At 72.9% G+C, this 98,316-nt stretch carries 78 protein-coding genes, 1 tRNA gene and 1 pseudogene; 41 read left to right on the top strand and 39 right to left on the bottom strand.

What is annotated here, in order from left to right:
• The coding region (locus SGA01_RS28890; protein WP_141299949.1) for a helix-turn-helix domain-containing protein at nucleotides 1-710 on the bottom strand (710 nt) is incomplete at its 3' end.
• A gap of 215 nt (nucleotides 711-925) precedes the next feature.
• Between SGA01_RS28890 and SGA01_RS28895 the strand changes: the two genes are divergently transcribed.
• From SGA01_RS28895 to SGA01_RS28910, 4 genes are all read left to right on the top strand, one after another.
• On the top strand, nucleotides 926-2,572 hold the full coding sequence (locus SGA01_RS28895; RefSeq protein ID WP_141299952.1) for a vWA domain-containing protein: 1,647 nt from the start codon (nucleotides 926-928) through the stop codon (nucleotides 2,570-2,572).
• A 33-nt stretch (nucleotides 2,573-2,605) separates the two neighbouring features.
• Complete coding sequence (locus SGA01_RS28900) at nucleotides 2,606-3,082, top strand: anthrone oxygenase family protein (RefSeq protein WP_141299954.1); 477 nt, start codon at nucleotides 2,606-2,608, stop codon at nucleotides 3,080-3,082.
• A 297-nt stretch (nucleotides 3,083-3,379) separates the two neighbouring features.
• The gene (locus SGA01_RS28905; protein WP_141299956.1) at nucleotides 3,380-4,324 is read left to right on the top strand and encodes an AfsR/SARP family transcriptional regulator; all 945 of its coding nucleotides are present in this window, start codon (nucleotides 3,380-3,382) and stop codon (nucleotides 4,322-4,324) included.
• A gap of 166 nt (nucleotides 4,325-4,490) precedes the next feature.
• The gene (locus tag SGA01_RS28910) at nucleotides 4,491-6,503 is read left to right on the top strand and encodes a helix-turn-helix domain-containing protein (RefSeq protein WP_141299958.1); all 2,013 of its coding nucleotides are present in this window, start codon (nucleotides 4,491-4,493) and stop codon (nucleotides 6,501-6,503) included.
• Between the two features lie 31 nt (nucleotides 6,504-6,534).
• On the opposite strand, the gene SGA01_RS28915 is transcribed toward SGA01_RS28910, so the two are convergent.
• On the bottom strand, nucleotides 6,535-7,734 hold the full coding sequence (locus tag SGA01_RS28915; protein ID WP_435841377.1) for an IS701 family transposase: 1,200 nt from the start codon (nucleotides 7,732-7,734) through the stop codon (nucleotides 6,535-6,537).
• Nucleotides 7,735-8,170: 436 nt separating this feature from the next.
• Between SGA01_RS28915 and crcB (SGA01_RS28920) the strand changes: the two genes are divergently transcribed.
• Entirely contained in the window at nucleotides 8,171-8,593 is a 423-nt protein-coding gene (crcB, locus tag SGA01_RS28920; protein ID WP_141299962.1) for a fluoride efflux transporter CrcB, read from the top strand.
• A complete protein-coding gene (crcB, locus tag SGA01_RS28925; protein WP_141299964.1) occupies nucleotides 8,590-8,943 on the top strand; it encodes a fluoride efflux transporter CrcB in 354 nt (117 codons plus the stop codon). Before crcB (SGA01_RS28920) ends, crcB (SGA01_RS28925) begins: the two co-directional genes overlap by 4 nt.
• 32 nt (nucleotides 8,944-8,975) lie before the next feature.
• Here the strand turns inward: crcB (SGA01_RS28925) and pucL are convergent, their stop codons facing one another.
• Together pucL and SGA01_RS28935 are read right to left on the bottom strand one after the other, a co-directional pair.
• A complete protein-coding gene (pucL, locus tag SGA01_RS28930; protein ID WP_141299965.1) occupies nucleotides 8,976-9,893 on the bottom strand; it encodes a factor-independent urate hydroxylase in 918 nt (305 codons plus the stop codon).
• A gap of 248 nt (nucleotides 9,894-10,141) precedes the next feature.
• Nucleotides 10,142-11,290, bottom strand: a complete 1,149-nt coding sequence (locus tag SGA01_RS28935) for a winged helix DNA-binding domain-containing protein (protein ID WP_141299967.1) — start codon at nucleotides 11,288-11,290, stop codon at nucleotides 10,142-10,144.
• 216 nt (nucleotides 11,291-11,506) lie between these two features.
• Here SGA01_RS28935 and SGA01_RS28940 point away from each other — a divergent pair, with 216 nt between their 5' ends.
• From SGA01_RS28940 to SGA01_RS28955, 4 genes are all read left to right on the top strand, one after another.
• Nucleotides 11,507-12,970 carry a DUF2079 domain-containing protein gene (locus SGA01_RS28940; RefSeq protein WP_268257667.1) on the top strand — a complete coding sequence of 488 codons (1,464 nt, stop codon included), beginning with the start codon at nucleotides 11,507-11,509 and terminating at the stop codon, nucleotides 12,968-12,970.
• Nucleotides 12,971-13,062: 92 nt separating this feature from the next.
• Entirely contained in the window at nucleotides 13,063-13,929 is an 867-nt protein-coding gene (locus SGA01_RS28945) for a hypothetical protein (RefSeq protein ID WP_141299971.1), read from the top strand.
• 134 nt (nucleotides 13,930-14,063) lie between these two features.
• Nucleotides 14,064-15,401 (top strand): esterase-like activity of phytase family protein, encoded by a 1,338-nt coding sequence (locus SGA01_RS28950; protein ID WP_141299973.1) that lies wholly within the window; start codon nucleotides 14,064-14,066, stop codon nucleotides 15,399-15,401.
• Between the two features lie 120 nt (nucleotides 15,402-15,521).
• Nucleotides 15,522-16,358, top strand: a complete 837-nt coding sequence (locus SGA01_RS28955; protein ID WP_229917515.1) for a hypothetical protein — start codon at nucleotides 15,522-15,524, stop codon at nucleotides 16,356-16,358.
• 72 nt (nucleotides 16,359-16,430) lie between these two features.
• On the opposite strand, the gene SGA01_RS28960 is transcribed toward SGA01_RS28955, so the two are convergent.
• Entirely contained in the window at nucleotides 16,431-16,883 is a 453-nt protein-coding gene (locus tag SGA01_RS28960) for an Lrp/AsnC family transcriptional regulator (protein WP_141299975.1), read from the bottom strand.
• 112 nt (nucleotides 16,884-16,995) lie between these two features.
• On the opposite strand from SGA01_RS28960, the gene SGA01_RS28965 reads away from it, so the two are divergent.
• Genes SGA01_RS28965 through SGA01_RS28975 form a run of 3 tightly spaced genes read left to right on the top strand, consistent with a single transcriptional unit; the run spans nucleotide 16,996 to nucleotide 19,100 of the window.
• Complete coding sequence (locus SGA01_RS28965; protein WP_141299977.1) at nucleotides 16,996-17,613, top strand: LysE family translocator; 618 nt, start codon at nucleotides 16,996-16,998, stop codon at nucleotides 17,611-17,613.
• A gap of 45 nt (nucleotides 17,614-17,658) precedes the next feature.
• Nucleotides 17,659-18,117, top strand: a complete 459-nt coding sequence (locus tag SGA01_RS28970) for a PaaI family thioesterase (RefSeq protein WP_141299979.1) — start codon at nucleotides 17,659-17,661, stop codon at nucleotides 18,115-18,117.
• Complete coding sequence (locus tag SGA01_RS28975; protein ID WP_141299981.1) at nucleotides 18,114-19,100, top strand: MBL fold metallo-hydrolase; 987 nt, start codon at nucleotides 18,114-18,116, stop codon at nucleotides 19,098-19,100. The genes SGA01_RS28970 and SGA01_RS28975 overlap by 4 nt, the downstream gene beginning before the upstream one ends.
• Before the next feature lie 50 nt (nucleotides 19,101-19,150).
• Here SGA01_RS28975 and SGA01_RS28980 read toward each other — a convergent pair.
• Nucleotides 19,151-19,223 (bottom strand) — tRNA-Arg (locus SGA01_RS28980).
• Between the two features lie 303 nt (nucleotides 19,224-19,526).
• On the opposite strand from SGA01_RS28980, the gene SGA01_RS28985 reads away from it, so the two are divergent.
• The 8 genes from SGA01_RS28985 (at nucleotide 19,527) to SGA01_RS29020 (ending at nucleotide 28,833) form a co-directional block, all read left to right on the top strand.
• Nucleotides 19,527-21,152, top strand: a complete 1,626-nt coding sequence (locus tag SGA01_RS28985; protein WP_141299983.1) for a dynamin family protein — start codon at nucleotides 19,527-19,529, stop codon at nucleotides 21,150-21,152.
• A gap of 196 nt (nucleotides 21,153-21,348) precedes the next feature.
• Nucleotides 21,349-23,028: a GTPase gene (locus SGA01_RS28990; RefSeq protein WP_371866200.1), complete on the top strand. Its 1,680-nt coding sequence runs from the start codon at nucleotides 21,349-21,351 to the stop codon at nucleotides 23,026-23,028.
• 148 nt (nucleotides 23,029-23,176) lie between these two features.
• Nucleotides 23,177-23,635 (top strand): single-stranded DNA-binding protein, encoded by a 459-nt coding sequence (locus tag SGA01_RS28995; protein WP_141299987.1) that lies wholly within the window; start codon nucleotides 23,177-23,179, stop codon nucleotides 23,633-23,635.
• Between the two features lie 224 nt (nucleotides 23,636-23,859).
• Nucleotides 23,860-25,338 carry a Cys-Gln thioester bond-forming surface protein gene (locus tag SGA01_RS29000; protein ID WP_141299990.1) on the top strand — a complete coding sequence of 493 codons (1,479 nt, stop codon included), beginning with the start codon at nucleotides 23,860-23,862 and terminating at the stop codon, nucleotides 25,336-25,338.
• Between the two features lie 342 nt (nucleotides 25,339-25,680).
• Nucleotides 25,681-27,345: an energy-dependent translational throttle protein EttA gene (ettA, locus tag SGA01_RS29005; protein ID WP_078627345.1), complete on the top strand. Its 1,665-nt coding sequence runs from the start codon at nucleotides 25,681-25,683 to the stop codon at nucleotides 27,343-27,345.
• Nucleotides 27,346-27,347: 2 nt separating this feature from the next.
• Nucleotides 27,348-27,770, top strand: a complete 423-nt coding sequence (locus SGA01_RS29010; protein ID WP_107105424.1) for an acyl-CoA thioesterase — start codon at nucleotides 27,348-27,350, stop codon at nucleotides 27,768-27,770.
• Nucleotides 27,767-28,435 carry a DUF8010 domain-containing protein gene (locus SGA01_RS29015; RefSeq protein WP_141299992.1) on the top strand — a complete coding sequence of 223 codons (669 nt, stop codon included), beginning with the start codon at nucleotides 27,767-27,769 and terminating at the stop codon, nucleotides 28,433-28,435. The genes SGA01_RS29010 and SGA01_RS29015 overlap by 4 nt, the downstream gene beginning before the upstream one ends.
• A 5-nt stretch (nucleotides 28,436-28,440) precedes the next feature.
• Nucleotides 28,441-28,833: a GNAT family N-acetyltransferase gene (locus tag SGA01_RS29020; protein ID WP_141300084.1), complete on the top strand. Its 393-nt coding sequence runs from the start codon at nucleotides 28,441-28,443 to the stop codon at nucleotides 28,831-28,833.
• Here SGA01_RS29020 and SGA01_RS29025 read toward each other — a convergent pair.
• From SGA01_RS29025 to SGA01_RS29045, 5 genes are all read right to left on the bottom strand, one after another.
• Nucleotides 28,811-29,287 carry a hypothetical protein gene (locus tag SGA01_RS29025; protein WP_167534212.1) on the bottom strand — a complete coding sequence of 159 codons (477 nt, stop codon included), beginning with the start codon at nucleotides 29,285-29,287 and terminating at the stop codon, nucleotides 28,811-28,813. The genes SGA01_RS29020 and SGA01_RS29025 overlap by 23 nt on opposite strands.
• Nucleotides 29,288-29,599: 312 nt before the next feature.
• Nucleotides 29,600-30,571, bottom strand: coding sequence for an ABC transporter ATP-binding protein (locus SGA01_RS29030; protein ID WP_141299996.1), 972 nt, complete (start codon nucleotides 30,569-30,571; stop codon nucleotides 29,600-29,602).
• Nucleotides 30,568-33,522, bottom strand: coding sequence for an FtsX-like permease family protein (locus SGA01_RS29035; RefSeq protein WP_229917518.1), 2,955 nt, complete (start codon nucleotides 33,520-33,522; stop codon nucleotides 30,568-30,570). The genes SGA01_RS29030 and SGA01_RS29035 overlap by 4 nt, the downstream gene beginning before the upstream one ends.
• Nucleotides 33,522-36,899, bottom strand: a complete 3,378-nt coding sequence (locus tag SGA01_RS29040; RefSeq protein WP_141299998.1) for an FtsX-like permease family protein — start codon at nucleotides 36,897-36,899, stop codon at nucleotides 33,522-33,524. Before SGA01_RS29040 ends, SGA01_RS29035 begins: the two co-directional genes overlap by 1 nt.
• A 263-nt stretch (nucleotides 36,900-37,162) precedes the next feature.
• Entirely contained in the window at nucleotides 37,163-37,567 is a 405-nt protein-coding gene (locus tag SGA01_RS29045) for a globin (protein WP_055643412.1), read from the bottom strand.
• Nucleotides 37,568-37,708: 141 nt separating this feature from the next.
• Between SGA01_RS29045 and SGA01_RS29050 the strand changes: the two genes are divergently transcribed.
• Nucleotides 37,709-38,683, top strand: a complete 975-nt coding sequence (locus SGA01_RS29050) for a methyltransferase domain-containing protein (RefSeq protein ID WP_141300000.1) — start codon at nucleotides 37,709-37,711, stop codon at nucleotides 38,681-38,683.
• 3 nt (nucleotides 38,684-38,686) lie between these two features.
• Here SGA01_RS29050 and SGA01_RS29055 read toward each other — a convergent pair whose 3' ends face one another.
• The 14 genes from SGA01_RS29055 to SGA01_RS29120 all read right to left on the bottom strand — a co-directional run bounded on the left by SGA01_RS29055 (nucleotide 38,687) and on the right by SGA01_RS29120 (nucleotide 57,566).
• Complete coding sequence (locus SGA01_RS29055) at nucleotides 38,687-39,976, bottom strand: FHA domain-containing protein (RefSeq protein ID WP_141300002.1); 1,290 nt, start codon at nucleotides 39,974-39,976, stop codon at nucleotides 38,687-38,689.
• A 42-nt stretch (nucleotides 39,977-40,018) separates the two neighbouring features.
• Nucleotides 40,019-41,344 carry a vWA domain-containing protein gene (locus SGA01_RS29060; protein WP_141300004.1) on the bottom strand — a complete coding sequence of 442 codons (1,326 nt, stop codon included), beginning with the start codon at nucleotides 41,342-41,344 and terminating at the stop codon, nucleotides 40,019-40,021.
• Nucleotides 41,345-41,405: 61 nt separating this feature from the next.
• Nucleotides 41,406-42,836: a PP2C family protein-serine/threonine phosphatase gene (locus SGA01_RS29065; protein WP_371866196.1), complete on the bottom strand. Its 1,431-nt coding sequence runs from the start codon at nucleotides 42,834-42,836 to the stop codon at nucleotides 41,406-41,408.
• A 2-nt stretch (nucleotides 42,837-42,838) separates the two neighbouring features.
• Nucleotides 42,839-45,334 (bottom strand): serine/threonine-protein kinase, encoded by a 2,496-nt coding sequence (locus SGA01_RS29070; RefSeq protein WP_167534215.1) that lies wholly within the window; start codon nucleotides 45,332-45,334, stop codon nucleotides 42,839-42,841.
• A 59-nt stretch (nucleotides 45,335-45,393) separates the two neighbouring features.
• Nucleotides 45,394-46,671 (bottom strand): coiled-coil domain-containing protein, encoded by a 1,278-nt coding sequence (locus SGA01_RS29075; protein ID WP_055643417.1) that lies wholly within the window; start codon nucleotides 46,669-46,671, stop codon nucleotides 45,394-45,396.
• Nucleotides 46,672-46,726: 55 nt separating this feature from the next.
• Nucleotides 46,727-47,770: a transporter substrate-binding domain-containing protein gene (locus tag SGA01_RS29080; RefSeq protein ID WP_141300008.1), complete on the bottom strand. Its 1,044-nt coding sequence runs from the start codon at nucleotides 47,768-47,770 to the stop codon at nucleotides 46,727-46,729.
• Between the two features lie 17 nt (nucleotides 47,771-47,787).
• On the bottom strand, nucleotides 47,788-49,218 hold the full coding sequence (locus SGA01_RS29085) for a GlnX family signal transduction membrane protein (protein WP_141300010.1): 1,431 nt from the start codon (nucleotides 49,216-49,218) through the stop codon (nucleotides 47,788-47,790).
• 292 nt (nucleotides 49,219-49,510) lie between these two features.
• Nucleotides 49,511-50,503, bottom strand: a complete 993-nt coding sequence (locus tag SGA01_RS29090; protein WP_141300012.1) for an N-acetylglucosamine kinase — start codon at nucleotides 50,501-50,503, stop codon at nucleotides 49,511-49,513.
• A complete protein-coding gene (locus SGA01_RS29095; protein WP_141300014.1) occupies nucleotides 50,494-51,759 on the bottom strand; it encodes a 6-phospho-beta-glucosidase in 1,266 nt (421 codons plus the stop codon). The genes SGA01_RS29090 and SGA01_RS29095 overlap by 10 nt, the downstream gene beginning before the upstream one ends.
• An 8-nt stretch (nucleotides 51,760-51,767) precedes the next feature.
• Nucleotides 51,768-52,691, bottom strand: coding sequence for a carbohydrate ABC transporter permease (locus SGA01_RS29100; protein WP_141300016.1), 924 nt, complete (start codon nucleotides 52,689-52,691; stop codon nucleotides 51,768-51,770).
• A gap of 3 nt (nucleotides 52,692-52,694) precedes the next feature.
• Nucleotides 52,695-53,690, bottom strand: a complete 996-nt coding sequence (locus SGA01_RS29105) for a carbohydrate ABC transporter permease (protein WP_141300018.1) — start codon at nucleotides 53,688-53,690, stop codon at nucleotides 52,695-52,697.
• A gap of 19 nt (nucleotides 53,691-53,709) precedes the next feature.
• Entirely contained in the window at nucleotides 53,710-55,053 is a 1,344-nt protein-coding gene (locus SGA01_RS29110; protein WP_141300020.1) for an ABC transporter substrate-binding protein, read from the bottom strand.
• Nucleotides 55,054-55,116: 63 nt separating this feature from the next.
• Nucleotides 55,117-56,331: an ROK family transcriptional regulator gene (locus SGA01_RS29115; protein WP_141300022.1), complete on the bottom strand. Its 1,215-nt coding sequence runs from the start codon at nucleotides 56,329-56,331 to the stop codon at nucleotides 55,117-55,119.
• 173 nt (nucleotides 56,332-56,504) lie between these two features.
• Nucleotides 56,505-57,566, bottom strand: coding sequence for a mechanosensitive ion channel family protein (locus SGA01_RS29120; RefSeq protein WP_141300024.1), 1,062 nt, complete (start codon nucleotides 57,564-57,566; stop codon nucleotides 56,505-56,507).
• Between the two features lie 267 nt (nucleotides 57,567-57,833).
• Here SGA01_RS29120 and SGA01_RS29125 point away from each other — a divergent pair, with 267 nt between their 5' ends.
• Entirely contained in the window at nucleotides 57,834-58,397 is a 564-nt protein-coding gene (locus SGA01_RS29125; RefSeq protein ID WP_055643426.1) for an HNH endonuclease, read from the top strand.
• 50 nt (nucleotides 58,398-58,447) lie between these two features.
• On the opposite strand, the gene SGA01_RS29130 is transcribed toward SGA01_RS29125, so the two are convergent.
• Nucleotides 58,448-61,705: a beta-N-acetylglucosaminidase domain-containing protein gene (locus tag SGA01_RS29130; RefSeq protein WP_141300026.1), complete on the bottom strand. Its 3,258-nt coding sequence runs from the start codon at nucleotides 61,703-61,705 to the stop codon at nucleotides 58,448-58,450.
• 272 nt (nucleotides 61,706-61,977) lie between these two features.
• Between SGA01_RS29130 and SGA01_RS29135 the strand changes: the two genes are divergently transcribed.
• The 3 genes from SGA01_RS29135 to SGA01_RS29145 are packed head-to-tail and all read left to right on the top strand — an operon-like array spanning nucleotide 61,978 to nucleotide 64,548.
• Nucleotides 61,978-62,178, top strand: coding sequence for a hypothetical protein (locus SGA01_RS29135; RefSeq protein ID WP_055643428.1), 201 nt, complete (start codon nucleotides 61,978-61,980; stop codon nucleotides 62,176-62,178).
• A gap of 1 nt (nucleotide 62,179) precedes the next feature.
• Nucleotides 62,180-64,300, top strand: coding sequence for a 4-alpha-glucanotransferase (gene malQ, locus SGA01_RS29140; RefSeq protein ID WP_141300028.1), 2,121 nt, complete (start codon nucleotides 62,180-62,182; stop codon nucleotides 64,298-64,300).
• Nucleotides 64,301-64,320: 20 nt separating this feature from the next.
• Nucleotides 64,321-64,548 carry a hypothetical protein gene (locus SGA01_RS29145; protein WP_141300030.1) on the top strand — a complete coding sequence of 76 codons (228 nt, stop codon included), beginning with the start codon at nucleotides 64,321-64,323 and terminating at the stop codon, nucleotides 64,546-64,548.
• A 76-nt stretch (nucleotides 64,549-64,624) separates the two neighbouring features.
• On the opposite strand, the gene SGA01_RS29150 is transcribed toward SGA01_RS29145, so the two are convergent.
• Entirely contained in the window at nucleotides 64,625-65,149 is a 525-nt protein-coding gene (locus SGA01_RS29150) for a MarR family winged helix-turn-helix transcriptional regulator (RefSeq protein ID WP_141300032.1), read from the bottom strand.
• Between the two features lie 134 nt (nucleotides 65,150-65,283).
• Between SGA01_RS29150 and SGA01_RS29155 the strand changes: the two genes are divergently transcribed.
• The 5 genes from SGA01_RS29155 to SGA01_RS29175 all read left to right on the top strand — a co-directional run bounded on the left by SGA01_RS29155 (nucleotide 65,284) and on the right by SGA01_RS29175 (nucleotide 71,379).
• On the top strand, nucleotides 65,284-66,234 hold the full coding sequence (locus SGA01_RS29155) for an EamA family transporter (RefSeq protein ID WP_141300034.1): 951 nt from the start codon (nucleotides 65,284-65,286) through the stop codon (nucleotides 66,232-66,234).
• Between the two features lie 5 nt (nucleotides 66,235-66,239).
• A complete protein-coding gene (locus tag SGA01_RS29160) occupies nucleotides 66,240-67,232 on the top strand; it encodes a DMT family transporter (protein WP_141300036.1) in 993 nt (330 codons plus the stop codon).
• A gap of 33 nt (nucleotides 67,233-67,265) precedes the next feature.
• Nucleotides 67,266-68,192 (top strand): LysR family transcriptional regulator, encoded by a 927-nt coding sequence (locus SGA01_RS29165; RefSeq protein WP_141300038.1) that lies wholly within the window; start codon nucleotides 67,266-67,268, stop codon nucleotides 68,190-68,192.
• A 109-nt stretch (nucleotides 68,193-68,301) separates the two neighbouring features.
• Nucleotides 68,302-69,426, top strand: coding sequence for an allantoicase (gene alc, locus SGA01_RS29170; RefSeq protein WP_141300040.1), 1,125 nt, complete (start codon nucleotides 68,302-68,304; stop codon nucleotides 69,424-69,426).
• 237 nt (nucleotides 69,427-69,663) lie between these two features.
• Complete coding sequence (locus tag SGA01_RS29175; protein ID WP_229917520.1) at nucleotides 69,664-71,379, top strand: FG-GAP repeat domain-containing protein; 1,716 nt, start codon at nucleotides 69,664-69,666, stop codon at nucleotides 71,377-71,379.
• A 67-nt stretch (nucleotides 71,380-71,446) separates the two neighbouring features.
• On the opposite strand, the gene pepN (SGA01_RS29180) is transcribed toward SGA01_RS29175, so the two are convergent.
• The 5 genes from pepN (SGA01_RS29180) to SGA01_RS29200 all read right to left on the bottom strand — a co-directional run bounded on the left by pepN (SGA01_RS29180) (nucleotide 71,447) and on the right by SGA01_RS29200 (nucleotide 80,604).
• Nucleotides 71,447-74,026 carry an aminopeptidase N gene (pepN, locus tag SGA01_RS29180; RefSeq protein WP_141300044.1) on the bottom strand — a complete coding sequence of 860 codons (2,580 nt, stop codon included), beginning with the start codon at nucleotides 74,024-74,026 and terminating at the stop codon, nucleotides 71,447-71,449.
• Between the two features lie 52 nt (nucleotides 74,027-74,078).
• Nucleotides 74,079-75,263 carry a TerD family protein gene (locus SGA01_RS29185; protein ID WP_167534213.1) on the bottom strand — a complete coding sequence of 395 codons (1,185 nt, stop codon included), beginning with the start codon at nucleotides 75,261-75,263 and terminating at the stop codon, nucleotides 74,079-74,081.
• 81 nt (nucleotides 75,264-75,344) lie between these two features.
• Nucleotides 75,345-76,361 carry an aspartate-semialdehyde dehydrogenase gene (locus tag SGA01_RS29190; protein WP_141300046.1) on the bottom strand — a complete coding sequence of 339 codons (1,017 nt, stop codon included), beginning with the start codon at nucleotides 76,359-76,361 and terminating at the stop codon, nucleotides 75,345-75,347.
• A gap of 200 nt (nucleotides 76,362-76,561) precedes the next feature.
• Nucleotides 76,562-79,867: a S8 family serine peptidase gene (locus SGA01_RS29195; protein ID WP_141300048.1), complete on the bottom strand. Its 3,306-nt coding sequence runs from the start codon at nucleotides 79,865-79,867 to the stop codon at nucleotides 76,562-76,564.
• A gap of 194 nt (nucleotides 79,868-80,061) precedes the next feature.
• The gene (locus SGA01_RS29200) at nucleotides 80,062-80,604 is read right to left on the bottom strand and encodes a CGNR zinc finger domain-containing protein (RefSeq protein WP_141300050.1); all 543 of its coding nucleotides are present in this window, start codon (nucleotides 80,602-80,604) and stop codon (nucleotides 80,062-80,064) included.
• Nucleotides 80,605-80,735: 131 nt separating this feature from the next.
• On the opposite strand from SGA01_RS29200, the gene SGA01_RS29205 reads away from it, so the two are divergent.
• The 5 genes from SGA01_RS29205 to SGA01_RS29225 all read left to right on the top strand — a co-directional run bounded on the left by SGA01_RS29205 (nucleotide 80,736) and on the right by SGA01_RS29225 (nucleotide 84,467).
• Nucleotides 80,736-81,197, top strand: coding sequence for a VOC family protein (locus tag SGA01_RS29205; protein WP_141300052.1), 462 nt, complete (start codon nucleotides 80,736-80,738; stop codon nucleotides 81,195-81,197).
• 45 nt (nucleotides 81,198-81,242) lie between these two features.
• Entirely contained in the window at nucleotides 81,243-82,106 is an 864-nt protein-coding gene (locus SGA01_RS29210) for a pyridoxamine 5'-phosphate oxidase family protein (protein WP_141300054.1), read from the top strand.
• Between the two features lie 41 nt (nucleotides 82,107-82,147).
• Nucleotides 82,148-82,690 (top strand): HPP family protein, encoded by a 543-nt coding sequence (locus SGA01_RS29215; RefSeq protein ID WP_141300056.1) that lies wholly within the window; start codon nucleotides 82,148-82,150, stop codon nucleotides 82,688-82,690.
• A 9-nt stretch (nucleotides 82,691-82,699) separates the two neighbouring features.
• Nucleotides 82,700-83,167 (top strand): NUDIX hydrolase, encoded by a 468-nt coding sequence (locus SGA01_RS29220; RefSeq protein WP_141300058.1) that lies wholly within the window; start codon nucleotides 82,700-82,702, stop codon nucleotides 83,165-83,167.
• A 145-nt stretch (nucleotides 83,168-83,312) separates the two neighbouring features.
• Entirely contained in the window at nucleotides 83,313-84,467 is a 1,155-nt protein-coding gene (locus SGA01_RS29225) for a serine hydrolase domain-containing protein (RefSeq protein ID WP_141300060.1), read from the top strand.
• 3 nt (nucleotides 84,468-84,470) lie between these two features.
• On the opposite strand, the gene SGA01_RS29230 is transcribed toward SGA01_RS29225, so the two are convergent.
• The gene (locus SGA01_RS29230) at nucleotides 84,471-85,478 is read right to left on the bottom strand and encodes a hypothetical protein (protein WP_141300062.1); all 1,008 of its coding nucleotides are present in this window, start codon (nucleotides 85,476-85,478) and stop codon (nucleotides 84,471-84,473) included.
• Nucleotides 85,479-85,673: 195 nt separating this feature from the next.
• The gene (pepN, locus tag SGA01_RS29235; protein WP_141300064.1) at nucleotides 85,674-88,238 is read right to left on the bottom strand and encodes an aminopeptidase N; all 2,565 of its coding nucleotides are present in this window, start codon (nucleotides 88,236-88,238) and stop codon (nucleotides 85,674-85,676) included.
• 143 nt (nucleotides 88,239-88,381) lie between these two features.
• Between pepN (SGA01_RS29235) and SGA01_RS29240 the strand changes: the two genes are divergently transcribed.
• A complete protein-coding gene (locus tag SGA01_RS29240) occupies nucleotides 88,382-89,017 on the top strand; it encodes a mycothiol-dependent nitroreductase Rv2466c family protein (protein ID WP_141300066.1) in 636 nt (211 codons plus the stop codon).
• A 105-nt stretch (nucleotides 89,018-89,122) separates the two neighbouring features.
• On the opposite strand, the gene SGA01_RS29245 is transcribed toward SGA01_RS29240, so the two are convergent.
• From SGA01_RS29245 to SGA01_RS29255, 3 genes are all read right to left on the bottom strand, one after another.
• Entirely contained in the window at nucleotides 89,123-89,767 is a 645-nt protein-coding gene (locus SGA01_RS29245) for a superoxide dismutase (protein WP_141300068.1), read from the bottom strand.
• A gap of 171 nt (nucleotides 89,768-89,938) precedes the next feature.
• Nucleotides 89,939-91,363: an amino acid permease gene (locus tag SGA01_RS29250; RefSeq protein ID WP_141300070.1), complete on the bottom strand. Its 1,425-nt coding sequence runs from the start codon at nucleotides 91,361-91,363 to the stop codon at nucleotides 89,939-89,941.
• A 117-nt stretch (nucleotides 91,364-91,480) separates the two neighbouring features.
• On the bottom strand, nucleotides 91,481-92,854 hold the full coding sequence (locus SGA01_RS29255) for an amino acid permease (protein WP_141300072.1): 1,374 nt from the start codon (nucleotides 92,852-92,854) through the stop codon (nucleotides 91,481-91,483).
• 255 nt (nucleotides 92,855-93,109) lie between these two features.
• Between SGA01_RS29255 and SGA01_RS29260 the strand changes: the two genes are divergently transcribed.
• On the top strand, nucleotides 93,110-93,703 hold the full coding sequence (locus SGA01_RS29260) for a biotin transporter BioY (protein WP_141300074.1): 594 nt from the start codon (nucleotides 93,110-93,112) through the stop codon (nucleotides 93,701-93,703).
• Nucleotides 93,704-93,788: 85 nt separating this feature from the next.
• Here the strand turns inward: SGA01_RS29260 and SGA01_RS29265 are convergent, their stop codons facing one another.
• A complete protein-coding gene (locus SGA01_RS29265) occupies nucleotides 93,789-95,246 on the bottom strand; it encodes an amino acid permease (RefSeq protein WP_141300076.1) in 1,458 nt (485 codons plus the stop codon).
• 196 nt (nucleotides 95,247-95,442) lie between these two features.
• Between SGA01_RS29265 and SGA01_RS29270 the strand changes: the two genes are divergently transcribed.
• Nucleotides 95,443-95,937, top strand: coding sequence for a ribose-5-phosphate isomerase (locus SGA01_RS29270; protein ID WP_141300078.1), 495 nt, complete (start codon nucleotides 95,443-95,445; stop codon nucleotides 95,935-95,937).
• Nucleotides 95,937-96,746 (top strand): Fpg/Nei family DNA glycosylase, encoded by an 810-nt coding sequence (locus SGA01_RS29275; protein ID WP_055643454.1) that lies wholly within the window; start codon nucleotides 95,937-95,939, stop codon nucleotides 96,744-96,746. The genes SGA01_RS29270 and SGA01_RS29275 overlap by 1 nt, the downstream gene beginning before the upstream one ends.
• Before the next feature lie 4 nt (nucleotides 96,747-96,750).
• Here the strand turns inward: SGA01_RS29275 and SGA01_RS29280 are convergent, their stop codons facing one another.
• Nucleotides 96,751-97,980 carry a GNAT family N-acetyltransferase gene (locus SGA01_RS29280; protein ID WP_141300080.1) on the bottom strand — a complete coding sequence of 410 codons (1,230 nt, stop codon included), beginning with the start codon at nucleotides 97,978-97,980 and terminating at the stop codon, nucleotides 96,751-96,753.
• A 106-nt stretch (nucleotides 97,981-98,086) separates the two neighbouring features.
• Here SGA01_RS29280 and SGA01_RS29285 point away from each other — a divergent pair.
• Nucleotides 98,087-98,316 (top strand): annotated as a pseudogene (locus SGA01_RS29285) (serine/threonine-protein phosphatase); the annotation flags it as partial.

Genomic DNA, 98,316 nt, shown 5'->3' on the forward strand with positions numbered 1-98,316 from the left:
CCCCTTCGAGCCGCTTCCGCGCCCGCGCGGAAGCGGCTCGTCGTGCCGAGGGCGGCCATCAGCTCGCCCACCCGGCGGCTGTACGTCCGCGCCGACATGCCGAGCCGGGCCGCCGCCGCCTCGTCCGTGAGCCCCGACAGGAGCGCGTCGAGGACCGGCCGCAACTGCGGCGCGAGATCCCGCGGCGGGGGAGGCGGCGGCGGTACGTACGTCAGCTCCTCGGCCGCCGCCCAGCAGGCGTGGTGCGCCCGGACGAGGGCCTGCACCACCACCGGGTCGCGGATCAGCAGCAGGCCGTTGTACAGCAGCTCCAGGTCGAGCGGGACCGCCGCCACCGTCCGGTCCACGACGATCATCTTGAACGGGATCGCGTCCGCGAACCGGGCCCGGCCGGGAATCCCGAGCCCGCTCTCCAGCCGGGGCAGGGCATGGCGCGGCACGATCCGCCGGACCTCTTCGGCCCGCTCCGCCGCGGCCCGCATGCACGCTCCCGCCAGCTCCAGGAACGGCCCGGGGATCGCACAGCCCGCGGAGGCGACGGGGTCGTCGAAGGTGAGCAGCTCGTGCCGGGCGGAAGCGGCCAGCCCGGCGAGCGCGGCGCTGATGCGCCGCGCGCCCCGGACCGGGCGCCCCGCGGGCCGCTGTCCCTCGGTCGCGGCCCGGTTCATCGCCGAGCGGGCGAGCATCACGGAGCCCGCGCTCTCTGCCACCGCTGACCACCCCCGCCCGATCGATGTCCACTCCATGTACGCACGCGACTGCACACGGTGACAAGCCCTGTTGAAAAGGATGGCGAATCCATGCCACCCTCGTCCGCGCCGGTCGCCGTTGTCACATCGAGATCCATCCGCAACTCATCCGACTGCTCCTTCCGGCGCCTTCGTTCGTCACATTCACAAGTGCCGTACGAAGAGGGGGAGATGACATGAGTCGACAGAACGAGGCGGCGAACGACCGCCGCAGGGCCCGGTTCGGGGCCACGATCGCGGGGCTGCTCGCCGTCGGACTGGCCGTCGGCGGCTGTGGCGCGTCGGGCGAGACCAAGGACGCGTCGCGCGCCGAGGGCGGCCGCACCGCACCGGGCACCTCCGGTGGCGGCGGGGCCACGAAGCCCGGGTACGTCGCCCCCGGAACGGCGACCCCGGGGGCCGACGCGCCCGCGCCCGAGGAGGGCGAGCAGCGCACCAGGCCCCCCGCTCCCGACTACCTCTCCACCTTCGCCCTGGACGTGGACACCGCCTCGTACGGCTACGCCCGCCGCACCCTCGCCGAGGGCCGGCTGCCCGATCCGACGACCGTGCGGCCCGAGGAGTTCGTCAACAGCTTCCGCCCCGACTACCCGCGTCCGACGGACAACGGCTTCGGCGTGAGCCTCGACGGCGCCCGCACCGGCCGGGACGGCTGGTCGCTGGTCCGGGTGGGGCTCGCCACCCGCGGCGCGGACCGGAGCGGTGAACGCCCGCCCGCCGCCCTCACCTTCGTCGTCGACATCTCCGGCTCGATGGACGAGCCCGGCCGCCTCGACCTGGTCAAGGAGTCCCTCGGGCTGCTCGCCGACGAGCTCCGCGACGACGACTCGATCGCCCTCGTCACCTTCAGCGACGAGGCGGAGACCCGGCTGCCCATGACTCGCGTCGGAGAGGCCCGGGGCCGGATCCGCGAGGTCGTGGCGTCCCTGGCGACGACCTCGTCCACCAACGTAGAGGCCGGCGTCCGCACCGGCTACGACGTCGCCGTCGAAGGCCGCCGCGAGGGCGCCACCAACCGGGTCGTGCTGCTCTCCGACGCCCTCGCCAACACCGGCGAGACCGATGCGGACGGGATCCTCCGCCGCATCGACGAGGAGCGCAGGGCCCACGGGATCACGCTCTTCGGCGTCGGGGTGGGCAGCGACTACGGCGACGCGTTCATGGAGAGCCTCGCCGACAAGGGCGACGGCCACACGACATACGTCTCCACCTCCGAGCAGGCCCGGAAGGTCTTCGTCGACCAGCTGCCCGCCCATGTCGAGCTGCGCGCGCGGGACGCCAAGGCGCAGGTCGCCTTCGACCGGCGGACCGTCGAGAGCTTCCGGCTGATCGGCTACGAGAACCGGGAGGTCGCCGACGAGGACTTCCGCGACGACCGGGTGGACGGCGGCGAGGTCGGCGCCGGTCACACCGTCACCGCGCTGTACGCGGTGAAGACCCGCCCGGGTGCGACGGGCCGGGTCGCCACCGCCACGGTCCGCTGGCTCGACCCCGCGACCCGGGCGCCGCACGAGCGCTCCGGCACGGTCGCGATCGAGGCGCTCGGCGCGGGACTGTGGGACGGCGGCCACGACAGCCTCCAACTGACCGCGATCACCGCCTACTTCGCGGACGCGCTGCGCGGGGGCGACTTGCCGGGCGACCCGGGGCTGCGGGTGCTCGGTGAGCGGGCCGAGGCGATCGCCGCCCGTTCGGGATCGGCGGTGGTCCGGGAGCTCGCCGAGTCGATCGAGCAGGCCCTGCGGCTGTTCGGCGCAGCCGCGGAGCTGGGCGAAGGAGGCTCCCGCGAGGGAGAGTTGAGGTCGGGTGACCCGTACAGCTGACGCGCGGGGCGGGTGGCGGGACAGAATGGCCGCATGGCCACCCTGCTGCTCGCCCTCGCCGTCGGTTGCACCGGGCTCTACGCCGGTTTCCTGCTGATCTTCCAGACCGGGATCATGCCCGCTCTCGCCCGCCTGACGGACGCCGAGTTCGTCTCGGCGATGCGCCGGATCAACGAATGCGTGCCCAGGGCCGTGTTCCTGCTCGTCTTCCTCGGCGTCGTCGCGTTCCCCGCCGCCGCCTTCCTCGTCCCCGCCGACGGACGCACGGACACCCAGAAGTGGCTCGTCCTGGCGGGGCTCGTGTGCGCGGCCCTCAACCACCTGGTCACCGTCGTCGGGAACGTCCCGCTGAACGTGGCCCTCGCCGGGTCGGAGCGCCCGGGCGGCGCGGGGGAGGACCCCTCGGCGGTGCGCGCCGCCTTCGAGAAGCGGTGGAACGGATTCCACCTGATCCGCACGGCGCTGATCGTCGTCGCGTTCGGGCTGCTCACCGCCGCCGCTGTCCTCTGAACCGTACCCACCGGCCGGTTTCTGGCGCGAAGTAGCGCTTGAGGACCCCTCCGACATCCGTAAGGCCTCTTCGAAAGCGTACCCCCGAGTCCTGAAACAGTCCTTCGGGGGGTAAAGGTCTAAGCCAGTGACGAAAACCTGACGCCGAAATATCCCCTCAAATGGGGTGAAGCACCCCGATATCACGGGTCAGGTTTCCGTACCCTGCGGTTTCTTATTGACATGCCTACGGGGGTCTTTTCTAATCAACGAGGGTCATCCCGCGCGCAGACACCGCACAGGCACTGAGGGGGCAAGGTGGACGTCCGGATCCTGGGGGGACTGTCGGTACGGGAGAACGGCGTGTCCATCACCCCGACGGCAGCCGCACCGAGGCAGCTGCTCGCCCTGCTCACCGCCAGTGCCGACCAGGTCGTCCCCGTGACGGTCCTGACCGAGGAGCTCTGGCCCTCGGGCGCCCCGCGCGGCGCCCGGGCCGAACTCCAGTCTCACATAGCGGAGTTGCGAAGACTCATCGCGGCCGCGCTGATCTGCGACGACAACCCGGCCGAAAACCGTCCGGGCTGGTCCGACCGGCGCACCGCCGACGCGGTCCTCGTCTCCCAGCCCGGCGGCTACCGCCTCGACACCGGCGGCGGCGTCCACGACGTCTGGCAGTTCGAGCGCGCCGCCGGCGCCGGCTACCGGGCCATGGAGGCGGGCGACCTCACGCGCGCTGCGCTCCGCCTCGGCGAGGCCCTCGCCCTGTGGCGCGGCGAGCCGTACGCCGGCGTCGCGGCCGGCCCCCGGCTCCGGCGCGAGATCGAGCGCCTCGAAGCCTCCCGCCTGAGCGTCCTCGACCAGTGGATCGAGGCCCAGCTCGGCCTCGGCCACCACGCCGAGCTGGTCTCCGAGCTCTCCGGGCTCGTCGCCCGCTACCGCACCAACGAAGCCCTCCACGCCCACTACTTGGTCGCCCTGCTGCGCTGCGGCCACCACGACGAGGCCCTCACCGCCTACGAGCGGCTGCGGGCGGCGCTCGCGGGGGAGAGCGGCACGGAACCCTCCGCGCGCCTGCGCCGGCTCCACCGCTCGGTCCTGACCGTGCGGAACACCGCGGGCCGCTCCGTCTTCGACACCCACGCGCCGGCCTGGGCAGCCACCCGGACGGCCGCGTACGCGCCCGCCCACATACCCGCCCACATACCCGCCCAGTACAGCCCTGTCCGGCCCCGCCCCGTCCCCGTGGGCTCCCTCGTCTGAGGGATCACACGGGTTCCGGGAACGAAGTACGTCAGGTCGCCGTTGTGGACGTGCGGCGGGACGATGTCGACGGACTCCCGAAGCCGGACGGGCTTCGGCGGGCAGGACGGATCCGTCGGCCTCTCGTCGACGTGCCTTACAACGCTCTACTACGGGGGTGGAGACCATGACCTCGCACGGCGCGGACGCGACCGGCGGTGCCGACGCGCTGCTCACGGTCCTCGAACTGCTCGCCGGACAGGCACCGTCCGCACACTTCGAGACGCTCCTCGACGAGGCCCGCCTGGCCGGTCTGTCCGGCGAGGGACTCGAACAGCTGGAGCGGGCCGTGAAGCTCGCCGGCGAGGTCCGCGCCGGACACGAGGACGACGCGCGCCGCGAGGCCGGACTCACCGCCCTCACCGACACCGCGCGCGACCTGACCTTCTCGTACGACCTCGACAGCCTGCTCCGCGTCATCACGCGCCGCACCCGCCGGCTCCTCGGCCTCGACATGGCGTTCGTGACCCTGCGCGGAGCGCACGGCAGCTGCTACGTCCACACCACCGACGGCGCCCGCACCGGACTCGACGGCCCCGGCCGGACGGCCGGACCGCGCCTCGCCCCCGGGTTCAGGATCGCCGAGGGGTACGGACTCGGCGGCGCCGTCCAGCTCCACGGCGAGCCCGTCTGGACCGCCGACTACCTCGCCGACGAGCGCTTCGCCCCCTCGGGCTCGCTCGACGCCGGCGTCCACGCGCCCGCCTTCGACGAGGCCGCCGAGGCCGCCGTCCGCGGCGAGGGACTGCACGCCATCATGGCCGCCCCGCTCCGCAGCGGTGACGCCGTGATCGGCGTGCTCTACGGGGCGGACCGGCGCGTCCGCGACCACACCTCCGAGGAGCTCGGCCTGCTCGCCGCGCTCGCCGACCTCGCCGCGCTCGCCGTCGAGAAGGCCGGACTCCTCGACCGGACCCGCGCCGAGGTCTCCGAACTGGAGCGGGACAGCTCCCGCGTACGGACCAGCCTCACCCGGATGCGGCACGTCAGCGAGGCCCACAGCCGCATCATGAACCTCGTCCTCGCGGGCGGCGACCTGGGAAACGTGGCCAAGGCCGCGGGCGACGCCCTCGACGCGACGGTGCTCATCCGCGACCAGGGCGGCCGCGCCCTCGCCGGCGGCGACATCCCCGGCCTCGACGAGGAGGCCGTCGCCAAGGCCTCGCTCGACGCGCACGCCCGCCGCCGCCCGGTCCCCGCCGACGACGACACCTGGGTCGCACCGGTCATCGCGGGCTCCGAGGACCTCGGCGGTCTGGTGATCCGCGCCGCCAGCGGACTCACCGGCGAGGACGAGCGGCTCCTCGAACTCGCCGCCCAGTCCGTCGCCTTCCTCCTCCTCATGCGGCGCTCCACCGCCGTCGCCGAGGGACCCGTACGCGACGAGCTCATCGCCGACCCGCCGCACGCGCCGCAGCAGATCGCCCAGCGGGCCCGCCGGCTCGGCGTCGACCTGCGCAGACCGCACGTCCTCGTGCTGGCCAGACCGGAGGGCGGCGAGCAGGGCCGGGCCGTCGTGTGGGCGTCCTCGTACGCCTACCGTCTCTCCGGGCTGAAGACCGTGCAGGGCGGCTGCATCGTGCTGCTGCTCCCCGGCATCGACGCCTCCGCCGCCGCCAAGGCCGTCGCCGCCGAACTGTCCCCGCTGCTCGGCCACCCCGTCTCCGTCGCCGCCGCCGGACCCGCCACGAGCCCGGACGGCGTCGGCCGGATGCACCTGGAGGCCGGGCGCTGCCTCGACGCGATGAGCGCCCTCGGCGGCACCGGTTCGGCCGCCTCCGTGAACGACCTGGGCTTCCTCGGCCTGCTGCTCTCCGACGACCACGACGTGGAGGGCTTCGTCGAGGGGGCGATCGGGCCCGTACTCGACTACGACGCCGAGCGGTTCACCGACCTCACGCGCACCCTGGAGGCGTACTTCGCCTCCGGCGGCAGCCCGACCAACGCGGCCGAGGCGCTGCACGTCCACCCCAACACGGTCTCGCGCCGCCTGGAGCGGATCGGCGAACTCCTCGGCCCGGAGTGGCAGAAGCCGGGCCAGGTCCTGGAAGTCCAGCTCGCCCTGCGCCTCCAGCGCACCCGCGAGGTCCTCGCCCGCGGCCGCGCCACCGCCGACCCGACCCGCCCGGCCGCCCCTTAGGGCCTGATCGGCCGGGCGGGTCGACGTGCGGTCAGCTCGCCGAGCGCCTCGACGCGTACCCGGAGTCGTAGGCCGCGTCCCACTCCGACGAGCCCAGGAGCGTCGCCGCGTGGGCCGCCGAGGCCAGCGTGATGTGACGGTGCCAGCCGCGGAACGAGCGGCCCACGAAGTCCCGCAGCCCCGCCCCCTCGCCGACCTCCACGAAGTCCCGCTCCACCCGGCGCGCGAGCTTGGTCAGCCGCAGCAGGGAGCCGACGGGGGAGTGGGTCAGATCGCTGATCCACACCCGGGCCGGGGCCCGTCGCGGGTCGTCCCACTCGCCGAGCAGCACCAGGGGACGCATCCGCTCCCCGCCCGGCGTGGGCAGCGCGACCCGTACGGCCGTGGCGAGCGAGGTCCGCGAGGTCCGCACACCGGCCACCGTGTCCACCCAGCTCACGGGCCTGCGCAGGCCCTTGAGCGACTCCAGGATCTGCACCGCCGAGAGCGGCCCCGCGCCGAAGCCCGGCAGCGCGCGGTCCGCGATCGCCAGCCGGGAGGCCGGACCGATCCGCGCCACGACCGGCACCCCGGCCCCGGCGAGCCGGGTGAGCGCCGCACGGCCCGCGCCACCGCGGATGTCGAGCAGCACCGGCTTGCGGGTGACGTCCGTCCAGCGGGCGGTGTCGAGCGCCGCGGCGACCGCGCACTCCTCCAGCGTCTCCTCGCCGGCCTCCTGGGGAACCTCCGCGCGGTCGCGCCGCGTGCGGTCGTTCACCCACGGGTCCGGCAGGAACAGCCGCCAGTTGACCGGGACGCTCAGCTCGTCGCTCGCGAACCACACCCCGAACGCCTGCTGGCCGTGGAAGACCTGACCGCGCTCCGGATCGAAACGCCGGTCCACGCCCACCGAGTGCTCCCCGGCCTTCGGGATCGGCATCGGCCGGACCACCCAGGCCTGCGGGCAGCTGTTCCGCTCCAGGTACCGGGCGAGAGCGGCCCGCATGGGCTGCCAGTCCCAGGTGGAGCTGGAGACGAAGTGGTGCAGGCTCTGCTCGGCGGCAGGCCCCCCTATCTGCGCGGCGATGTTCCGGATCGACTTGCGGCCCTGCGCGGTGAGCAGGCCGTACAGGTACTGCTCGGCCTTCAGACGCTGGTCACGGCGCGGGAAGCCGGAGAAGAGCGCGGAACACAGCTCGGCGTAGGCCTCCTCGCCCGCACCGGACGCACCGACGGGCGTGGCGACGCTCAGCGGAACCGTCAAGGACGAGACGGCCCCGGTGGTGGCCCTGCGCTTGGTGGATGTACTCACGACACTCCTGCCCGAAGGTTGCGCAGCTCCCTCCCGCTGCTCCACCACCGTCGCCCGTCCCCGCCCCCCGGGACGAGGTGTACCCGGCACCCGAATCGGCCGCCGAATGGTGGCCGGACCACCTCCCCCTACATCACCCCAGGTCACGGCGGCCTCCACGACCCGACCCCAGCCCCCTGGATAGTCCTCCGGAATACCCCGAGGGGGGATCTGACAGACTCACAGGCACCGCTTTGACCCGTCGCAGGGAGTGGCCGGACCATCGCAGAGCGAGGCCGCACGGGCCGGCTACCGGTTAATGCCCCAGGCCGGGAACCGCGCCTGTGCGCCTCGCACTTCGACGTCCGCCGCGCCCCGTACCCGTAGGCTTCGGGGCATGGGAACGCGCGGAGAGCTACGGGTCGTCGGGGCCGTCGCCGCCGGCGGGGCCCTCGGCGCGACCGCCCGCTACGGCGCCTCGCTCGTCTGGCCGACCCCGGTCCACGCCTTCCCCTGGACGACCCTCGCGGTGAACGCGGCGGGCTGCGCGCTGCTGGGCGTCCTCATGGTGCTGCTCACCGAGACCCGCGTCCGCGTGGCTCCCCATCCGCTGCTCCGGCCCTTCCTGGCCACCGGGTTCTGCGGGGGTTTCACCACCTTCTCGACGTACGCGCTCGACATCCAGCGGCTGCTGGCCGCGGGCGACGCCACCCGGGGCCTTCTCTACCTGGGGGCGACCTTGCTCGTCGCCCTCGCCGCCGTATGGTCGGGGGTCGCCGTCACGCGGGCGGTCGTACCGGTCCGGGTGACACCGGCGTGAACTGGCTCCTGGTCGTGGCGGGCGCGGCCGTCGGCGCACCCTTGCGCTATCTCACCGACCGGATCGCGAAGGCCCGCTTCGGACTCGGCCTTCCCTGGGGCACGTTCGCTGTGAACGTCGTCGGCTCGTTCGTGCTCGGCCTGCTCACCGGCGTCTCCTCGGAGCGGCTGCACCTGCTGCTCGGCACCGGTCTGTGCGGCGCCCTCACCACGTACTCCACCTTCTCGTACGAGACGCTGAAGCTGTACGAGGACGGGGCGAAGGGGTACGCGGTGCTGAACGTGGCGGGGAGCCTGGCCGTCGGACTCGGAGCCGTATGGCTGGGAGTCGAGACGGCCAGGCCGTGGTGATCCCTAGGCGGTGATCTTCACGTGGTGGTGCCCTACGCGGTGATCCAGTCGCTGGTCGCGATCACCGGCTGCACGCCGTCACGGTGGATCGTCCCCTCGATCAGGCCGTACATCCGGTCGGCGGCGAAGTACACCTCGTTGTCGTTCTTCAGCCCGAACGGCTCCAGGTCCACGAGGAAGTGGTGCTTGTTCGGGAGGTTGAGCCGGACCTCGTTGACCGTGGACACATGGTCGAGGACCCGGTCGGCCATCGCGTGCAGGGTCTGCTGGAGCGAGTAGCTGTACGTCTCCGCGAACGCCTCCAGCATGTGGCGCCGCACCTTGTCGTACGAGCGGTCCCAGTCGTGCTCCGCGTCCGCCGCAGCCGGGGCCGAGTTCGCCCAGCGGGCGGTCACCTTGGTGGCGAGGATCCGGTCGTACGCCTCCTGGAGCGTCGTGTACCTGTCCTTGATGAAGCCGTGGAACTCGGAGTTCGTCGAGTTCATCACCGTCAGGTCCTTCAGACCCGAGAGGACCTGGAGCCCGGTGGTCTCCGAGTAGGTGATCTGCGCGGTGCGGACCTCCTGGCCCTTGCGCACGAAGGAGTGCTGCTCCTTGCGCGTCGGTACGGAGATCCGCTCCCAGGCGTATTCCTCGATCCGGATCTGCGCCTCGTGGATGACCGGCTGCGAGGTCACGAAGTGCCGGGCGAGGAGGATGCCGAAGGCCTCGGGGGAGTCGACGCCGTGCTCCTTGGCGAAGGCGTAGACCGTGTTCTTGGTGGTGTCGGTGGGCAGGCAGTTGCCGTTGTCACCGGTCAGATGGACGTCGCGGTACTCACCGCGCAGCGCCACCGACACGTTCAGGTCGCGGATCTCGTGCCACGCGCCGTCGTTGCCCTTGCGGGTGACCGTGACGATGCGGTTCTCGGCCTTGCCGTACTGGTTCTGTGCCAGGACGTGCTTGCTCATGTGCTGCTCAGCTCCTGCGGGTACGCGGATACGGATATCCCGTACGCCCGGCGTCCGGCGAACCGTCGTCCCGAAGGTCCGCCCCCCGCCGTCCGGCCCGTGAACGGCGGACCGCCCCGGGACTGACGAGCATCCCGGTCCGTAGGTGGTGTCGGCACGAATGTATGTGCAGTCCCGGTGGCTGGCAATGGCGAGGTGGCCGGCGCCGGCGACCGGTGGCGACCGGTGGCGGCGGGGCGGCGCGCGGGTCAGCGCGTGGGGAACACCTCCGTCTCCGCCACCGTCAGCCCCTTGGTCCACCAGTGGTCGAAGCGCCGGTAGACCAGCGGATCCCGGCCCGCCAGGAACGAGCCGAGCGCCTCGGCCTCCCCGGCCAGCTCCGCCCAGACGCCCGCCGGGAGCGGCCGGAACGCCGAGGCCTCGATCCCGCCGTCGACGGGCCGCCAGACCCCGGCGACGTACCCGTCGACGAGCAGCGTCGGCAGGACGTCGCCGTTCACGCGGATCACCGATTTGCGGTACTCGGGCGGGATGACGCGGCCGCGGTCCGCGTACGCCAGCAGGATGCTGTCCCACATGGCCATCAGCCGGGGCGGGGCGGGCACGTCCCCGTCGGGCCTGGCGGCCCCGGGCACGTCGTACAGGATCGTTCCCTCAGGTCCCTCCAGGACGTCGATGCGGCCGTCGAGCGCCGCCAACGCCTTGCGCACCCGGCCCCGCTGCGTCATCGAGAACTGCGCGATGTCCGCCACCGACGCCGGCCCGAAGCCCTCCAGATAGCGCCGGACGAGCTCCGCGAGGCCCGCGGCGACCGCGTCCGGATCGGTGCGCTCCGGCAGTTCGTCCGCCGTGACGAAGGACTGCGCCGTGCCGTACGACCACGGCGGCCCCGTCGGGGCGTGCCACAGCGGCGCGTACTGCCGGATCAGACGCCAGGCCACGGACTCCACGGGACCGCCGCGGTCCACTTCGAGACGGCTCAGCATCTCGGCGCCGGACCGCGCCCGCTCGGCGTACGCGAGGAGCCCGGGCAGCAGCGCGTCGGCGTCGGCCGGGGTGAACCCGGCCGCCCTGAACCGGTGGTCGCCGAGCCGCGAACCGCGCAGCGTCGGCTCCATGCCCTCCCGGAACGCCCGGTAGTCCTCGACGTGCACCAGGTGCAGCGTGAGCCGCATCAGCGTGGACCGCACCGCCCGGAACCCTTCCACCGCCCCGTCGAGCAGGCTCGGTTCGAAGCCCGCGACACGGTTCCACAGCGCCACGTACGGCGAACCGGGCAGCTGCGCCTGGAGGGCGACGACCCGCCGCAGGGCCTCCTCGACATCGACCGGAGCCCTTTCGAGGAGCAACTGGCGTGCGAGGGTTGAGCGGTTGAGGGAGCGCGCGGTGATCACCATGGGCCGATTCTCGCGCCCGGCCGAGCGGAACACGTAGCGTCCCCCTTCATGGGATCGACCACGACCACGACGACGACCGCGCCCTCGGCACATATACGGACGCCGGAGCCGCCTCCGTCCCGCTCGGCGTCTCCGGCCCCGTCTCCCTCTCCGTTCCGGCTTGGTCGGGGCGCGGCCCTCACCCTGCTCTGCTTCCTCGTCTGCTTCGGCCTCGGGATGCAGTCCTGGACGGCCCTGCGGCTCACGGGCTTCGACCTCGGGATCTTCGACCAGGCCGTGCGCGCGTACGCGCACTTCGAGCTGCCGAGGTCGCCGATCAAGAACGTGCACCACGAGTTCCCGCCCGGCTTCTCGCTGCTGGGCGACCACTTCACGCCGGTGCTCGCGCTCCTCGCGCCCCTGTACTGGGTGTGGGACGACCCGCGGGTCCTCCTCTTCGCCCAGGCCGCGCTGTTCGCGGTCGGGGTGCCGGTGGTCCGGCGCATCGCGCGGCACTGCTTCGCGGGCGCCGACCCGCTGGTCGTGCGCCGGGCCGCCGACCTGGGCGGGCTGGTGTACGCGGTGGGCTGGCCGCTCCTCAACTCCTCCTACAACGGCTTCCACGAGGTGGCCTTCGCGGTGCCGTTCACCCTCCTGATGCTGGAGCGGGGACTCGCCCGCCGGTACGGGGCGGCGGCCTGCTGGGCGCTTCTGCTGTGCGCGACGAAGGAGGACATGGGGCTGGTGGCCGGTGCGTTCGGCCTGGTCCTGGCGGTACGGGCGCACCGCGCGGGTGACCGGACGGGCCGGGCGGCGGGCGTCGCGCTGGCCCTCGTGGGCCCCCTGGTCTCCGCCCTCGCGATCACCTGGTTCCTGCCCGCGATGGGCGGCCCGGAGGGCTACTACTGGTCGTACGGCAGCCTCGGCGCCGACCCGGGTGCGGCGCTGACCCACGTCCTCACGGCCCCGTGGGTGCTGCTCCAGGTCTCCGTCACCCCCTTCGTCAAGGTCGCGATGCTGGCCTGGATCCTGGGCACCCTGGCCCTGCTGCCGCTCGGCTCGCCGACCTTCCTCCTCGCCGTGCCCCTCCTCGCGGAGCGGGTCCTCTCCGACAACCCGAACCACTGGCCGGTGATCAACCACTACGACGCGTTCCTGTGGCCGATCCTCGTCACGGCGTCCCTGGAGACCCTCGCCCGCCTTCACCGGAACCGCCGTACGGCGGCGCGGCGGTGGGCGCTCACCGCGCTCGTCCTCTCCTCGGCGGCGGCCGTCGTCCTCGGCCTCGGGCTCCTCGTCCGCCCGGACTTCTGGACGCCCAGCCCGGACAAGCGCCCGCTCGCCACGGCGGCGGAACAGATCCCGGACGGGGCGACGGTGGAGGCGGACAACACCATCGCCCCCCGCCTGACGGCCCGTACGCACGTGGTCATCGCCGACGCGGTGCCACGGGGCGCGGACTGGGTCCTCCTGCGGGTGGAGAACAGGACGTTCCCCTTCGCCTCGACGGACGACCAGGCGGCGCGGGCCGAACTCCTCCTGGCCCACGGCTACACGGAGGTCTGGCGTCAGGACGGCACGGTCCTGCTCCACCGCACCACGCGGACCCCGATCCCGGGCATGCGCGTCCCGGGCCCGGACAGCACCCCGGTCCGCGAGGCCGTCCCGGAGGACGTGGGCGCGAACCTGCTGCTGCGCTGAGCGGAGCGCGGCGCCGCCGGTTCACCGGCTCCACGCCCCGGTGTCACGCGAGCCTCACCCGGCCCTCACCCGGCCTCGTGACGATCACCGGCATGACCTTCACCTTCCGGGCCACGCGCCCGGCCGCCGGCGGTACCGCCCTCGCCCTCGCCGTCGCCGTCGCGCTCCTCGCCCCGACCTCGCCGGCGTACGCCGCCGCCAACGCCGTACCGACGTACGAGGTGAAGATCAACCTCACCGCGGCGGCGCTCGACTCGGCCCACGCCCCGAGCGCGGCGGTCAAGTCGGCCTTCGGGATCACCGGTTCGGCCAAGGCTCGTTCGTACAGCTACTACGACACGGACGGCCTGGCCCTCGACGCCGCCGGGTGGAGCGTCCGCCTCCGACACAAGAGCGGGTCCTCGTTCGAGGAGACGTACAAGAAGCGGTTCCCCGTCACCGGCGGGGACATCGACGCCGCCCTCACCGCGGCCAACGCCGCCGGTTTCGACAGCGGCGACACCAACTACGAGGCCGAGATCGACTGGGGCTACGCCAAGCAGACCCTCAGCTTCAGCACCGAGAAGAGCCACAGCGCGAGCGGCTACTCGGGCACGGCGATGCCGACGAGCACGACCGGCCGCACCTGGCTCGTCAACGACATCCCCGGCAAGCTGGAGGACTGGGGCAGCGCCGACTGGGGCAAGAACACGCTCCAGGCCTCCCGCGCCCACGGCCCGGTGACCGCGAAGGTGTACGGCGGCGCCTGGGGCCCCTCGGACGACGCGAGCATCGAGGTGCTGCCGGTCGTCGGAGCGGGCGGCACGGGTACGGAGTACGTCGTCGAGCTGTCGTTCAAGACCGACTCGTACGCCGACGCGGCCGAGCTGCACGAGGACGCCATCGCGCTCGCGGAGACGAACGGCTGGCTCCACCACGGCGACATCCTCAAGACGCAGCTGATCCTCGACCGCTACTGATCACCCCCCGGCCGCAGGAGACGCGCGTTCACCCAGGGCTCACCGGTACGTCGTGAGCGCGTGGCCGGGCGTTGCGCGCGGAACCGCACGATGGGCCCGCGCTCACCCGCCCGTACGTGTCCAAGGAGTTCAGATTGAATCCGCGTCTCCTGCGCCGGCCCGCCGCCGTGGTGCTTCCCGTCTCCGCCGCACTCGCGCTCTCGGTGGTGGTGGGGACGGCCGACGCGACCCCGGCGCACCACGGCTCCACCGCGCGGGTCGTCTCCACCTCGACCCTGCCCGACATCCCGCTCGCCGCGTTCAGCAACAAGCTGCTGCCCGGCAGCGTCGGCGACGACCGGGGCGTCGACCTCGGCGGAATCGGCAGTGACCTGTACCCGGCGGAACGGCCCGGCGAGTACTGGACGGTCACCGACCGCGGCCCCAACGGCCAGATAGCCGTCGGCAAGGACAAGCGCCGGACGTTCCCGGTGCCCGGCTTCGACCCGGCCATCGTGAAGATCCGCGCGGTCGGCGGCCGCGTCCAGGTCCTGAAGTCCCTCCCCCTCACCACGGCGTCCGGCGCCCCCGTGACCGGCCTGCCCAACCAGGCCGGCCGCGACGAGGCCCCGTACACGTACGACGCCTCCACCCCGCTCGCGTACGACCCGAACGGCCTGGACACCGAGGGCATCGTGCGGGACCGGGACGGCAGCTTCTGGCTCGTGGACGAGTACGGCCCCTCGCTCGTGCACGTCTCCGCGAAGGGCCGGGTCCTCGCCCGCCACGTCCCCGAGGGCCTCGGCCTCACCGGCGCCGACTACCCGGTGATCGAGTCACTCCCGTCGATCTTCCTCCAGCGCAAGATCAACCGCGGCTTCGAGGGCCTCGCGCTGCTCCCCGGCGGCGATCTGGTCATGGCCCTGCAGAGCCCGCTGCTCAACCCCGACAAGGCCACCGGCGAGAACTCCCGCACCACACGCCTGCTGCGCTTCTCCCCCCGCCAGAACCGCGTCACCGCCGAGTACGCGTACCGCTTCGACCCGGTCGAGGTCGTCGAGCCCGGCCAGACCAAGACCTCCGAGCTCAAGATCTCCGCCCTGGTCGCGCTGGGCGGCGACCGCCTCCTCGTCCAGGAGCGCACGGACAAGGCCTCCCGCGTGTACGAGGTCCGCCTCCGCCGCGGCTCCGACATCCTCGGCACCACCTGGGACACCCCGGCGACCCCCACCCTGGAGCAGCTCGACGACGAGGCCGCGAAGACCGCCCCGGTCCTCGCCAAGCGCCTGGTCCTCGACCTGAACACCGTCGAAGGCGTCCCCGGCAAGATCGAGGGCATCGCCCTGGAAGGCCGCTCGACCCTCGTCCTGCTCAACGACAACGACTTCGGGATGACGGACGGCCCCGCCGCCTTCGACGCGGCCGGCCGCCTGGTCGACAGCGGCGTGGAGACGACCCTCGTCCGCGTGCGCCTGCCCCGACCCGTCCGCTGACGGCACCGTCACGCTCCACCGCCACACCTCCGCCCGACCCCCTGTACGGCGGCCCGCCGGGTGACCGGTGAGGGATCGGATCGTTGCCCGGTCGTCGACGACGACATGTGGAGGTGTGCGGTGAGCGGACGACGGACGAGCACGACCGGGGGCGGGCTGATCCTGGGCGACATCGGAGACGTACGGAGGGCGGCCGAAGCGCTGGGCGAAGGCGCCGCCGTGGCGCACGGCTTCGGCAACTTCTACGCGCTGACGGCCCGCGCCGACCGGGAGGTCGTCGAGCGCGTCAACCGGATGAAGGGCCGCCCGGCCGGTCAGGTCGGCAGTGTCACGACCGTCCGCGAGCACGTGGGATCCGTCTTCGACTGGACCCGGCTGCCGTCCGAGCTTCCGCGCCGGCAGGTCGAGGACCTCGTGGAGGAGCTGTTCGTGCTCGGGCCGTTCGGCTTCCGGGGGCCCGCCTCGGCCCGTATCCCTCCCCATCTGTCGGCCGTCCAGGACGGCGTGACCACCGTGCAGCTGATCGGCCCCGGCTACCGCTGCCCGTCCAACGCCTTCCTCGCCGAGGCCCTCGACCGCACCGGCGCCGGATTCCTCTCCATCACCTCGGTGAACCGTTCCCGCCATCGGACCGGGGCGGAGCACGAACCGGCCCACTGGCGCGCCGAGGGCGTGAGCACGGACTTCGGCCACGAGCCGGACGTCCGGATCCTCGCCCATGACGACGAGGCCGCCGCCCGCCGCCGCCACCCGCACCACGGGGCGATGTCGACGACGGTGCTGTCCTTCCACCGCACCGCCGGCTTCGGCCGCTCGGGCCTGCCCGCGCTGACCCTCGAACGGCACGGTTCGCTCTCGGTCGACCACACCCGCGCCGTTGCCGCGAACCACGGATTTGCCCTCACGGTCCCCCCGCAGGCCGAACGCAGGCTGCCCGCCCGCACGTACGCCGACTGAACGCGGGCACGTACGCCGACCGACGCCGAGGCCGCCCTTCCCCGGGGCCGGGTGGGCGCCCTTGGGGCGGAGCTACTCCGGCAGAGGGCGGTCGTCGATGACGTGCTTCATGACGAGGGTGGAGGTCAGGCGCTGGACCCCGGGCAGCCGGGCGAGCTGCCGGTCGTACAGCTCCTGGAAGGCGGCCAGGTCGGCGGTCGCGACCCGCAGGAGGTAGTCGGGCTCGCCGAACAGGCGCTGGGCCTGCAGCACGTGCGGGACGGCGGAGACGGCCTCTTCGAAGGCGGTGACCGTGTCGGCGTCCTCCCAGCGCAGGGTCGCGAAGACGAGAGCCTCGAAGTTCAGGCCGACGGCGGCCGGATCGACGACGGCGCGGTAGCCGCGGATGGCGCCTTCGCGCTCGAGGTCGCGCAGTCGGCGATGGCAGGGCGAGACGCTGAGCTGCACCCGGGCGGCCAGCTCGGTGATCGTCAGGCGGCCGTCGAGCTGCAGCTCGGTAAGAATCTTCCGGTCCATGGCGTCCATGGAGAAGATTCTCCCTCACATCGCGCGATCATGGGGTAAAGACGCAAACACCTTCGGGCCCATCCGACCTAGCCTTCCCTCCGTAAGAAGAGAGTGCGAGAGGGAACCATCGATGGACACGACGACACTGGCGGCCTTCCTGGCCGTGGACCTGCTGCTGGTGTTCACCCCGGGCGCGGACTGGGCCTACGCGATCTCCGCCGGACTGCGGGGGCGCTCGGTCGTCCCGGCCGTGACCGGGCTGATCGTCGGGCACGCGGCCTACGCGCTCGTGGCCGTCGCGGGCCTGGCGGTGCTCGTGGCGAGCTCCCCGGCCGTACTCACCGCACTGACCATGGTGGGCGCCGGCTACCTGCTGTGGCTGGGCTGGGGCGTCCTGCGGCAGCCGGCCGTGCCGACGGCGGCGGGAGGAGGCGCGGAGGTCTCCCGCCTCCAGGCCATGCTCAAGGGGGCGGGGATCAGCGGCCTGAACCCGAAGGCGCTGCTGCTGTACTTCTCGCTGTTCCCGCAGTTCATCGACTCCGCGACGGGCTGGCCCGTCGCCGCGCAGACCGGGCTGCTCAGCACGATGCACCTGACCGCCTGCGCCGTCGTCTACCTCTCCGTCGGCGTCCTGGCCCGCACGGTACTGAGCACCCGGCCCTCGGCCGCCCGGGCCGTCACCCGGATCAGCGGTGCCATGATGATCGCCATCGGCGCCTTCCTGCTGGTGGAACGTCTGGCCGGCTGAGGGACCCGTCCCGCTCCACCCGACACGGCCCGAAGGAGAGCGCGCGTGGAAGACCGTACGCAGCAGGAACAGGCGAGCCCCGCGGTGCGCAAGCGCGTACGGGACAGCTTCGACCTGCAGGGCCTGATGTCCCACCTCGGCGCACGGATCACCCACATCGGACCGGGCCGCGTCCACATCGCGCTCCCGGCCCGCCCCGAGGTGACCCAGCAGCGCGGCTACGTCCACGCCGGCGCCACCAGCGCCATCGCGGACAGCGCCGGCGGCTACGCGGCGCTCACGCTGTTCGACGAGGAATCCGATGTCCTCACCGTCGAGTACAAGATCAACCTCCTCGCGCCCGCCGCGGGCGACCACCTCGAAGCGATCGGCACCGTCCTCAAGTCCGGTCGCACTCTGACCGTCTGCGGGCTGGAGGTCCACGGAGTCCAGGCCGACGGCACCCGGAAGCTCGTCGCCAACGGCCAGCAGACCCTGATCCGCGTCGACAGGCCCACCGCGTGAACCCCGAGGCGTCCACCCCGGCCCTGCCGTCCTGGCTGACGTGGTGGCAGCGCCCCTTCCCCGACGCCAACACCCTCCTGCTGCACGGCCGGCAACCGGCCCTGGTCGACACCGGCTTCGTCGGCCACGCCGACGAGACCGCCGCCTGGGCCCACGCACACGCCGGACACGTCGACCTGGTCGTCAACACCCACTGGCACTCCGACCACGTCGGCGGCAACGCCCTCCTCCAGGCCCGGGGCGCCGCCATCGCCGCCGGAACCCCGGAGGCCGAGGCGATCACCCGCCGGGACCCCGGCTGCTGCGCGGCCGAGTACCTCGACCAGCCCGTCGCCCCGTACGAGGTCGACATACCGCTCGACGACGGACGCATCCTCCGCCTCGGGGACGCCGACTGGGAGGTCGTCCACACCCCCGGCCACACCCCCGGACACCTGGCCCTGTGGCAGCCGGAGGAACGGCTCCTCGTCGTCGGGGACGCGCTGTCCGACTACGACGTCGGCTGGGTCGCGCTCGCGCTCGACGGCCCCGACGCGGCCACCACCGCCCTCGCCTCCCTCCAGCGGATGGCCGACCTAGCCCCCCGCGTGATCCTCCCCTCCCACGGCCCGATCCCCGCCGACCCCCCGGCCGCGTTCGCCGCGGCCCTGCGCCGCGCCCAACGCCTCGTCGACGACCCGGCCGGAGCGGTCTGGTACGGCGCCCGCAGGATCCTCGCCTTCGCCCTGATGATCCGCGACGGGATCCCGGCCGACGAGATCGAGCCGTACCTCCACGCCCGCGCCTGGCTGAACGACGCCGCCCACCAACTCGACATCCCCCCGGAGACCCTCGCGACCGAACTGGTCACGACCATGCTCCGCAGCGGCGCAGTACTCCTCCGAAACGGCCGCATCCACGCCACCGCCGCCCACACCCCCGTGCCGCCCGAGACGTTGAGCACCCCCTACCCCCGAACCTGGCCGGCGCCCGCACCACACTGACCACCCCCGAACAGCAAAAAGACCCTCCCGAAGGAGGGTCTCGCGCTGTGCGCCCCCGGCAGGACTCGAACCTGCGGCCAAGTGCTTAGAAGGCACCTGCTCTATCCACTGAGCTACGGGGGCCGGGTGGTGGCCGTGTGGCCTGGAGGCCCTGGTGGGTGGGGTGTGGCCTGCCGGGACAAGGATAGGGCTCCGATCGCCTTGGCCCGGGTGCTTCACCTGCGTGGCACGATGTGGAGGTTCGGTGAAGCGGAACGATAATCGCAGGCAGGTGCGATTCGCGCAGCGGTTTTCACGCCACTCGGGGCGGGTGTTGTGCACTCGTTATGCCTGCGGTCCCGGTCGCCCTTCCCTTCTCTCGGCGCGCAGGGCGCCTATACGCTTCAAAAACACTCATAAATTGGGCATTCTTCGCATGTGGTGACCTTGGACGAACGGCCTCAGCTGATCGACGCACTCTCCGCCCTGCGCGACCGTGTCGCCGCCGTGCGTCTCCCACTCCCTCTCCCGGGCGCATCACGCGCCCGGCAGACCCGGGCCGAGCTCCTCGCTCAGCTCGACGACTATCTGGTGCCCCGCCTGAAGGATCCCGACGCTCCCCTCCTCGCCGTCGTCGGCGGCTCCACCGGGGCCGGGAAGTCCACGCTCGTCAACTCCCTTGTGGGGCGGCGCGTCAGCGAGTCGGGGGTGCTCAGACCCACCACCCGCACCCCTGTCCTCGTCTGCCACCCCGAGGACCACCACTGGTTCGCCGGGATGCGTGTCCTTCCGCAGCTCACCCGCGTCTGGCTGCCCCAGGCCGACGAGGAGCACCCCGTCGAGGAACCGCCCGAGGAGAACGCCCTGCGGGTCGAGACCGCCGCCTCCCTGCCGCGCGGGCTCGCCCTGCTCGACGCGCCCGACATCGACTCCCTCGTCGTCGAGAACCGTCTCCTCGCCGCCGAGTTGATCTGCGCCGCCGACATCTGGGTGATGGTCACCACCGCCTCGCGGTACGCCGACGCCGTCCCCTGGCACCTCCTCCGTACCGCGAAGGAGTACGACGCCACCCTCGTCACCGTCCTCGACCGCGTCCCGCACCAGGTCATCGGCGAGGTCTCCCGCCAGTACGAGGCCCTCCTCGACAAGGCCGGCCTCGGCGACGTGCCCCGCTTCACCATCCCCGAACTGCCCGAGTCCACCGACGGAGGCAGCGGCCTCCTGCCCGACAGCGCCGTCGCCCCGCTGCGCGGCTGGCTCGCCCACCGTGCCGAGGACCCCGCCGCCCGCCAGCAGGCCCTCCACCGGACCGCCACCGGGGTCATCGACTCCCTCGACAGCCGACTCCCCGAACTGGCCGGCGCCGTCGCCGCCCAGTACGCCTCCGCCGTCCGCCTCGGCGGCGCCGTCGAGACCGCCTACCGCGAGCAGGCCAAGCGCGTGCGGCAACAGCTGGGTCGTGGTGCCGTCCTCGCCGGCGACGCCCGCACCCGCTGGCGCGGCTACCCCCGCGACAGCACCGCCGACGAACTCCTCGACGCCCTCGCCGAGTCCCTCGCCGCACTCCTGCACTGCGCGGTGGCCGCCGCGGAGGAGCGCGTACGCGACGCCTGGCAGCGCGACCCCGCCGCCGACGCCCTCGGCCCGCCGCGGACCGGCGGCGACCGGGAGGCGGGGGAGCGGACCGGCGTGGAGGTGCGCCGCTGGCGCCGCGTCCTCGAAGAGCTGGCCGAGGAGGAGGTACGGAACGTCGAGCGGCCCTCCGGCTCCCGCTCCTCCCGCGCCTCCCGCACCGCCGTCCCCGAGGCCGACACCGTCGCCGCCCTCCTCGCCGCCTCCCTCCTCGGCGGCCGGCGCACCCGGGCCGCGGGCGACCGCCTCGCCGAACTCCTCGGCGCCCAGGCCGCCCTGCGCCTGCGCGACAAGGGCGGCGAGCTGGTCCTCTCGTACGTCGACCGCGTCCTGCACGCCGAGCGCGACCGGCGCCTCGCCCCCCTCGACGGACTCGACGTGACCCCCGAGCCGCAGGCGGAGCTCATCGCCGCGCTCTCCGTACTGCAGAAGGAGAAGTGACGTGGTGGATGTGGACGACGAGCGAGGCCGTGGGCGTGACCGTGGTCGGGGCCGTGACGGAGAGGGTGGGGGCCGGCACGGCGGCCCTGTGCCCGGGGCAGCCGGGAGTTGGGACGACGGGCTGATCGCCCGGCGCGCGAGCGACAGGGCCGCCGTCGCGACCGGGGACGAGGGGCGACACGCGCCCGAGGAGGACATGCTCCCCGCCCTCGGCGGGAACTACGGCGGCCCTCTCCGCACCCGCCTCGACGCCCTCCACGAGCTCGTCGGGCTCTCCCGCACCCGGGTCGAGAGCGAGGCCCTCGCCGAGGCCGGGCGCGTCCTCGACGAGGCCGCCGCCCGTCAGCGGCTCTCCTCCCGGCACACCGTGATCGCCCTCGCCGGCGCCACCGGCAGCGGCAAGTCCACGCTCTTCAACGCCCTCGCCGGCGTCCCCGTCTCCGAGACCGGTCTGCGCCGCCCCACCACCTCCGCGCCCATCGCGCTCTGCTGGTCCGAGGGCGCCGCCGGCCTCCTCGACCGGCTCGCCGTCCCCAGCCGGCTCCGCCGCCGCCCCCTCGCGGGCGGCGCGGCCGATGCCGACCTCCAGGGCCTCGTCCTCGTCGACCTCCCCGACCACGACTCGGCCGTGACCGCCCACCGCGACCAGGTCGACCGGGTCCTCGGCCTCGTCGACGCCGTCATCTGGGTCGTCGACCCCGAGAAGTACGCCGACGCCGCCCTCCACGAGCGCTACCTGCGCCCCCTCGCCGGACACGCCGAGGTCACCTTCGTCGTCCTCAACCAGATCGACCGGCTCGGCGCCGAGGCCGCCGACCTCGTCCTCGACGACCTGCGCCGCCTCCTCGACGAGGACGGAGTGGCCCTCGGCGAGCACGGCGAACCCGGCGCCACCGTCCTCGCCGTCTCCGCGCTCAGCGGCGAGGGCATCCCCGAACTGCGCGAACTCATCGGCTGCTTCGTCCAGGACCGGACCGCGCCCGAGCGCCGCCTCGCCGCCGACATCGACGCCGCCGCCCTCCGGCTGCGCCCCGCCTACCTCGCCGACGGCCGCGCCGGCCTCGACGAGCGCGCCCGGGGGGACTTCACGGACCGGCTCGCCCTTGCCGTCGGCGCCCAGGCCGCCGGGGAGGCCGCCGAGCGGGTCTGGCGCCGGGGTGCCATCCGCGCCTGCGGCACGCCCTGGCTGCGGCTCTACCGCTGGTACGAGCGACTGCGCGCCCACGGCTCCACCGACCCGCGCCTCGACTCGCCCGCCGAGGACGAACTGACGGCGCGCCAGCGCGTCGAGCAGGCGGTACGGATCGTCGCCGACGAGGCCTCGCGCGGACTCCCCACCCCTTGGGCGCAGGCCGTCAGGGAAGCTGCGGCGCGCGGGGCCGAGGGGCTCCCGGAGGCCCTCGACGAGCTGATGGCCGGCCTGGGCGACCCGGCCGCCCGGCCGCCCAGGCCCGCCTGGTGGCCCGCCGCCGTCCTCGCGCAGGCCGTGATGACGCTTCTGCAGATCTTCGGCGCCCTGTGGCTGGTGGGCCAGATCGTCGGCGTCGTGGAGCCCGGTCTCCTTCCGCCGGTCCTCGTGATGCTCGGCGGGATCGTCGGCGGGCCGCTCGTCGAATGGGCCTGCGAGGGAGCGGTGAAGGGCCCCGCCCGGCGGTACGGCCAGGAGGCCGAGCGTCGGCTGAGGGAGGCCGCCGCGGCCTGCGGCCGGGCCCGGGTGCTCGACCCGGTGGCGGCGGAGCTGATGCGCTACCGGGAGGTGCGCGAGCAGTACGCGACGGTGGTCGGTACCCGTCCCTCGGCGCGGGTGGTCGGGGGGATCCGGTCCGGCGCCTCGTCGCGGCTGGGGGCGACGAGGGCGGGCGTGCGGGGGAGGTAGCCCCGAGGCCCTTCCTTCCCTCCTGTTCCCCCTTCCGGGTAGGGGAGTTGTCCCCAATCGTCAGCTTGTCCACAGGTCTCGACGGGAACGTCCCGCCTGCCCCCACCATGGTGCCGACCGAGAAGAACGCACAGGTGGGGGCGGAACCATGAACGACACGACCGTGACGCTCGTCGGCAACGTGGCGACGGCGGTGGAGTACCGGGAGACGGCCGGAGGCGGGGTGGCGAGGTTCCGCTTCGCGGTGACCGCGCGACGCCGGGACCGCGAGACGGGGCTCTGGTCCGACGGGAACACCAGCTTCTACACGGTGTCGGCCTGGCGGTCGCTCGGGGCCAACCTCGCGGCCTCCGTATCCGTCGGAGAACCCCTCGTGGTGCACGGCCGGTTGAAGGTGCGGGAGGACGAGCGCGACGGGCAGCGCAAGACCTTTGTGGACGTGGACGCACTGGCCGTGGGGCACGATCTGACGCGGGGTACGGCGGCCTTCCGAAGGGTGGCGAAAGCGGAGCAAGTGCCCCGCCCGGAGGCCGAACCGACCCTCGTCCAAGCACCGGAACAGGACCCTTGGACGGAGGCCACGAAGCGGTTGGTGACCGCCCCCTGACCATGTGTGGTGGGGATTTGTCGACCAACTCGCGGGAGGGATAACGATTCTGATTCGGAATGGTTATCTGAACGTATGGCAGGGCACCGGGGGGTTCCGCATCCATAGGATTCCCGGGTACTCATGTGGCACATGAGCCCATCGAGTCTGTGAGTCTGCTGGCGTGCGCTCCCCCCATGCGAATCGACCAAGTTCGCGGAGCGGTGCGCCCGGAGGGGAATGCAATGTTTTCAGTTCGTGGGCGTGGTGCTGCCCGTCTGGCCGCCGCGACCCTGGTCTCCGGCATCGTCGCGGTCGGTGCGATAGCCACCGCCGCTCCGGCTTTCGCCGATGAGCCCGTCCCGGGTACGGGCGGTGTCACGGCGAAGCTCGGCGGTCTGACGGAGGACGCCGGCGGCGTCCTGATCACCGAGAAGAACGGCGACAAGTGGCCGGTCACCGGTGGTCTCTTCAAGATGGAGGTCGGAGGTGGAGGCACGCTCTTCACCTACTGCATCGACCTCCGTACCCCGGCCAAGCACGACTTCGACTACAAGGAAGTCGGCTGGGGCGAGTCCTCCCTGCACAACAACGAGAACGCCGGCAAGATCCTCTGGATCCTGAAGAACGGCTACCCGGAGCTCTCCGCCGACCAGCTCGGCTCGAAGCTCGGCGTCGAGCTCTCCAAGAGCGAGGCCGCCGCCGGCACCCAGGCCGCGATCTGGACGCTCTCCGACGACGTCACGGCCACGCCGAAGAGTGACGACGCCAAGAAGCTGACGGAGCAGCTCCTCAAGGACGCCGTCACGCTGGAGGAGCCGAAGGCCTCCCTGGCCCTCTCCCCGTCCTCCGTCGCGGGCAAGGCCGGCGAGAAGCTCGGCCCGATCACCGTCACCACCAACGCCAAGCCGACCATCGCGGTCGCCCCGGGTGCCCCGGCCGGCGTCAAGATCGTCGACAAGGCCGGCCAGCCGGTCACCGAGGCGAAGAACGGCGACGAGATCTTCTTCGACGTTCCCGCCGGCACCGCCGACGGCAGCGCCGAGCTGACCGCCGAGGCCACCGCCGAGGTCTCCCTGGGCCGCGCCTTCGTCTCCGTCGACGGCCCGTCCCAGACGCTGATCCTCGCGGGCTCCACCGCCTCCACCGTCACCGCCAAGGCCGCTGCGACCTGGGCGAAGAAGGGTGCCGTCCCGGCCGTCACGGTCGCGAAGGACTGCGCCAAGGGCGGCCTGGAGATCATCGCCTCCAACGAGGGCGACGAGGCCTGGACCTTCGACCTGAAGGGCACCTCGTACACGATCGGTGCCGGTGAGACGAAGACCGTGACGGTCCCGCTCGCCGAGGACGAGGCGTACAACTTCACGATCACCGGCCCGAACGGCTTCGAGGAGACCTTCGAGGGCGTCCTGGACTGCAAGACGGCCACCCCCGGCCCGAAGCCCTCCGAGACCACCCCCACCACGGAGCCTTCGACGGAGCCCTCGGAGACCCCCTCCACGCAGCCCTCGACGGAGACCCCGTCGGCCGCTCCGTCGACCACGGCCCCGACCGGTGACACCACCGGCACGACCGGCACCACCGGCACCACCGGTGGCGGCGACCTCGCCGAGACCGGCAGCTCCAACGCGACCCCGATGATCGCCGGCATCGCCGCCGCGCTCGTCGTGATCGGTGGAGCCGCGGTGTTCGTCCTCCGCAAGAAGAAGGCTGCCGGTCACTGACGGCGACTGACTCCATGGAGTGATCCGCGTCACACGCGGATCACTCCGTGAGGCTCCGCCCGATGACCGCACGGCCATCGCACGGCCCCCGTACGACCCTGATGCGCGTCAGCGCCCGGGATCGTGCGGGGGCCGTCGCACGTCCGAGGCCTCTTCCGCGCCTCCAGGGCCCCTTCAGGCGCCGCCCGGGCCGCTTCCGCGCGTCCGGCGCCCCCGCCCCGCCCCCGCCCCGTTTCCGTTCCCTCTCCGCCCTCGCGCCGGTCTTACCGGTTTCCGCCTGAGGGTGGCGGTCAGGCAAGATGGGGTGTATCTGCCCACTCACTCTTCGCCGGACGGTTTCTCTTGGCTGAGTTCATCTACACCATGCGCAAGGCGCGTAAAGCGCACGGCGACAAGGTGATTCTCGACGACGTCTTCCTGAACTTCCTGCCCGGCGCCAAGATCGGTGTGGTGGGTCCGAACGGTGCCGGTAAGTCCACCGTTCTGAAGATCATGGCCGGGATCGAGCAGCCGTCCAACGGTGACGCATTCCTCTCGCCCGGCTACAGCGTCGGCATCCTCATGCAGGAGCCGAAGCTCGACGAGTCGAAGACCGTCCTGGAGAACGTGCAGGACGGCGCCGCCGAGCAGATGGGCAAGCTCAAGCGCTTCAACGAGGTGGCCGAGCTCATGGCCACCGACTACAGCGACGAGCTCATGGAGGAGATGGGCAAGCTCCAGGAGGACCTTGACCACTCCAACGCCTGGGACCTCGACGCCCAGCTGGAGCAGGCCATGGACGCCCTGGGCTGCCCGCCCGGCGACTGGCCCGTCACCAACCTCTCCGGTGGCGAGAAGCGCCGCGTCGCGCTCTGCAAGCTGCTCATCGAGGCCCCGGACCTGCTCCTCCTCGACGAGCCCACCAACCACCTCGACGCCGAGTCGGTGAACTGGCTGGAGCAGCACCTCTCGAAGTACGCGGGCGCCGTGGTGGCCGTCACCCACGACCGTTACTTCCTGAACAACGTCGCCGAGTGGATCCTGGAGCTCGACCGCGGTCGCGCGATCCCCTACGAGGGCAACTACTCGACCTACCTCGACAAGAAGGCCACCCGCCTCAAGGTCGAGGGCAAGAAGGACGAGAAGCGCGCCAAGCGCCTCAAGGAAGAGCTGGAGTGGGTGCGGTCCAACGCCAAGGGGCGTCAGACCAAGTCCAAGGCCCGTCTCGCCCGCTACGAGGAGATGGCTGCCGAGGCCGACAAGATGCGGAAGCTGGACTTCGAGGAGATCCAGATCCCGCCGGGCCCGCGTCTGGGCTCCATCGTCGTCGAGGTCGAGAACCTCTCCAAGGCCTTCGGCGACAAGGTCCTCATCGACGACCTGAGCTTCACCCTGCCCCGTAACGGCATCGTCGGCGTCATCGGCCCGAACGGCGCCGGCAAGACCACGCTCTTCAAGATGATCCAGGGTCTCGAGACCCCGGACTCCGGCTCCATCAAGGTCGGCGAGACCGTCAAGATCTCGTACGTCGACCAGAGCCGCGCCAACATCGACCCCAAGAAGACGCTGTGGGCCGTCGTCTCCGACGAGCTGGACTACATCAACGTCGGCCACGTCGAGATGCCGTCCCGCGCCTACGTCAGCGCCTTCGGCTTCAAGGGCCCGGACCAGCAGAAGCCCGCGGGCGTGCTGTCCGGCGGTGAGCGCAACCGCCTCAACCTGGCGCTCACGCTCAAGGAGGGCGGCAACCTGCTGCTCCTCGACGAGCCCACCAACGACCTCGACGTCGAGACCCTGTCGTCGCTGGAGAACGCCCTCCTGGAGTTCCCCGGCGCCGCGGTCGTGATCTCCCACGACCGGTGGTTCCTGGACCGCGTCGCGACGCACATCCTCGCGTACGAGGGCGAGTCGAAGTGGTACTGGTTCGAGGGCAACTTCGAGTCGTACGAGAAGAACAAGATCGAGCGCCTCGGCGCCGAGGCGGCCCGTCCGCACCGCGCCACGTACAAGAAGCTGACCCGAGGCTGAGCGTGCGCCACATCTACAGCTGTCCCCTGCGCTGGTCGGACATGGACGCCTTCGGGCACGTCAACAACGTCGTCTTCCTGCGGTACCTGGAAGAGGCGCGGATCGACTTCATGTTCCGGCTGGCGCCGGGGGACGGTTCCCCCTCGTTCTCCGGCGGGTCCGTCGTGGCCCGGCACGAGATCGACTACAAGCGGCCGCTGGTCCACCGGCACGAGCCGGTGACCATCGAGTCCTGGGTCACGAAGATAGGCGCGGCGTCGCTGACGATCGCGTACGAGGTCAAGGACGCCGACGTCGTGTACGTCCGGGCGTCCACGGTCGTCGTGCCCTTCGACCTGGAGGCCCAGCGTCCGCGCCGGATCACCTCCGAGGAGCGTGAGTTCCTCCAGGAGTACGTCGACGACGGGATGACGTCCGCCGCATGACCGTGCTTGCTCCGCTGCACTTCGCCGACCCCCGGGAGGCGGCGGCCCTCGCCGCCTTCCTGGGCCGGCTGGTCCACTACGACCGGGCCGCGGCCGTCCGCCTCCAGGCGGGCGGCGGGGCGCTGGCCGTCTTCGGGCGGCCGCCGTCCTTCGAGGTGCTCGCGATCCGTACGGCCCGGCTCGTCGACGCCGTGGACCTGGACGTCACCGTCTCCGCCGGCGAGCTCCTCGAAGGCATCGAGGAGTCGGCCGGCAAGGCGGTCGTTCCGGAATCCGTCACGGGTCCGCCCTGGGCGGGCGTGCTGCCGCCCCGGGCCGGCTGGCAGCCGGTCGCCGGACTGCCGGACGCCGCGCAGATGCGGGGCGCGGTCGCCGCGGCCGTCGCCGAGTTCCGCTCGCGCGACGAGGCGCTGCCCGAGGAGCGCCGGACCAGGGCCGAGCGCGACCGACTCGGCCGCGACATCTGGTCCAGGACCCTCGGCACCACCGGCCTGCCCCTGCGGGCCGTGCACGCCGCGCAGTCGCTGGGCTTCCTGCCGCCGGGGCAGGAGGACGCGCCGGTCGCGCTCTTCGCCTCCGGCCCGTGGCTCCGGCTGCGTACCCCGTACGGCTCGATCGCCCTCCGTACGGCGCCGATGTCCCTCATCTCCGTCACCCCGGGGTGATCACGATCGCGGACATCGAGGTCGACGGGCCCCTCACCGGGGACGAGCTCAACAGCCTCTTCCACGCAGCCTGGCCCGGGCACCAGGACACCGACTTCGGTCCCGTCCTCGCCCGCAGCCTCCTCCGCGTCACCGCCCGCCGCGCCGGGCGGCTCGTCGGGTACGTGAACGTCGTCGGGGACGGCGGCGTGCACGCCTTCCTCCTCGACACCACCGTCCACCCGGACGAGCGCCGGGCCGGGCTCGGCGTCGCCCTCGTCCGGGCCGCCGCCGACGCGGCCCGCGAGCGCGGCGCGCACTGGCTGCACGTGGACTACGAGCCCCACCTCACCGGCTTCCACGAGCGGTGCGGCTTCCGGCCCACGGCCGCCGGACTCATGGCGCTGAACGACCACTAGGACCTCGTCTTCGTCGGGGCGTCGGTTCGGGTTCCGGGCGGCTCCACCGCAGGCTCACGCGCCGCGCCCCCGCCGTCGCCGCCGCCAGGGTGACCACCGCCAGGAACCCCGGGAGCCACGGCGAGTTGGCGCCCTCCACCGCCGGGTTCACCCGCCGCCGCGGGTCGTAGGCGACCCGGATCGTCCCACCGTCCGGAGCGAGCCTGCGGTCCCTGGCCATGGTCGACGGGTAGCCGCCAGGGCAGCGCAGGGTGTGGTGGTAGAGCGTGGTGTCGAGGCCGCCGTCGACGATCGCCTCCTTGTGCTCCCCGAAGACCTTCACGACGACGCACTCGGCGACCTCGCTGCGCGCGGCCGCCTGGTCCGCGGCCGCCGCCGTCAGCAGCATCCCGGCGACCAGCGACAGCGCGCCGAAGAAGCCCGCGTTCCCGGTGACCAGCAGGAAGTACGCCACTCCCGCCGCGAGGACGGCCGCCCCGCCGACCGAGACGGCGACCGTCGTGGACGGCGCCGACGCGCCCCCGAAGCACCAGACGGACCAGAAGGCCAGCGCGACCGCGCAGGCCGCCGGCAGGAAGACGGCCGCTCGGGCGCGTCTCGCCCTCCTGGCCCTGCCCGCCTTCGTCGTCCTCGGCGGCCTTCTCGATGAGCCCGATGAGCCCGATGAGCCCGATGAGCCCGAAGAGCCCGATGAGCCCGATGACATGGACACCACCCCCGGAGAGGGACGTCCGTCGCCCCACCCCGGTTTCGCCGCCCGCCCGCGTCAGCGCTCCGCGTCGTCCGGCCAGACCCCGATGTGGTCCTGCTCCAGCTCCAGCGCCACCCGGTGCTCCATCCCGAGCGCCTGCGTGTAGTCCGCAGGGAGCTGGAGCCGGCCCGCGCGGTCGAGCATCGCGTACTCCCGCGCCACCGTCGACTCCTGGCCCAGCTCGTCGACCTCGGTGCGGCGCAGCACCTCCGAGGAGGTGCGGCCGTCGCGGATGGCGACCGTGCGGCGGACCTCGGAGGCGACCGCCTGGTCGTGGGTGACGATGACGATCGTCGTGCCCAGCTCCTCGTTGGCGCGACGGAAGGCCGCGAAGACCTGCTCGCCGGTGGCCGAGTCCAGCTCGCCGGTCGGCTCGTCGGCGAGGAGCACGGCCGGGTTGTTGGCGAGGGCGACCGCGATGGCCACCCGCTGCTGCTGGCCGCCGGAGAGCTGGTGCGGCCGCCGGTCGCGGGCGTCCGCGATGCCCAGCATCGAGAGCAGCTCCTCCGCCCGCTCCGCCTTCCGCTTCGTCCGGCCCCGCAACTGCATCGGCAGCGCCACGTTCTGGGCCGCTGTCAGATACGGCAGGAGATTGCGGGCGGTCTGCTGCCAGACGAAGCCGACGACCTCGCGGCGGTAGCGGAGCCGCGCCTTGCCGTCCATCGCCAGCAGGTCGCTCCCCGCGACCCGGGCCGCGCCGGCCGTCGGCACGTCGAGACCCGCCAGGATGTTCATCAGCGTCGACTTGCCGGAGCCGGAGGCGCCGACGAGGGCCATCAACTCGCCCTCCTTCACCAGGAGATCGAGGCCCTGGAGCGCCTGCACCTCCACCCCGTCCGTGGTGAAGATGCGCACCAGCCGGTCGCAGGCGATGAGCGCGTCGTGCCCGTACGAGGGCCGGTCGCGCCGCGCGGTCGCTCGCTGCTCCAGCTCCTCCAGGGTCGTGCCCGAGGAGTCGGCGGGGAGGGTCGTATCGGTTTTCGTCATCGTGCGTCTCCTGCCCTCAGTTCCTTGATCGAGCTCCTGCGCCCCGCCCACCAGGCCTGTCCCGCCGCCGCCAGCCCCGTCAGGACGACGATGCCGAGCGCGGGCAGGACCAGCGACCAGGGGTCCGCCCGCAAGGGGGCGCTGTCCAGCGGGGCGAAGCCCGGTGCCGTCGCGAGTGCGAGCCGGAACAGGTCGATGCCCGGGGCGAGCAGCGGCACCGTCGCCCAGCCGACCAGCACGCCGCCGAGCGCGCCGAGGACCGCCTGCGGCAGCGCTTCGAGGCCGAGGAGCCTGCGCCCCTGCTTCCGGGTCAGGCCCATCGTCCGCAGCCGTGCGAGGAGCGTGTTCCGCTCCGGCGCGCTCTGCATCAGGGAGAGCAGCACCGCCACGACCGCGTAGCCGGCGCCCGCGCCGATGGCCGCCGCGTAGATCCGCTCGGCGCCCGTCTGGAGCGGCGAGTCCACGAAGGTGGAGCGCAGTTCGGTGCGGAGCGTCACGATGAAGTCGTCGGACTTCGCCGTCACGGCGGCGCGCAGGGCCGCCCCGTCCATCTTCCCGTCCGCCGAGCTTCCCGTGACGAGCAGCGCGGTGGGCTGCGGGTGGGTCAGGTCGGCGGCGTTGACGAGGAGGAAGTCGGAGCCGACGAGAGCCGGGGTGGTCGGCCGGACCGCGACGACCTTCACCTTGAACACCCCGGCCGCCGCCACGATCTCCAGCGGCTCGCTGCCGAGCCGCTCGGCGACGGACGGCGAGGCGATCGCCGGCAGCACCCGCTCCGTGTCCGCGACGGCGTCCTTGCCGCCCCGCCCGGTCGAGGCGAGCAGCTTCGCCGGGAAGGGGCCGAAGCCGGTCCGGTCCGCGAGGCGGGTGTACGAGCCGGGCTCCACGCCCACGAGCGGCGCGTCCATCGCCTGGGCGGAGGTGCCCTGGTAGGAGGGCAGCGACACTCCGTACTCGACCTGGATCGGGGCCAGGTCCCGGACGCCCGCCGTCCCGCGCACCGTCTCGGTGAGTCCGGGCGGCAGCGGCGTCCACTCCACCGAGCCGTCGATGCGGGCGTCCGCGCCGGTCGCGAGGAGCGCGGCCCGGTCGCGGGCGTCGGCGACCCCGGCGAGGACCGAGCCGCCGAAAGCGGCCGTGGTCAGCGCGAGGACCAGGGCGAGGAGCGGCAGCGCGCCCGTCGAGGACGAGCGTCCGGCCCTGGCCAGGGCCAGCGGGCCGACGGCCCCGCGCAGCCGGCGCGCGGGCCGGGCAAGCCACCGCAGGGGCAGCGGATAGATCCGTACGAGGACGAGCGCGGCGATCACGCCGACGAGCACCGGCGCGGCGCTGACGAGGTGGTCGCCGGAGTCGCCGGTGCCGCGCAGCCGCAGCGAGGCGACGGCGCCCACGGCGAGGACGAGCAGGGTGAGTTCGGCGACCGTGCGGCGCCGTGAGGGCCGGGCGGTCATCAGGTCGTCGCGCCCGCCGTGCAGGCGCGGGCGGCGGTGCAGGACGACGGCCCGCAGGGGCAGGACCAGCATCGCGACGGCCGCGACGAGAGCGGCGGCGAGGAGGGAGGGCCCGAGGGGGAGTCCGGCGGCGGCCTCGGCTCCGGCCCCGCTTGCGGTCGGCGCTCCGGCGGGACCGCCCGTCACGTCCGGGGGCCGTACGGTCAGCACCGCCAGGACCAGGCCGAGCGCGGCGGCCGGTACGGCCACCGCCGCCGTCTCGCCGAGCAGCCGCAGCCCGATGCCGGTGAGCGAGGCGCCGCGCGAGCGCAGCAGTGCCAGCTCGCTGTCACGGCGGGCGGCGAAGAGCCCGCCGGTCATCGCGAGGACGACGGCCGCGACGGCGCCGATCCCGAAGACGGCGACGGCCACGACGGGGTTGATCGCCTCGCGCATCGAGCGGTAGGAGTCGACGATCTCGTCGAGCTTGGTGGTGAGCGCGCCGTTGATTCCCATGACCTGGCGCATCGAGACCAGGTCGGGCCCGGCGCTCGCCGAGCCGAGCGCGGCCCCGAGCCGGTCGACGTCCCGTGCGGTGAGGTGATCCGCCGTGGGCATGAACCGCCAGTAGACCTCCGGCTCACCGGTGGTGGAGGGCGCCGCGGGGGCCGAGGCGGGGGAGAGGAGCAGCGCCCCCTGCCAGTAGTACTTCACCTCGTCGCTGACGATCGGGGCGAGCGCCGGGGTGTGCAGCAGCGGCTCCACCGCCCAGTACGCGGACTCGAGGCCTCGCGGCTCCACGATCCCGGTGACCGTCACGGCGACGGGCTCGGCATTGACCGTGCCGGGTACGTGCACGACCGAACCGGGCTTGAGGCCGAGCGACTTCGCGGTCGCCGCGGTGACCGCGGCCTCCGGGTCGCGGGCCGATCCGGCGGGCAGCCGGCCCTTCCGCAGGGTCGCGTGGGCGGTCAGGTCGGACGGCGAGGAGAGCACGAACTCGGGGGGGATGCCGTCGGGCCGGGGCAGCCACGGGTCGAGCCCCGCGACCCGCTTGACCGTACGGACACCGTGGACGGTCTGCCGGGGGTCGGTCCGCAGCGGCTCGGGGAGCAGTTTGCGCAGGGCGTCCCGCTTGTTCAGGAGGACGGAGGGGGCCAGGGCCGCCTCGCGCTGGGCGAGCGGCCCGCTGGTGCCGATCGGCTGGGTCAGTTCGAGGACGCTGTTGCGGGGCGCGGCGGCTTCGATCTCGTGCCGCAGGCCCTCCGTCTCGTACGCGTCGACGGCGCGCGGCAGCGCGGCGGCGAGGTAGACGGTGACCAGGACGAGAAGGGCGAGGGAGGCGGCGGGCCAGGGCGCGGTCCGCAGCCGGGTCCGCACCCAGGGCGCCACGGCGCGGCCGGGCCTGCCGGACCGGGCGGGTTTCGCTGCTGTGTCGGGCCGCTCGGACCGCTCGGGCTTCTCGGACCGGGTCCGGGGCATGTCGTTGTTCTCCCTGTTCTCCCTGCGTGCGGCGGTCATCAGTGCTCCCCCTGGTGGCGCAGGGTCACGACCGGGTCGGTGCGGCGCAGGGCGATGGACGCGACGATCGCCAGCGGCAGTACGGCGACTCCGGCGACGAGCAGTGTCACCTGGCCGAGGGGCAGTTCCACGAGGGCCGGGGGGACGGGCCGGGCGGCCTGGCCGGTGAGGACGACGAGCGGGACGACGGCTCTGGCCAGGACCGTGCCGAGCCCGACGCCGACGAGCAGGCCGACGGTGATGAGGACGCCCTGCTCGGCGGCGATCAGCCGGGCGAGGCGGCGCTGCGGAGTGCCGAGCGCCCGCAGGACCCCGAACTCGGCGGAACGTTCCCGCATCGAGCCGGCCGAGCCGACCGCGAAGCCGACGGCGGCGAGCGCCGCCGCGGCCGCCGCGACCGCCATCAGGGCGGCGTTGGGGCCGGCGCCGAGCGGGTCGCCGAGCAGGTCGGCGGCGGTCTCGTCGCGTACGAGGATCTGTTCCGGGTCGGTGCTGGGGCGGGCGCGCAAGGCCGCGGCGACCTCGTCCGACCGGCCGGGCGCGGCGGTCAGCCACCACTCGGTGGCGGGGACGCTGGTCTCCTCGGTCGCCAGGTAGCGGTTGACCGAGGCCAGGTCGACCAGGAGCGCCCCGCCGTCCTCGGGGGTGGCGGTGGGCGTCGTGGCGGAGGCCACCTGGGCGCCCGGGCCGGTGGTCGGCAGCTCCTTGACGACCCGCTCGACGGTGACGCCGACCGGCTTGCCGGCGAGGGTGATCTCGACCCGGTCCCCGGGCTTGGCGCCGGTCGCCGCGAGGTAGGTCTCGGTGACGACGGCGGGCAGCCGGGCGGGCGGCTTCGGCCCGGGGGCGGTCAGCTGGACGGTGTACTCCTCGGTATGCCAGCTCGTGGCCCCTGTGGCCTGGCCCTTGACGGTGTACGCGACGGAGTACGGCGCGGGGCGGCCGCCGGTTCCCGCGGAGCCGGGACGGCCGGTGGCGGGGGCGACGTACGCGGGGTCGCCGTCCAGGGTCTGCTCGGCGGCGTAGGCCCAACCGGCGAGGAGCTGTCCGGGGGCGTGCGTCCGCTCGGCGCCGTTCGCTCCGACGGTGGTGAAGCGCTCGACGTGCAGGGTCTGCGCGTGGTCCTTGCCGTCGTCGACCTGGCCGACGAGCTCCAGGCCGGTGAGGGTGAGCAGTCCGGTGGAGCCCTTGCCGCCCTTCTCGTCCGGCCCGCTCGCGGTGCCGGGCCCGGCGGTCAGGGCGCCGAGGTCGAGGGTCAGCCGGTGCGTGCGGCCGTCGGAGGGCAGCAGGCCCAGGAGCTGGCGGTACGGGATGCCGTTCGGGTCCTCCAGGGTGACCGTGACCTGGGACGTGGGGGCGCCGGCCGACGTGATGTTGCGCAGGTCGACGGAGACCGTCCGGGTGCCGGCGGGCAGCGGGACCCCGGGGCGGGCGCCGGCCTCGGGGGCGAGCGGGGTGAGCACGGCGGCGGCGGAGGCGCTGCCGGCGAGGTCGGGGCGGAGCAGCAGCCCGCCCGCGGCCTGGCGGGTGTCGACGGCGAGGACGGTGGCGTTCTTCCCGGCGACGTCCGTCGTGGCGCGGTGCACCGGGGCGACGGCCGAGACACCGGGCACGGCGGCCAGCCGCTCGGTCTGCGTCGGCTCGCCGGGGCCGGCGGCCAGGACGCGGACGGCCGCGCCGGCCTGGAAGTCGGCCTGGTCCCGCTGCGAACGCTCCCACGAGTTGCTCTGCCCGATGGCCAGCATGCCCATCGCCACGGCGAGGACGAGGAGGAGGACGGGGCCCGCGCCGCGCAGCGGCCGGCGGCTGAACTGCCAGCCGGCGAGGGCGGCGGAGAGCCCGCGCCCGCGCGCCGCACGCCGCTCGGCCAGCTTGGCGGCGGGAGGCAGCAGACGCAGCGTCAGGACGGTCCCGGCGAGCAGGGCGAGAGCGGGCGCGGCGACGAGCACGGGGTCGATGGAGCCCCCGCCCGCCTCGTCCGCCCCGAGGGTCGCGCCCGCGGCGGCGGGCCGCTGCAACTGCCAGTAGGCGACGGCGGCGACGGCGAGCAGACCGATGTCCGCCCCGGCCCGTACGGGAGCGGGCAGGGTGCCCGAGCGGGTCTTGCGCAGCGAGACGGCGGAGCCGTCCCCGGCGGCGAGCGCGGGGGCGACGACGGCCGCCGCGCAGCACAGCGCGACCGCGGCGGCGGCCAGCCAGACCTGGAGGGACGGTGTCGTGTCGAGCCGGACCCCCAGCGAGGAGAGCGCGGAGCGCTCGGTGAAGAGCCGGGTCAGCGGGCCGGTCAGGAGCGGGGCGGCGATCGCCGCGGGCAGCGCGAGCAGCAGTGCCTCGGCGGCGGCGAGGCCGGTGATCCGGCGGCGCGAAGCGCCGCGGGCCCGCAGCAGCGCGGTCTCCCCGGAGCGCTCGGTGCTGAGCAGCCGGGCGACGAGCAGCAGTGCGTACGCGGCGAGCAGCACCAGCTGCACGGCCACGATCAGCAGGGTCGAGCGGGACACGACAAGGGCCCGCTGGGTCTGCTCCAGGAGGGTCGGGAGCGCGGTGGCGGCGGAGATCGTCGTACCGAACGGCTCGGTGGCGGCGGCCAGCTCGTTCGGCCCCTCGGTCGCCGAGGAGCGCAGGGCGTCCATCCGGTCGGTCGTGAAGCCGGTGAAGTCGGCGGTGCCGAGCCAGGAGGTGTCACCGACGCTGATCGCCCCGGAGGCGGGGACGGCCGGGTCGACGTGGAGCGGGCCGTACGTGGTGAAGGCGACCGTCCGCACACCGCGCCCGCCGGCCCGGTCGAGCTGCCAGTACAGGTCGGCGGTGTCGACGGGCCGGTAGACGCCGGTGATCCGGGTCTTCAAGGGCTTGCCGTCGAGCCGGTCGTCGAGGGTGAGCACGGTCCCGGGCGTGATCCGGAGCCGCCGGGCCGCCTCCTCGGGGATCGCCGCCTCGACGACACCGCCGGTACGGGCGGCCGTGGGCCAGGCGCCCCGGACGAGCGAGAGCCGCGAGCGGTCGAGGGCGGCGAAGAGCGTGAGGTCCGGATCGCCCTTGCGGGCGGCGGGCGGCTGCAGGGCGCGGGGCAGCGCGTACGACCCGGAGTGTTCGAGGCGCCGCACCGTCACCGGCAGCCCGTCGAAGGTCTTCCGCGCCCCGTCCCGCACGGCCTCGTCGGCGCTCGCCCGCTTCTCGTCCGCCACCTGCCCGGTCACGCGCAGCGAGGCGGCGGGCGCCGACCGGCCCTGGAGCCCGGCCTGGAGCGCCGCGTCCCCGATGGACGAGGAGAAGGCGGCGAGTGTGGCCAGCACGGTCGTGGTCAGCAGCACGGCGAGCAGCGCTGCGGCCAACAACAGCCGGTGAGCCCTGACCCGCAGGAATACGAACCCCGTCACCCATCCCCCTGGAACCCTGAAACACTCCGCGGGCCCGAGCCGTGTGCCGGACGCCGCCGAAAGTTCGCCGAAAAGCCCATCGAGTCCCCCCGGACTTTCCCTGGATGCTTTCAGAGTGCACGTGCGGCTGGAAACCGCTTACGGACCGACCTTGATGCGATCGTGACCGTTAATCGGCGTTCCGTCTCCGGAATGTGTCCGTCCAGGGGTGGCGGTGTCGCGGTGAGTGATGTGGGGCCGAGCGGAGGCGGGGTGAGGGAGCGTCAGCCGGCCGTGTTCACCATGGAGGCCGCCGCGTAGGTGAGGTACCGCCACAGCTCCGCCTCGTGCTCGGGGGCGAGCGCGAGGTCGTCCAGGGCGGCGCGCATGTGACGGAGCCAGGCGTCGTGGGCCTCCTGGTCCACGGTGAACGGAGCGTGGCGCATGCGGAGGCGGGGGTGGCCGCGGTGGTCGCTGTACGTGCGGGGGCCGCCCCAGTACTGCATCAGGAACAGCGCCAGGCGCTCCTCCGCCGGGCCGAGGTCCTCCTCGGGGTACATCGGGCGCAGCAGGGGGTCCGCCGCGACGCCCTCGTAGAAGCGGTGGACCAGGCGGCGGAAGGTCTCCTCGCCGCCGACCTGCTCGTAGAAGGTCTGCTCCTGCGTCGTTTCCCCGGGAATCTCGTTCACCGTTCCATCGTCTCAGATGCCTGGACCGAGGACCGGAGGCTTAGGACCGGGGGACCGGTACCCGCGGCGACCGGGCCGGCGACCGGACCGGTACCCGTACGGGCGCTCGCCCGGGGGGCCCGGCGGCGGGAGAGTGGAGGCATGGGTGGTGAGCCGTGGGGTGAGTTCGCCGGGGACGGCGCGCGGGAGCGGCGGGCGCTCGTGCGGCGGATCGAGGCGGACGGCGTGCTGGCCGACCCCGCCTGGCGGGCCGCCTTCGCGGAGGTCCCGCGCCATCTCTTCGTCCCGTACTTCTACGTCTCCGGCACCAGCGGCTACGAACGGCTCTGGGCCGGCGACCCCGACCCCGCCCGGCGGGCGCGCTGGCTGCGCGGGGCCTACGCGGACACGGCGGTCGCCACCCGCGTACGCGACGGGGAGCTCGTCTCCTCCGCCAGCCAGCCCTCCCTGATGGCGCTCATGCTCCACGCCCTGGACGTGCGCGACGGCGACGACGTCCTGGAGATCGGGGCCGGGACCGGCTACCACGCGGCCCTGCTCTCCCACCGGCTCGGCGAGGAGCACGTCACCACCGTCGACCTCGACGAGGAGATCGCCGAGTCCGCCCGGACCCATCTCGCCGCCGCCGGGTACCGGCCCGCCGTGCTCGCCGCCGACGGCGCCCGGGGCTGCCCCGAGCGAGCCCCCTACGACCGGATCGTCGCGACCTGCGCGGTGCCCGCCGTCCCGTACCCCTGGCTCGCCCAGTGCCGGCCCGGCGCCCTGGTCCTCGCCCCGCTCTCCACCGGGCTGATCCTGCTGCGGGTGCGCGACGGCACACACGCGGAAGGGCGGTTCCTGGAGACCTCGGCGTACTTCGTGGCGCTGCGGGGCGTCGGGGCGTACGCCCCGGGACGGCCAGGACCGCGCCACGGCCCCGCCGGGGACGAGCGCTTCCGCTTCCTGTGGGGGCTCGTCGCCGAGGCCCTGGACAGACGCGAAGCGCTCTCGCTCTGGCTGCGCGAGGGGCGGCCGGAGCGGGAGCGCTTCGGGGTGACGGTCAGCGGCGACCGGCAGTGGGCCTGGCTGGACGAGCCCGGAGGCCCGTACGCCTGGCCCCTGCCGACCGCCGGATAGGCCTCAGCCCCGGCGGATCGTGATCGTCGTCCAGGCGCCCACGTGCACCCGGTCGCCCTCCTGGAGCTGCACCGGGACGTAGGGCTGGATCGGCTCCTCGCCGCCGTTGATCGTGGTGCCGTTGGTGGAGTTCTGGTCCACCACCGCCCACGACCCGTCCGGCTGCTGCACCAGCACGGCGTGCTGGTGCGAGACGCCCGGATCCTCCGGCGGCACCGACAGGTCGATGTCCGGGGACTCGCCGGTGGAGTGCCGGCGGCGGCCGATGGAGATCTGGTTGCCCTGGAGCGGCAGGTGCTTGTCCGGCGAGTACGCGGGCAGGTTGAGGCCCGAGGCCTCCGGACCGCTGCGGTGCATCATCGCCATGAAGTACTCGCGGTCCGGGCCGATGACCGCCGTCCAGCCCATCGGCGGCCGAGGCGGCTCGAACTGCTGCTGCGGCGGAGGCTGCTGCTGGAACTGCTGCTGCGGAGGCGGCGGGGCCTGGTGCTGGAACTGCTGCTGCGGGGGCGGCGGCGGGGCCTGGTGGTGCGGCGGCTGCGGAGGGTGCGGCTGCGACGGCGGCGACAGGACCCAGTCGTCGTCCGCGCGCGGCTGCGGCGGCGCGGGCGGGACCGGCGCCTGGACCGGGGCCTGCGGCGGCGGTGCCTGGAGGTACGCGGGCGGCGCCTGCTGTACGGGCGGCTGCATGGGCTGCTGTACGGGCGGCTGCTGCACCGGCGGACGCTGCGGCGGGGCCTGGTGGTGCGTGGGCTCGGCGCCCAGCGGCTCGGCCGGACGGTTCACCTGCGAGGGCCGCGAGCCCTGGTACCCGAAGGGGTCCGGCTGCGGCGCCTGCGGAGGCTGCTGCTGCGGCGGGGGCGGCGGCGGGGACTGGAAGCCGGGCGGCAGGTTCAGACCGGGCGGCGGCCCGGACTGCTGCGGAGCCAGCGGCGTGTACGAGGTCGCCGTGTTCGTGAGGAAGTTCCAGCGGCACTCCTCGCAGAACGGTGCCATGTGCTCACGCGGGGTACGGCACTGCGGGCAGAGCTCCGCCTGAGCGGTCGCGTTCGGGTCGCCCCCGTGACCGAAGCCACCGGGAGCGGCCGGAGCGCCGTGACCACCGGGAGCGCCGGGCGGCGGACCCATCGGCGGCTGGCCGGGGCCGCCGGGGCCCGGATATCCGTACGCGGGCGGCGGCGGGGGAGGCGGCGGTACGGCACCCGCAGGCGCGCCCGCCCCGGCCATGCGATGGCCGCAGACCTCGCACCAGTCGTCGGAGACCGACTGGTGTCCGTTCGGGCAGGTCGGCATGTCGGTGCTTCCCCCTCTCGTCTTCCGGCCCGGCGGGCCGGGCTACCTCTTGACGCGAACGGTCTTGGTGGAGCGGGTCTCGAGTGTCATCTCGTCCGCTTCCGCGACCTTCGCCTTCAAACGCACAGTACCCGTCGCCGCGTCGACGACGTCGACCACCTTCGAAAGGAGTTTCGCCGTATCGGCGTTGCCGGAGGCCGCCGCGAGCTGGACGGCGCGGCCCAATTTGGCCGTCGCGCCGTCACGATCGCCCGATTTGCGGGCATCGAGACCCTGCTGGATGACGTTCGCCAGCTCCGCCTGCCCCGTGTAGTGCGCGACCTGCGGGTTGATGGACGTGGACATCACCAGGTCGTCCGTCCACACCGCCCGTACCAGTCCTTGAGACAGCGGCCTGGGGTCGCCGCCCCCCGGGTCCGGGGCGATCAGGGAGACCCGGGCGGCGAGCATCTCCTGGCCGATCGCGGCCTGCGGGACGCGCACGCTCACGTGGTAGTCGCGGGACTCGTCGCCCCACGAGCCCGTCGGGTAGTCCCCGGCGCGCGGCCCGGCCTCGGTGCGCCGGCCGGTCAGGTCCTCGACCGTCGGCGCCACCTGCTTCACGTACCCGATCTCCACCCCGACCGGAGTCCACAGGCGCAGGACGACGTCCGCCACGCCCTTGCCCATCGCGTGTTCCATCATCACCGTGAAGTCGTCGGCGAGACCGGCCGGGTCGGCGACGATGTCGGCCGTGCCGAGGAGCGCCGAGGCGATCCCGGTGACCTCCTTGACCTCCCAGTCGGTGCCCACCCCGCGCGCGTCGCAGGTGAACCGGCCCGCGCAGGCGTCGAGCGCCGCCCGCAGCTCCTCGGGCGACTCGTGCTCGTTGCGGCCGTCGGTGAGCAGGATGCCGTGCCGGATGGTGAGGTCGGCGGAGGAGAGCAGCCGGTCCGCGAGGCGCAGCCAGGTGCCGATCGCCGTGCCGCCGCCCGCCGACAGGCTCCGCAGGGCGTGCTTGGCCTCGGCCCGGGTCCGGGCGTCCGCGACGGCCAGCCCGCCGTTGCCCGGGTAGACCTCCTTCGCCACGTGCGTGCCGGCGACGACGGCGAAGGAGGTGCCGTCGCGCAGGGTGTCGACGGCGGCGGCGGTCGCCTCGCGGGCGCCGCGCATCTTGGTGGAGGGGTAGTCCATCGAGCCGGAGCAGTCGACCATGATCACCACGCCGGCCGCGGCGCCGTCCGCGTACCCGGAGACGCCGCTGGTGCCGCCCCCGGTCGAGGTGACCGTGACGATGGCGCTGACCTCGCGGCCGCCCTCCGGCAGGAACTCGTTCTGGTACACGTCCACGGAGAACTGCGGCACGGTCGGCTTGGAGAAGTTCGCCATCTGTTTCGGCTCCTCGGGTGGCGACGGGGAAGGGTGAAGGGACAGGGGGACCGGCGGCCGCTCAGGCGGATCCTGCCCCTTGGGGCGAGAACGTGAACGGCAGCAGCGCGACCGTGATGTTGTCGTGGCCTCCGCCGTCGAGCGCGTGGCCGACGAGGACCTGCGCGCCGTGCAGCGGGCGGTCGGCCGCGTCCGGAGGGACGACCCTCGCCATGTCCTCGGCGCCCTCCGCGTAGTTCCAGAGCCCGTCCGTGCAGACCACGACCACCCCGGAGCGGTCCGGTTTGAACGCGGCGGTGTGCGGGTCCAGTTCGTAGGCGTCGGCGCCCAGCCAGCCGGTGATCGCGTGGGCGCGCTCGTCCGCGTACGCCTCGGCCTCGTTCATCAGGCCCGCCGCGACCATCTGGGCGGCCCAGGAGTCGTCCTCGGTGAGCCGCGCGGACGGGGTGCTGCGGTCGTCCGGCACCCAGTAGACGCGGCTGTCGCCGACCCAGCCGACGACGAGCAGACCGTCGGCGACGACGGAGCCGACGATGGTGCAGGCCGGCGAGTTCCGGTGCGGGTCGTGCTCGGCGCCGTCCTGGCCGGGCTCCTCCGCGAGGGAGTTGACGGCCTCGGAGGCGGCGACGATCGCCTCGTGCATCGCCTGCTGCGGGTGGATCCCGCGGGGCAGTGCGGCGAGCAGCGAGGCGCCGGCCGCCTGGGCGGCGGCGGCGGAGGCCTCGTCGGGACGGGTCGCCGAGGAGACGCCGTCGCAGACGATCGCGAGGGCGGCGGGGGAGCCGTCGGGGAGGGTGGTCGCCGAGACGGCGAACGAGTCCTCGTTGCGGTGGTGGCGCAGTCCCCGGTCGCTGACGGCGGCGACGGTGTCGAGCTCCCGCTCCATGTGGTCCCGCTCGCGCGGCTGCGCGTGCCCGCAGTTCTCGCAGTAGCCGTCGCTGTCCACCCGCCCGGCCCGGCAGGCCACGCAGAGCGGGACCGCACCGGAAGCGGGCGCGCCGGAGGCGGCCGCGGGGGGCTGAGCCGGCGCGGGCGGCTGGGCGGGCGCCGGCGGCTGGGCCTGGGGCTGGGCCTGGGGCGGATCCACCTGTACCGCGGTACGGGGGTCGGGGGCGGCGAGCTCGAAGTCCCCGCCGGACGGGGACGCGGCCTGAGGCGCCGGCGCCGGTGCGGACACCGGGCCGTCCGTGCGGACCGCCATCGTGGGCAGGTCATGGCCGCCGGAGTCGGTGCCCGGCAGGTCGCCGGGGTGCTGGGTCGCCGTCGACAGCGAACCGGGCTCCCGGGGCGGGGCGGCCGGCCAGACCACGGGGGTGCCGATCGCCACGGTCGGGCGGTCCGGCTCTGCCGCCGCGACGGCCGACAGGTCGTGGCCGCACGCCCCGCAGAACCGGTCACCCGAGTCCAGCGGCTCCGCGCAGTCAGGGCAGGCGGCGAGTCCGTGCGAAAGCTTCGGCTCCGGATTCGGCTTCGGCATCGGCTTCTGGGACATCCTCACACCCACGTCCGGGGGCGGAAGCGGTTGGCCCGCTCCACCAGTTCGATCCTCTCCTCGCCCCGCTGGGCGAGCCGGGCCAGCACCCGGTACGAGCGTTCGAGGCCGAAGCGCAGTCCGCGCTCGTCCAGTTCACTTCCGAGCAGCAGCGCGCCGCCGCCCGGAGCCGCACCGGGACTACCGGAGAGTACCCAGTCGAGGGCCGTCCCGAGGACCTCCGTGGCCAACTGCTCCCGGCGGACAGCGTCGAGACCGAAGCCCTGGAGCGCGGAGACCTGCGCCGCGGCGGCCGTCAGTTCCGCGCCGAGCGGCTCGTGCGCCGGGCGCCGCCGCAGCCGCGCCCGCACGGCCGCGACCCGGGCCGCCGTGTAGTGGATCGAGGCCTCCGGCACGGACTCCAGGGTCCCTACGGCTCCGGCGCGGTCGCCCGCCGCGAGCCGCACCCGGGCGAGCCCGAAGGCCGCGCTGACGAAGCTCGGGTCGGTGGCCCACACGAGCCGGTAGTACTCGGCGGCGTTGTCCAGCTGGCCGAGGACCTCGGCGCAGATCCCGAGGGCCAGCTTCGGCGCCGGCTCCCCGGGGAAGGCGTCGTAGACCGCGTCGAAGGCCAGCGCCGCGTGCTCGTGGTCGCCGGTCACCAGCGAGGTCACACCCCGGTACCAGACGACCCGCCAGTCGTCCGGGTCCCGCTCCTCCAGCGCAGCGAGGGTCCGTACGGCGGTGGGCGCGTCGCCCAGCTCCAGGTGGGCCCGGAGGGTGCGCAGCCGCAGTTCGGCGGAGGGCGCCGGCGCGGCCTGGAGCGCGCCGAGCAGCTCGGCGGGGGCGGCGGCCGACAGGCCGGCGAGGAACCCGGCGTTCGGGTCGCTCGTGTCGACGCGCGGCACGGGCAGCGCGAGCGCGGTGGCGGGCGCGTCGAGCGCGCCGAGCAGCCACCCGAGCCCCGGTCCGGCCACGGCGGGAGCAGAGCCCGGAACCACCGCGGGAGCAGAGCCCGGAGCGGCGGGCGGTCCCTGGCGCGCGCCGCCCTTCTTCCCCGCGGCCTTCCGGGCCCCGAGCAGCGACACATCCTCCGTCAGCTCGGCGAAGAGCGTGGTGTCCGTCACCCGGACCTCCGTGCCGAACAGCGTCGACAGCGCCGGACGCGGACGCCCCGACTGGAGCGCCACCACCTCCCGCAGGACGCCCGTCAGCTGCTCCGCCATCTCCTGCGCGGAGGAGAACCGCCGCGCCGGGTCCGGATCCGTGGCCCGGATCAGGAAGCGGTAGAACGACTCGTACGTCCGGAAGACCGTGATGTGCTCCGGGTCGGGCAGCGAGTCCACGAACACGTTCGTGTAGCCCTGGAAGTCGAACGTCATCACGGCCAGCGTCCGCGCCACCGTGTACAGGTCGCTGGCGACCGACGGGCCGACCTCGGCCACCTCAGGCGCCTGGTAGCCGACCGTGCCGTAGATGGCCGACTCGTCGTCGTCCATCCGCCGGACCGCGCCCATGTCGATGAGCTTCAGCTGGTCCTCGGTCTGGATGGCGTTGTCGACCTTGAAGTCGCAGTAGAGCAGGTTCCGGCTGTGCAGATGGCCGAGCGCCTCCAGGGCCTCGATGCCGTACGCGCAGGCCTGCTCCACCGGCAGCGGGTCCCGCCGGCCGTCCGGGGTGCGGCGGTCGTTGGCGATCTCCTTGAGCGACTTGCCGCCGACGTACTCCATGACGATGTAGCCGTCCAGGGAGCCGGTGCGCTGGTCGAGATGCTCGACGAAGTTGTAGATCCGGACGATGTTGGAGTGCTCGATCTCGGCCAGGAAGCGGCGCTCCGAGATGGCCGCGGCCATCGCGTCCTGGTCGCCGGTGTCGAGCAGGCCCTTGAGCACCACCCACCGGTCGGAGACCGCCCGGTCGACGGCGAGGTAGACCCAGCCGAGGCCGCCGTGGGCGAGGCAGCCCGCGACCTCGTACTGGCCGTGGACGATGTCCCCGCCGCGCAGCTTCGGCACGAAGGAGTACGGGTGTCCGCACTTGGTGCAGAAGCCCTCCGTACGGCCCGGCCGGTCACCGCGCGAACGGCCCACCGGAGCCCCGCAGTCGGAGCGGGAGCAGAAACGCTTCCGCTCGGGAACCTCCGGGTTCTCCATCACCGCGCCCCGCGGGTCCGGACGCGGCACCTCCGGGATCGTCACCAGGCCCGCGCCCAGCCGGTTCCGGGCGGACTGCCCGGTCGACGTGCCCGAGCTGCGCACCGACACCGAGCGGCCCCCCGAGCTGCCGGAGAGCGAGCGCGAGAGGCGGCCCGAGACCGAACGGCGGGAGGTCGACGAGCGCGAGGAGGCGCGCGAGGACGCCCGCGAACTGCTCCGCGAGGAGCTCGAGTCCGGCCCCCCGACACCGCCCGCACCCCTGCCGGGCACGGCCATGCCGGTCGGCGTCGAACCGATGAGACCCCCGGGCGCGACGACCGGGGCGAGCCCGCAGGTGTCGCAGTACAGCTCGCCGCCTCCCATGTCCTCGTACGAACCCTCGCACGAAGGACGCTGACAGCTCCCCACGCCCGTCTCCCCGCTCACCACTGTCGTCCTCCGGCATCTCTCGGGCCGGACAGTACGTCCGCCGCGGCCTGCTGGTAGCGCAGCACGGCCTGCTCCGCGACCCGCAGGTCACAGGGCGCGCTCCACAGCATCCGTCGTGCCGTGTCGTACCGCTCGATGAGCAGCGGGTCCTCCGCCGCCCCCAGCCGTGCCACCTTCGCCTTGTACGCGTCGAGCCTGCCACGCAGCTCCGCCCGGACCGCGAGCGGCGCCGTGACCGCGGTCAGCGACTCCCGGGCCCGCATCAACTCGTCCTCCGCCTCCCGCTCCAGGGAGTCCAGGAGCGGGGAGAGCCGGTGCCACCGCTGGTGCCTGCGGTACTCGGCGGCGGTCGCGAGCCGCTCCTGGAGCGCCGTCGGCGGGCCGCTGACGGCCGGCACCTCGGAGGCGGCGATCTTCGCGAGGACCTCGCCGCGCGCGGACCGGGCCTCGGTGAGCGTCCGGTCCGCCCGGGACAGCACGTCCCGCAGCCGCAGCAGCCGGTCCTCGGAGTCCTGCCGGACCGCGAGGACCGCCTCGATCTCGCGCCGGATGTCCTCCAGCGCCAGGGCCGCCCGGTCGTACCGGTCGGTGTCCGGCCGCCCTCCGCCGGGCGCCGAACTCCCCATGGCGGGACGCCAGAAGGCGAGCGGATCGGTCACGACCTGCGCGCGCAGCAGGGTCAGCTCGGCCGTGATGTCCTCCAGCTCGTCGCCGGCCGGGTGCTCCCCGGGCCGCACGCCGACCGAGTGGGCGAGCGAGCGCGTCCGGCCCAGCTCCGCGGCGAGCAGGTCTATCCGGGCGGGCAGCGCCGACCAGACGGCGTCGGAGGTGACGACCACGTCGAGCGAGGAGGCGTACAGCTCGTTCATCCGGCGGACGAGCCCTTCGAGCGTGAACCGCTCGGAGAGCAGCCCCTGTTCCCCCGCGCCGCCCGCGACGTGGACGCTCTCGCCGCGCAGCCGGTCGGTCAGCTCCACGAGCTCGTCCCGGCCGGGCCAGCGGCGCCGCGCCCGCACCTCATGGGCGTCGCGCAAAGCGCCCGCGTACACGTCGAAGCAGGTCCAGAGCAGGGCGATGGTCCGCTCGGCCGACGCCCAGCGGTCCCGGGTCGTGCCGGTCAGCTCGGCGCCTTCGAGCAGCCTGCGGCCCGCGTGGTCCTGGAGGGCGAGGAGCGAGTCCTCGATCGCCTTGTGCTCGGCGCCGAGCCGTGCCAGCGCACGGTCCACCTCGTCCCGGTCCATCACCGGCCCAGGAGGTCCCGTGACGCCCATCGATCACCTCTTCCGCCGCGGGTACAGGGGCTGCTTGCCGGGGCTGCCGGCCGGGTCACTTGTAGAGGGGCTCGGGCGGCCCGGGTATCCCGGGCAGGTCCGCCTTCAGCCAGCGCTCGTAGGCTCTCTGCCAGGGGCCGTTCCGGTAGTCCACGAGGACCTTGTTGACCCGGCGGACCAGGTCGTCGTTCCCGAGCTTGGCGGCCACCCCGTAGTACTCCGTGGTGAACGGCCGGCCCTTGAGCTCGACCGCCGGGTCCTGGGCGGCCTGGCCGGCCGCGAGCGCGTTGTCCGTGACGACCGCGTCGACCTCGCCGAGCTGGAGCCGGGCCAGACAGTCCAGCTGGTTCGGGACGGTCAGCAGGTCCTTGTCGTCCTTGGTGCCGTCGGCGTCGTCCTTGAAGACCGCGCCGAAGGAGTTCTTCTCCAGCTCCTCGTAGGCCGTGGACCCCTCGGCGGTGCAGATCCGCTTGCCGCGCAGCGAGGAGTCGTAGCCGGTGATGTCCTTGGCGAGCTTGGGCGCCAGGACCTGCTGCCCGGCCCGGAAGTAGGCGGTGGAGAAGGCGACCTGCTGGATCCGCTTGCAGTTGATCGTCATCGTGCGCACGACGAGGTCGACCTTGCCGCTGTCCAGCGCGGCGATCCGCTGGTTGGTCGGGATCGCCCGGAAGATCACCGCGTTCTCGTCGCCGAGGACGTCCCGCGCGATGGCCCGGGCCAGATCGATGTCGAACCCCTCCAGCGTGCGGCTCTCCGGGTCCCGGTAGCCCCAGCGGTAGCTGGACTGGTCGACGCCGACGACGAGCTTCCCGCGCGCCTTGATCGCCTGGATCGAGGGGCCGTCCGCCGAGTCGGGCCGGAGCGAGGCCTCCGGGTTCTTGCAGGTGTCCGCCGCGGCCCGGTCGACTACCTGCACCCCGGTGCCCACACCGGGACCGGTCGTCCGCGGCGTCGCGTCCGCGCCGCTTCCGTCGTGCGCCAGCGGCAGCAGCGTCAGCGAGGCGGTGAGCCCGCAGGCCACGGCCATGGCGGCGACCCCGCCCCAGCCACGCAGCCGCTGTGCGGCCCGCCGCACCAGCGGGTCCGTGCCGTTCGGCATCCCGCCCCCTCTCGCCCTCACCGGTACTCCGACAGTCTGCGGTTGATGCCGAGCACGGCGCCAGCCGCGCCGAGGATCCCGAGCACCGCCGCCCCCAGCGGCAGCGCCGTCAGCGCGTCCCTGGCGTCGGTGGCGGAGCGGGTGAACTCGGCCTGCTCGTGGGCGAGGGCCCGCTCCAGGGCGGCGTCGACCTGGTCGAAGGACTGGCCCGTCGTCTCCTTGGCGCCGACGATCCGGCTGAGCGCGCCCTCGAAGTTGCCGGCCTCGTCCTCGGCGCGGGCCGCCTTGTGGCGCTTCTGCCACTCGCCCGTACGCGAGGCCGCCTCGTCCACCGGGCTGCGCCCGGCGTCGTCGTCGGCGAGCTCCCGCGCCGAGGCGAGCGCGGTCGTCAGGGCGGTCATGCTCGACGTGTAGTCCGCCTCGTACTTGTCGTTCTTGCCGTCCTCCGTGAGGACGGCGCCCCGGGCGACCACGGCCAGGTTCTCGTTGGCGCGGGCCGTGAGCGAGCTGATCCGGGCCTGGTTGAGGAGCTGGAGGGACTCCTGCCCGTGCGCCCGGGCGGTGTTCAGCTCGGTCCGCGCGACGGTGTGCGCGGCGAGGAGCCAGATCAGCACGACCAGCGAGGCGGCGGTGGCGGCGAGGAGGCCCTGGTTGAACACCCGATGGGTGCGGGCGTAGTTGCGGCGCTGCGCCCAGGCCAGCACGGCGAGGGCGAGCAGGCCGAGCCCGAGCGACAGGAAGGGCCAGGTGCGGGCGGCGTCGTCGTCCTCGTGGAGCCGCCGGGTCTCCGCCGCGTACAGCCGCTCGGCGGCCGGCAGCAGCTCGTTGGTCATCTGCTGGTTCGCGTACCGCAGATAGGCGCCGCCGAGCGGCAGGCCCTGCCGGTTGGCGGCCCGGGCGCGCTCGATCAGGCCCGTGTAGCGCGGCAGTTGTTCGTTGAGCGTGGTGATCTCGCGGGCCGACTCGCTCGCGTCCCCGGTGTTCGCCGCGGCCTTCACGAGGAGGCGGGCCGCGGTGGCGATGTCCTTGTCGTACCGCTCGCGGGACTCCGCGGGCTCCAGGGTGCCCGCGAGGAAGCCGCTGGCGGCGGTCGTGTCCGCGTCGGCGAGGGAGCGGTAGACGGCGGCGGCGTCGGCGCTCAGCGGCTGGCTGCGGCTGACCACGTCGTCGGCGGCGGACCCGCGGTCGGTGACCTCCAGGGTGGTGACGGCCCCGAACGCGACGACGAGCAGTGCCAGTACGGCCCCGAGGATCTGGAGTCGGCCGGGCTCGGTCGTCGCCGCCTCACGGAGCTTCTCCCGGCCCACGGCCCAGGCCCCGCGACCCGCAGGCGGGCCGCTTGCGGGCGCGCCCGAGGGCTGCGCCGGCACCGTGCCCGGGCGCGCCGGTGCGGGCGCCGTGCCCTGCGCCGTCGCCTGGGCGGCGGGCGCGTTCGGCGGGTATGTCACTTGACCTCCCCCTGGGTCGCTGACGTCGGTCCGTCCGGCCAGCAGTATGGCCTCAGGGGCCTGCCCGCACACCGGGATTGACGCGATCTTGTTCTTATCGTGCCTCATGCCCCCGGCACATCCGCGGGCGAACCCCCTCACCTTGAATACGTCGCCCGGCTTTGATCGGTTCCGTTCCGGACGTCGCTCGAACAGGTGAACATGCGTGCGGGGCGCCTCTCCGCAGAGGAGAAGCGCCCCGCACCCACGCCGAATCCGGGCCCCGCAGGCCTACCCGGGTCCCTCAGGCCCCTCAGGCCCCTGAGACCTCGTACTGCCCCCGCAGCCGGGCCGCCGCGGCCGGCGCCGCCGCGACCTCGTCCAGGGCGAGGAGCCCCGCCCCGAGGACCGGCGGCGCGGTGACGAAGCCGATCGTCGCCTTGGGCGCCCGGGCGCCGAGGAGTTCGACCAGCCGCTCCTCCAACTGCGGGTGCCGCGCGGCCAGGACGCTGCCGCCCAGCATCACCGGAGCCTCCTCGTCGAGCAGCCCGAGCCGCCCGAGCGCCACCGCCGACATGGCGGCGACCTCCTCGGCGAGCCGGTGCACGATCGCCCGCGCGACCGGGTCGCCCTCCGCGCTCACCCGGAACAGCACCGGCGTCAGCTCGTGCCGCCGCGCGAACGCGATCCGGCCCAGGTGCAGCGCCTCGATCAGCGCGTACATCGTCTCCAGACCGAAGTGCGCGGGCAGCGCGCGGGCGAGCTCGGTCGGCTCGCCGCGCCCGTCCTCGCCGCGCGCCGCGTACCAGAGCGCCTCCTCGGCCATGGCGCTGCCGCCGCCCCAGTCCCCGGAGATCTTCCCGATCGCGGGGAAGCGCGCGGTCCGGCCGTCCGGGGTCATCCCCACGCAGTTGATCCCCGCGCCGCACACCACCGCCACGCCCCGCGGCTCGTCGAGACCGGCCCGCAGGATGGCGAAGGTGTCGTTGTGCACCCGCACGGACCGGCTCCAGCCGCGGGCCACCAGCGCCGCCCGCAGCCCCTCCTCCTCGACGGGCAGGTCGGCATTGGCGAGACAGGCCGTGACGTGCGCGAAGGAGGGCGGGAGGCCCGCGCCTCCGGCCGCCTCCCACGCCCGGCCGACGATCTCCGCGAGCGCTTCGACCGCCGTCTCCACCCCCACCAGCGGGGGCTGGAAGCCGCCGCCGCGCGCCGCGCCGAGGACGGTGCCGTCCTGGGCGACGACGGCGACGTCGGTCTTGCTGTTGCCGGCGTCGACGGCCAGCAGGGTTCCGGTCAGGCCCACGCGAGGTGCTCCTGGTTGTGCGCGATCAGCCGGTCCGTGAGGCCGTCGGCGTACGCGTACTGGCCGACCAGCGGGTGCGCGAGCAGCGCCTTGAACACCCGGTCGCGGCCACCGCGCAGCGCCGCCTCAAGGGCCAGGTCCTCGTAGGCCGTGACGTTCGCGATCAGCCCGGCGTACAGCGGGTCCACCGGCGCGACCGGCAGCGGCACCGCGCCGTCCGCCCCCACCGCCGCCTGCGTCTCGATCACGGCGTCGTCCGGCAGGAACGGCAGCGTGCCGTTGTTGTACGTGTTCACCACCTGGTACGGCGAACCCCCACCGCCCAGCAGGGACGCGGCCAGGTCCACGGCCGCCTCCGAGTAGAAGGCGCCGCCGCGCTTGCCGAGCAGCGCCGGCTTCTCGTCGAGCGCCGGGTCCCCGTACATCTCCAGGAGTTCCTTCTCCATCGCGGCGACCTCGGCGGCCCGCGAGGGCTTGGTGCCGAGCTCCCGCACGACCTCGTCGTGCGCGTAGAAGTACCGCAGGTAGTACGAGGGGACGACGCCGAGGCGGTCCAGGACCGGGCGCGGCAGGTGCAGGTCCTCGGCGATGGCGTCGCCGTGCTCGGCGAGCAGCCGCGGCAGCACGTTCTCGCCGTCCGGCCCGCCGAGCCGTACGCCCGTCTCCCACGTCAGGTGGTTGAGCCCGACGTGGTCGAGGTGGATCGCGGACGGGGCCACGTCGAGGAGCTTCGCGAACTTCCGCTGGAAGCCGATCGCCACGTTGCACAGGCCGACGGCCTTGTGCCCGGCCTGGAGCAGCGCGCGCGTGACGATGCCGACGGGGTTGGTGAAGTCGATGATCCAGGCGTCCGGGTTGGTGCGCCGGACGCGCTCGGCGATGTCCAGGACCACCGGGACGGTCCGCAGCGCCTTGGCGAGGCCGCCGGCGCCGGTGGTCTCCTGGCCGATGCAGCCGCACTCCAGCGGCCAGGTCTCGTCTTGGTTCCGGGCGGCCTGGCCGCCGACGCGGAGCTGGAGCAGGACGGCGTCGGCGCCCTCGACCCCGGCGTCCAGGTCGGAAGTGGTGACGATCTTCCCGTCGTGGCCCTGCTTGGCGAAGATGCGGCGGGCGAGCCCGCCGACGAGTTCGAGCCGCTCGGCGGCCGGGTCGACGAGGACGAGTTCGGTGATGGGCAGGGTGTCGCGCAGCCGCGCGAATCCGTCGATCAGTTCGGGGGTGTAGGTGGATCCGCCCCCCACGACAGCGAGCTTCATGGTGTGGTTCAGCCCTTCACTCCGGTCAGTGTGACTCCCTCGACGAACGCCTTCTGGGCGAAGAAGAAGACGAGGATCACAGGGGCCATGACCAGGACGGTCGCGGCCATGGTCAGATTCCAGTCGGTGTGGTGCGCGCCCTTGAAGGACTCCAGGCCGTAACTCAGCGTCCAGGCCCCCGGGTTCTCGGAGGCGTAGATCTGCGGCCCGAAGTAGTCGTTCCAGCAGTAGAAGAACTGGAACAGCGCGACGGCGGCGATGCCGGGCTTGGCCATCGGCAGCACGATCCGTATCAGGGTGCGGAACTCGCCGCACCCGTCGATCCTCGCGGACTCGATGTACTCGTTCGGGATCGTCAGCAGGAACTGGCGCAGCAGGAAGATGGCGAAGGCGTCGCCGAAGGCCATCGGGATGATCAGCGGCCACAGCGTGCCGGAGAGGTCCATCTGCTTGGCCCAGAACAGGTACATGGGGATGATCACGACCTGCGGCGGCAGCATCATCATCGAGATGACGAGCAGCAGCGACAGGTGCCGGCCGCGGAAGCGGAACTTGGCGAGCGCGTACGCCACGGGGACCGAGGACACCACGACGAGGACGGTGCCGAGGCCCGCGTAGAGCAGGGAGTTCCTCCACCAGGTGAGGAAGCCCTCCGTCTCGAAGACCTTGACGTAGTTTTCCCAGTGCCAGGAGTTCGGCGTCAGGTCCCGGGTGAGCGCCTGCTGGTCGCTCATCAGGGAGGTCAGGAAGACGAAGACGAACGGCAGGACGAAGAACAGGGCCGCGGCGATGCCGAGCGAGTGCACGGCGATCCAGTGCAGCAGCGCCTTGCGGCGTGCGGTCTTCTCGGCGGGGCTCGCCTTCGCGGGGCGGCCGGGACGGCCGGAGCTGTCGGAGCTGTCGGGGCGGTCGGAGAGGGTCGCGGTCGTCATGGTTCAGTCACCCGAGCCGATCAGGCCGCCGCGCCGGCGCATGAGGAGCGCGGTGAAGGCCATGGAGAGGGCGAAGAGTACGAGTGCCACCACGCACGCCGCGCCATAGTTGAACTGGCTGAAGCCGAGGCTGTAGACGAGCTGCGGGAGCGTGAGCGTGGAGTCGTCCGGGTAGCCGGGCTGGAAGGTCGCGCCGGAGCCGCCCATCACCCCCGAGGCGACCTTGGAGGCCACGATCGGCTGGGTGTAGTACTGCATCGCGCCGATGATCCCGGTGACGACCGCGAAGAGCACGATCGGCGAGATGTTCGGCAGGGTGATGTACCGGAACCGCTGCCACGGCGACGCGCCGTCCAGCTCGGCCGCCTCGTACTGCTCCTTCGGCACGTCGAGCAGCGCGGCCATGAAGATGACCATGAGGTCGCCGACGCCCCACACGGCGAGGACGGTCAGGGCCGGCTTGGCCCAGTCGGCGTCGTTGAACCAGGAGGGGGCGGGGACGCCGACCGCCTCCAGGAGCGAGTTGACCGGCCCGGTCCCGGGGTTGAGCAGGAAGACGAAGGCCAGGGTCGCGGCCACCGGCGGGGCCAGGTACGGCAGGTAGAAGAGGGTGCGGAAGACGCCCGCGCCCGTCTTGATCTTGGTGATGAGCAGGCCGATGCCGAGGCCGAAGAGCACCCGGCAGGAGACCATCACGACGGCCAGCCAGAGGGTGTTCTGCATCGCCGGCCAGAACTTCGGCATGTCGGAGAAGACGTACGTCCAGTTCTCCAAACCCCGCCAGGTCGGCGGGTTGAGGCCGTCGTACCGCATGAACGAGAAGTACAGCGTGGAGAGGAGCGGATAGGCGAAGAAGAAGCCGAATCCGATCAGCCAGGGCGACATGAACAGGGCGGTGCGCAGCGCGTTGCGCCGGCGCTTCGCCCGCAGGGTGTTCTGTCCCCCCGGGGCGGCGGCCGGGGCCGCCGCCTCCTTCGCGGGCAGGGTGTCCGTGCTCATGGGCGTGTCGTCCCGGCCGTCACTTCGCCGCGGCGATGTCGCGGTCGATCTGGGCCGCGGTGTCGGCGAGGCCCTTCTTCAGGTCGGTGACCTGGCCCTTCTCGTACTTGTGGGCGAGGTCGGAGAGGGTCTCCTGGTAGCTGGGGCCGTTCACCGCGCCGGTCATGGTGGAGGACTCGGGGTGCTGGGCGATGTCCAGGAAGACCTTGAAGCGGTCGTCGAGCTTCAGGTTCGGGGACTTCAGGGCCTCCAGGGTGGAGGGGACGTTGCCGATGTCGTTGGCGAAGCCCACCACGGCGTCGGTGTCCGTGGTCATGAACTTGACCAGCTCCCAGGCGGCGTTCTGCTTCTTGCTCTGCGGCGCGATGCCCATGATCGTGCCGGAGAGGTAGCCCTTGCCGTACTCGGCGAGCTCGTCGTCGGCGACGGGCATCGGCGCGACGCCGACCTCGAAGTCCACCTTGGCGTTCTTGGCGAAGTTGAGCCGCCACTCGCCGTCCAGCTGCATGGCGACCTGGCCGGTGTGGAAGGGGTGCTTGGCGCCCCACTCGTCACCGAAGGTGGTGCGGTACTTGTCGAGCTTCCGGAAGCCGCCCAGGGTGTCCACCAGCGACTTCTGGTACGTCATCATCTCGGCGAACGCCGGGTCCTTGGCGATGTTCGACTTGCCGTCCTTGTCGAAGTAGGTGTGGTCCCACTGCGACATGTAGTGCTCGACGACGGTCTCGTAGCCGAGGTAGTTCGGCATGAAGCCGAGCTGCTCGTAGGAGTCGCCCTTCGGCTTGGTGAGCTTCTTGGCGACCTCGGTGAACTGGGACCAGGTCTTCGGCGGGGCCTCGGGGTCGAGGCCGGCCTTCTTGAACGCGTCCTTGTTGTAGTAGAGGCCGTATGCGTCGGAGAGCAGCGGCAGGGAGCAGCGCTTTCCCTCGAACTGGGTGTACTCCTGGAGGACCTTCGGGAAGGTCTTGTCGAGGTCGATCTTGTCCTTCTCGATGAAGGGCTTGAGGTCCGTGAGCGCGCCCGAGGCGCAGAACTTGCCGACGTTGGAGGTCGTGAAGGAGGAGACGACGTCCGGCCCGTTCGAACCGCCCGCGCGCAGCGCCTGGCCCAGCTTGTCGTCGTTGATGCCGCCGACGACCTTCACCTTGATGTTCGGGTGGGCCTTCTCGAAGCGGGCGATGTTGTCCTCGATCGCCTTGACCTCGGAGGGCGCCGCCCAGCCGTGCCAGAAGGTGATCGTGGTCTTGGCGTTCGGGTCGTCGGACGCCTTGTTCTCCGTGGAGCCGGTACAGGCGGAGGCGAAGAGGGCGATCGAGGCGGTGGCGGCGAGCGCGGCGGCCGCTCTACGAGGACGTACGGGCATGACGGTGTCTCCCTGTGGCGGGGGCTTATGACGGAAGGGGCGGGGCGTGGGGCGGGCGGCGGGTCAGCGCGAGGTGTCGAAGACCTCGTCGCGCGTGGTCGCGAGGGCGCTTTCGAGGGCGCCGCGCAGCACCGGACGCCGGGGTACGGCGGCGAGGACGAGCCGCGGGCGGGAGGCCGCGAGCTCGGCGAGCTCGGACTGGACGCGGGCGCGGAGGGGTTCGCCGCCGGCGACGAGGACGTCACCGGAGAGCACGATCAGCTCGGGGTCGAGGACGGCGACGATCGAGGCGAGGCCGGTGGCGACGCGCTCGGCGTAGCGGTCGAGCAGCTCCGCGTACAGGGGGTCGTCCTCGTGGGTCTCGGCGGCCCGGGACAGCAGGCCGCTCGCGACCGGTACGTACGGCTGCTCGGGGGTCTCGATCCCGATGGCGCGGGCGATCCGGGGCACGGCCTGGACGCCCGCGAGCTCCTGGTAGCCGCCGGAGTTGGCCTTGGTGACCTGCCGGACCAGCGGGGTGCCGGGGACGGGCAGGAAGCCGACCTCGCCGGCGCCGCCGGTGAAGCCGCGGTGCAGGCGGCCGCCGAGGACGAGGGCGGCTCCCATGCCCTCCTCGTTCCACAGCAGGGCGAAGTCGGCGTGGCCGCGGGCGGCGCCCACGCGCTGCTCGGCGATGGCGACGAGGTTGACGTCGTTCTCGTACTCGAAGGGCATGGGCAGGACGGCGGCCAGCTCCTCCAGGAGGGTGGGGGAGTGCCAGCCGGGCAGGTGCGAGGCGTACCGCAGCCGTCCGGTCGCCGGGTCGAAGGCGCCGGGCGTGCCGATGACCAGGCGCCGCACCTCGTCGAGGGCGATCCCGGCCGCCTTGACGGCCCCGTCGAGGGCGTCGGTGACCTGGCGGACGACGCCGGTGGCGCTGCGGCCGGGGGTGCGGAGCTCGTACTCGCCGACGATCTCGCCGGTGACGTCGGCGACGGCGGCGTGGATGCGGTCGCCGTTGACGTCGAGCCCGGCGGCGTACGCGGCTCGCGCGTTCACCGCGTACAGCTGGGCGTTGGGTCCGGGTCGGCCTTCGGTGGTGCCGGTGGCGACGACGAGACCGGCGGCCTCGAGGCGGGCGAGCAGCTGGGAGGCGGTCGGCTTGGACAGGCCGGTGAGTTTGCCGATCCGGGTCCGTGAGAGCGGTCCGTGTTCGAGGAGCAGGTCCAGGGCGGCGCGGTCGTTCATGGCCCGCAGTACGCGCGGTGTGCCGGGCGTTCCCGGGGTCGTACCGGTCATGACGGTCGCACCTGCCTTCGCACACTGTTAGGAAAGTTTCCTATTCTGTGGGAGGAAAATAAGGCGACCGTCACCGGGGCGTCAATACCCGGGAACGCAGGACGCCCCCGAAGGCAACCGAAGCGTTACCCGCGGGGGCGTCCTGCCCTACTGCTGTTGGTGAGGTCCGTCCTCTACTTGGTGAGGTCCGTCTTCGGCAGCGGGGTCGCCGCCGCCGACTGCGGCGAGGTCGCCGAGGCGAAGGCCGACGGGGCCGCCATGCCCGCCGTCGGGTCGGCCGCGGACTCCTCGGCCTGGGCCGGGACCCCGCCCACGATCCGGATGCCGGCCGCGTCCAGGCCCTGCTTGATGCGCCAGCGCAGCTCGCGCTCCACACCCAGCGCCTTGCCCGGCATCGTCTTCGCCGAGACCCGGACGGTCATCGAGTCGAGCAGCACCTCGCTCAGACCGAGCACCTCGACCGGCCCCCACAGGCGCTCGTTCCACGGCTCCTCCTTGGCCATGGACTCCGCCGCCTCGGTGATCACCGACCGCACCCGCTCCAGGTCCTCCGTCGGCCGGACGGTCACGTCCACGCCCGCCGTCGCCCAGCCCTGGCTGAGGTTGCCTATCCGCTTGATCTCGCCGTTGCGCACGTACCAGATCTCGCCGTCCACACCGCGCAGCTTGGTCACCCGCAGGCCCACCTCGACGACCTCGCCGGAGGCCACGCCCGCGTCGACCGAGTCGCCGACCCCGTACTGGTCCTCCAGGATCATGAAGACGCCGGACAGGAAGTCCGTCACCAGGTTCCGCGCGCCGAAGCCGATCGCCACACCGGCCACACCGGCCGAGGCGAGCAGCGGCGCCAGGTCGATCTTGAAGGCGCCGAGGATCATCAGCCCCGCCGTGCCCAGGATCAGGAACGACGCGACCGAGCGCAGCACCGAGCCGATCGCCTCCGAGCGCTGCCTGCGGCGCTCGGTGTTGACGAGGAGGCCGCCGAGGGCCGTCCCCTCCACCGCCTGCGCCGAACGGTTCATCCGCTCGATCAGTTTCGTCAGGGCGCGGCGGACGGCCATCCGCAGCAGGAGCGCGACGACCAGGATCAGCAGGATGCGCAGTCCGGTGTTCAGCCAGGTGGACCAGTTCTCCTCCACCCAGCTCGCCGCGTTCGTGGCCTTCTCCGCCGCCTCGTCCAGGGTCACCGGAATGGGTTCGGGTTCGGTGGCAGCCGCTAGGGCGGACCAGGACACGGGGCAACCTCCAGGCGTCGCGTACGCAGACCATCCACACTAACGGGGCATCGGACGTGGTCCTGTTGCCGTGTTCGAGGGAGAGACGGACTTCACCTGGGCAAGTAAGAGGCAGGTAAGAGTAGGAGACGCCGATGTGGTCGAGAACACTCCGGGCCCGTCACACCGATCCCGGTACGTGGTGGCGCTCCGACCAGGCCTGAGGAGAGACTGAGAGCAGTTCGTCCCGGCGCGAGCCACGCGCCGCCGGCGCCATTGGAGGCATCCGTGCCGCATGTCCTGGTCCTCAACGCGTCGTACGAGCCCCTCGGCGTCGTACCGCTCCGCCGCGCACTCGTCCTCGTGCTGGAGAACAAGGCTCTCTGCCTCGAGGAGTCCGGCGCCTTCCTGCACAGCGAGACCCAAGTCCTCCCCGCACCGAGCGTGGTGCGACTGAAGCGCTTCGTGCGGGTCCCCTACCGGGGGCCCGTTCCCTTGACCCGCAGAGCCCTCTTCGCCCGCGACGGCGGGCGCTGCATGTACTGCGGGGGCGTCGCCACCAGCGTCGACCACGTCATCCCGCGCAGCAGGGGCGGCACGCACGCCTGGGAGAACGTCGTGGCGGCCTGCCGCCGCTGCAACCACGTCAAGGCCGACCGGCACCTACGCGAGATCGGCTGGCGGCTGCGCCACCAACCGGCCCCGCCGAGCGGCCTGGCCTGGCGGATCATCGGGACCGGACACCGGGACCCCCGCTGGCTGCCCTACCTCCAGCCGTACGGTGCCGAGGACGTGATGGCCCGGATCGACTCCGTCGCGGACGCCCCTGTGGGGGCGCTGACGACGGGTTGAGCCGGGCCTTTCGCGTACCCGGGCCTTCGCGTACGGGGACGGGGCACCCGTCAGGGGGTGTCCCGCTCCTCCGGCGCGCCCTCGGAGGCGCCTTCGGGGCCGCCCTCGGCCCGTTCGGGCGTCGTCGGCTCCTCCGTCGGCTTCTCCGCGGGCTTCTCGACCGGCTTCTCGGCCGGCTTCTTCGGCGGGTCCTGCGGGGCCACCGCGTACGTCTCCACCGACCAGAGGGAGTAGCCGTAGGGAGTCGCGCGGGTCTCGCCCTGCACCCGCAGGAAGCGGGTGTCCGCCGCGTCCATCCGGACCGACTCCCGGCCGCCCCGCCCGTCGGAGACGGTCGCCGCCGTGCGCCAGACGCGGCCGTCGGCCGAGACCTGGACGCGGTAGCGGGAGGCGTAGGCGTCCTGCCAGTGCAGCACCACCTGGCCTATCCGCGCGGGCTCGGCCAGCTCCAGCTGCCACCAGGCGCCGTCCTCCGCCGGGGACGACCAGCGGGTCTTCGCGTCGCCGTCCACCGCCGAGGCGGCGGGGAAGTCCGGGGTCTCGTCGCCCGACGAGGAGGCCGAGGCCGCCCGCGCCAGGTCGGGACCCGCCGTGCGCGGGAAGGCCCGCACGGTCAGGACCCGCTCCTCGCCCGCGAAGGACACCGGCACCCGGTACGAACCGGCCGGCACGTCCGCGCCCACCGACACCTCCAGGGGGACGGTCGTCCGCGCGCCCCGCTCCACCACGGCCTGCTTCGGGAGCCGGACCGCGATCCCCTTCGGGGCCTTCGCCGTCATCGGCCCGCGCACCTCGCCCGCGCGCAGCCCCGTCAGCTCCACGTCCACCCGCTGCGCGGGGCCGCCGATCTCCGCGTCCGTCTCCGTGCGGGCCAGTTCGAGCCCGGCACGCGGCCCGTCCGCGAACCACGGCACCAGCGAGCGCACCTCGGGCGCCGGTCCTCCGCCGCTCCAGACGACCCGCAGCGCGTCCGCGCGCAGGCCCTTCAGGTCGGCCTGGGTCCAGCCGGAGGCGGACAGCGGGCCGAGCTCCCGCCAGCCCTCCCCGGGGACGTACGCCTCCACGCGCGCGTCCGTGGCGGGAGCGCCGCCCGTACCCGAACCCCCGTCCGTGCGGGCGGTCATCACCGTCAGGGCCTCCACGGGCCGCGCCCGGTCGAGCCGCACGGTGTACGAGTCGGGGGCGCGGTCGGTCCGGCTGGCCGGGGTGCGGTCGGCGCCGGTCCAGGCCGCCGACTCGGTCACCGCGCGCGTGAGGAACGGGTCGAGGACCCCCGCGCCGACCGTCGCCCGGCTCGCCTTGAGGGCTTCCCGCAGCGGTTCGAGGCGCAGCTGCGCCTGCCAGGCCGCCGCGCCGTCGCCGCGCGCCTGGGCGAGCAGCATGTCGACCGCCGTCTCGCCCGCCTGGCCGTACCGCGAGAGCTGTTCGAGCCAGGGTCCCGTCTCGTCGTCCAGGGTGCCGTCGGCGGTCGCCGCGAGCCGCTCGGGGGCCCGGCGCATCACGGTGAACGCGGCCCGCAGCTCGCGCGCCGCCTTCTCCTCGGCCGCCGTGCGGGCCCCGGCCGCCGTGCCGCCGGGGCTTGTGCGCGCGTCCCAGAAGGCGGCCATGAGCGGCTTCAGGTAGGCCGATTCGCCCTTCGGGTCCAGGATCGACGAGGCGTCGTTCCCGGCGAGCGCCCGCAGGGCCTCGCGGGCGGCCGGGTCCGGGCCCGCGAGGTCGTCGACGGCGGCGCGCCAGGACTCCTGCGGCCGGTAGCCCTTCGGGTTCCAGGCGTAGTCGGCGGCGGTGAAGAGCGGGACGCGGGAGGCGGCGGGCTGCTCCATGGCGTGAGCGAGGAAGGCGGCGGACCCGGCCGCCACGGCCGGGTCCCGGCCCGTGGAGGGGCCGAGGAACAGCCGGTCCTGCGCGTAGTCGTTGACCGGGTAGTTGTCCATGGTGACCAGCGGATGGCCCAGCGCCTCGCGGGCCCCGGCCAGTTCGCCGCCGGTGATCGTGCGCGGGACGACGCCGACGCCGGTCCACGCGACCCGTACGTCCGCGTCGAGCGCCCCGGCGAGCTCCGTGCGGTAGTCGGTCGCACCGTCCTGGTAGTACTCCGTCGGCAGCACCGTCAGGGGTTCGCCGTCCGGGTGCCGCTCGGCGAGGTGACGGGCGACGGCGTCGGCCACGCGCGCGTGGGCCGCGGCCGCGCCCTTCGCGTCGCGCCCGAAGGCGTCGGCGTCCTTCGAGCAGTGCCACTCGCCGTAGCCGGCGTCCGGGAACTGGAGCTGGAAGGAGCGCACCCCGAGCGCCCACATCGCGTCGATCTTCCGCGTCAGGGCCGCCACGTCGGCGTCGGAGGCCAGGCACATGGACTGGGCGGGCGCCACGGCCCAGCCGAGCGTCACGTGGTTGGCCCGGGCCCGCGCGGCGAGCGCGCGGAACTCCTCCTGCTGCGCGGCCGGGTAGGGCTCGCGCCACTGCGCCTGGCGGTACGGGTCGTCGCCGGGCGCGTACAGATAGCGGTTCTGCTTGGTGCGGCCGAGGAAGTCGACCTGGGCGAGGCGCTGCTCCAGGGTCCAGGGGCGGCCGTAGAAGCCCTCGGTGATGCCGCGCTCGGCCGTGCCCGGCCAGTCGCGCACGGCGACCCCGGGGATCTCCCCGTCGGCGCCGACGAGCTGACGCAGCGTCTGGACGGCGTGGAAGAGGCCGTCCTCGCCGACGCCGTCCAGGACGACGGTGTCCCGCCCCTGGAAGCGGCCCGTCGCGAGCTGGTAGCCGCCGCGCGGCAGATCGAGCCGCTCGGGCACGCGCAGGGCCTTCAGCGCCTCCTCGGTGGCCTCGCCGGAGGGCCCCGAGACCCGGAACACCGGCCCGCGGCCGGGTAGTCCGGTGTGGACGTCGCGCACTCCGGCGGCCGTCAGGACCTCCTGCAGGGCTGCGAGGGCGTACGGATCGGCGTCGGCGTCCGCGAGCAGCGTGACCTCGCCCCCGAGGCGCACGGCGGGTCCGCGGCCGGTCAGCGACTGGGGCCGGGGCCAGACGGCCGGCGTCGTCCCGGCAGTCGTGGAGGCGCGCGGGGTCGCGGACGTGGACGCGGGCGCGCGCGTGGCCGTCGAACGTCCGGACGCCGAACTCCCGGCCTCGGAAGCCCCGGCCGTCGTGGCGGGGGCGGTCGTGGAGGAGGCGGTCGGGGACGTGGCGGGCGAGTCGGCCGGCGGCGGTACGGGGGCCGCCTGCACCGCGCCGGGAGCGGCGCCGCCGAGGAGTCCGCCGATGACGGCGGCGGCGACCGCCGTCGCCGTGCGCTTCCTGCGCCCGAGGTGCACGGGAACTCCCTTCGGCCCGGTAGGCGGTCGGGTGGGCGGCCCGGTCGGCCGCGCCGCCGGCCGCTCTGCCGTTCGGTAACGAGTGGGTCACGAGCCCACCACCCGTCGCACTGGGGTGTCAATGCGTGTGGCCGATGTGTCGGCTTTGCCCGGCGAGCCGTCACGGAGATGACGTCACTTCGCCACTTTCCGCCGGTAAAACGAGGTGCGGTGGGTAGGGCTCAGCTGTTGCCCACAAGTCCCACCTGTCGAGACGAAACCGGGAGACCCCCGTGACCACGACCGCCCGCCACCCCGGACGGATACGGATTCCTCAGCAGTCGGCAGGCCCCGACTCCCCGCTGACCAGCGAACCGCCGCTCCCCGACACGCAGCCCCTCACCAGCGAACCGCCCCTGACCGAGGCGGCACCCCTCACCAGCGAACCCACCGTCCGCGGCAGCGCGGGTGGTTCGGAGTCCCCCGGAGTGTGAAGTGACCCTGGCCCGTCTCGCCGCCCGTCACGGCGTCGCCACCGAGTACAGCCCCTCCGCGGGCGTCACCGTCTCCGTGCCGGACGCCGCCGTGGTGGCCGTCCTCGGCGCCCTGGGCGTGGACGCGACCACGCCGGAGGCGGTCGACGCCGCCCTCGACGCGGCGGAACGGGCCGAGCGGGAGCGACTCCTGCCCCCGACCCTGGTCCGGCGGCGGGGGGAGGACGCCCTCCACCCGCCGGCGGACCTGCCGCCCGGCACCCGGCTGCGGGTCACCACCGAGGAGGGCGCGGTCCTCGCCGGCGACGACTGGGAGCGGCTGCCCCTCGGCGTCCACACGGTCGGGGCGACGGCCCCCGACGGGCGCGCCGCCACCAGCACCCTCATCGTGAGCCCCGCGCGCGTGCCCGGGCCCGACCGTCGCGCGTACGGGCTGCTCGTCCAGCTCTACTCGCTGCTCTCCACCCGCTCCTGGGGCATGGGCGACCTCGGGGACCTGCGGGAGCTCGCCGCCTGGGCGGGCCGCACGCACGGCGCCGGCTTCGTCCAGGTCAACCCCCTGCACGCGGGCGTGCCCGGCGCGCCGAGCGACCCCTCGCCGTACCGCCCCTCCTCGCGCCGCTTCCCCGACCCGGTCCATCTGCGGATCGAGTCCGTCCCCGAGTACGCGCACGTGGACCCCGGCCACCGGGACGCGCTCGACCGGATCCTCGCCGAGGCGGCCGAACTGCGCGAACGGGTCCTCGGCAAGGGCGCGCTGATCGACCGTGACGCGGTGTGGGACGTCAAGCGGCGGGCCCTGGAGCTCGTGGTCGGGAGCGTGGAGCTCGGGCCCGGGCGGCGCGCCGACTACCACGACTTCCTCGCCGAGCGGGGCCGCGCCCTGGAGGACCACGCCACCTACCAGGCCCTCGCCGAGCGGCACGGTCCGCACTGGCGCGGCTGGCCGGAGGAGCTGCGCGAGCCGCGCTCGGCGGAGCGCGCCGTGCTCGCCGACCCCGCGCTCGCGGCCCGCGTCGACTTCCACTGCCGGCTGGCCTGGCTGACGGACCGGCAGCTGGCCGAGGCCGCGGAGGCCGCCCGCGAGGCCGGGATGGCGGTCGGGATCGTCCACGACCTGGCCGTCGGCGTCCACCCGGAGGGCTCGGACGCCTGGGCGCAGCAGGACGCCCTCGCGGCCGGCATGTCGGTCGGCGCCCCGCCCGACGCCTTCAACGCCCGGGGCCAGGACTGGGGCCTGCCGCCGTGGCGGCCCGACGCCCTCGCCGCCGCGGGCTACGCCCCGTACCGCGGACTCCTCCGCGAACTCCTGCGCCACGCGGGCGCCCTGCGCATCGACCACGTGATGGGCCTGTTCCGGCTCTGGTGGGTGCCGGAGGGCAGCGAGCCCACCGAGGGGACGTACGTCCGGTACGACGCCGACGCGATGCTCGCCGTCCTCGCCCTGGAGGCGCACCGCGCGGGCGCCCTCGTCATCGGCGAGGACCTCGGCACGGTCGAGCCGGGCGTGCGGGAGGAGCTGTCCCGGCGCGGGGTGTTCGGGACCTCCGTGCTCTGGTTCGAGCGGGACTGGGCGGGCTCGGGCCGCCCGGTGCCCCCGGAGCGGTGGCGCGCGGAGTGCGTGGCCACCGCCACCACCCACGACCTGCCGCCGACAGCCGCCCGGCTCTCCGGCGACCATGTCGCCCTGCGGCACCGGCTCGGGCTCCTCGACGGCGACCCGGAGCGCGACCGGGCGGCGGACGCGGCCGAGACCACCGAGTGGCTGGGCCTGTTCCAGCGGCTCGGGCTGCTCCCGGAGGGGGCGGGGGACGAGCAGGCCGAGATCCTGGCCGTCCACCGGTTCCTGCTGGGCACCCCGGCCCGGATGGTGGGCGTGTGGCTGCCGGACGCGGTGGGGGACCGCAGACCGCAGAACCTGCCGGGCACCTGGGACGAGTACCCCAACTGGCGGCTGCCGATCGCGGACCCGGACGGGCAGCCGCTCACCCTGGAGCGGCTCACGGCCTCGCCCCGCGTCCACGCGCTGCTCCGTGAGCTGCACGTCCGCACGGACCCGGAGGAGGCCCGTACCGGCCGCGGGAGTGCCCGTACGGTACCCCCGGGCGCGCGGCCCGTTTAGGTGTTCGCTACTTTGGGGCTGTGGACAAGAAGAACGCCCTGCGCGCCGGCGCCGTCGCGGCCGGTACGACGCTGATGATGCTGCTCATGTCGTCCCCCGCGCTCGCGCTGACCCGCGACGACGGTGACGACCCGGCTCCCAAGCTGTCGGTCGTCGAGACCCTCGGCCTGTTCGTGGCCGCCCCGCTGGCGCTGTTCCTGGTCATCGTCGGCCTGGTGATGGTGCTCGACAAGTCCAAGAAGGCCTGACCGCCTCCTCTCCGCCTCTCCGAGGGCGCCGCACGGTACCGACGTACCGTGCGGCGCCCTCGCGTGCGTTCACCCGCTACACGGTCGTCGCGAGCAGCTTGCGCAGCAGACCCGCCAGCTGCTCCGCCTCCTCGTCGGTGAGCGCCGACTCCAGCGCCGCCCGCTGCTGCCCGAGCCCGGCCCCGACGGCCTGGTCCACCAGCTCCTTGCCGTGCTCGGTGAGCGTCACCCGCAGCCCGCGCCGGTCGTGCGGGTCGGGGCTGCGGGTCAGCAGCCCCGCCTTCTCCAGCTTGTCCAGCCGGCCGGTCATCCCGCCGGTGGTGATCATCAGCGTGGCGGTCAGCTCGCGCGGTGAGAGCGTGTACGGCTCTCCGGACCTGCGCAGCGTCGCGAGCACGTCGAACTCCCCGAGCGCCATGCCGTAGGGCGCGTACGCCTTGTCCACCTTGGCGCGCATCGCGTTGGCCAGCCGGTAGATCCGCCCGAAGACGGCCATCGGCACGGTGTCCAGGTCGGGCCGGACGGCCGCCCACTGGTCGGTGATGGCGTCGACGGCGTCATGGGCGGGGGCGGGCGCCGGGGCCGGGGTGTTCGTCTCCATGGGACCAGTCTCCTCTTCCGCGTGACTCGATGGCAAGAAAGCCACTTGCAAGTAAGTAGCTTAGTGGTAAGTTAATTACTGCCAAGCCAGTCTGGCTCACACCGGTCCGGCACTCCACAGCAGGGGGAACCGTCATGTCCCGCAAGGCCGCCGTCGTCGCACTGACCGCGCTCGCCCCGATCTCCTGGGGCTCGACCTACTTCGTCACCACGGAGTTCCTGCCGCCCGACCGGCCGCTCTTCACCGGCCTGATGCGCGCCCTGCCCGCCGGTCTCCTGCTCCTCGCTCTCACCCGCAAGCTCCCGCAGGGCGCCTGGTGGTGGAAGTCGGCGGTCCTCGGAGCGCTCAACATCGGTGCCTTCTTCCCGCTGCTCTTCCTCGCCGCCTACCGGCTGCCCGGCGGGGTCGCCGCGGTCGTCGGCTCCGTCGGCCCGCTCTTCGTCGTGGGCCTCGCCGCCCTCTTCCTCGGCGAGAAGCCCACGGTCAAGACCCTGCTCACCGCCATCACCGCCGCCTTCGGTGTCAGCCTCGTGGTCCTCAAGGCCGGGGCCGCCTTCGACATGGTCGGCGTGCTCGCCGGACTGCTCTCCTCGCTCTCGATGTCCGCGGGCATCGTCTTCACCAAGCGCTGGGGCCGCCCCGAGGGCGTCGGCGCCCTCGCGCTCACCGGCTGGCAGCTCGCGGCGGGCGGCCTGGTCATCCTGCCGATCGCCTTCCTGATCGAGGGCGCCCCGCCGGTCCTGACCGGCACCAACCTGGCCGGCTACGCCTACCTCGCCCTCGGCAACACCGCGATCTCGTACTTCCTCTGGTTCCGCGGCATCGAGCGGCTGAGCGCCTCCTCGGCCACTCTCCTCGGCCCGCTCTCGCCGATCACCGCGGCCGTCATCGGCTGGGCGGCCCTCGGTCAGGCCCTCGGTCCGGTGCAGGTTCTCGGCATGGCGATCGCCTTCGGCGCGACCCTGGTCGGCCAGATGGGGCCCCGAGCCCCGAAGGCTCCGGCGCCGGTCGAATCGTTCAGCTCGACTGAACGGAATGGTCAGAAAGTTTCGATGGACCTGGAGGGTTCGGGGGTGCGACGGTAGGCGGCATGAGCCTGATCACCGCCCGCCACCCGACCCCCGCCCCCGACACCACCACGAGTACCGACAGAAGCACCGCAACGAGTACCGCCGCCACGACCGAGAAGCCGGCGCCCGCGAGAAAGCTCGCACGGGGCGCCGGCCTCGGCGTTCTCCTCGCCCTTCTCGCCACCGTCGTCTGGTCCGGCAGTTTCGTCGCCACCCGCGACATGGCCGACACCGTCCCGCCGATCCAGGCCGTCTTCTGGCGCTGGATCATCGCGCTGCTCGCCGTCGCCCCCTTCGCCGCCCGCCCGTTCCTGCGGCAGTGGCGGACGATCCGCCGCCACCTCGGATTCGTCGCCCTCGCCTCGCTGTTCGGCGTGGCGCTCTACAACACCCTCGTGCACCAGGCCGGGTTGACCACCTCCGCCTCCAACATGGGCATGATCATGGCCGCCTCCCCGGTGATCATGGCGGTCTACGCCCGGCTCGGCGGCGAACGCCTCGGCGCCCGCCGGATCCTCGGGATGCTGACCGCCGCGCTGGGAGTGCTCCTGCTCGTCGGAAAGGGCTCGCTCGCCGTCGATCTCGCCGCCGGCGACCTGTGGATGTTCGCCGCGGCCCTGTCCTTCGCCTCGTACAGCGCGCTGCTCAAGCGGAAGCCCGCCGAGATCGACGGACTCGCCTTCCTCTTCACCACCTTCCTGCTCGGCGCCCTGATGCTCGCCCCCGCGTACGCCGTGTCCCTCACCGTCCAGGGCGGGTTCACCGTCGGCCTCGCGACCGCAGGCCCCCTGCTGTACGTCGGCGTCTTCTCCTCCGCCGTCGCCTTCTTCGCCTGGAACAAGGCGATCGCCCTCGTCGGCGCGGCCCGCGCGGGTGTCGTCTACTACCTCCAGCCCGTCTGCGTCGCCCTGCTCTCGTACGCCCTCCTCGGCGAGCGCCTCGGCCTCCTCGGCGGCGCGAGCATGGCCCTCATCCTCGGCGGAGTGGCGCTGGCCTCGGCACGAGGCCGCTGAGTGCCGCCCCGTCCGCCCGGTAGGTTGCGCCCCATGACCGAGTGGGACATCAAGAAGCTCCAGATCCTCCGCACCCTCCGCGACCGCGGCACCGTCACCGCGACGGCGGAGGCCCTGCTCATGACCCCCTCGGCCGTCTCCCAGCAGCTCACCAACCTCGCCAAGCAGCTCGGGGTGCGGCTCCTGGAGGCCCAGGGCCGCCGGGTCCGGCTCACCGACGCCGCCCATCTGGTGCTGCGGCACGCGGAGGCGGTCTTCGCCCAGCTGGAGCGCGCCGACGCCGAACTCGACGGGTATCTGCGGGGCGAGGCCGGGCAGCTGCGGGTGGCGGCCTTCTCGACGGCCGTGCCCGCGCTCGTCGTCCCCGCCGTACGGCAGCTGCGGACCGCCCACCCCGGGCTCGACATCCGCGTCCGGGAGGCCGAGGCGGCGGAGGCGTACGAGCTGCTCACCGCCGGCGAGGTCGACCTGGCGCTCTCGCTCGCCGCCCACGCGCCCTCGGTGCGCGACCCCAAGTTCAGCCGGGTGCCCCTCCTCGCCGACCCCCTCGACGTCGCCCTGCCCGCCGGGCACCCGCTCGCCGACGCGCCCGGCCTCCGCCTCGCCGACCTCGCCGCCGAGCCGTGGATCTTCGGCGGCTCCGGCCCCTGGTCGGAGATCACCACCGCGGCCTGCGAGGCCGCCGGCTTCGTGCCCGAACAGGCCCACAGCGCCTCCGGCTGGACCGCGATCCTCGCCATGGTCGAGGCCGGGATGGGGATCGCGCTCGTGCCCCGGATGGCCTCCGCCGAGCGCCGGGGCGGCGCAGGGGTCGTCATGCGCGTCCTCTCCGCCGACCAGCCGCGCCGCCATGTCGTCGCGGCGGTACGGCGCGGGGCGGAGGAGGGTCCGGCGGTGGCCCGGGTGCTGGCCGCGCTCCGGCAGGCGGCCGCGGCCCGCGAGACCGTTCAGCAGAACTGACCCGCGTCGCGGCCGGCCGCACCGACCCCCGCCATTGTTCAGCAGAACTGAACAGCATCATCGAAAACATTCGATGGACCGGAGAGAACCGGCGCGGGAGAGTCGAGTCATGAGCGACTTCGACGAGACCCAGGACCCGCACGCCAACGACGCCGCCCCCTACTCCGGCGGCGACCCGTACGCCGACTACCGGTCCGGTGACTTCCCCTTCACCGAGCTCGTCGACCTCGCCGACCGCCGCCTCGGCGCCGGCGTCGTGGCCGCCAACGACGAGTTCTTCGCCGAGCGCGAGAACCTCCTCGTCCGCGAGCGGGCCGTCTTCGACCCGGAGCACTTCGGCCACAAGGGCAAGATCATGGACGGCTGGGAGACCCGCCGCCGCCGCGGCGCCGACGCCGACAACGTCTTCCCCGCCCCCGAGGACCACGACTGGGCGATCGTCCGCCTCGGCGCCCCCGGTGTGATCCGCGGCATCGTCGTCGACACCGCCCACTTCCGCGGCAACTACCCGCAGCGCGTCTCGATCCAGGCCACCGCCGTCGAGGGATCGCCCAGCCCCGCCGACCTCGCCGACGCGAAGTGGGAGGACCTCGTCCCGCCGACCCCCGTGCGCGGCCACGCCGCCAACGGCTTCCGCGTAGACGCCGAGCGCCGCTACACCCACCTGCGCCTCTGCCAGCACCCCGACGGCGGCATCGCCCGCCTCCGCGTCCACGGCGAGGTCGTGCCCGACCCCGAGTGGCTGGAGCTCCTCGGCACCCTCGACCTGATCTCCGTACTCAACGGCGGCTCGTACGAGGACGCCTCGGACAAGTTCTACTCCTCGCCGACGCAGATCATCCTGCCCGGCACCTCCCGCAAGATGGACGACGGCTGGGAGAACCGCCGCCGCCGGGTCCGCGGCACCAACGACTGGGTCCGCTTCCGGCTCGCCGCCCAGGGCGCCGTCCGCGCCGTCGAGATCGACACCGCCTACCTCAAGGGCAACTCGGCCGGCTGGATCGCGCTCCAGGGGCGCAACGGAGAGACGGGCGAGTGGTTCGAGATCATCCCCCGGACCCGCCTCCAGCCCGACACCCTGCACCGCTTCAAGCTCGCCGCCCAGGCCGTCGTCACCCATGTCCGCCTCGACGCCTTCCCCGACGGCGGCGTCGCCCGGATGCGGCTCCACGGCACGCTGACGGAGCAGGGCGCGTCCGACCTGCGCGCCCGGTACGCGGCCCTCGGCGGCTGAGACCCGGGTCCGCCACAGCTTCCGCCCGGCGGCGCGGCCGCGCGCCGACGCCCGCCCGCCGGGCGGACTCCAGACACGGCGAAGGGGCACCTCCGTGGGGGAGGGTGCCCCTTCGTCGTCCCCCAGGACGCCTGCGAAGATCATCCGGCTGTGCGCGACCACCGACCACCTGGGGGACCGATGGAACGATTCCGATCGACAGCGAGATCGACAGCGAGATCGACAGCGAGATCGACGGTGAGGACAGGAGCGGCCCGGCTCGCCGCCGCGCTCGCCCTCGCGGCGGCGCTGCTCGCCGGCCTCACGGCCCCGGCCCTCGCCGAGGACGTCGTCGACCCGGCCACCGCGCCGCCGGTGCGCACGATCACGTACAACGTCTGCGGCGCGCACACCTGTCAGAGCGACCTCGACCCGGCCACCTGGACGGCCGAGGTCCGCGAGGAGACCCTGGCCTGGGACACCGACGCCCTCATGCTCCAGGAGCTGTGCATCGGCCAGTGGGCCGCCCTGCGTGACTCCCTCCCCGGCTACAAGGGAGTGTGGACCTCCACCACGACCGACTCCGACTGCGCCAAGTGGTCTGCCACCGGCGACACCCGGTTCGGCCTCGGCGTGTTCGTCAAGGCCCCGGCCGTCGAGCGGTACGTGGTGAACCTGACGGTCCCGGCGGGCGAGGAGGCCCGCTCGGTGCTCTGCGCGCGCGGCCCGGTCGACGGCCGCACCACGCTCGCCTGCACCACCCACCTCGCCCAGTACATCAAGCCGGACAACGGCTCCGCGCAGGCGATGGCGCACCTCGACACCTGGGCCGCCGGAGCCCCGGTGATCCTCGGCACCGACCTCAACGCGGGTACGGAAACGGCCTACGACCCCGTGCTGAACCCGATCCGCACCGGCCTGCCCGGCACCGGACCCTTCGCCGAGGCCGACGAGAACGACCGCGACTTCTTCACCCAGACGTGCCGCGACAGCGGCGCCACGTCCTGCCACACGGGCGAACCGACCATCGCGAGCGGCAAGAAGTTCGACCACGTCTTCCTCAGCGCCCGCGACTTCCACACCGTGCGGGCCGACGCGTTCGAACCCGAGTCGCCCGGCGCCAAGCCGCTCTCCGACCACAAGCTGCTCCGCGCCGCCGCCTACCCGGGCTCCGGCGTCGACACCGATCTGACCGGCGACGGCCGCCCCGACCTCCTCGCGGTCAAGGACGACGGCGCTCTGCGGCTGTACCCGGGCACGGGCAACGGCGTCCTCGGCAGCCAGCGCGTGATCGGCACCGGCGGCTGGGCCGGCGCCGTCGTCAGCCACCGCGGTGACTGGACCGGCGACGGCTATCCCGATGTGCTCGCCCGCATCGGCAACGACCTGTGGGTCTACCCCACCACCGGCAGCGGCGAGCTCGGCCCGCGTATCGCCATGGGCGGCCGGCCCACCGGCTGGAGCGGTCTCACGCCGCTCGCCGCGGGCGATGTCGACGGCGACGGCCTGCCCGACGTCCTCGTCCGCAGCGGCACCGGCCTGTGGCTGCACCGCGGTGGCACACCCACCGCCGGACAGCCCACCTTCGCGCCCCGGGCCGCCGTCCGGATCGGGTACGAGGCGTGGGCCGGGTACGACGTGCTGACGCCCGGCGACGTCGACGACGACAAGAAGGCCGACGTGTGGGCCCGGGACCGCGCGACGGGTGAGATCGCGCAGTACCCGAGCCAGGGAGCCCAGTACCTCGGCACCACGCCGACCGTCCTCGCCGGCGTCGGCGAGGCGGCCGTCGCCGACCGCCGCCTCCTGCTGTCGGCCGGCGACGTGAACGGCGACAAGGCCCCCGACCTGTGGTCGACCCGTACGGAGGGAACCGCCGAGAACCTGGAGTTCCTGCCGGGCACGCCCGCCGGCTTCGGCCCGGCCGTGACCGTCGGCACCGGCGGCTGGCAGTGGATCGACTCCCTGGGCTGACCTGACCTGGCATGACGAAAGGGCCCCCGGACCGACGGTCCGGGGGCCCTTTCTCACCTCACCGCGATCACGCGCCGGCGGCCGCGTCCGCCGCCCGCGCCTTCAGGGCGCGCTCGACGCCCGCGCGGCACTCCGTCACCAGGCGGCGCAGCGCCGGGGCCGGGTCGTGCTCCGCGATCCACGCGTCCGTGGCGTCCAGCGTCTCCTGCGAGACCTGGAGCGTCGGGTAGAGGCCGACCACGATCTGCTGGATGATCTCGTGGCTGCGGGTCTCCGAGACGCGCTTGATCGACGCGAAGTACTTCGCCGTGTACGGGGCGAGCAGCTCGCGCTGGTCCGACTGGACGAAGCCGCCGATGACAGCCTCCTGCACGGCGTTCGCCAGCTTGTCGTCCTCGACGACCGAGGCCCAGGCCTCGGCCTTCGCGGCCTCCGTCGGACGGGCCGCGCGCGCGGTCGCCGCGTGCCGCTCGCCCGCCGCCGTGCGGTCGCGCTCCAGCTCGGCGGCGATCTCCGCCTCGTCGAAGCGGCCGGTGGCCGCGAGGCGCTGCACGAACGCCCAGCGCAGCTCGGTGTCGACGGCCAGGCCCTCGATCACCGCACCGCCGTCGAGCAGCCCGGCGAGCACGTCGAGCTCGGCGTCCGTACGGGCGGTCGCCGCGAAGGCCCGCGCCCACGCCAGCTGGTGGTCGCTGCCGCCCGCGGCGGCGCGCAGCTGCTCCTGCGCGAAGACGCCCCAGCGCGACAGGCCCTCGGCCCGCCACTCCGGCGCCGCGTACAGCTCGAGGGCGGCCTTGACCTGACCCTGGAGCGACTGGACGACGCCGATGTCGGACTCCTTGGCGACCCCGGAGAGCACGAGCTCCAGGTAGTCGCGGGTGGCCAGCTCGCCGTCGCGGGTCATGTCCCAGGCGGACGCCCAGCACAGGGCGCGCGGCAGCGAGTCGGCGAAGTCGCCGAGGTGCGCGGTGACGTTGGTGAGGGACACCTCGTCGAGGCGGACCTTCGCGTACGACAGGTCGTCGTCGTTGAGGAGGACGACGGCCGGGCGGGCCTTGCCCACCAGCTGCGGCACGGCGGTCAGCTCGGCGGCCTCGATGTCGAGTTCGAGGCGGTCGGTGCGGACCAGCTTGCCGCTCGCGTCGAGGTCGTAGAAGCCGATCGCGATCCGGTGCGGACGCAGGACGGCCTGGCCCTTGGCGCCGGCGGGCAGCGCCGGGGCCTCCTGCTTGACGGCGAAGGCGGTGATGGCGCCGTTCTCGTCGGTCTCGATCTCCGGGCGCAGGATGTTGATGCCGGCCGTCTCCAGCCACGCCTTCGACCAGGTCTTCAGGTCGCGGCCGGAGGTCTCCTCCAGCGCGCCGAGCAGGTCGGACAGGCGGGTGTTCCCGAAGGCGTGCGCCTGGAAGTACGCCTGCACGCCCTTGAAGAACTCGTCCTGGCCGACGTAGGCGACGAGCTGCTTCAGGACACTGGCGCCCTTGGCGTACGTGATCCCGTCGAAGTTGACGAGCACGTCCTCCAGGTCGTTGATCTCCGCCATGATCGGGTGCGTCGACGGCAGCTGGTCCTGGCGGTAGGCCCAGGTCTTCTCCGCGTTGGCGAAGGTCGTCCAGGCGTTCGGCCAGCGGGTGCCCGCCACCGAGGCCTGGCAGGCGACCGAGGTGTACGTGGCGAACGACTCGTTCAGCCAGAGGTCGTTCCACCACTCCATGGTGACGAGGTCGCCGAACCACATGTGGGCGAGCTCGTGCAGGATCGTCTCGGCGCGCCGCTCGTACGCCGCGTCCGTCACCTTCGAGCGGAAGACGTACTGGTCGCGAATGGTGACCGCGCCCGCGTTCTCCATCGCGCCGGCGTTGAACTCCGGCACGAAGAGCTGGTCGTACTTGGCGAAGGGGTAGTCGTACGCGAACTTCTCCTGGAACCAGTCGAAGCCCTGCCGCGTGACGTCGAAGATGTGGTCGGCGTCGAGGAACTCGGCGAGCGACGGACGGCAGTAGATGCCGAGCGGGACGCTCTGCCCGTCCTTCTCGTACGAGGAGTGCACCGAGTGGTACGGGCCGACGATCAGCGCCGTGATGTACGTGGAGATCCGGGGCGTCGGCTCGAAGACCCAGATGTCGTCCTTCGGCGTCTCCGGCGTCGGCGAGTTGGAGATCACCGTCCAGCCCGTCGGGGCCTTCACGGTGAACTGGAAGGTCGCCTTCAGGTCGGGCTGCTCGAACGAGGCGAAGACCCGCCGCGCGTCCGGCACCTCGAACTGGGTGTACAGATAGGCCTGGTCGTCGACCGGGTCGACGAAGCGGTGCAGGCCCTCACCGGTGTTGGTGTACGCGCAGTCGGCGACGACCTTGAGCTCGTTGCGGCCCGCCTGCAGATGGCGCAGGGCGATCCGGGAGTCCCGGAAGACGGCGCCGATCTCCAGCGCGTGGCCGTTGAGCACGACCTCGTGGACGGCGGGGGCGACGAGATCGATGAAGGTCTCGGCACCGGCCTCGGCGGAATCGAAGCGGACGGTGGTGACGGACCGGTAGGTGCCGCCCTCCTGCGCACCGGTGAGGTCGAGTTCGACCTCGTACGCGTCCACGGTCAGCAGCGCCGCCCGCTGCTTGGCCTCTTCACGGGTCAGGTTTGTGCCAGGCACCCGGTCAACTCCTCGGTTTCGTGACGTTTGGCCCATCCTTCCACGGGGTGGCTCAGCGGCGCACGGCGCATTTCCACGGTCCGTCACCGCTGATCCGCAACAGCCCGGGTCCCGGCACGGCCGCGCTCGCCCGCACCTCGCCGACCTCGTTGACCAGCAGGTCCCGCTCCTCGTCGTCGTAGAGCGGGTCGTGCGGCGGGGTGTGCCGATGCACGGTGAAGCGGGACTCGCCGCTGTGCAGGAAGTCGAGGACCCCGGGCGGCCCCTCGTAGACCACCAGATCGTGGGCGAGCCCCTCGACGTGGCTGTCGAAACGGCGCGCGTGGGAGAGGGGCAGCACCCGCAGGGTCCAGGGGGCGTCGGCCTCCACCCGCAGGGCCAGCGGCCGGGCGCGCGGGACGAGGGCGACCGTACGGGCGCGGACCTCGTCCTCGTACGCCGCGAGCAGGTACTCCTCGGCGCGGCCGTGGGCGTCGCAGGTCTCGATGGTGGTGGAGAGCGAGTGGTACGACTCGATCTCCAGGAGCACCCAGTGGCCCGGCGGCAGCCCCGGATCGCACCGCACGGTCTCCTTGCCGCGCCCCTGGTAGACGGCGGGCCGGAACTCCCCGCCGAACGGGTCGGCCACCGGGACCGGCGGGGCGGCGGGCGCCGGGGGAGCGGGCGGCGGGACGTAGCCGGGGCCCGGGATCGGCGGTGGCGGGGACTCCACCACGATGCCGAAGTCCGTCGCGAGCCCGGCGAGCCCCGAGACGTATCCCCGGCCGACCTCGTGGAACCACCAGCCGCCGTCCCGCCGGTGGAACTCCCCGAGGACGAAGGCCGTCTCCGTCGTCGCGCCCCCGATCGCGCGGTACGCCACGGCGTTCCCGGCCCCGTCCGCGACCCGCAGGTCGAGCCCCGGCACCTGTCCGAAGGCGCCCCCGTCCGTTGAGGCGGCGAGCACCACGCGTCCCACGTCCGGCTCCACCCGCGCGAGGTCCAGCCACAGCCAGTCCGCGGCCGGGCTGCCTGGCGTGCCCGGGGCCGACCTCCCCAGGTGCCGCACGGCGCCCGAGGGGTGGTCGGTCCGGTTGTAGAAGACCAGATCGGCGTCGCCCCTGACCCGCTCCCCGGCCCCGAGGAGCAGCGCCGAGACGTCCACGTCGGGCACCCCGTGCCCGGTCCGCCAGCTGACCGCGACGTGGAGGGCCTGTGGGGGCACCGGCACGTCGGCTCCCCTCGGAATCCGGTTCATGGGGGAACTGTGGCACGGTCGGGCACGCCGGAGGGGCGGCTCCCCACAACGGGAAGCCGCCCCTCCGGAGGGTGGTGCGGGTCAGCCCTTGAGCTCGGCCGCGACGAGCTCCGCGATCTGCACCGCGTTCAGCGCGGCGCCCTTGCGCAGGTTGTCGTTGGAGAGGAACAGCGCCAGGCCGTTGTCGACCGTCTCGTCCACGCGGATGCGCCCGACGTAGGAGGCGTCCTTGCCGGCCGCCTGGAGCGGGGTCGGGATCTCGGAGAGCACGACGCCCTCGGCGTCCTTCAGCAGCTCGTAGGCGCGCTCGACGCCGATCGGGCGCTCGAAGCGGACGTTGACCTGGAGGGAGTGGCCGGAGAAGACCGGGACGCGCACGCAGGTGCCGGAGACCTTGAGCTCCGGGATCTCCAGGATCTTGCGGGACTCGTTGCGGAGCTTCTGCTCCTCGTCGGTCTCGAAGGAGCCGTCGTCGACGATCGAGCCGGCGAGCGGGACCACGTTGAAGGCGATCGGGCGCTTGTAGACGGTCGGCTCGGGGAACTGCACGGCCTCGCCGTCGAACGCCAGCTGGTCGGCGGTCTCGGCCACGGCACACGCCTGCGTGCGCAGCTCGGCGACGCCGGCCACGCCCGAGCCGGAGACGGCCTGGTAGGTGGTGGCGATCAGCGCGGTGAGACCGGCCTCCTGGTGGAGGGGCTTGAGGACCGGCATGGCGGCCATCGTGGTGCAGTTCGGGTTGGCGATGATGCCCTTGGGGCGGTCCTTGATCGCGTGCGGGTTGACCTCGGAGACGACCAGCGGGACCTCGGGGTCACCACGCCAGGCGGAGGAGTTGTCGATCACGACGGCGCCCTGGGAGGCGACCTTCTCGGCGAGGGCCCTGGAGGTGGCGCCGCCGGCGGAGAAGAGCACGATGTCCAGGCCGGTGTAGTCGGCGGTGGAGGCGTCCTCGACCGTGACACCGTCGACGACGGTGCCGGCGGAACGCGCGGAGGCGAAGAGCCGCAGCTCGTCGAGGGGGAAGTTCCGCTCGGCCAGGATGCTGCGCATGACTGTGCCGACCTGACCGGTGGCTCCGACGATTCCGACCTTCACGGGGACTCCTCCGTACGTATGTGCAGGGTGCTGCCGGTCCATGATGCGTATGTCCCGGGGCGCCTTGTCCAATCCATTGTCCACAGGTCGGGACGGTTGTCGGACGCCCACGGGGACGATCAGCGGACGAGTGCCGGGACGCGAAAGGGGCGGGCGCCGGTTCCGGCGCCCGCCCCTTCACGTACGGGGTACCACGGGTACTACGGGGTGACGGCGCCGATCAGGACGCTGCCGGCGCCCGCGACGGTGCCGCGGGCGTTGACCAGCTGGACCTCGCCGAAGAACTGACGGCCCTCGGGAGCCGCACCGGCGACCAGGACCTCGGCCGCCACCTGGGCGGACGCGCCGTTGGCCAGCGGGTACGTCTTCGCGGCGTCGACCTGGACGGTGCCGAGCGCGGACGAGAAGTACACGTCCTTGTAGTCGTACGCGGTGCCGCCCTCGGCGACCGCGTAGCCGTCGATGACGACGGTGTACGTGCCCGCGGCCGGCTTCACGAGGGAGACGGACTCCTCCGAGTCGCCGTCCGCCGACTGGCCGACCTGCTTGCCGTTCAGCGAGACCGTGAGGTCGAGGTCGGCGGCCTTGTCGGAGGTGTTGCCGATGGCGATGTCGAGACGCTCGACGCCCTCACCGATGGTGACGGTCTTCGTCTGCTTCTCGTGGTGCTGGATGGTCGGCGTCTCGCTCTTCTGCGAGCCGAGCGAGCCGCCCTTCAGCGCGCCCTGGATGCCCGCGAAGCGGTTCGTGACCGTCCACTGGACCGGGGCCGGGGTGCCGATCTTCGCCTCGGCGACCGTCTGGACGGCCGGGTCGAAGTCGGCGCCGAGGACCGAGGCACCCAGGGTGTACGGGTTGTCCAGGTCCGGCGACGTGCGGCGGGACTCGACCTCGATCTCCCAGACGCCGGGCGTCGGGTTCGGGTAGGACCGCAGGTCCGGGCGGCAGGTGTTGGCCGGGTTGTAGTGCGGGTAGCAGCCCGTGGTGGCGGTCGGGTCGACCGGCACGCCGTACGGGTGGATCGCGATGAAGCGGGTCTGGCTCTTCGCCTTCAGACCGGCCAGCGAGATCTCCAGCGTCTTGGCGCCCTTGGGCACGGTGACGAAGTAGTGCTTCGTGCTGTTGCGCTGCACCGAGCCGGAGGCGGAGAAGCCGTAGCCCGGGGCGACCAGGTCGTTCGCGACGATCGAGGTGGCGAGGATCTGCTTGTCGACGCCCTCGGTGCGCTCGTCGTCGGCCTCCAGGATGACGCTGTGCGCGCCGGCGGTGGCGGCACGGGCCTGGAGCTTGACGGTGACCGGCTTGTTCAGCGGCAGGTCGATCTCGTCGTCGCCGAGGATGCGGAAGGTGCCGTCGTTGTACTTCAGGTCGAGCTCGTGTTCGATCGACCGGTCCGGGCCGCTCGTGCGCGTGATCGTGACGTCGTAGACGCGCTTCTGGCCGACCTTGAGGTCGCCCTCACGGTCGTACACACCGGTGCCGGTGTGCGGGGCCGGGAAGATCGCGGTGTCGACCGGGGCCTCGACCTTGTAGTCGTGCGCCGTGGCGCCGTCCTTGATCGAGTCCCAGGCCTCCTCGATGTCGATGCGGCCCGAGCCCTGCTCGTGCGCCGAGACACCGGGGATCCGCTTCGCGGTCGAGGTGAGGGCGGTGCGCAGGGTCAGCGGCGAGAGGGCGATGCCCTTCTGCTTCGCGGCCGAGAGCAGCAGCGCGCTCGCGCCCGCCGCCTGCGGCGAGGACATCGAGGTGCCGTTGAGCATGCCGTAGCCGGCGGGCAGCGCGTAGCCGGACTCGGGGACACCGGCGCCGGCCTGCCAGGTCGGGATGGTGTTCACGGACGAGCCGGGGGCGGTGATCGTCGGGGTGAAGCCGCCGTCCTCACGCGGGCCGCGCGAGGAGAAGGGGAACATGGCGTACTTCTTCTCGACGGCCGAGCCGTAGTTCGCGGCCCAGGTCTCCTTGGAGACGGCCGCGCCGACCGAGATGACCTTGTCGGCCAGCGAGGGGTCGCCGATCGTGTTGATGCCGGGGCCCGAGTTGCCGGCCGAGATGACCAGCTGGACGCCGTACGTGTCGATCAGGCGGGTGTAGAGGCGCGAGCGGACGTTGTCGCCGTCGTTCTGCGCCGGCAGGCCGCCGATCGACATGTTGACGATGTCGACGCCGCGGTTGACGACGAGGTCCGTCATGCCCTCGGTGAGGGCGACGTTGGTGCAGCCGCCGGTCCAGGTGCAGGCGCGCGAGGAGACGATCTTCGCGCCGGGGGCCGCGCCGTTCATCCGGCCGCCGAAGAGGCTGTTGGCGGCGGTGATGCCGGCGACGTGCGTGCCGTGCGAGGACTCGACGAGACCGACGTTGACGAAGTCGCGCTTCTGGCCGACCCAGCTGCCGCCGAGCGGGTCCATCGCGACGTCCTTGCGGATCTCGACGACGAACGGCGTCTTCTCGACGACCTCGGTGGCCGGGTTGTCGGTACCGAAGTAGCCGATCTGGTACCCGTCCTTGTACGGCTTCATCGGAGCGTTGTCCGTGAAGTCGTTGTTCTGGTCGGAGTCCACGCGGACGGTTCCGGCGGCCGGGTCGTACAGCATGCCGAAGACGTCGGTGGTGTCGCCGTCGCGGTTGATGTCACCGGCCGGGTCGCCGCCCGCGGTGACCGACTCGGTGAAGCGGCTGAACTGGTAGGAGCCCTCGGGCGCCTTCCAGCTCTGCGTGGCGGCGGTGAAGACCGGGCCCGCGACCGGGGCGTTCTGCAGACGCCAGGTGGCGTCGCCCTCGGTGATCGGGTCGGTGGCCGTGACCCAGTCGACGATCTTGCGCTCGCCGGTGGTGGTCTTCTGGAGCGCCGGGTGACCGAGGTCGACGCCGGAGTCCAGGATGCCGATGGTCACGCCGCGGCCGTCGGCCTTCGGGCGATCCTTGACGAAGTCGACCGCGCCCGTCTCGTGCGACGGGTTGTACGGGTTCTTCGCCGGGGTGTTCTTGCCCGGGGCCGGGTACGTCGTCGTGACGGTCGTGCCGTCGACGGCGCCCGCGTCCGGAGTCGGGTCGTCCAGGACGATCTCGGCCTGGAGGTCGATCGACTGCACGGAGGAGAGCTTCGTGGCAGCCTTGATGGCCGCCTCGGCCTTCGCGATCGGCAGCGTCGCGCGGACGTAGCCGAGCGCGTCCTGCTGCTTGCCGACGGAAGCGCCGGGGACGGCGTCGAGCTGGCCCGCGACCTGCTCGGTGGCGCCGGGGGCGGTGGCGACGAGGACGGTGACGTTCTTCTCGCCGCTCGCCTGGGCCTCGGTGAGGCGCTGGGCGTCGATGGCGCCGAGCTTGTCGGCCGGGTCCGAGGACTTCACCGGGGGAGTGGACACCGGGGCCTCGGTGGCGAGCACGGGCGCGGCGCCGGTCGCGACGAGCGCGGCGACCAGGCCGGCAGCGGCGGCGATACGGGCCGCTCGTCTGTGCCCGGGCGTCGAGCTTCCGGGTATGGAGCTCCGAGTTTCGGGGGTGGTCATTTACATCCCTGTTTGTGAAAGGAGAGAGTCCGGATTTCGGTGCCGGATGACCGCTCAGCCTTTCGTAAACGACAGGGGTTTGTGGAGAGTTACTCGGGGCCGGTTTGCCGCCGCGGCGTAAACCCGCCAGCGCTCCCGATGCGCCACAGGGGAGAAAAAGGTGCGAACCGGGGCGGGTTCACGGCCTTGCCGGGTCAGCTCTCCTTCGTACGGGCGTAATGGCGCGAGGCCTTGGCCCGGTTGCCGCAGACCGCCATCGAGCACCAGCGGCGGGTTCCGTTCCGCGAGGTGTCGAAGAAGTGCAGGATGCACGCCTCGTGGGCGCAGGCGCGGATGCGGTCGGGCGCGGTGCGCAGCAGGTCGAGGTAGTCGCGGGCGGCGGTCCAGCCGGGCCCCCAGGAGGGGTCCGCGAACTCGGCCTCCTCGCCGGGGCCTTCGGTGGTGAGGGTGGCCCGGATGCGGCCGTGACCGAGGACGGCGTCGACGCGGGCGGTGGCGGCGGGGTCGCCGGGGGCGTCGACGAGCGCGCGGAGGGCGTCCCGGGCGGTCAGCGTGTGGCGCAGGGTGCCGGCGTCGGCGGCGAACCGGCCCTCCAGGTCGTTGGCGGTGAGCCAGACGGCGAGCCCGTCGACGTCGGTGAGCAGGTCCTGGCGGACGCCCTCCACGTTCCAGCGGGTGTTGAGCAGGTCGAGGGAGACGGGCTCGCCGGTGAGCGGCCGCGGGTCGGTGGCGGTCATGGCGGGCACCCTCCTCGTGGAACTAACCCCTCAAGAGTACGTGACCGGTTGACGCCCTCCTCCCCTAACCCTTAATCTCGAAGTAAGCGGTTAGCCCGAGGGGGGCCGGCCACTGCGACGGAAGGACACCCATGTCCGCGATCGGCACACTCGCCACCCACCATGTCGGCCTCAACGTCACCGACCTGGCACGCTCGCTCGCCTTCTACGGAGACGTCCTCGGCTTTGACGTCCTCGGCGAGGGCGAGGAGGAGGCGAGCGGCAGCCGCTACGCCTTCCTCGGCCAGGACGGCCGCCTGGTCCTCACCCTCTGGCAGCAGTCCGAGGGCGTGTACGACTCCGGCCGGCCCGGCCTGCACCACCTCGCCTTCGAGGCCGAGTCCATCGAGCACGTCCGCGCCGCCGAGGCCGCGCTCACCGCGCGCGGCACCTCCTTCGCGTACGAGGGCGTCGTCGCCCACCGCGAGGGCGCGGCCTCCGGCGGCATCTTCTTCCACGACCCGGACGGCACCCGCCTGGAGATCTCGGTCCCGAAGGGCGCGGAATCCGCCGAAGCCCCGTCGGCCACGGCCCCCACCTGCGGGTTCTTCTAGCAAGACGCGCCCGCGCCACCCCGAACGCACTCCTCGGAGGTCCCCGTGAACACCGCGTACAACCCCGGCTCCCTGGCCGTGCAGGACCACGAGGGCGTCCGGGAACTCGCCGACCACGTCGGCCGCTCCATCACCTCCGGCATCCGCCCCGTCGCCGCCGCCTTCCTGGAGGCCCAGCCGATGCTGGTGATCGGCGCGGCGGACCGCGAGGGCCGCGTCAGGGCGAGCCTGCTCACCGGCCCGCCCGGCTTCGTCCGGGCCACCGGCCCGCACACGGTCTCGGTGGCCGCCGCCCTCCCCGAGGGCACACCCGACACCGCCCCCGTCGGCACGATCGCCCTCGACCCCCGCACCCGCCGCCGCATGCGCCTCAACGGCCTCGCGCGACCCAGCGCCCGAGGGTTCACGATCGAGGCCGAGCAGGTCTTCTCCAACTGCCCGAAGTACCTCCAGAGGCGGGAGTTGTACGGCTCCGAGGCCGCCCGCCCCGAGTCCGGTGCCGTGCGGCACGGCGAGGCGCTCACCCCCGACCAGGTGCGCCTCGTCCGTGCCGCCGACACCTTCTTCGTCGCCACCACCGCGCCCGACGGCGTCGACGCGAGCCACCGCGGCGGCAACCCGGGCTTCGTCGGCGTCGACACGCCCCGGGAGATCCGCTGGCGGGACTACCCCGGCAACGCGATGTTCCTGACCCTGGGCAATCTGGAGGAGGACGGCCGCGCCGGTCTGCTCTTCCTCGACTGGGAGACGGGGACGACCCTTCAGCTCAGCGGCCACGCGCACACCGAGTACGGCCCCGAGGGGCGTGTCGTCCGCTTCCGGATCGACCGCACGGCGGAGACCCCGGCGGGCAGCCCCCTGCGCTGGTCGGCGCCGGAGTACTCCCCGGTCAACCCGCCGACACCCTGACCCGCCGACCTCCCGACCTCCCGACCCGACCGAGGACGCCCGTGCCCACCACCGCCCCGGCCGCCACCCCGGCCCCCGCGACGACCACCGTTCCCCCGGCCCCGGCCCGCCCCCGGCCCCCCGCCCGCCCCCGCCCCCGGGTCCTCCTCGTCGGGACCGCGACCGCCGTCACCGCGCTCCTCCTCCTGGTCGCCGTCGGCACCCTCCTCCGTCAGCCCCTGCTCATCCCGCCGCTCGCGGCGAGCATGGCGCTGGTCGCAGGCGCCCCCGACCTGCCGCTCTCCCAGCCGCGCTCGGTCGTCGGCGGCCAACTGCTCTCCGCCCTCACCGGTTTCGCGGTCCTCGCCGTGGCGGGACCCGGCCTCTGGGGCGCTGCCGTCGCGGGCGGCCTCGCCCTCGGCGTGATGATGTGCGCCCGCACCCCGCACTCGCCCGCCGCGGCGACCGCCGTGATCGTCGCCCTCCAGGCGCCGCCGTTCTGGTCGTTTCTCGGCCTTCTCGCCCTCGCCTCCCTCCTCCTGGTCGCCGTCGGCCTCGCCGGCGCCCGTGCAGCGGGGCGGACGTATCCCGCGTACTGGTTCTAACCTCGGTGCATGAAGCAGGAGTTGAGGGTGGCGGCCTACGCCGTGTGCGTCCGTGACGGCGAGGTCCTCCTCGCCCGCTGGGTGTCGAGCGACGGCAGGAAGCGGTGGACCCTGCCGGGCGGCGGCATGGACCACGGCGAGGAGCCCGTCGACACCGTCGTCCGCGAGGTCGAGGAGGAGACCGGGTACCTCACCGAACCCACCGCCCTCCTCGGCATCGACTCGATCCGCCGCAGCTGGCTCCGCCGCCTCGCCGGTCCCGGCGACTTCCAGGGCCTGCGGATCATCTACGAGGCGCAGGTCACCGGGGGTGTCCTGCGCAACGAGACCGGTGGCTCCACGGACCTCGCCGCCTGGCATCCGCTCGACGCCGTCCCCGGCCTGGAGCGCGTCGAACTCGTCGACATCGGCCTCGACCTGTGGCGCGAGCGACCCCCCGTGGGCCGCTCCCGCCTCGCCGACCCCTCGAACGGCTGACCCCTCCGCCCACCCCTCCGCGGCCCTGCCGCCAAAGGGCTGAAAAGCGCTCAACCATCGCCGACCCTCTCAACCATCCCCGCAGGCCCCGTGGTCCTCCCCGCCGACCGCAGTACACGCACAGCAGAGTTTCAGGGGAGCCCGCATGTCAGCCGTACGCACGACCCGCACCGTCCTCGCCGCCGCCCTGGTCGCGGGGCTCACCGCCACGGCGCTCGCCACCCCCGCCCTCGCCGCCGCGCCCGCTCCGGCGAAGGCGAAGCAGGACCACGCGGCCACGCAGCAGGCCCTCCGGGCCGCGGTCGACGCGGGCGTTCCCGGCGCCGTCGCCCAGGCCCGCGACGGGAAGCGCTCCTGGACCGGCACCGCCGGCGTGCGCAAGGGCGACGACCGCTACCGCGTCGGTTCCATCACCAAGACCTTCGTCGCCACCGTCCTCCTCCAGCTCCAGGCCGAGGGTCGCATCGACCTCGACGACCCGGTCGAGAAGTGGCTGCCCGGAGTCGTCCAGGGCAACGGCCACGACGGCCGGAAGATCACCGTCCGCCAGCTGCTCAACCACACCAGCGGCGTCTACAGCGTCACCTCCGACGCCGGCTTCCAGGAGAAGGTCTTCGGCCCGGGCTTCCTGGAGCACCGCTACGACCGCTGGACCCCGCGGCAGCTCGTCGGCATCGCGATGACCCACGCCCCGGACTTCGCCCCCGGCACCAGCTGGAACTACTCCAACACCAACTACGTCCTGGCCGGCATGGTGATCGAGAAGGTCACCGGCCGTCCGTACGGCAAGGCGGTCGAGAACCGCATCATCAAGCCGCTCAAGCTCCGCGCCACCAGCGTCCCCGGCACCGACGTGCGGATGCCGAAGCCGAGCTCCCCCGCGTATTCCAAGCTCTACACCGACCCGAACGCGCAGGTCCACGACGTCAGCAAGCTGAGCCCCACCCTCGCCTACGCGGCCGGCGAGATGATCTCCGACTCCAACGACCTCCAGACCTTCTACCGCGCCCTGCTCAAGGGCAAGCTGCTCCCGAAGGCCGAACTGCGGGAGATGACCACCACGATCCCGATCTCCCCGGAACTCCCCGGGGCGGGGTACGGACTCGGGCTCATGAAGCAGAAGCTGAGCTGCGGCAAGGAGGTCTGGGGCCACGGCGGCGGCATCCACGGCTCCTCCTCCGACGCCCAGGTCACCCGCGACGGCAGCCACTCGATCGCCCTGAACTTCAACGCCGACTGGACGGGCGACTCCCTGCCGGTCCTGGAGGCCGAGTTCTGCGGCGTCGTTCCGAAGAAGTAGCCCTCACCGCGGCAGGACGACGACGTACGCGCCGGGCTGCCGGTCCGGCGCGGCCATCAGGGCCGTACGGACCACGGTGGCCTGTTGGTCGAGGGCCTCGCGCAGCTTGCGCGGGGTCAGATGGACGACCGTGATGCCGAGCCGCTCCAGGTGCTCGCGCTTGCGGGTGTACTCCGACCACAGCGCGTCGTCGTCCTGCCGTGGCGCCCGGGTGTCCAGCTCGACGGCGACCGCCTGGTCCGGCCAGTAGGCGTCCACCCCGCCGAGGTGCGGGCCGCCCGGCAGCCGCAGGTCCACGTTCCACAGCGGGTCCGGCAGCCCGAACTCCCGCACCATCTCGTACAGCCGCTCCTCGGAGAGCGAGCGCCCCTCCGCGAGGAGCGTGTCCACCGCGTCCACCACGTGCGGCCGGGCCAGCAGCCGCGCCCGGCTCAACTCCCGGACGATCGCGGCCGGTTCGCAGTGGCCGCCGCGGACCGCCTCGGTGAGCAGCCGGCGCACGGTCTCGGCGTCGTCAAGGCCCGAGACCGCGTCGGCGACGGCCCGGGCGGCCGGGGCGACGGGGACGCCGGTGAGCTCCAAGGGCTCCGGGTGCTCGGCGGCGCGGACCACCCGCACCCAGCCGGTGGAGCGCAGCCGCCGGGTGCGCGGGACGAGGACGTCGATCCGGTCCAGGGCGGTGAGCGGGGGAGCGGAGGAGAAGCGGTGCAGGGTCAGCGCGGCGAGCCCGGTGATCATCGCCTCGGGGCCCTGCGGGGGCACGGACCCGCCCCGACGGGCGTACAGGAGCGCGGCGTTCAGCCGGTCCTCGCTGGTCGGAGGGCCGGACTGGAGGAGGAAGACGCCGGGGAGGAGCTGCTGCCAGCCGCCACCGGGCCGGCAGCGCGCGGCGACCTCGCCGGCGGGAACACCCTGGGTCCTCAACTGGGCGGCGGACGCGAGTCGTTGGGTGCGTCCGGTGCGGGAGGCGAGGGGGAGGGGGCGGGGGGTGATGGGGGTGTTGTGGTTCATGCCGGGGGTCTTCCGCTTCCGAAGGCTCCCCTAACCCCTGTTACACGCTCGTCGACATTTAGGGACAACCTCGCCCTAAAGTACGCGCGTTCGAGTGCCGATGAGGGCGGCCGCCGGAGCGACCCACCCGCGCACCCCAGACACACCGATGGGGGCCGCGCGCCGAAGCGCACGACCCCCACCGGAGCGAAAGACCTACGCGGCCAGGCGGTCGCAGGCCTGCGCGCGCAGCGCCCGCGCCAGGTCGTCCCGCGCCTCCAGGACGAGGCGGCGCAGCGCCGGCGCGGCCGACTCGTGCGCCGTCAGCCAGGCGTCCGCCGCGGCCAGCGTCCCGTCACTGTCCTGGAGCCCCGGGAAGAGGCCCTTGACGACGTCCATCCCGATCTGGATCGACCGGTCGGCCCACAGCTGCTCGATCGCCGCGAAGTACTTCTCCGCGTACGGGGCGATCAGCTTGCGCTGCGAGGGCTGGACGAAGCCCGCGATCGTCGCCTCCACCAGCGCGTTCGACAGGGTGTCCGACTCGACGACCTGCGCCCAGGCCTGCGCCTTGACCGCGGCCGAGGGCCGCGAGGCGAGCAGCCGCACCTGGTGGCGCTTGCCCGTCGCCGTGTCGTCCCGGGAGAGCTCCTCGCCGATCCGGTCCTCGTCCGCCCGGCCGTGCACGGCCAGCGGGGAGAGCAGCGCCCAGCGCAGCTCCTGGTCGACGTCGAGCCCGTCGATCTTCGCCGTGCCGTCGAGCAGCCCCTCCAGGAGCTGGAAGTCGGCGTCCGAACCGGCCGTGGCCGCGAAGAACCGCGCCCAGGTCAGCTGGTGCTCGCTGCCCGGCTCGGCCACCCGCAGCTCGCGCAGCCCGCCCTCGGCGAGCAGTCGCCCGCCCTCCTCGCGCCACTCGGGCGCCGCGTAGAGGGTGACCGCCGACTTCGTCCAGGCGTGCACCATCTGGACCACGCCGATGTCCGTCTCGCGGCCGGCGAAGGCGAGCGCGACGGAGACGAAGTCGCGGGCGGGCATCAGCCCGTCACGGGTCAGGTTCCACAGTGCCGACCAGCACAGGGCGCGGGCCAGCGGGTCGGTGATGTCGCCGAGGTGCGCGCGCAGGGTGGCGAGCGAGCCCTCGTCGAAGCGGACCTTGCAGTAGGTCAGGTCGTCGTCGTTGACGAGCACCAGGTCGGGCTTCTCCTCGCCCGCCAGCTCCGCGACGACGGTCCGGGCGCCGGTGATGTCGGCCTCGGCGCGCGCGAAGCGGACGAGGTCGCCGTCGGCCGACAGTCGGTAGAGGCCGACCGCCGCCCGGTGCGGACGCGGCTCGCCGCCCTCCTGGACGACGGCGAGCTCGGTGATCCGGCCCTCCGCGTCGTAGGTGACGGCCGGGGTCAGGGTGTTCACACCGGAGGTCTGGAGCCAGGACTTCGCCCAGGACGTCATGTCACGGCCCGAGGTCTCCTCCAGGATCGAGAGGAGGTCGGCGAGGCGCGTGTTCCCGTAGGCGTGGCGCTTGAAGTAGCGGCGCGCGCCCTCCAGGAACGCGTCCCGGCCGGCGTACGCCACGAGCTGCTTCAGCACCGAGGCGCCCTTGGCGTACGTGATGCCGTCGAAGTTGAGCTTGGCGTCCTCCAGGTCACGGATGTCGGCCGTGATCGGGTGCGTGGACGGCAGCTGGTCGGCGCGGTACGCCCAGGCCTTGCGGTTGTTGGCGAAGGTGACCCAGCTGTTGGTGAAGCGGGTCGCCTCGGCGTTCACGAAGGAGCCCATGAAGTCCGCGAAGGACTCCTTCAGCCACAGGTCGTCCCACCACACCATGGTGACGAGGTCGCCGAACCACATGTGCGCCATCTCGTGGAGGATGACGTTGGCCCGGCTCTCGTACGCGGCCTGGGTGACCTTGCCCCGGTAGATGTACTCCTCGCGGAAGGTCACCATGCCCGGGTTCTCCATCGCGCCGAGGTTGTACTCGGGGACGAAGGCCTGGTCGTACTTCCCGAAGGGGTACGGGTAGTCGAAGTTGTCGTGGAAGAAGTCGAAGCCCTGCTTGGTGATCAGGAAGACGTCGTCCGCGTCGAAGTGCTTCGCGAGGCTCTTGCGGCACATCGCGCCGAGCGGGATCTCCAGCTCGGTCCCGTCGGCGAGCGCGCGCGTGTAGCTGTCCGTCACGTAGTGGTACGGGCCCGCCACGACGCACGTGATGTACGTGGAGATCGGCGCCGTCTCGGCGAACCGCCACACGCCCTCGGCGTCCCGCTCCCCGGCGCCGTTCGACCAGACCGTCCACCCCTCGGGTGCGGTCACCGCGAAGCGGTAGGGGGCCTTGAGGTCGGGCTGCTCGAAGTTGGCGTACACCCGGCGGGCGTCGGCCGGCTCGTACTGCGTGTAGAGGTAGACCTCGCCGTCCTCCGGGTCGACGAAGCGGTGCATGCCCTCGCCGGTCCGGCTGTAGGCGCACTGCGCGTCCACCACGAGCACGTTCTCGTCGGCGAGGCCGTCGACGGCGATCCGCGAGCCGTCGAAGACGACGGCCGGGTCGAGCGAGCGGCCGTTGAGGGTGACCGCGTTCACCGACGGGGCGATCAGGTCCACGAACGTGCTCGTGCCCTCGCCGGTGCGGCGGAAGCGGATCGTCGTCTCCGAGCGGAAGGTGCGCACCGCCTCGGCGGAGTCGCCGACCGCGGACCGCAGGTCGAGGACGACCTCGTACCCGTCGACGGACAGCAGCGCGGCCCGCTCGTGGGCCTCGTCGCGGGACAGATTCTCACCGGGCACGGTCACTCCTTCGTGGCACGTTCGAAACAGCACCGATCCTCCCATGTGCCACTGTCACGCGGCACACGGGAATGCTCCCGAGCGGCCGTGGCGTTTGCTCCTTTCGGCGCACCACCGTCAACACGGCCGTACCGAGGAGTGACATGTCCGAGAGCAGGACCACCGCAGACTTCTACTTCGACCCGCTGTGCCCGTGGGCCTGGATGACCTCCCGCTGGATGCTGGAGGTGGAGCAGGTCCGCCCCGTCGACGTGCGCTGGAAGGTCATGAGCCTGGCCGTGCTCAACGAGAACCGGCTCGACGAGGTCCCCGCCGAGTACCGCGAGATGCTGGAGACCAAGGCCTGGGGCCCGGTCCGTGTCGTCATAGCCGCCCAGCAGCTGCACGGCGACGAGGTCGTCGGCAAGCTCTACACGGCGCTCGGCACCCGCTTCCACAACAACGGCGAGGGCCCGACCCGCGAGGCGATCGTCGGCGCGCTGGCGGACGTCGGCCTGCCCGAGGACCTGGTGGAGTACGCCGACAAGGACACGTACGACACCGAGCTGCGCGCCTCCCACCACGAGGGCATCGGCAAGGTCGGCCAGGACGTCGGCACCCCCGTCATCGCGGTGCCGGGCCCGACGGGCGACGAGGTCGCCTTCTTCGGCCCCGTCGTCACCCCGACCCCGCGCGGCGACGCGGCGGCCCGGCTCTGGGACGGCACGCTGCTCGTGGCGTCGACGCCGGGCTTCTACGAGATCAAGCGCACCCGGACGGCGGCGCCCAGCTTCGAGTAGGCACCACAGCAGACGGCCCCCGCGATTCACGTCATCGCGGGGGCCGTCCTCTTTTCCGCCTGCCCGGTGAAGGTTGAGAAGACGATCACGAGCAGGAGTCGGGTGTCAGAAGGAGATCAGCGGGACGGAGGCCTTGGCCGCCTGGTAGCGCCTGCTCACGTCCTGCCAGTTGACGACCTGCCACATGGCCTCGATGAAGTCGACCTTCTGGTTCTTGTACTGCAGGTAGAAGGCGTGCTCCCAGGCGTCGAAGACGAGGACCGGGACCGAACCCACGCCGACGTTGCCCTGGTGGTCGTAGACCTGCTCGACGACGAGGCGGCCGCTGACCGGCTCGTACGCGAGGACGCCCCAGCCGGAGCCCTGGGTCGTCGCGGAGGCCTTCGTCAGCTGGGCCTTGAACTTGGCGAAGGAGCCGAAGGACTCGGTGATCGCGTCCGCGAGCTCACCGACGCCGTCGGCGGCCAGCGGCTCGCCGCCGCCCCCGTCCTTCGGGCTGTCCATGTTGTTCCAGTAGATGGAGTGGAGGATGTGGCCGGAGAGGTGGAAGGCCAGGTTCTTCTCCAGGCCGTTGATCGCCCCCCACTGGTCCTTGTCGCGCGCCTCCTCCAGCTGCTCCAGGGTGTCGTTCGCGCCCTTGACGTACGCGGCGTGGTGCTTGTCGTGGTGCAGCTCGATGATCTGCGGATTGATCACCGGCTCCAGCGCCGCGTAGTCGTACGGCAGCTCCGGAAGTGTGTAGATCGCCATGTGCCCGGCCCCTTCGATGGCTTCTGCTTATTGCAACCCATGCGCAAGTGCAGGCTAACAGTAGGTGCGGGAGTTGTTGATCAGTCCTTCGCCCTAGGTCCCCGGGTCCGGACATGGCGAAACCCCCGAACCGGCGCGTGGTTCGGGGGTTTCGCGTGGAGCCGTCGGCGATCAGGAAGCGAGGTCCGCTTCCGCCTTCCGGGCGGACTTCTGGCGTACGAGGCCGACGGCGGCGAGCAGCAGGGTCAGCCCGCCCGTCCAGTACAGCTGCACGCGCGTGCCCTCCTCGCGGGCCATCAGGACGAAGATCGCCGCCATGCCGGCCAGCGCCACCCAGGTCAGCACCGGGAAGGCCCACATCCGCACGACCAGCTTCTCGGGCGCCTCGCGCTCGGTACGGCGGCGCAGCACCAGCTGGGAGGCGGCGATGAAGAACCAGACGACGAGGATGATCGCGCCGATGGTGTTGAGCAGCCAGATGAAGATGTCGTCCGGCCGCCAGTAGCTCAGCAGCACACAGGCGAAGCCGAAGACGGAGGAGACGAGGACCGCCGGGCGCGGGACGCCCCCGGAGAGCCGGCCGAGCGCCTTCGGGCCCTGGCCGCGCGCGACGAGCGAGCCGGCCATGCGGGAGGCGCCGTAGATGTTGGCGTTCATCGCGGAGAGCAGGGCGACGAGCACGACCACGTTCATGATCTGGCCGGCGGCCGGGATGCCCAGGTGGTCGAGGGTGGCGACGTACGGACCCTTCTCGACGACCGCCTTGTCGTCCCAGGGGACGAGGGTGACGATGACCGCCATCGAGCCGATGTAGAAGAGCGCGATCCGCCACATCGCCGTACGGACGGCCTTGGCGACGCCCTGCACCGGGTGCTCGGACTCGGCAGCCGCGATGGTGACCGTCTCCAGTCCTCCGTACGCGAAGACGGAGGCGAGCAGGCCGACGATCAGACCCTCGGAGCCGTGCGGGAAGAAGCCGCCGTCACCGGTGAGGTTCGTGGCGCCGGGGGCGTCCGTGCCGGGCAGGAGGCCGGTGATGGCGAGCACGCCGATGCCGAGGAAGAGGACGATCGCGCCGACCTTGAGCGCGGCGAACCAGAACTCGAACTCGCCGAAGTTCTTCACCGCCGCCAGGTTGGTGACGGTGAAGACCACCATGAAGAGCGCGACCCAGGCCCACTCGGGGCTGCCGGGGAACCAGCCGGTCATGATCTTCGCCGCGCCGATGCCTTCCAGGCCGACGGCGACGCAGAGCAGGAACCAGAAGGCCCAGCCCGAGGTGAAGCCCGCCCAGGGGCCGAAGGCCCGGTCGGCGTGGACGGAGAAGGAGCCGGAGGCCGGGTTCGCCGCCGACATCTCGCCGAGCATGCGCATCACGAGCATGACGAGGATGCCGGAGATCGCGTAGGCGATCACGATCGAGGGACCGGCGGCGGCGATGCCGGCGCCGGAACCGACGAAGAGTCCGGCGCCGATGACGCCACCGAGGGCGATCATCGAGAGGTGGCGCTGCTTCAGGCCGTGCGTGAGGCCCTCGGCGGGTGCGGTCGCGCCGTCCTTGCGGTCGGCCGGCGCGGGCGCGGTGGTCCGAGACATGGGCGAACCCTGTTCACTAGCTGAGACGGGGAGGGGAGCCCACAGTCTGGGTCGCCGCACCGCTCAGAAGGAACCGGTGTCCGCTATACGGTCACGACTTTCACACAAAGTGAAGAATCATGCCCGCTTCGTGCGCAGCTCCCGCACCCACGCCACCAGCAGCACCGCCCCGGTCGCCGCCGCCGACCACAGCACCTGCGGACGCGCCGCGTCGTCGGCGAGCATCAGGACGAGCACCGCCGCCATCGCGGCGAGCGCCACCCAGGTCAGCCACGGGAAGCCCCACATCCGCAGCGTCAGCGTCTCCGGCGCCTCGCGCTCGATCCGCCGCCGCAGCTTCAGCTGCGAGACCGCGATCAGCGCCCAGACGAAGAGCAGCACCGCACCGACGGCGTTGAGCATGTAGAGGAAGACCGAATCCGGCCACTTCAGATTGAGGAGTACGGAGACGAAACCGAAGGCCACCGACGCGAGCACCGCCCGGCGCGGCACCCCTCCGCCCGAGACCCGGAGCAGCCCCTTCGGCGCCTCGCCGCGCTCCGCCAGCGAGAAGACCATCCGGGAGGACCCGTACAGATTGGCGTTGAGCGCCGAGAGCAGCGCCACGAACACCACCACGTTCATGATCTGGCCCGCTGCCGGCACCCCGATCGAGTCGAGCACCGCCACGTACGGCGACTGGCCCGGCACCATCGACGTCCACGGCAGCAGCGTCACGATGACCAGCATCGACCCCACGTAGAAGAGGAGGATCCGCCACACCGCGCTGCGCACCGCCCGCGCCACGTTCCGCGCGGGGTCGGCCGACTCGGCCGCCGCGATCGTGACGACCTCCAGGCCGCCGAAGGCGAAGACGACGGCCAGGACACCGGAGGTCACGCCCTCCCAGCCGTTCGGCAGGAAGCCGCCCTGCCCGGTCAGATTGGCCATCCCCACGGGCTCCGTGTCGGGCAGCAGGCCGAAGATCGCGAGCGTGCCCAGGATCAGGAACAGCACGATCGCGCCGACCTTCAGCGCCGCGAACCAGAACTCGAACTCGCCGAAGTTCTTCACCGCCGCCAGGTTGGCCAGGGTGAAGACGACCATGAAGATCAGCACCCAGGTCCACTGCGGGACCCCCGGCACCCAGCCGTTCGCGATCCGCGCCGCGCCCGTCGCCTCCACGGCCAGGACGACGACCAGCAGGAACCAGTACAGCCAGCCCACCGAGAAGCCCGCCCAGCGGCCCAGCGCCCGCTCGGCGTGGACCGAGAACGCCCCGGAGGCGGGCATCGCCGCCGACATCTCGCCCAGCATCCGCATGACGAGCATCGCGAGCGCGCCCGCGATCAGGTACGAGACCACGATGCCGGGACCGGCGACCGCGATGCCCGCGCCCGAACCCACGAAGAGCCCGGCGCCGATCACCCCGCCGAGCCCCAGCATCGTCAGATGACGCTGCTTCAGACCGTGGGAGAGGGGCTCCGGTTCGGGAGCGAGGGAGTCGTGCATGTGGGGGCTCGTGCTCTCTGGCGGTTTATGGAGACTCCACAGTCTCGTCCGTGAACGTCCCCTGGCGCAAAAGGGACCTCCATGGACGAGATCCCAGTGACAAGCGTCACGTGGCGAAACGCGCGATCGACGGGCTTTGTTCGATCTCCACGAAGCGCTCGACCGTCGCTTTGTGGGCGGCAGACGGTGATCGGGCGCTCACTCCTGGCATACCGTCAACCTGTCCCTCCCACCCTCACCCTCCGCGGAGTACCGATGAGCACCGCCGCCGCCCCCGCCCGTTCCCTCCGTGCGGGCACCGTCCTCGCCGACCTGCTCCCCGCGAGCCGCGCCCGCGACATCGCCCTGGTCGTCGGCGGCGCCGCCCTCACGGGCATCGCCGCGCAGATCTCCGTCCCGGTCCCGGGCTCCCCGGTCCCGGTCTCCGGCCAGACCTTCGCCGCCCTGCTCGTCGGCACCGCGCTCGGCGCCCGCCGCGGCTTCCTCGCCCTCGCGGTGTACGCGGTGGCCGGCATGGCGGGCATGCCGTGGTTCGCGCAGGCCACCTCCGGCTACGGCATGCCGTCCTTCGGGTACATCCTCGGCATGCTCCTCGCCGCGACCGTCGTCGGCGCCCTCGCCCGCCGCGGCGCCGACCGCTCCGTGCTCCGCACGGCCGGCGCGATGGCCCTCGGCTCCGCGATCATCTACGCGGTCGGCGTGCCCTACCTGGCGCTCGCCACCGGCATGACCTTCGGCCAGGCCGTCGCCGCCGGCCTCACGCCCTTCCTCATCGGCGACGCCCTCAAGGCCGCCCTCGCCATGGGCGCCCTGCCGGCCGCCTGGAAGCTCGTCGGCCGCAAGGGCTGAGCCCCGCGGACACACGGAAGAGGGCCCGTCGTTCCCCGGGGAACGACGGGCCCTCTCGCGTACGGGACGTACGGGACCTACGGGGTCACAGGCGCTCGAGCTCGGGCGCGGACTCGGCGGAGCCCTTCCCGAACTTCTGCCGGACCAGCGAGATCGCGATCACGAGCGCGGCCACGAGCAGCGAGAGCACGACCTGCTCACGGGCGCTGCCGCCGTCGTAGATCATGTAGCCGAGGACGAAGACGATCATGGCGATCGTCGCCCAGGTCAGGTACGGGAAGAGCCACATCTTCACGACGAGCTTCTCCGGCGTCTCGCGCTGGATGATGCCGCGCATCTTCAGCTGGGTCACGCAGATGACCAGCCAGACGAAGAGCGCCACCGCGCCGGAGGAGTTCAGCAGGAAGGCGAAGACGGTGTCCGGCCACTTGTAGTTGAAGAAGACCGCGACGAAGCCGAAGACGACCGAGCCGAGGATCGCGGCCGTCGGCACGCCCCGCTTGTTGACCTTGGCGAAGGCCTTGGGCGCGTCACCGCGCTGCCCGAGCGAGAACGCCATGCGGGAAGCGGTGTAGAGACCCGAGTTCAGGCAGGACAGGACGGCCGTCAGGACGATCACGTTCATGATCTGGCCGGCGTTCGCGATGCCGATGGAGTCGAGGGCCGCGACGTACGAGCCCTTCTCGACGATCGACTTGTCGTTCCACGGCAGCAGGGTGAGGACGATGAAGATCGAGCCCAGGTAGAAGACGCCGATCCGCCAGATCACGCTGTTGGTGGCCTTGGTGACCGCCTTCTGCGGGTCCTCGGACTCACCGGCGGCCAGGGTGACGATCTCGCTGCCCATGAAGGAGAAGACGACCATCAGCACACCGGTGAGGACCGCTCCTGCCCCCATCGGGAAGAAGCCCCCGCTGTCGGTGAGGTGCGCGAATCCCTCGCCCGGGTTGTCCGAGCCCGGCAGGACGCCGAAGACCGCGAGCATGCCGATGACGACGAAGGCGCCGATGGCCACGACCTTGATGCCGGCGAACCAGAACTCGAACTCGCCGTACGAGGCGACCGAGCCGAGGTTGGTGGCGGTGAGGACCACCATCACGATGAGCGCCCAGCCCCACTGCGGAACGGCCGGGACCCAGCTCTCCAGGATCTTGGCACCGGCGGTCGCCTCGACGGCGAGGACGACGACCCAGAAGAACCAGTACAGCCAGCCGATGCTGAAGCCGGCCCAGCGGCCGAGGGCCCGGTCCGCGTAGGCGGAGAACGAGCCGGAGGACGGCCGGGCGGCGGCCATCTCGCCGAGCATCCGCATCACGAAGACGACCATGGCGCCGACGAGGAAGTAGGACAGGAGGATCGCGGGGCCGGCCGCGGCGATGCCGGAACCCGAGCCGACGAAGAGGCCGGCACCGATCACTCCGCCGATGGCGATCATCGACAGATGACGGTTCTTGAGCCCGGCCTTGAGACCTTCGGAGGACTGCGGAACATCGGCCGTACCGGCCTTTCCGCCTTCCTTCTCCAGGGTCGGCTGCGTGTTCATGAACGCTTCCTAACGTGTGGGGGACGCTCGGGTCGCGAGCCCGAGCATTGAACACCGTGAACAGGTGTGATCGGAAGACCTGATTCCGGATAGTTGTGTGGACCACTTCGCGAGAGTCGAAGGTCCATACCAGGTCGGGTGAACGTCCCGACCCCGCTGACCGCTACCCGGCCCGGGACATGCCACACTCGGCACCATGCGCGTCTACCTCGGTTCCGACCACGCCGGATACGAACTCAAGAACCACCTCGTCGAGTGGCTCACGGCACACGGCCACGAGCCCGTCGACTGCGGTCCCCACATCTACGACGCCCTCGACGACTACCCGCCGTTCTGCCTGCGCGCCGCCGAGAAGACGGCCGCGGACCCGGACAGCCTGGGCATCGTCATCGGCGGCTCCGGCAACGGCGAGCAGATCGCCGCGAACAAGGTGAAGGGGGTGCGCGCCGCCCTCGCCTGGAGCGAGCAGACCGCCGCCCTCGGCCGCGAGCACAACAACGCCAACGTGATCTCCGTCGGTGGCCGCATGCACACCCAGGAAGAGGCGACGAAGTTCGTCGAGATCTTCCTGAGCACCCCCTACTCGGGTGACGAGCGCCACACCCGCCGGATCGACATGCTCACCGCGTACGAGAACACCGGCGAGCTCCCCGCGATCCCGGCGCACCACCCGCAGGAGCCCACGGCCTGATGCCCGAAGGGCACACCATCCACCGGCTGGCCGCCGACCACCGCGAGCGGTTCGGCGGCCGGCCCGTGCGCGTCTCCAGCCCCCAGGGCAAGTTCGCCGACTCGGCGGCCCTGCTCGACGGGAGCGTCCTGGAGACCACCGAGGCCCACGGCAAGCACCTCTTCCTCGGCTTCCCGGGCGAGGAGTGGATCCACATCCACCTCGGCCTCTTCGGCAAGGTGACCTTCGGCGACGCCCCGGCGCCCCCGCCCACCGACACCGTGCGACTGCGCCTCGCGAACCCCGAGGGGTACGTCGACCTCCGCGGCCCCACGACCTGCGCGCTCGTGACGGACGCGGAGAAGCAGGCGATACACGACCGCCTGGGCCCCGACCCGCTCCGCGCGGACGACGATCCCGAGAAGGCCTGGCGCCGGATCTCGAAGTCCCGCACGACGATCGCCGCCCTGCTCATGGACCAGAAGGTCATCGCGGGCGTCGGCAACGTCTACCGCGCCGAGGTCCTCTTCCGGCACGGCGTCGACCCGTACCGCACCGGCAAGGACCTGACCCGCCGGGAATGGGACGCGATCTGGTCGGACCTCGCCGCGCTCATGCGGGAGGGCGTACGGCTCAATCGCATCGACACCGTCCGCCCCGAGCACACACCCGAGGCGATGGGCCGCCCGCCGCGCGTCGACGACCACGGCGGCGAGGTGTACGTCTACCGCAGGACCCACCAGCCCTGCCTGGTCTGCGGCGACGAGATCCGCACCGCCGACCTCGCCGCCCGCAACCTCTTCTGGTGCCCCGGCTGCCAGACCCGCTAGCGGTCTAGAACCCGTGCGGCAGCCACGGGGCCACCGGCGACCCGAAGCCCACGGACGCCTCGACCAGCGCGCCCTCCCGCAGCTCCCGCACGCGACCGGCCGCCGCCAGCGACACCAGCGAGGTCCCGCCCAGGTACGCCGCGCCCAGCTCCCGCACGGACAGTGCGAGGTCCGCCGGATCCGAGGTCCGGACACAGGTCGCGCCCTTGGCGTCACCCGTCAGCCGCCAACGCCCCTCGTTCCAGGGACAGAAGGCGTCCTCGACCTCGAACACCACATCCACCGGCGCCTGGTACGTCCGCGCCTCCAGCGCACCGCCCACCTCCACCAGACGTACGTGCATCACGTCCCGCAAGGTCGGGGCGCAGCGCCGCACATCGCTCACCAGGTGCTGCCAGGCGTCGTCCAGCGGCCGGCTGTGGATCCGTACCTCCCTGGTCAGGTCCACCGAGCAGAGGAACCGCCACAGCGCCGCCTCCGCCACCGCGTCGAGCCCCATCAGGTCATGGACCGCGACGGACCCGTCGGCACCCGCGTACGACCACTCCGGCTTGATCGCGTAGTGCGCGAACCCCACGACCTCCCCGGCCCGTTCGGCGAGCACGCACAGCCGCGGCGAGGCACCCTCCCGGTTGGCCGGCGGGTCGATCAGCGCCAGCCGCTCCCACTGCGGCTGCCGGGCGAGCATCCCGGGCCGCCCGGGCACGAGCTTCGCGTACACCTCCTCGCACACCGCGGAGGACTCCGTCAGGTCCGCCAGGCGCAGGGTGACCTCGTCCGTGCCCTCCGGCACCGAGAGCCGCACCCGGGTCGTGTCGATCGTCACCCGCGCCGCGTACGTGGCGACGCCGTAGCCGAAGCGCCCGTAGATCTCCGGCTCCGAGGCCGTGAGCACCGCCACCGACTCGCCCGCCGCCCGCAGGTCGTCAAGCTGGCGCCGCATCATCGAGGTCAGGATCCCGCGCCGGCGGTGCGTCCCCGCCACGCTCACCATCGTCACCCCGCCCGCCGGCACGGACGCCCCGCCCGGCACCGTGAGCCGGAACGAGAACGCACCCGCCGTCCCCACACAGCGATCGCCGTCCCACGCACCCAGGAAACGGTCGAACTCGGTCAGATCACGCCACAGCGTCCGCTCCTCCGGGGCCTCCGCCACACCCCCGAACGCCAACTCCAGGACCTCGTACCAGCGGTCCCACTCGGTCGGGTCGAGAACCCGCAGTTCAGTAGTCATATGCCATCGATATCAGCGCCGTGCGCCCGGGGCGACCCGATTTCACGCACATTGTCACCGGGGTACCCCTGCACGATGTCGGACGAGGTGGATAGGGTCCAGGCCAATGGGACACCGCGCGGGAGTGAACACGTACGCGGCCCGGACGCGCAGGCGCGCCCGCCGGGCCCGCATCGCGCTGCGCAAGTCCGGCGTCGACTACTTCCGCGGGGACGGCTCCGACTGGCTCGCCTTCGCCGGGCTCCTGCTGATGATCCCGGCCATCGCCTGCGGCACCCTCCTCGACCCGGTCTGGTGCGCGCCCGCCGCGCTCGTCCTGCCGATCGTGGCGGGCGG

It is taken from the genome of Streptomyces gardneri (genome assembly GCF_006539185.1).
In the GTDB taxonomy this organism is placed as follows: domain Bacteria; phylum Actinomycetota; class Actinomycetes; order Streptomycetales; family Streptomycetaceae; genus Streptomyces; species Streptomyces gardneri.

Coding starts and splice junctions, on each gene's coding strand:
- SGA01_RS29275 (WP_055643454.1), top strand. CDS start 95,937: ATGCCCGAAGGGCACACCATCCACCGGCTGGCCGCCGACCACCGCGAG.
- SGA01_RS29250 (WP_141300070.1), bottom strand. CDS start 91,363: ATGTCTCGGACCACCGCGCCCGCGCCGGCCGACCGCAAGGACGGCGCG.
- SGA01_RS29155 (WP_141300034.1), top strand. CDS start 65,284: ATGTCCCGCAAGGCCGCCGTCGTCGCACTGACCGCGCTCGCCCCGATC.
- SGA01_RS29205 (WP_141300052.1), top strand. CDS start 80,736: ATGTCCGCGATCGGCACACTCGCCACCCACCATGTCGGCCTCAACGTC.
- SGA01_RS29115 (WP_141300022.1), bottom strand. CDS start 56,331: ATGACCGGTACGACCCCGGGAACGCCCGGCACACCGCGCGTACTGCGG.
- SGA01_RS28995 (WP_141299987.1), top strand. CDS start 23,177: ATGAACGACACGACCGTGACGCTCGTCGGCAACGTGGCGACGGCGGTG.
- SGA01_RS29185 (WP_167534213.1), bottom strand. CDS start 75,263: ATGAACCGGATTCCGAGGGGAGCCGACGTGCCGGTGCCCCCACAGGCC.
- SGA01_RS28965 (WP_141299977.1), top strand. CDS start 16,996: ATGGACACGACGACACTGGCGGCCTTCCTGGCCGTGGACCTGCTGCTG.
- SGA01_RS29060 (WP_141300004.1), bottom strand. CDS start 41,344: ATGGCGAACTTCTCCAAGCCGACCGTGCCGCAGTTCTCCGTGGACGTG.
- SGA01_RS29260 (WP_141300074.1), top strand. CDS start 93,110: ATGAGCACCGCCGCCGCCCCCGCCCGTTCCCTCCGTGCGGGCACCGTC.
- SGA01_RS28945 (WP_141299971.1), top strand. CDS start 13,063: ATGACCTTCACCTTCCGGGCCACGCGCCCGGCCGCCGGCGGTACCGCC.
- SGA01_RS29165 (WP_141300038.1), top strand. CDS start 67,266: ATGACCGAGTGGGACATCAAGAAGCTCCAGATCCTCCGCACCCTCCGC.
- SGA01_RS28940 (WP_268257667.1), top strand. CDS start 11,507: ATGCAGTCCTGGACGGCCCTGCGGCTCACGGGCTTCGACCTCGGGATC.
- SGA01_RS29240 (WP_141300066.1), top strand. CDS start 88,382: ATGTCCGAGAGCAGGACCACCGCAGACTTCTACTTCGACCCGCTGTGC.
- SGA01_RS28910 (WP_141299958.1), top strand. CDS start 4,491: ATGACCTCGCACGGCGCGGACGCGACCGGCGGTGCCGACGCGCTGCTC.
- SGA01_RS29270 (WP_141300078.1), top strand. CDS start 95,443: ATGCGCGTCTACCTCGGTTCCGACCACGCCGGATACGAACTCAAGAAC.
- SGA01_RS29070 (WP_167534215.1), bottom strand. CDS start 45,334: ATGGGAGGCGGCGAGCTGTACTGCGACACCTGCGGGCTCGCCCCGGTC.
- SGA01_RS29255 (WP_141300072.1), bottom strand. CDS start 92,854: ATGCACGACTCCCTCGCTCCCGAACCGGAGCCCCTCTCCCACGGTCTG.
- SGA01_RS29015 (WP_141299992.1), top strand. CDS start 27,767: ATGACCGTGCTTGCTCCGCTGCACTTCGCCGACCCCCGGGAGGCGGCG.
- SGA01_RS29195 (WP_141300048.1), bottom strand. CDS start 79,867: ATGACCACCCCCGAAACTCGGAGCTCCATACCCGGAAGCTCGACGCCC.
- SGA01_RS28900 (WP_141299954.1), top strand. CDS start 2,606: ATGGCCACCCTGCTGCTCGCCCTCGCCGTCGGTTGCACCGGGCTCTAC.
- SGA01_RS29160 (WP_141300036.1), top strand. CDS start 66,240: ATGAGCCTGATCACCGCCCGCCACCCGACCCCCGCCCCCGACACCACC.
- SGA01_RS28935 (WP_141299967.1), bottom strand. CDS start 11,290: ATGGTGATCACCGCGCGCTCCCTCAACCGCTCAACCCTCGCACGCCAG.
- SGA01_RS29035 (WP_229917518.1), bottom strand. CDS start 33,522: ATGACCGCCGCACGCAGGGAGAACAGGGAGAACAACGACATGCCCCGG.
- SGA01_RS29075 (WP_055643417.1), bottom strand. CDS start 46,671: ATGGGCGTCACGGGACCTCCTGGGCCGGTGATGGACCGGGACGAGGTG.
- SGA01_RS29245 (WP_141300068.1), bottom strand. CDS start 89,767: ATGGCGATCTACACACTTCCGGAGCTGCCGTACGACTACGCGGCGCTG.
- SGA01_RS29030 (WP_141299996.1), bottom strand. CDS start 30,571: ATGACGAAAACCGATACGACCCTCCCCGCCGACTCCTCGGGCACGACC.
- SGA01_RS29065 (WP_371866196.1), bottom strand. CDS start 42,836: ATGTCCCAGAAGCCGATGCCGAAGCCGAATCCGGAGCCGAAGCTTTCG.
- alc (WP_141300040.1), top strand. CDS start 68,302: ATGAGCGACTTCGACGAGACCCAGGACCCGCACGCCAACGACGCCGCC.
- SGA01_RS29100 (WP_141300016.1), bottom strand. CDS start 52,691: ATGACGACCGCGACCCTCTCCGACCGCCCCGACAGCTCCGACAGCTCC.
- SGA01_RS29150 (WP_141300032.1), bottom strand. CDS start 65,149: ATGGAGACGAACACCCCGGCCCCGGCGCCCGCCCCCGCCCATGACGCC.
- SGA01_RS29220 (WP_141300058.1), top strand. CDS start 82,700: ATGAAGCAGGAGTTGAGGGTGGCGGCCTACGCCGTGTGCGTCCGTGAC.
- SGA01_RS29105 (WP_141300018.1), bottom strand. CDS start 53,690: ATGAGCACGGACACCCTGCCCGCGAAGGAGGCGGCGGCCCCGGCCGCC.
- SGA01_RS29280 (WP_141300080.1), bottom strand. CDS start 97,980: ATGACTACTGAACTGCGGGTTCTCGACCCGACCGAGTGGGACCGCTGG.
- SGA01_RS28960 (WP_141299975.1), bottom strand. CDS start 16,883: ATGGACGCCATGGACCGGAAGATTCTTACCGAGCTGCAGCTCGACGGC.
- pucL (WP_141299965.1), bottom strand. CDS start 9,893: ATGAGCAAGCACGTCCTGGCACAGAACCAGTACGGCAAGGCCGAGAAC.
- SGA01_RS29230 (WP_141300062.1), bottom strand. CDS start 85,478: ATGAACCACAACACCCCCATCACCCCCCGCCCCCTCCCCCTCGCCTCC.
- SGA01_RS29265 (WP_141300076.1), bottom strand. CDS start 95,246: ATGAACACGCAGCCGACCCTGGAGAAGGAAGGCGGAAAGGCCGGTACG.
- SGA01_RS29050 (WP_141300000.1), top strand. CDS start 37,709: ATGGGTGGTGAGCCGTGGGGTGAGTTCGCCGGGGACGGCGCGCGGGAG.
- SGA01_RS29000 (WP_141299990.1), top strand. CDS start 23,860: ATGTTTTCAGTTCGTGGGCGTGGTGCTGCCCGTCTGGCCGCCGCGACC.
- SGA01_RS29055 (WP_141300002.1), bottom strand. CDS start 39,976: ATGCCGACCTGCCCGAACGGACACCAGTCGGTCTCCGACGACTGGTGC.
- crcB (WP_141299962.1), top strand. CDS start 8,171: ATGGGAACGCGCGGAGAGCTACGGGTCGTCGGGGCCGTCGCCGCCGGC.
- SGA01_RS29200 (WP_141300050.1), bottom strand. CDS start 80,604: ATGACCGCCACCGACCCGCGGCCGCTCACCGGCGAGCCCGTCTCCCTC.
- SGA01_RS28895 (WP_141299952.1), top strand. CDS start 926: ATGAGTCGACAGAACGAGGCGGCGAACGACCGCCGCAGGGCCCGGTTC.
- SGA01_RS28990 (WP_371866200.1), top strand. CDS start 21,349: ATGCTCCCCGCCCTCGGCGGGAACTACGGCGGCCCTCTCCGCACCCGC.
- SGA01_RS29080 (WP_141300008.1), bottom strand. CDS start 47,770: ATGCCGAACGGCACGGACCCGCTGGTGCGGCGGGCCGCACAGCGGCTG.
- SGA01_RS29110 (WP_141300020.1), bottom strand. CDS start 55,053: ATGCCCGTACGTCCTCGTAGAGCGGCCGCCGCGCTCGCCGCCACCGCC.
- SGA01_RS29095 (WP_141300014.1), bottom strand. CDS start 51,759: ATGAAGCTCGCTGTCGTGGGGGGCGGATCCACCTACACCCCCGAACTG.
- SGA01_RS29225 (WP_141300060.1), top strand. CDS start 83,313: ATGTCAGCCGTACGCACGACCCGCACCGTCCTCGCCGCCGCCCTGGTC.